The following is a 115,343-nucleotide window of genomic DNA, read 5'->3' as shown; positions in this document are numbered from 1 at the left end:
TTTGCCGGCATGCTAAGTGAGGGAAGCACGGTGGTCTCCTGGTCAGCACGCTTCTCAAGCGCCGCCTGAAGCTTTGCGGTATCTACCGGAATCTCTTGTGTGTCCGGGTTCTGCAGTTTTGTTGTGCTTCCCGGAGTGACATGTTCTGATTCAGCATGATGATCCTTCATTTAATCATTCCTTCCTGTTGTTGGTGCTGCGATCACAGATTGTGAAGAAGAACCGGGACCGGCCGCCGGATTTGCCGGTGGCTGGTTGCTCCAGGTATTCCAGCTTCGTTTGGCCTGATTTAAATAATTTTTCAGAGATTGCTGCTCGATGCCGATCTGCTCCTGCTCCGCAGCCTGGGCTTCGGCTTTGGCTGCTTCTTTCTGCTGCTGTGCGGCCTGCCATTCGCTCTCGGTCGGCAGGGTGGCAATGCGGTCGATGGCTTTCTGAAGACGTTCCTTGTAGGAAGCGGCTTCTTCATAAGTCTCTACCAGAGAGAGCTTGCTGATAGCATTCTGCACAAGGCTTTCAGCCTCGGAGGACTGGTATTCCAGATTTTCCACATCCCGCAGGGCACTCAGGAAGGTATTTTTGCGAGTCTGGATTTCCTGATTTTTTCTTGCCGTGACAGCATCTTCTTCTGCCTTTTTCTGGGCTTCTGCTTTTTCCTTGGCCTTTTGGGCCTCATACAGGGCGATGGTATCCTGCATATCACGGATGATCGGGGCAAATTCCTCATTGCGTTTTGTCATGCGCTCCAGCAGTTCGGTACGTTTGTCGCTGCCGTCCATCAGATTCAGCCTGGAGATGATACTCTGGTACTGTTCTTTTACCCAGTAGGTGTCCTCAACCGTTTCGATGGTTTTGTCTTCAAAGGCTGTTACTGCGGCTTCCAGGTCCTCTTCCAGCTTGCGCTGTTCTTTGTCATGAAGGGTCTGCTGTGCCCGGTCATTTAAGGTGGCGCTGAATAGGTCTGTGATGCCGCTCTTAGAGTCGGTGGTTACCTCCACAGTGGCGGGCTGCTGCCAGTCTAAGGGTTCTTTGCCCTCATGGATCTGATCCATGATCTGCTTCCAGATTTTTCCGGCATAGGTCTTGCCGTAAATACCCGGCATGGCCCGCGGAGTGTCGTAGCCGACCCAGACTGCAGTGGTGTAGTAGCGGGTGTAGCCGCAGAACCAGGTGTCTTTGCTGCTGTTGGTGGTGCCGGTTTTTCCGGCGGCAGGCATGCCATTTTCCAGTGCCAGGCCATAACCGGTTCCGTAGGCTTCCGTGAGTGTTCCCTTTAAGATGTCGGTCAGCATGTAAGCGGAATCCTGCTGATAAACCACCTGGGAATGTGGCTTTAAGTTTTTGGTCATCTCGCCGTTATGTTCATGATCGATCTTGCGGATACAGGTCTGGTCATTGTATACACCGCCGTTTGCCAGGGTGCTGTAGCCTTTTGCCATATCCACAACCCGGACACCGTTGGTGAATCCGCCGATACTTAAGGACGGTACGTCGTTATCAATGTAAGTGAGCTTCTGGAATTCCATTTCGCCCAGATAGTTTAAGCCATAGTCCACGCCGATGTCGGTGAGAATCTGCCATGCCACAGTATTTAAGCTGCGGTTTAAAGCCTCACGGACAGAAACATTGCCATAGTAGGAGCCGCCGCTGTTGGAGGGGCCGTTCTCCCATTTATGGTCGTTGACCAGGCGGGCCGGATAGTATTCGCCGGTATCGAAGGCAGGCGCGTAGTCGATCAGGGGTTTGATGGTACTTCCCGGCTGTCTTGCGCTTAAGTAGGCTCGGTTGTAGACATCGTTTTCGCCGCGTCCGCCGACCACGGCTACCACGCTGTTTGTCATATTGTCTACGATGACGCCGGCACCCTGAAGGGCATATTTTCCGTTATCCTGAAGCTCTGTGTACGGGGACAGGACATCGTCAAGCTGAGTCTGCAATGTCTTCTGAAGCTCCTGGTCGAGGGTCGTGTAGATACGGTAGCCGCCTGCACGGATGTCATCGGCCTTCTCGGTGTAGGTGGCCTGGTAATTTTCTATATAAGAGTCGTAATTGGATTTGTCTTTGAAGATATACTGGAATTGAAAGTTGTCCAGCTTCATGAGCGCCAGGGCAGCGCAGTGGATGGCATAGCTGCTCATGTAATTCTCGTTACTGCCCTCGCCCTCTTCCTGCACGATGCTTAATGGCTGGCTGATGGCGCTGTTATAGGCATCTTCCGTGAGATAACCGACTTCCAGCATGCTTTGCAGCACATCGTTGCGCTTCTTTAAAGAGGCCTCCGGGTTGCGGACGGGGTTGTAGGCGGTGGGGCTGTTGCTGATGCCGACCAGTACAGCTGCTTCGTAGGATTCCAGGTCGCTGGCGTCCTTGCCGAAGTAGTAGCGGCTGGCAGCTTCCACGCCATAGCAGTGGTTGCCGTAGAAATTGGTGTTGCAGTAAAATTCCATGATATCTGCTTTGGAATACTTTTTCTCAATCTCCGGCGCCAGCAGGATTTCCACGATTTTGCGGGTGAAGCTCTGTTCCTGGGTTAGGTAGGTGTTCTTTACCACCTGCTGTGTGATGGTGCTTCCGCCCTGGGTGATCTCGCCGCGGTTTTTGATGAGGGCGAGACCTGCACGGAAGGTAGCGATCCAGTCAACACCGGTGTGGGATTTGAAGCGTCGGTCTTCCTGGGCAATATAAGCATTCTGCAGATTCATGCTGATCTGGCTGATGGGGACATATTCGTAATGTCCGGCATTGATCAGGCCGATCAGCTGATCGTTTTTATCGTATATTTCTGTGTCAGACAGCATACTGAAGTCCTGGCGCTGCATCTGCGCCAGCTTATCGTAGGCAACTTCCCGGCAGTGGTCCAGCTCCGGACGTACCTTCGCATAAATGAGCAGGCCAATGAGGCCGCACAAAAGCAGACCGCAGGTCAGAATATGCAGGATGGACTGAAACAGCCATCCGAGGATTCCGAACAGGCTGACAAAAAAGCCGGATAGGGCACGCATAAACGAATGTGGGGTAGGATTAGATTTCATAGTATATACCTCTGTAAACAGACTCCTTTCATTCCATTTTTCCTTCCAATTATATTACAAATCCTTTGGAAAGACTAGAAAAACATTGACTTTTCATGCAAAAGGAAGTAAAAAGGAAAAGAATATGAAGCAGTATATTATATTAAGAAGAACATGAACATGAGAAAAGGATGGAAACCAGTATGTATCAGATAGATTTTAAGAAACCCATTGCCATTCATTTTATCGGAATCGGCGGTATCAGCATGAGCGGCCTTGCAGAGATCCTGATGCGGGAGGGATTTCGCGTGAGCGGCTCCGATGCCCATGAGAGCGAGCTAACCGAACATCTGGCAGCAGCCGGAGCAAAGGTGATGTATGGCCAGGCGGCAGCCAATATTACCGATGATATGGACCTGGTGGTTTACACTGCCGCGGTTCATGCGGATAACCCGGAGTACGCAGAGGTGGTGCGCCGCGGCATTCCGATGATGACCCGTGCGGAGCTGTTAGGCCAGATCATGAAAAACTACGGTGAGGCCATCGCCATTTCCGGAACCCATGGAAAGACTACGACTACCTCCATGGTGACAGAGATTCTTCTGGCAGCGGAGAAAGATCCGACCATCTCTGTAGGCGGAATCCTGCATTCCATCGGTGGAAACATCCGCGTGGGCGGACCGGAGCTGTTTGTGACGGAGGCCTGTGAGTATACCAACAGCTTCCTTTCCTTCTTCCCGACCATGGAGATCATCTTAAATATAGAAGCAGACCATTTGGATTTCTTCAAGGATCTGGATGATATCCGTCATTCCTTCCGCCTGTTTGCCCAGAAGCTGGATGAGAAGGGACTTCTGATCATCAACCGTGATATTAAGAATTACGAGGAGATCAGCGGCGGTCTGCCATGCAGGGTAGTTACCTTTGGACACAGCAGTGAGAGTGATTACAGTGCTGCAGATATTACCTATGACACATTTGCCCGCCCGACCTTTAACCTGATGGAGCAGGGAAAGAAAGCCGGGACCATTACGCTGGGAGTTCCGGGTGAGCATAATGTATACAATGCCCTGGCAGCCATTGCCACCGCGAAAGCCCTGGGAATTCCGGATGCAGCCATTGCTGAGGGACTTCTTCATTTTACCGGAACAGACCGCCGCTTTGAGAAAAAGGGTGAGTTAAACGGCATTACGATTATTGATGATTACGCACACCATCCGCAGGAGATCGCGGCGACCTTAAAGGCAGCACATAATTATCCACATAAAAAGCTTTGGTGTGTTTTCCAGCCACATACTTATACCCGTACCAAGGCATTCCTGGATGAGTTCGCTGAGGCACTTTCCGCAGCGGATGCGGTAGTTCTTGCTGATATTTATGCGGCAAGAGAGACGGATACCCTGGGCATCAGCTCTGCGGATATCGCTTCCCGCATTGAAAAACTGGGCACAGAGGTCCATTATTTCCCGACCTTTGAGGAAATTGAAGCATTTCTTTTAAAAAATTGTTCCACCGGTGATCTGTTGATAACTATGGGTGCCGGAGACATTGTAAAAGTTGGGGAAAAGCTCCTGAATAAATAGTTATCCACATTATCCACATAGTTTTCCACTTTTTATGTAAAGGGACTATGTGGATTTTTTAATTTACATAAGAAGAAGTCTAAAAATTTGAAAAACCGCGATTTTATCTACCATTTGACATGTTTTGCGCACGATTGCTGTCGACAGGAAAGAGCTATATCCACATTATCCACATTATCCACAACAAATTCTGTGGATAAACTCAGCTATTTCTTTTTGAATGGGGATGTGGTACACTGTTACAAGACAGGAAAGGTGAGGTTTTTATGAGTTTTACATATCATTTCCAGGTGGACGCAACCCTGGTTTCCAACGAATTTATTGACCGTTACCTGGCAGAAGCCAACGGGGAATATGTGAAGGTATATCTGTATCTGCTCCGCCACAGAGGGGAACCGGTGAGTCTTGAGCGTATTGCGGAGGGCCTGAATCACACGGAGGCAGACATCCGCCGGGCCATTGCCTATTGGGAGAAGCTGGGCGTTCTGAGCACAGGCACAGATTTTGCCGCGCAGCAGGCCATGGGGGCCGGCACCGGGCAGACGAAGCAGGGCCCGGCGGCAAAGCAGGAGACTGTTATACAGCAGACCACCGCAGCAGCTATGGAGGCAGTAGCCCCGGAACCGGCAAAGGGCGCACGGCCGGTGTACAGCCAGGACCAGGTGAACCGCCTGCAGGGAGACGGAGAGTTCTCGGAGCTTTTGTACATTGCCCAGCGTTATCTGAATAAGATTTTTACCCAGCGGGAGCTGGAGGTATTTGCCTATCTTTACGACGGGCTCCACATGTCAGCAGAGCTGCTGGAATATGTGGTGGAGCACTGTGTGCAGGGCGGGCACACCAGCATCCGTTATATAGAGACCGTAGCCATCAGCTGGCATGAAAAGGGCTTCGCTACCGTGGAGCAGGCCAAGGCTTATGCCAGCGGCTTTACCAAAAACTCATTTTCCGTGATGCGGGCCTTTGGACTGACCGGAAGAAATCCCGGGGAAACGGAGCGGGAAATGATCGAGCGCTGGTTCGGGGAATATGGTTTTACGAAAGAGGTGGTGCTGGAGGCCTGCAACCGTACCATGGAGGCTACCCACAACCCAAGCTTCCGCTATGCGGACAAAATCCTTTCCGACTGGCGAAAGGCCGGCGTTCACAGCCTGAACGACATTTCGGTGCTGGATGAACAGTACAAAGGCCAGAAGAGCCAGAAGACCCGGAAGAACAGCCGTCAGACAAACAACCAGTTCTTAAACTTTGAGCAGAGAAACACCGACTATGACTCTATGGTGCTGAATCAGGTGAAGGACTGGATCGGAGAACAGTAAGGAGAACAGATTATGGCACTGAGTAATTCCCAGTACAACGCGGTGATGCGCGGGTATGAAGAACGGCAGCGCTTGCAGCGCCGGGCCATGGAAGCACGGGTTCGGGAAGTATACAGCAAAATACCGCAGATTCAGGAGCTGGACCGCCAGCTCAGTACAAGGGCCGCAGACTGTGCCAGACGGGTGCTGGGCGGAGACACAAGAGCCCGGGAACATCTGAAGGAAGAACTGGCGGATCTGAAAGAGCAGAAACTGACGCTTTTAAAATCAGCCGGGTTCCCGGCAGACTATATGGAGCCTCGCTATGACTGCCCGGACTGTCAGGATACGGGCTATGTGAATGGAAAACGCTGTCACTGCTTTGAACGGCAGCGGCTGAATATTCTTTATGCCCAGTCTAACATTGAGGCAGTCTTAAAAGAGGAGAACTTTGACCATCTCCGCTTTGATTTTTACGATGATACCGAGAAAGTTCCTCAGCTGGGCATGACAGAGAGGGCCTACATGGATGTGGTGGTGCGGCAGTGCCGTGAGTTTGCGCAGCAGTATCCGGCAAAAGGAAACAGCATCCTCTTTACCGGCGGCACAGGTGTGGGAAAGACATTTCTCACCAACTGCATTGCGAAAGAACTGATCGACCGGTGCATTTCGGTCATTTATTTATCCTCCAATGAGCTGTTTGAAATCTTTTCCAAATACAAGTTTGGCAGGGAAAGCGAGGAGGATGCAGAGGAGAGTTACCGCTATATTCTGGAATGTGACATGCTGATTATCGATGACCTGGGAACGGAGCTCAATAACTCCTTTGTGTCCTCCCAGCTCTTTTACTGCATCAATGAGCGCATCGGCAGAAAGAAGGGAACGATCATTTCCACGAACCTGTCCATGAGCATGCTGAAGGACACCTATTCAGACCGTGTTACGTCCCGGATCATGAGCAATTACCGTGTCATCCCGCTTTACGGTGCGGATATCCGCATGAAAAAGAGGGTATTTGCTTGACTTAACTGAGGCATAATGATATAAAAGAAGCGATGTGGCGGCATCCCGGGATCCGGGAGGCTTCGCCGGTTACGAATAACAAATAATATACATTGCATGGAGGAAAAGATGATTTACGAAGAGAAGACCATTGAGACCATTCCGGTAGGACCATTAGGACTGATTCCGTTAAAAAGCTGTTCGACCCTGGGTGCGAAGGTAAACGACTGGCTGGTCGAGTGGAGAAAGGAACGCGAGAGTGAGCACAAATCTACTATCGCGTTTGCAGGCTATCAGAGAGACTCTTACATTATTGAGGCTAAAACCCCGCGTTTCGGCTCCGGTGAAGGCAAGGGAACTATTGAGTCTTCCGTTCGTGGTGACGATCTTTACATCATGGTAGATGTATGTAACTATAATCTGACCTACTCTCTGTGCGGCATGACCAATCATATGTCCCCGGATGACCATTTCCAGGACTTAAAGCGTGTGATCGCGGCAGCAGCAGGCAAGGCACGCCGTATCAACGTCATTATGCCGTTCCTCTATGAAAGCCGTCAGCATAAGCGCTCCGGCCGTGAGTCCTTAGACTGTGCGCTGGCCCTGCAGGAGCTGACCAACATGGGTGTAGAGAATATCATCACCTTTGACGCTCACGACCCGCGTGTGCAGAATGCCATCCCGTTAAAGGGCTTTGAGACTGTACAGCCGATTTACCAGTTTATCAAGCATCTGTTAAAGAATGAGACAGAGCTTCAGATCGACAGTGACCACATGATGGTCATCAGCCCGGATGAGGGCGGCATGGGCCGTGCTGTTTACTTTGCAAACGTACTGGGCCTGGATATGGGTATGTTCTACAAGCGCCGCGATTATACCAAGATCGTGAACGGCCGCAACCCGATCGTGGCTCACGAGTTCTTGGGCTCCAGCGTAGAAGGCAAGGATGTTATCATTGTGGATGATATGATCTCCTCCGGCGAGAGCATGCTGGATGTTGCAAAGGAGTTAAAGCGCAGAAAAGCAAGAAAGGTATTTATCTGCGCAACCTTCGGTCTGTTCACCAACGGACTGGCTAAATTTGACGAGTATTATGAGAATGGCCTGATCGACCGGATCCTGACTACCAATGTGGTATACCAGACTCCGGAGCTGTTATCCAGACCGTACTACATTGATGTAGATATGAGTAAGTACATTGCCCTGATCATCGACAACTTAAATCATGATGATTCTTTAAGCGAGCTGCTGAGTCCGACCAAGCGCATCAACAAGCTTCTGGACAAGTACCGCAATAAATAAGGTGGTTATTTCATGAGTGAAGACAGAACAAAGAAAGACCCGCTTCTGGGCGGACTTGACGGCATGCGCGCCGGACAGCACTGGGAGGGAGAGCCGGAGAGCTTAAGGCATTCGGAAAAGCCGGACCAGGCGCAGGAGGCATTCTCTGCGGAGAAGGTGCAGTCTGCTGAGGAAGAAGCGAGAAAGATCGCGCAGGAATTGCACAGAGAGGCAGTCAGAACCGGCAACACGGAAAAAGAGGTGGAAGTGCCGCAGGTGGAGCCGACAGAGGGTAGAAAGAAAAAGTCACGCAAAAAGGAAGAACAGCCGGGCGGCTGGGGAAAAGAGCTTTTTGAGTGGATTAAGATTGTTGTGTCTGCAGCACTCATTGCTTTCGTGCTGAATACCTTTATCATTGCCAACAGTGAGGTGCCGAGCGGTTCTATGGAGAATACCATCATGACGGGTGACCGCGTCATCGGCTCCAGGCTTTCTTATCATTTTGAGGATCCAAAGCGCGGAGATATTGCTATTTTCCGTTTCCCGGACAATGAAAAGATTTATTATGTAAAGCGTATCATTGGACTGCCGGGAGAAACCGTGGACATTGTGGACGGCAAGGTTTACATCAACGGTTCAGGCGAGCCGCTGGATGAGCCGTATATCCGCGAGCCTATGATCCCGGAGGAACCCATGCACTTTGAAGTGCCGGAGAACTGCTATTTCATGATGGGAGACAACCGGAACTATTCCATGGATGCCCGCCGCTGGGAGAATACCTATGTTAAGCGTGACAAGATCATTGCGAAGGTACTGTTCCGCTACTTCCCGAAACCGGGAATGCTGAAATAAATACAGACTGAAAACAGGCCTGCGAAAGCTGCTAAAAGCGGTATTTCGCAGGCCTGAACTGTTTGCGGAATATTGTTATTTGCCGCGGAGTGTGATATATTTTAGATACATTATGGTCTGACGCCGGGATATGGCGCCGGGATACGTCTGATAATTTGGAGAGGGAATGGGAATGAGAGACACAACACTGGTTATTATGGCAGCCGGAATCGGAAGCCGGTTTGGCGGAGGTATCAAGCAGCTCGAACCGGTAGGTCCGGGAGGAGAAATCATTATGGATTATTCTATCCATGACGCGCTGGCAGCCGGATTTAATAAGATTATTTTTATCATCCGCAAGGATCTTGAGAAAGATTTCAGGGAGATCATTGGAAACCGCATTGAGAAGATTGCCCATGTGGAATATGCATTTCAGGAGCTGAATGCGCTTCCGGAGGGCTACCATGTAACAGAGGGAAGAAAGAAGCCATGGGGAACCGGTCAGGCAGTTCTTACCGTGAAGGATCTGGTGCATGAGCCGTTTCTGGTCATCAATGCAGATGATTATTACGGAAGAGAGGGATTTTTCAAAATCCATGATTATATGGTCAATGAGATGGATACTGAGGGTGACATGTATGACATGTGCATGGGCGGATTCATTCTGGAGAATACATTAAGTGAGAATGGTACTGTAACCCGAGGCGTCTGCGAGGTGAATCCGGATGGCACCTTAAGGGATGTAACGGAGACCTATGATATTGAGCGTAAGGGCAACGGCATCTTTGCGAATGATGAGCAGGGCAATCCGGTGGTTGTGGATGCACGACAGTATGTTTCCATGAACATGTGGGGCCTTCCGCCGAAATTCCTGGATGCCCTGGAGGCAGGCTTTCCAGAATTTCTGGATGGCATCAAAGAGGGAGATGTGAAGGCAGAGTACCTGCTTCCGAAGGTCATTGACCAGCAGATCAAGAGCGGAAAAGCACATGTACGGGTTCTGGAAACCCGGGACAAATGGTTTGGCGTGACCTACAAAGAAGATAAGGATGCGGTGGTTGCATCTATCCGCAAGCTGATCGAGGACGGCATCTATAAGGAGAATTTGTATGACTAAGCTGATTTCCTGGAATGTGAACGGACTGCGTGCCTGTGTGGGAAAGAATTTTCTGGATTTCTTTCATGAGGCAGACGCGGATGTTTTCTGCCTGCAGGAGACTAAGCTGCAGGCCGGACAGATCGACCTGGAGCTGCCGGGATATCATCAGTACTGGAATTACGCGGAGAAGAAGGGATACTCCGGAACGGCATTGTTCACAAAGAAGGAGCCGCTTTCCGTAACGTACGGGATTGGTGTGGAAGCGCACGATCATGAAGGACGAGTTATAACCGCGGAGTTTCCGGCATATTATGTAATTACGTGTTATACGCCGAATTCCCAGAATGAGCTGGCACGGCTTGACTACCGCATGGAGTGGGAGGACGCATGGCGCGCGTATTTAAAGCAACTGGATGCAGAAAAACCGGTTATTTTCTGTGGTGATTTCAATGTGGCGCATCAGGAAATTGATCTGAAGAATCCGAAGACAAACCGCAATAATGCCGGTTTCACGGATCAGGAGAGAGAAAAGTTCACGGAGCTGCTGGCAGCCGGTTTTACCGATACCTGGAGGTATTTCTATCCGGATCAGGCGGGAGTTTATTCCTGGTGGTCTTACCGGTTTAAGGCCCGGGAGAAAAACGCAGGATGGCGTATTGATTACTTCTGTGTATCCGACTGCTTAAAAGACCGGCTAGAGTCAGCAAAAATCCACACGGAAGTGCTTGGGTCGGACCATTGCCCGGTAGAACTGTGTCTGAAAGAATAGAACGCGCTGCGGACTGGATGCAGGCCGCAACGGGAAAGGTGGGCAGAATTGGAACAGTATCAGATTGATGTAAATGACAGCAGGGTGTATCCAATGGGCCTCACACGGACAGATGGGGGGATCCATGTATCAGCAGTGGCTGCAGCGAAGGCTTGCAGCCTGCTTTTATTTGTGAAAGAAGACAAAAATGGAAAGGAAGCAAGGTTTCGCGAGGTGCGCAACATTCCGTTTCCGGAAGAAGGAAAGACCGGCCATGTCTGGTCTATGACGTTAAACGGAGCGTTTGATGACCTGTATTATGCTTTTGAGGCAGACGGTAAACGGTTTTCCGATCCCTATGGCCGTTCCTTTGCGGGCCGGGAACGCTGGGGCAGGTTAAGCCATGCGAAACGGCTTCTTTTGTCACCGGTGGCGGAGCCGGAATTTGACTGGCAGGGGGACAGGCCGCTTCATATTCCATATGAGGATTGTATTGTGTACCGGGCTCATGTGCGGGGGCTGACAAAGCATGCGTCTTCCGGGACAGAACACCGGGGAACCTTCCGGGGAGTGGTGGACAAGATTCCTTACTTCAAAGAGCTGGGAATCACTACCCTGGAGCTTTTGCCGCCGGTGGAATTTCAGGAAGTCATGATGCCGGAGAATGTGGAGGGCAATCCCTATGGAATGTGTGAACCTACGGGCCGTCTGAACTACTGGGGTTACGCAAAAGCCGGCATGTTTGCGCCAAAGGCCTCCTATGCGGATCCGGGCACAAATCCGGTGACAGAATTCAAATATATGGTTCGTGAGCTTCACAAGGCCGGTCTGGAGGTGGTGCCGGAGCTTTATTTCTCAGGAAAGGAAGTACCGGAGTTTGTTCTGGAGACTGTGCGTTTCTGGGTGAGGGAATACCATGTTGACGGCATTCATCTGACTGGTTACGCGCCGACGGTCCTGCTGGCTAAGGACCCTTATCTGGCAGACACCAAGCTCTGGGCGTTGTCCTGGGAGGCGGAGAAACCGGCTGCAGGAGAGAAAAAGCATCTGGGCGAATACAATGACGGTTTTCTGATCGATATGCGCCGTGCGTTAAAGGGCGATGAGGAACAGATGAGCAGCCTGATCTACCGCAACCGCCGCAATCCGGCGGAGACTGGCGTACTGAACTTTATGGCAGGCACCAATGGCTTTACCATGATGGATATGGTTTCTTATGATCAGAAACACAATGAGGCCAATGGTGAAAATAACCGGGATGGCAGTGATTACAATTATTCCTGGAACTGCGGAGCGGAAGGCCATGTCCGCAAGAAAAAGATCCAGGAGCTCCGTTCAAGGCAGCTTCGCAATGCCATGCTGCTGCTTTTCTTAAGTCAGGGAACACCGGTGCTTCTGGCAGGTGATGAATTCGGAAATTCCCAGAATGGCAACAACAACGCTTATTGTCAGGATAATGAGATATCCTGGCTGAACTGGAATCTTAATAAGTGGGATCAGGCACTTCTGGATTTTGTAAAACATGTCATCGCGTTTCGCAAGGCACATCCGGTCTTCCATATGAAGCAGGAGCCGAGAGTCATGGATTATCTGGCCTGCGGACATCCGGATATTTCCTATCATGGTGTCAATGCCTGGCAGCCGGAATTTGAAAATTTCCGACGTCAGATCGGCATTCTCTACTGCGGTGCTTATGCGAAAAAGCCGAATGGCGAAAACGATGATTTCTTTTTCGTGATTTTCAACATGCACTGGGAGCCGCACAGCTTTGCGCTGCCAAATCTTCCGAAAAACCTGGTGTGGTCGCTTGCTTTTGACACCAGTGACAGCGCGGCGGGAGGCTATTATGAGGAGGGACAGGAACGCCAGATTTTAAACCAGAAGAATTATATGGTGCCGTCCCGTTCTGTTCTCGTGTTTCAGGGAAAGAAAAAGGCGAAAAACCTTGACAAAGCCTAGCAAAACAGATATAAATGAAAGGGCAAAATGAAATACTGAAAAGTGGCCTTTCCGGTCGCTATCGCATTTAGGAGGAATTAATAATGAACAAGACAGAATTAGTAGCAGCAGTAGCTGAGCAGGCAGGCCTTTCCAAAAAAGATGCAGAGGCAGCAGTAAAGGCATTTACCGATGTAGTTGCAGAGGCTCTGAAGGCAGGAGATAAAATTCAGTTAGTAGGCTTTGGTACTTTCGAGGTATCCGAGAGAGCAGCAAGAGAGGGCCGCAACCCGAGAACCGGTGAGACCATGGTCATCGAGGCTTCCAAGACTCCGAAATTCAAAGCTGGTAAGGCATTAAAGGATCTTGTAAACGCTTAATTTATGAGATTAGATAAATACCTGAAAGTATCCCGTTTGATTAAGCGAAGAACTGTCGCGAATGAAGCCTGCGATGCCGGAAGGGTCCTGGTCAATGACCGCCCCGCCAAAGCTTCGGTGAACGTGAAGGCAGGGGACATCATTGAGATTCAGTTTGGTACTTCTTCCGTGAAGGTAGAGGTTTTGGATGTGCAGGAAACCGTCCGCAAGGATGATGCAAAGGAACTCTACCGCTACCTCTGATCTTTCTGTCATTACTTTCATAAACAGCAAAACCTTCCCATATACTGAACCATGAGTTCAGGTGGGGAGGTTTTTTTGTGGAAGAAAGAACCGGGATCCGGGACCATGCCTGCCGGCTGGAGAACCGCAATGCTGCGAGTCTGACCGGAGTGCGGGAAGTGGTGTCCTTTGACGAAAACCAGGTGGTGATGGATACGGATATGGGGCTTCTGACGATTAAGGGAAAAGACCTCCATGTCAGCCGGCTTACCGTGGAAAAGGGAGAACTGGAGGTGGAAGGGCAGGTGGACAGTCTGGCCTATTCTTCCAACGAAGCATACCGGAAAACCGGGCAGTCCATCCTGGCTCGGCTCTTTGGCTGATGGCGGCGGTGTGCCGGGAGGCCCGGCTGCTGCTGCATGGAATTGCTGTGGGAGCAATTCTGATGGCGGTGTACGACATCCTGCGCTTTCTGCGGATGCTGATCCCCCATGGGAGTCTGGCGGTGGGAGTTGAGGATTTTTGTTACTGGATCTGGTCCGGCTTTTTTACCTTCCTGTTTTTGTACCGGGAGAATGACGGAGCTCTGCGTTTTTATATGATTGGAAGTATTTTTCTCTCCATGCTGGCTTATGACCGTATCATCAGCAGAAATTTGCGAAAGGTCTTGAAAATGGTGCTTCGATGCATTAGAATGAAATTACACAGGTAACATAAGATTTATTTAGAAAGTCAGGGTAACAAGAAGCTGGTGAGAAACATGAAGACGCGGGGAACAGGGCGCAGAAAGCGCCGGGAAGGCTGGAGCAACCGCCTGGCCATCATTGGCATTACCGTGGTGGTACTCAGCCTGGCACTGGTGGTCAACATTAAGAATCACTCCATGGAGAAAAAGGTGATGGAATACCAGGCCAAGGAAGAATCACTGACCCGCCAGGTGGAAAATGAACAGAAACGGGCCGCAGAGCTGGAAGAACGCAGGGTCTATGTTCAGACCAAGCAGTACATCGAGGAAGTGGCCAAGCAGAAGCTAGGATTGGTAAAGCCGGATGAGGTTCTGCTCAAACCAAGACCGAAAGATCACTAAAATCATACGAGACCGGAAGTAACAGACATAGGATCCTTTCCTGCCGCATATATTGTGGTTCAGGAGGGGATTTTTTGTGTGGAAGCGAAATCGTCGCCGGGATATGGCTGATGTTAATATTTATACGGCAGAGAGATTAAATGAGATGGCCAGATCACTGGGTGAGCTGGCCCGGGCGTGCAATGACCGGATGGAAGAAGAACGCGGGCTGACCCGGGCGGATGCCCTGGCGGCCATGCAGACAGCAGCGGCGGTCGTCTGCGGGCAGTGCAGCCGCTGCAATCTGTATTGCGATGCAGATAAGGAGGATAGCTATTATCTGTATTATCTGCTTCGTTCCTTTGAGCAGAAGGGCAGAGTGGAATATGAGGACATGCCCCGGCTGTTTCTGGAGGCGTGCCGGAACAAGGAAGAGTATCTCGCACAGCTGAACCGGAATCTCGGACGTGCCACCATGAATCTGGAATGGAAGAACCGATTCCTGGAAAGCCGGGATACGGTCATGGTACAGTTCCGGGAGCTGGCGGTGATGCTGGAGGAGTTTGCAGGGCAGATGAGCAGGGCTGCCGACATTACGGATCAGAAAGAGGACGCGGTGCGCCGTCTGTTCCGCCTGCATCAGATCGCGGTAGATAACATGCTGCTTTTAGAACATGAGAAGAGCTATCGGGAGGCCTATGTGACTATGCATGCATTAGGTGGGCGCTGCATGACGGCAAAGGATGCCGCAGCGCTGTTTGGACAGGCTGTGGGTGGCAGAGGGTGGTATGCGCCGCCGGACACAAGGGCTCTTATTACAAAGCAGCCTGGGGTGATGCGTTTCCTTGAGCCGGGAGCATACCGGATGATGTACGGGGTTGCGCGTATGTCAAAGAATGGAACCGGGATATCCGGAGATAATTATACATATTCGGGGAGTCTGCCGGGACAGGTGATCATGAGTCTTTCAGATGGCATGGGAAGCGGAGCGGCCGCAGACCAGGAGAGCCGGAAGGTGATCGAGCTTTTGCAGCAGCTTTTGGAGACTGGCTTTTCTGCCCGTTCCGCCCTGAAGATGGTAAATACCATCCTGATGCTGACCGGGACTGAACAGCATCCGGCTACGTTGGATCTTTGCTGTGTGGATCTTTGCAGCGGTGTGCTGGAAGCAATGAAGATGGGAGCTGTGGCAACCTTTGTGCTCAGCAACGGGCAGGCAGAGATACTGGATGCAGGCAATCTGCCGGCAGGTGTGCTCTCCCAGGCAGAGCCGGCGCTTCTGTCACGCAAGCTCTGGGATAATGACCAGATCATTATGATAACGGATGGGGTACTGGATGCCTGCCCGGGTCTGGATAAGGAGCAGAGCCTGAAAGAATACCTGGAGTCCATGCCGGTGAAAACACCTCAGGATATGGCAGAGCGAATCCTGCGGTTTGCATGCCAGAACGGCGGCATGCAGGATGATATGACCGTGCTGGCAGCAGGGATCTGGAAGCGTTAAGGCGGTCAGACGGAGGATTGAAAAAGCCATAGATGTCTTTGCCCTGTGAGCGCTATAACGAGAAAAACACAGGTTGCACAGGAGTAAAATTGCGGGTATAGTGTAATTGGTGACAGAAAAAACAGAATTGCTTTTACGGGTAGGATAACATGTTAAAGAAAGTAAGAGATTATATGCGGGAACATGAGATGACCGCTCCGGGGGATGCAGTGATCGTGGCGCTTTCCGGCGGGGCGGATTCCGTGTGCCTGCTGACGGTATTAAAACAGCTGGCAACGCCGGAATTCTTGCTTCGTGCGGTCCATGTTCATCACGGCATCCGCGGGGCAGAGGCAGATCGGGATGAGGCTTTTGCGCAAAAACTGTGTGAAAGCCTTTCTGTACCGCTGTGTGTGGCTTATTGCCATGTCCCGGCCTATGCAGCGGAGCATGGTCTTTCGGAAGAGGAAGCAGGAAGGATTCTGCGTTATCAGGTGCTGGAGAAAGAGGCCGGAAAATGGGAACAGGAATTACCGGCGGGCAGCCGGGTCAAAATTGCCCTGGCTCATCACCGGGATGACAATGCCGAAACAATCCTGCATCATCTTCTGCGTGGAAGCGGCCTTACCGGTCTTGCCGGGATCCGGCCGGTGCAGGGGCGCCGTATTCGCCCGCTGCTCTGCGTGGGGCGTGAGGAAATAAGGGCATATCTGGAGGCAGGGCATATCAGCTGGTGTGAGGACAGTACCAACCAGTCGCCGGATTATACCAGGAACCGGATTCGCAGCCAGGTGCTTCCGCTTTTAAAAACAGCGGTAAATGAGCAGGCAGAGGAGCACATTCTCCAGGCAGGGCAAATTATCGGGCAGGCAGATGCTTATCTGCGTCAACAGGCAGAGGAAATATGGCAGGAAGCAGTCTGTGGGCGAGAGGAAGATCTTGCGGCCATTCCCCTTACGGCATTTGCAAGACAGCCGGAAATTCTGAAAACCTATCTGATCCGTCATATGCTGGACCAGCTGCATCCGGGCTGGAAGGACATCGGCAGCCGCCATTTCACGGCAATCGCGGAACTGGCAGGCAAACCGGTGGGAAGTCGTCTGGATCTCCCGGGCGGACTTATAGCGCGGACCGGATATGAAACGCTGGAAATCGTGCGAAAGACGAAACGGGAAGTGTCCGTGAAGACAGAAAGCGGAGCAGATGGGGAAATCCACGGCCGCCAGACAGTTCCGGAGCTTCATATGACGGTTTTTTCTCGTCAAAAAGATCAAGAAATTCCCAAAAACCAGTATACGAAATGGTTTGACTATGATAAAATTAAAGGTACGCTGTCTGTGAGGACCAGACGGACTGGAGATTACCTGATCCTGCCGTCCGGAGGGAGCAAGACCATTGCCCGTTACATGATCGATGAGAAAATCCCGAAAGAAAAAAGGGAGCAGATTCTGCTTCTGGCAGAAGGCAGTCATGTGTTGTGGGTAGTGGGCTTTCGGATCAGCGAATACTATAAGATAGAAGAACATACAGAAAACATATTGCAGGTAACCTGCGACGGAGGAAAAGATTATGGCAGATAAGATCAGAGTATTGTTGCCGGAAGAAGACGTAAACAAGCGAATCAGTGAAGTAGCAGAGCAGATCAGCAAAGATTATGAGGGAAAACAGATCCACCTGATCTGTATCTTAAAGGGTGGAGTATTTTTTACCTGTGAGCTGGCAAAACGCATCACAGTTCCGGTCACCATGGATTTCATGTCTGTTTCCAGCTACGGAGACGACACCAAGTCCAGCGGAGTGGTCCGCATCGTTAAGGATCTGGATGAATCCCTGGCGGACAAGGAGGTCCTGATCGTGGAAGATATCATCGATTCCGGCCGCACCCTTGCATACCTGATCGAGGTATTAAAGCAGCGTGGGCCGAAGAGCATTCACCTGTGTACCCTGCTTGACAAGCCGGAACGTCGTGTGAAGAAGCAGGTCAAGGTAGATTATACCTGTTTCACCATTCCGGATGAGTTTGTAGTAGGCTACGGTCTGGACTATGCCCAGAAATACCGCAATCTTCCGTACATCGGAGTGGTTGAGGTTGACCAGTAAGGAGGCCGATGAGTGAAACAGCAAAATGGTTTTCGGGGTGGCTGGCTGCTTTTTCCGCTGCTCCTGATCGTACTGGCTCTGGTGTTTATGCCGGGCAGAAAACAGAACGAACTGAGTTATCAGCAGTTCAAACAGGTACTGGAAAGCGGAGATGTGGGTTCTCTGATCATTTACCAGAATGAGCAGACGCCAACCGGTGAGGTGCGTCTTGCAAATCACGCGGGAGAGGTTTATGTAACCTATGTGTCCGATGTAAACCAGACCCAGCAGATGCTTCAGGATATGGACATTGACTACAGTATGAACGATGTTCCGCAGACCAGCTACTGGATGAGCATCATTCTTCCGGTGGCTGTTTCCGTAGGCGCGGTCGTTCTGATGCTGATCATCATGAATATGAGAGCCGGTGCCGGCGGCGGAACCAATGCCAAGATGATGAACTTTGGCAAGAGCCGTGCCCGCATGACCAACACCAGCAATGTTACCTTTAAAAATGTGGCAGGTCTTCAGGAGGAAAAGGAAGATCTGGAGGAGATGGTGGACTTTTTAAGAAATCCGCAGAAGTATACCAGTGTGGGAGCGAGAATTCCGAAGGGCGTTATTTTAGTAGGCCCTCCGGGAACTGGTAAGACTCTGCTTGCCAAGGCAGTAGCCGGTGAGGCAGGCGTACCGTTTTTCTCCATTTCCGGTTCTGATTTCGTAGAGATGTTTGTCGGTGTGGGAGCGTCCCGCGTCCGCGATTTATTTGAGGATGCCAAGAAGGCAGCGCCGTGTATTGTTTTTATCGATGAGATCGATGCGGTAGCCCGCAGACGAGGCACCGGCATGGGCGGCGGTCACGATGAGCGTGAGCAGACTTTAAACCAGCTTCTCGTTGAGATGGATGGCTTTGGTGTGAATGAGGGTATCATCGTCATGGCTGCGACCAACCGTGTCGATATCCTGGATCCGGCTATTCTGCGTCCGGGCCGTTTTGACCGTAAGGTAGCAGTAGGCCGTCCGGATGTGAAGGGCCGTGTGGAAATCCTTCAGGTACATTCCAAAGAGAAGCCGTTAGGTGAGGATGTAGATCTGGCCCGCGTGGCTAAAACAACCTCCGGCTTCACCGGAGCAGATCTGGAAAATCTTATGAATGAGGCAGCGATCCTTGCAGCAAGGGAGAACCGCAGCTTTATCCGCCAGTCGGATATCGACCGCTCTTTTGTTAAGGTTGGTATCGGTGCAGAGAAAAAGAGCCGTGTCATTTCAGAAAAAGAAAAGAAGATCACCGCATACCACGAGTCCGGCCATGCAATTTTATTCCATGTGCTGCCGGATGTTGGCCCGGTCCATACCGTATCCATCATCCCGACCGGTGTCGGTGCGGCAGGCTACACCATGCCGCTTCCGGGCGATGACGAGATGTTTAATACCAAGGGCAGGATGCTGCAGGATATCATGGTATCTCTTGGCGGCCGTATCGCGGAAGAGATCATCTTCGGCGATGTGACGACCGGTGCTTCCCAGGATATCAAGCATGCCAGCAAGATCGCACGTGCTATGGTGACCCAGTACGGCATGTCTGAGAAGGTTGGCATGATCGACTATGGCAGTGATGATGATGAGGTCTTTATCGGCCGTGATTTCGGTCATGTGCGTACCTATAGCGATGAAGTGACGGCTTCCATTGATGAGGAAGTAAAGCGTATCATTGACGAGTGCTATGACAAGGCGAAAGCCATCATCCTGGAGCACCGGGATGTGCTGGAAAGCTGTATGGCACTGCTGATCGAGAAAGAAAAAATCGGTCAGGAAGAGTTTGAGGCGCTGTTCCAGAAGTAAATGGGGCTGAAAACTATACAAACTGCACAAAAAAAGTTTTGAAATTTGTTCATGTTTGTTAACACTTATCGGCTGGGCCGTGCTATTATAATAGGCGTAAACCCCCCAATACATTATATAGTTTTTGCTACACCCCATAAGAAACGAAATACCTTCTCCTGAAAGAGCCAGCTACCCCGCTGGCTCTTTTGCTGTTTTGAGATACTATACCAAAACAGCGGATTTTCAGTTCAAAAATTCCTACTTGAATTACTTAAACATGTTGTAATCGACATGAGAATCATTTAAAATAAATTTATATGATTCCATCAGATTCGTCTGAGCGTATAAGAAAAAGTTACTGTTGGCTTAACACGCGAACGGGGCCGACGGATCTGGGCAGGAAGGAGCAGGGGTTATTATGTTTGATGAGCATCAGGAAAATGAAATAAACCGGCAGGCATTGTTTTCGGATGAGACGCAGGATTACCGATACCCGGAGGAACCGGACGCAGGTGAGACGGTAACTCTCCGGTTTCGCACAGCAAAAAATGATGTCGATCGGGTTTTTTATATTGAGGAAGATAAGAATGTACAGGCGGAGATGAGGAAGGTATCTTCTGACAGCCTGTTTGACTATTACGAGTATCGCATGGAGGCGGACAGTCAGCCTCAGCGCTATTATTTCCAGGTGGTGAAGGGCAGCGCAGTCTGCTATTTTAACCGTCTGGGCGCAACCATGGATATTCAGAGCTGCTACGCATTTCGTATTACGCCAGGATTTCATACGCCGGAGTGGGCAAAGGGCGCGGTCATGTACCAGATCTTTGTGGACCGCTTCTGCAACGGTGACCAGAGCAACGATGTGACGGAATGCGAGTATGTCTATATTGGGCGTCCGGTACATCAGGTAACCGACTGGAGCACCAATCCGTCTACCATGGATGTGGGCTGCTTCTACGGCGGTGATCTTCAGGGCGTGTGGGACAAGCTGGATTACCTGCAGTATCTGGGAGTTGAGGTGATCTACTTCAATCCGCTGTTTGTCTCGCCGTCCAATCACAAGTACGACAGTCAGGATTATGATCACATCGATCCGCATTATGGCGTGATCGTCAAAGATGGCGGTGAGCCGGTGGCAGTAAATGCGGTGAACAATGACCATGCGACCAGATATCAGATACGCAGTGCTGCCCCGGAGAACCTGGCAGCCAGCGATGCGTTTTTTGCCCGTTTTATGGAAGAAGTTCACAAGCGCGGTATGCGGGTCATCATCGATGGTGTGTTCAATCACTGCGGCTCCTTTAATAAATGGCTGGATCGAGAGAAAATCTACAGCCATCAGGGAAGCTATGAGCCAGGTGCTTATGAAAGCGAGGAAAGCCCGTACCGCAGCTTCTTTAAGTTTTACAATGAGGACGCATGGCCGGATAACGGAACCTATGACGGCTGGTGGGGACATGACACGCTGCCGAAGCTAAACTATGAGGATTCGCCAAAGCTGTTTGAGTACATTATGAAGATTGCCGGGAAATGGGTGTCTGCCCCGTATGGAGTAGATGGCTGGCGCCTGGATGTGGCGGCAGACCTGGGTCACAGCAGCGAGTACAATCACAAATTCTGGCAGGAATTCCGCAAACATGTCAAGGAGGCAAACCCGGAGGCAATGATCCTGGCAGAGCATTACGGAGATCCGAGCAGCTGGCTGGCGGGGGATCAGTGGGATACGGTCATGAACTATGATGCCTTCATGGAGCCGCTGACCTGGTTTCTGACGGGTATGGAGAAGCACAGCGATGAGTACAACGGTGCTCTTTATGGTGACGGTGTGAGCTTTTTCCGCTCCATGTATTACCACATGAGCCGCATGCAGACCCAGTCGGTCCTGGTGGCCATGAATCAGCTTTCCAACCATGACCACAGCCGTTTCCTGACCCGTACCAACCAGATCGTGGGCAGAATCGGAACAGCCGGGGCCAAGATGGCAGAGTTTGGCATCAATTACGGAATCTTCCGAGAAGCCATTATGGTACAGATGACCTGGCCGGGGGCACCGACCTTATATTATGGTGACGAAGCAGGAGTCTGCGGCTGGACTGACCCGGACAACCGCCGGACTTATCCGTGGGGTTTCGAGGATTTTGAGCTGATCGAGTACCACCGTTACCTTATTGATCTGCATAAGAAGCTTCCGGCCCTGCGCCGCGGTTCCTTAAAGCAGCTTCTGGCAGACCGCCAGCTCATCGCCTACGGCCGCATGAGCGGGGCAAACAAGTGCGCAGTCATCATCAACAACCGTGGCGATGGCAGAAGCGTCAGAGTGCCGGTGTGGGAGCTTGGCATCACCGATGAGGATGTCATCACCCGGGTAATGCTGTCTGATGAAAAGGGCTATAATGCCGGACGCATTGATTATCATGCCGACCATGGCTGGCTGACGCTGGATGTGCCGGCCCACAGCGGCGTGCTGTTGTCGAGCGGGGCACTGGTGTAGATGGTATAGACGGAAATAAAAATCAGAGCTGTCGCAACCGGTCTTTTGACGCGTTGCGGCAGCCCTGAACATTGCAAGAATATTACAGGAATATAAAAAAACTTCTTGCATTTTGATTATCGGTATGATAATATAATTTTTGCTTGTCGAAGCTAGTATGGATGGGTTCCCGAGTGGCCAAAGGGGGCAGACTGTAAATCTGTTAGCTGTGCTTTCGGTGGTTCGAATCCACCTCCATCCACTTCCTGAAAAAGGATATGCCGCAGTGGCGGAACTGGCAGACGCACAGGACTTAAAATCCTGCGGGACTAATCTCCCGTGCCGGTTCGATTCCGGCCTGCGGCATTCATAGTTTCAGGTATTCACAGTTACGATGAGACGGGCCTTGGTAGCTCAGTTGGTAGAGCAGAGGACTGAAAATCCTCGTGTCACTGGTTCGATTCCGGTCCAAGGCACTTGGATATGACAATTGTTCTTATTTATCGGCTTTTCATGAATTTCAAAAAACTTTAAAAAGTGCTTGCAATTTAGGAAAACCTGTGATAAGATATGAAATGTCCGAGAGACAACAATTTAATATGCGCGAGTGGCTCAGTTGGTGGAGTACGACCTTGCCAAGGTCGGGGTCGCGGGTTCGAGTCCCGTCTCGCGCTCTCAAGAGTACGGGTTCCGAGTTATTCGGGATCCGTTATTTGTTTGTGTAAATGAAATTACTGAAAGTTTTTATTTGAAAACCCCCAGAGGATGCAACCTTTGGGGGTTTTGTTTTGCCATATGGAAATTCTCACATTCCTTAGTGGCCTACATCATATTCTATTTTTGCCATGTTGTCAATATGTCTTGAATGCATATAGTCAGCCCGGGGTAAATTCCAACCGGAACATCTTGATCAAAGCCGTAGATAACTGGTGCTACATCATTTTCATAGTGGTAAACGGTGACGTGCTCCCTGGCTGGATCTATGATCCAGTATTCCCGGACTCCGGCCTGTGCGTAGATGGTATTTTTTAAGGTGTAGTCCATTTTACGGCTAGCTGGAGAAACCACTTCAAAAACGAGATCCGGAGCTCCGGAACAACCGCGATCGGTCAGTTTGTCTGGGTCGCAGATTACGGAAACATCGGGTTCCACCCAGTTTTTATCATTTGCGTCAAGATTAACGGCAAATGGTGCAGGGTAAACTTCGCAAAGTCCGTGATGTGAATCGATATAATTTGCAATAATCTTATAAATTTGACCGGAAATCTTCTGATGAATCCGACTGGGAGGTGCCATATCATAGAATTTCCCGTCAATTAGCTCAGCACGTTCGCCTTCTGGCTGATTCCAATAGTCTTTTGAGGTATAATAATCAGATTTTAATAATGGCATAATGAACACTTCCTCTCTTATTTTCCATTATAAGAGGAATGGGGAAAAGAAACAAGGCTTTACTTTTGCTCTAAAGTTTTCTAATATAGTAAAGAAGCGTGTGACTGCAAAGTGTAACGCAGTTATTACCGTTCATGCGTTGCGCAAACAGCAGGATTTGTTTGTTGTTTTTCAGCAACAAGTTAGAATATAGAGGCATTACGATGAAGTTTATTTATACCAGAAGCAACGATGAAATCCGTATAGATCAGATCGAAGACCCAGAGGCGGTGATCTATGTACCGGAGCGTTTTGAGGATTGTCCGGTGACAGAGCTTGGCTCCTATGTGCTGGCGCACAGTTCTGTGGAGGAGATTCATCTTCCACCGTATGTCAGAAAGATCGGTGCGTACGGATTTTATGAGTGTGAACAACTAAAAAGAATTTATTGTTACAGCCGGGTGCTGGATCTTGGTGCCGGGCTGTTTGCTGGTGTACCTGCAGTAGAGTATCTGGATATTACGGAGTTTCCGGGTGAGCGTTCCTGCTTAAAGGAGATGTTGACAGAACTCCGGCAGACTTTGCGGGTGCAGATTCATTGTTACTGCACAGGCATGCGTGTGCAGCAACGGGATTTTGCCGATGCTTCGCATTCCAAATCGGCAAAATCCGCAGCCACAACTGTATCGTACGGAATTTTCAGTTCAGAAAATTCCTACCCGTGTACAGCAATGATTCAGCCGCTGCGGCAGGCGGGGCGAAAGGAAGCAGGGCAGGAAATCTTAAAACCGGAAGAAACAAAGCAGCGGGAAAGAGAACAGCAAAACTTGGATCTGTCTTCGGAGAAACTGCCGGAAGAATACGAGGCAAGACTGATCTTTCCGGAGTATTTCGAGGATTCGGTTGAGAATACACCAGCCCGCATTGTCTGCATCGAGACGCATGGTTGTGGGCACCGTTACCGGTACTGTTTTGCCGGGCGGGTGTTCCAGTACCGGGGCTACGATGAGCTTTTTCCACATGTGCAGGTGCAGGAAAAAGAAGAACTGGTCACAGAGCTGGCATTGGGAAGGCTGCTCTATCCCAAAGAATTATCGGAGAAATTCCGGGAACAGTACCAGACTTATATCCGGGAGCACTGGGAGATGGCCGGACGGCTTTTGATTCAGGCAGATAACATGAAGAAGAACCACGTGAGCAACCTGGAACCAGGAAAACTGCCGTGGCTGGTAGAAGAGGTGCTTATGCCAAGGAAGGATCAATGCGAAACCTGGCAGCCAGAACTTGCGGCAGAACAACTCCGGAATACGGAACAAAATCAGCCGCTTCAGAATTTCTCTGCCCAGCTTTCCACATTTATTCAGATAGCTCAGGAATCCGGCGATACGGAAATGGTGAGCTGGCTGATGGAACGGCGGCATCAGCTTCGGGCTGCAGATTCGATGCAGTCTGCAGGTGCACTACATGATGCCGAAACAATACAGGATTTAACTGGTGACATGGAACATTCAGTGAAAACGCAGTCATCAAAGCGGAAACGCCGATTCAAATTTTGAAAACCGTCCTCGCAGTGTTTTTTGGCGATGGGCAGTTGATAGATAAGAAAGGGGAAATCGCTGTCGGACGCACATGGTTGTGTGTCTGGTAACGAGAATTACGGAACATGATCGATCCAACCAGGCACAGACAGCTGGAAGAACTGAATATGGTGGAACTTTGTACCCGGATCTTCCGGAATGCCAGGAATGAACTGTACCTGAATATGCGGTATCTGGACCTTTCGTTAAGTTCGCTTGGCTTTGAGGCAGACCCGTGCTGCCGTGGTGTGGGGACAGATGGATTTGTGATCTACTATCATCCGGATTACGTCTGCGATCTGTACCAGAGGGGGCGCGTGCATGTGAACCGGGCATATCTGCACATGGTGCTGCACTGCCTGTTCTGCCATATGGACACGCGCGGCAAACGGGAACCGGAACTTTGGAACCTGGCCTGCGATATTGCGGTGGAATCCATGCTGGACGACATGTATGTAAAATGCATTCGTGTGGTACCGACGCCGTTTCGCCGGGACTGGTACGGAAGGCTGCATGCGAAGCTTACTGTGCTGAATGCAGAGGGCGTGTATCGTGTGCTGAAGGAAGAGCAGCTGGAGCCGAGGAGGCTGGAGCGTCTGGCAGCGGAATTTCTGGTGGATGACCACAGTTTCTGGGATCTCCCGGGGGATTCCCCGAAGACTCCCATGGTGCGCCAGACGCAGTGGAGCAATAACCGGGAAAAGGTGCAGACCGAGATGGAGACCATGGGAAACCAGCAGGACGAGGAAAATAAAAGTATGCTGGAGCAGATCCAGGTGGAGAACCGGGAACGGTATGATTACCGTCACTTTCTGCAGCGCTTTTCGGTGCTGCGAGAGGAGATGCAGGTCGATCCGGATTCCTTCGATACGATCTTTTATACCTACGGGCTTTCGCTGTATGGCAACATGCCGCTCATCGAGCCGCTGGAATCCAAAGAAGTCAGCCGGATCGAGGATTTTGTTGTGGTGATCGACACCTCCATGTCCTGTTCCGGGGATCTGGTGCGGTGTTTTCTGGAGGAAACCTACGATGTGCTTTGTCAGTCGGACAGTTATTTTAAGAAGACCAACATCCACATCATCCAGTGCGATGAACAGGTGCAGCAGGATCGTCTCATTACGAATCAGGAAGAGATGGAAGCCTACATGCGGGATTTTACCATCATCGGGCAGGGCGGCACGGATTTCCGTCCGGCATTCGAGTATGTGAATGGACTGATCCGCCAGGGGGCTTTTCGCCGCCTGAAGGGACTGCTGTATTTTACAGACGGAGAGGGGATCTATCCGGTAAAACGGCCGGTGTATGATACCGCTTTCGTCTTTTTGAAGGATCAGTATACCGATATTTCTGTCCCGGCCTGGGCCATGAAGCTGATCCTGGAGCCGGAGCAGCTGCTGGAGAACAGCGGAGGACAATCTTCTGGCAGTAAGGCAGCGAAGGACGGTCCGCTTTAGGAGCAGCTGCTGGAGAACGATGTCACAGGCAGCGAACATGACGGACGGAACGTAACTGTGAAGGTACGGAACAGTTACGACAGAATTACATTGGAAAGGAAGAATAGGAATCATGAACATTAAGCGGGCAAAACAGGAAATCAAAGACACTGTGGCCGCGTATCTGGCAAAGGATGAGTTTGGGGCTTACGAGATTCCCTCCATCCGCCAGCGCCCGATGCTTCTGATCGGACCGCCGGGAATCGGCAAGACCCAGATTATGGAGCAAGTGGCGCAGGAATGTCAGATCGGTCTGGTGGCTTATACCATCACCCATCATACCCGGCAGAGTGCGGTGGGACTGCCCTTTATCGAGCATAAACAGTACGGTGGAAAGGAGTATGCCGTTACCGAGTATACGATGAGTGAGATCGTGGCATCGGTCTACGAGCGCATGGAACGGAGTGGAATGCCGGAGGGCATTTTGTTTATCGATGAGATCAACTGTGTGTCGGAAACATTGGCACCGACCATGCTACAGTTTCTGCAGGGTAAGTCATTTGGAAACCATAAGATTCCGGAGGGATGGATCATTGTGGCAGCAGGAAACCCGCCGGAATACAACAAGTCAGTGCGCGAGTTCGATATCGTCACCATGGACCGGATCCGCCGCATCGATGTGGAGCCGGATCTGAACGTCTGGAAAGAGTATGCAAAGACAGCCGGGGTGCATCCGGCGATCCTTTCTTATCTGAGCGTGCGGCCGCAGAATTTCTGTCAGATCGAGACAACGGTGGACGGCAAGCGCTTTGTGACGCCGCGTGGCTGGGAAGATCTGTCCGAGCTGATCTGGATCTACGAAAAGCAGGGCCGCAAGATGGACCGGGAACTGGTGGGAGAATATCTGCAGTTTCCAAAGATTGCGAAGGACTTTGCAAATTATCTGGAGCTGTACTACAAATACCAGGATGATTACCAGGTGGAGCAGGTGCTTGCGGGTCATATTTCCGAGGCTGCGGTGGACAAGCTGCAGCGGGCATCCTTTGATGAGCGCATCAGCGTGGTGAGTCTGCTTCTGTCGGGGCTGAATGAAAAGTTCCGAAATCTTATTTATATGGAAGAGATGATGAGTCTGCGTATGGAGCAGATGAAAAAGCTGCAGAGTGCCCAGACAGCAAACCGGGATGGTGTGCTGGCAAATGCCCTGGCAGCACTTGCCAATCAATTCCGCGCAGACTGGACCAACCGGCTGGAAAATGCCCTGCTCTCCCGTACGCAGCTTCGCACCTGCCGTGCGGTGAGTGCCAAACTGGAAGAGGATTCCATGGCACTTTTAAAGAGCGGCATCACCGACTGGGACGAGGGTTTTGCGCTTTTGCGTGAGCGTTTTGGCGTGGACAGTGACCGTTATGAGGAACTGTTCGACGAGGCGGGCGCAGCGCTGGAGCATGCGTTTGACTTTATGGAAGCGGCTTTTGCAAACAGCCAGGAACTGGTGCTGTTTGTGACAGAACTCAATACCGGGGCATACAGCGTTCATTTCCTGCAGGATTATGAATGCGAGCGCTATTACCAGTACAACCGGAATCTGCTGTTCTCCCAGGAGGAGCAGGAGATCGAAGCACTGCTAAATAAGAGAGGGTAAGAACCACAATGATGTTTTTGACAAAGCTGATGCTGCTCACGGCAGCAGAAACGGATGCAGACCTTTCTACTGTTTTGGAGGAAACCAAGGCAGTGGCAGAAGAGGTTCAGGAGGATCTGCAGAATTTAAAACCCAATGTAATTTTAGAAACCGCAAAGAGCTGGCTTCCGGGACTTATGAGCTTTGGTTACCGTCTGGTGATCGCCATTCTCATTCTGGTGATCGGAAACCGGATCGTGCATGCCGTGCGCAAGTTCTTATATAAGACCTTTACACGCATGAATCTGGATCCGAGTATCAGCCGTTTCCTGATCTCTGTGGCAGATGCCTGTATTTACGCGCTGGCGATCTTTATCGCGGCCGATAAGATCGGTATCCCGTCGGCCTCCATCATCGCGCTTTTGGGTTCTGCTGGACTGGCCGTTGGCCTTTCCCTGCAGGGCAGCCTGGCGAATGTGGCAGGCGGAATCCTGCTGCTGCTGCTGCGCCCGTTTGGCGTGCATGACTACATTGTGAGCGGCGGATACGAGGGAACGGTACAGAGTATCGGCCTGGCTTACACCACCATCATTACGGTCGATAACAAAAAGATTACGATCCCCAATGGCCAGATTTCCAATAGCACGGTTGTGAATGTCACTTCCCAGGAAAAGCGCCGGGTAGACCTGGTGATAGGAATTGGTTACGGTGCCGATATCAAAAAGGCAAAAGAGCTGATCCGTCAGGTGTACGAGAAGCATCCGCTGGTACTGGCAGAGGACAGCATTACCGTTTATGTGGATGAGCTGGCCGACAGCGCGGTTATGCTCGGCTGCCGCGGCTGGACTAAAACGGAAAATTACTGGCAGGTCCGCTGGGATGTGCTGGAAAGCATTAAGGAAGTGTTCGATGCGAACGGCATTGAGATTCCGTTCAACCAGATGGATGTGAATATCAAACATCAGTGAGACATTGAAAATGCACCGCAGGCTTTTGGCTTGCGGTGCATTTTTGCAGAAACTCCATTACTCGAAAAATAATTTCAGATCCTCTTCAACTGTTCCAATGCCCGCGATGCCGAAGTTTTCCACCAGAACCTTCGCAACATTTGGGGATAAGAAGGCCGGAAGGGTCGGTCCTAAGTGGATATTCTTCACACCAAGGTATAACAGGGCCAGCAGGACAATGACCGCTTTCTGCTCGTACCATGCGATGTTGTAGACGATCGGCAGGTCGTTGATGTCGTCCAGACCGAAAACTTCCTTTAATTTCAGTGCGATGACAGCCAGGGAGTAGGAGTCATTGCACTGTCCGGCATCCAGCACACGCGGAATCCCGTTGATATCGCCCAGGTCCAGCTTATTATATTTGTACTTTGCGCAGCCTGCAGTTAAGATCACGGCATCGTGCGGCAGTGCCTTTGCAAAATCGGTGTAGTAGTTTCTGGATTTGGCCCGTCCGTCACAGCCAGCCATAACTACGAACTTCCGGATCGCACCGGTTTTTACTGCGTCTACGATCTGGTCAGCCAGGGCCAGCACCTGGTTGTGGGCAAAGCCGCCCAGGATCTCACCCTGCTCAATCTCCGTCGGAGCGGCGCAGCGTTTTGCCTGCTCGATGATCTCAGAGAAATCTTTTTCTTCGCCAATCTCACCGCCGATGTGTTTACAGCCCGGATATCCGGCTGCACCGGTGGTGTAGAGGCGGTCTTTATAGCTGTCCTTCGGCGGCACGATGCAGTTGGTCGTCATAAGGATCGGTCCGTTGAAGCTCTCAAACTCTTCTTTCTGTTTCCACCATGCATTTCCATAGTTGCCGACGAAGTTCGGATACTTCTTGAAAGCCGGATAGTAGTGGGCCGGAAGCATCTCGGAATGGGTGTATACATCTACGCCAGTTCCCTGTGTCTGGATCAGCAGCATCTCAAGGTCGCGCAAATCGTGGCCGGAAACCAGAATACCCGGACGATTGCCAACGCCAATGTTTACGCGGGTCATTTCCGGGTGACCGTAAGCGCCGGTATTGGCTGCATCCAACAGAGCCATGCCCTCCACACCGTATTTTCCGGTCTCCAGGGTTAAGTTTACATAATCCGAGACAGTCAGGGAATCATCCAGCGTAGCGGCCAGGGCGCGCTGCAGGAAAGCATCCAGCTCCGCATTCTCTTTTAACAGGGCATTCGCGTGCTTGCTGTAGGCGGAAAGTCCTTTTAAACCATAAGTGATCATCTCGCGCAGGCTGCGGATATCCTCATCCTTGGTAGAGAGAACCCCTACCAGGGCCGCTTTGACTGCAAAGGTATGTTCCTCGCCGTTCCAGAGTGCGGCAGCCGGAAGCACGGAGGTATCCGGGCATTGCTTTAAGAGATTTTCCTTGGTGTCCAGCGTTTCGCGGATGCGGGCAACGATCATCTCTTTGTCAAAGTTCGCGTTGGTGATGGTGGTGAAGAGATTCACAGTGATGAGATGGTTGATCTCAGCGCTGATTTCGGTTCCCAGGCTGCGCAGATGCGTGGTGACAGCGGAAATCCCGCGGGTAACATATACTAAAAGGTCCTGCATGGCAGCGACATCCGGAGTTTTTCCGCAGACACCGGAATTGGTGCATCCGGTACAGCCTGCAGTTTCCTGGCACTGATAGCAAAACATATTCTGACTCATAAATATTTCCTCCTTATAAAACAAACAATAAAAATAATATTAGTAGCAACATGGTTAGAGTATAATAGATATTGCGGCATTTGAATGTTGTTAAAACAACAAAATTGCATTATAATGGTGTTAAAATGCTGGAAATATATGGAATGATAAAGAAGGAGGAACCGCGATGTGTACAGCAGCAGTCTATCAAACAAAAGACTTTTATTTTGGACGGAATCTGGATTACGAATTTCCGTACGGGGAGGAGGTTATAGTCACACCCCGGAATTATCCGTTCCAATTCCGTTTCCTTGGTGAGATGGAGCATCATTATGCCATGATCGGCATGGCACATATTGCGGATAACTATCCGCTTTATTACGATGCGGTAAATGAAAAAGGGCTCGGCATGGCCGGTCTGAACTTTGTGGGAAACGCTGTGTACGGAGAACCCGTAACCGATGGAACAAAAGAAAATGTTGCGCAGTTTGAACTGCCGCTGTGGCTGTTGGGACAGTGCGCAACTGTGAAAGAGGTGCGTGCGCTGCTTGCAAAAATCCAGATCACGAATACGCCATTCAATGAAAAATATCCGGTTTCCCAGCTCCACTGGATGATCGCGGACCGGGAAGAAACCATCGTAGTGGAAGCCGTGGCAGACGGACTTCATATTTATGATAATCCGGCCGGAGTCCTCACAAACAACCCGCCGTTTCCGCAGCAGATGTTCCGCTTAAATGATTACCGCGGTCTGTCTCCGAGGCAGCCGGAAAACACCTTCGCACCGGGACTTGACCTTACGGCCTACAGTCGCGGTATGGGTGCATTGGGGCTGCCGGGCGATCTATCTTCTGCATCCCGCTTTATACGGGCTGCTTATGTCCGTGCAAATTCTTTATCGAAAGACTCTGAAAGCGCAAGTGTGAGCCAGTTCTTCCATATCCTGCACTCCGTAGAGCAGCAGAGAGGTTGCTGCGATGTAGGCGGCGAAAAGTACGAGATCACGATTTATACTTCCTGTTGCAATGCAGACAAGGGAATCTACTACTACACCACCTACGAAAATCACCAGATCACAGGCGTGGACATGCATGCGGAGAATCTGGACGGGGCAGAACTCGCGCGATATCCGCTTGTGCAGGGCGAGCAGATCTGCTGGCAGAACAAGGAAAAGTAACAACATCTTATATTTATAATAGGCCCGTGCGGGCTGCTGGTCTGATTTTATCAGTCAACTGCCTGCACAGGCCTTGGTATTATGCGCAACCTAATTACAGTTTTCTTTTACAAATTGTACGATATCTTCATTTACTTCCATGATTCGAGGATCGTTTTCCATCTCAGAAATACTCATCCAACAATAGGAAACGCCATCAATCTCAAATGAATTCGATCTCGCAGCATTCGGAAAAGAAGAAATATTTGCCAAATACAATTTGTGACTGTAAATACGTTCTTCTTTATGGCTTTCCGAGTATTTCTTACTGAGATTTTGGGCAATATACTGGAGCTTTATATCGTCTGCTTTTATTTTTAACTTGTTTGATATTCCAGATACAATAAAGTTTTCGTTATTCGTGTTATCTTTGAAGTTTAAGAATAAATAAGCATTCCAACGGGTATCGTAGTAGAGTAAAAATTTATTTGGAAATTCATCAAACGTGTTTTTGATTGCAATAATTGAATGATTGTGAGTTATTTCATTCAGCCTATTGATGTCCTGAAAAAGATCTTCGTATGTATAGGAGTTTTTGGAACAATGATAGATATCAAAAATACTTTTTCCGGTAAAAAATAAGCCTAATAGGACGAAAATAGTTTTTATGACAATGCCAGAAATTATGAAAAAATCGCTATAAGAAGCCCAAATTACAGATATCAAAAAAGAGACTGCTGATAATAAACTATCCCATACAACAGTCTTACCTATAAATTGTTTCTTTTGTTCGAGCAATAAATTCAACTTAACATCATCCAGTAATATTTTCATATGTATTGTTCCTTTGCAAAATGAAAAAACCATTATATAGCATTGCAATAAAAAACACAAGAACTTTTCTCTAGGATAACATAGGAAAATCGTAAGCGCAAGGCGATTCAATCGACAAAATTCGCGCGTATAAAATCTAAAAGCCGGTGGTAAGAAATCTTTCCCTCTGGAACCAGGCGGGCAAATACGACATAAATATGGAACATTCCCGGCTGGATCTCACAGGTGACCGGAACCTGACATGCTTTCAGCTTCTCTACGACCTGTAAAGTCTCGTCATACAGCATTTCATGGGTGCCAACAGAGAAAAACATGGGTGGAAAGCCGTGATAATCCCCGAAGATCGGTGAAACATACGGATCTGTCCGGTCTGCATTTCCCAGAAATGAAAAAATCTTTCCCTGCATGAGTGCCTGCAGGCGATCTTCGGTCAGAGTTTTTCCCTTGTTGCCGAACATGACATCCCTTCCGTAATTGTCACGGAAGCTCTGGGTGTTGCAGGTCATGTCGGTCCAGGCGGAGATACAGAATGCGGCTCTCGGCATGGTTTTGTTTAGATCCCGCAGCTTTAAGAGCAGAGCCAGGGCCAGATTGGCGCCTGCGGAGTCACCGCCCAGTATGATCTGGTCCGGCGCATAACCCTGCCGTTTGGTAAGATCATCCCAAAGATCCAGGGCTTCATTTAATTGTGTGGGGTATTGGTAGTCCGGAGCGCACCGGTAATCCAGGTAAATGGTCTCGCAGCCATTGGCTGCTTGAAAAAAGCCGGTGGAAAAATTGCGGTAGGATGGCACCAGGCCGTCCCGGTAGGCACCTCCATGAAAATATAGGAGTACACGTCCGGTACGTCCGGTGTCTGTACGGATGACACGTTGAAAGGCAGTGCCGCCTGGTGTGGTCTCTGCAGACCAGGTGTAGGCTTCTGGCAAGCGGTCTTTATTGAAAAAAGCATTCTGCCAGCGGTGTCTTGCGGCAGAATGCTTTTTATGTGGCGCATTATGATTCATATTTTTCCAGATCATATGACTGATCAGGAGACCTCGGATGGATGTCATGTTTTTTTCCTCGCCTGTTTAAGGTTTTGTGTTTTTACGGTTCGTTGTCTCATGGAGACACCCATGACATCCATTATACTACAGTTGTTGCTATTATTGAACCACAGAACCCAGTCTTTTGCGGATCTCCGGACCGATACTCATGGCAAGCACTATCTTGATGAGGTCAGCCGGGATAAATGGGATAACACAGACTGCAAGGGCAGCCGATACCGTGTAGTTGGCCTGGAAGCAGAACCATACAGTTCCGAGTGCGTAACAGATCATGGTGCCGACGATCATGCCGACCAGCTGGACCCAGCGCTTTTTGCAGTGGTCAATCACAAATCCGGCAATGATCGCCATCGGGATAAAGCCTACAATGTAACCGCCGGTTGGTCCGGCGAGCTTGGCAACGCCGCCGGTAAAACCGGAAAAGACAGGAAGTCCGGCAAAGCCGAGCAGTAAATAAATGAAATAACTGATTGTCCCTTTTTTCCAGTCCAACAGGTAAAGAGATAGATAGATGGCGAAATTAGTAAGAGAGATCGGCACCGGCCCGATCGGGATGGACAGCGGTGCGAGAATACAGGTGACAGCGGTCATAAGCGCTGTCATAGTCATGGCATAAGTGTTGCTTCTCCGGAAAGATCTGGCGGTAGTCTGGTTTGTCATAGTGAACTCCTTTCGTTTTTTGTTAAGCGGATTCGATTTCGTAAGTGAAACCGGCTTCCTCAATGGCCCGGATGGTATCCTGGATTCCCTGCCCGCCCGCGGTCAGGTAACCGGAGGCAAAAATGGAATCCACCACGCGGAGCAGGTCTTTTTCTTTTCCCTTAAAATAAACTTCCCGTCCGGCAGCACAGCGGATATCAGATTTCGGGACCAGAAGTCTGGCAAGGCAGAGCACCTTCAGACAGTATTCCGTTGTGAGCCCAGAAATATCGGCGTGCTCTAACGGAGTGCCCGGGATCGGAAGCAGGAAATTGATCGGGAGTGCTTCCGGCTGGATCTCGCGGAGTTCCAGAAGCATGTCGACAACATCTTCTTTGGACTCGCCCATGCCGATGATCCCGCCGCTGCAGATCTCAAATCCCAGTCCCTGAAGCATTTTGATGTTGGCCACGCGCTGCTCAAAGGTATGGGTGGAGCAGATGTTGGGATAATAGGAACGGCTACTGTTTAAATTGTGGTTGATGCGGTCGAGCCCGGCTTCTTTTAAGATTTTCGCCTGATGCTCGGTCAGAAAGCCGATGGAACAGCACAGATGCGTACCGGTTTCTTTCATTTTACAGATCCGTTTCGCCAGATCTTCGATTTCCGCGTCGGTGAATTTCATTCCGCTTAAGCCGATACAGTGGCGGGACAGATGGTTCTCGTTGACAAAGTCATTGTCTTTATATAATTTCTCATCGTCTACCCATTTGTATTTATCAATCTCAGCTTTGGAGCGGCAGGACTGGGCACAGTAAGTGCAGTCCTGGGAACAGTTTCCGCTGCGGGCATTGGTCAGGATATGGATGCTTACATGGTTTCCTTTATACTTTCTGCGCAGGACTTCTGCACGGGCGATGAGTTCCGGAAGTTCTCCATCCGGAGTGTTTAAGATGGCAAGCGCTTCCTCGCGGGAAAGCTGTGGATCGGTGGAAATATCAGGCGTTGTGCTCATAAGATCGGATCTCCTTTGATATGGTAAATAAAAATTGGTTTTGAGAAATAAAATAGCACGAGGAGATATAATTGTCAACATATAATTGAAAATTGGTTAACAATTAGATGCAAGGAAATAGAAGACAGCCAGAGCATGTGGACAAGGGAGTCCATGTATTGCGATGAAATAAGAATATTAGACTGGATCCAGACTTTTCGGACACCGCTTGGGGATTCGCTGCCGTGTCGGCGCTCTTTTTTGCCGGGGAGAAGAAAATCTGGAAAGAAGCTTTTTTGGATTCCCGCAGACGAAAAACCAGCTCTTTTGCATTTGCAGAAGATGGCATTGTGAAAGACACAAATTCTTCACAAATAATTAGCACTCACCTCTTGACAGTGCTAACAACATGTGCTATAGTACAGCTAATGTTATAGAAGTAGTATAACAGATGAGATAAAAGATGACGTTGCACTAAAAGGAATGGAGGTGTGATTTATGAATATAAACAAATTTACCCAGAAATCAATGGAAGCCGTCCAGAACTGTGAAAAGCTTGCTTACGAATATGGCAATCAGCAGATCGAACAGGAGCATCTGTTCTACAGTCTGCTCACATTGGATGACAGCCTTATTTTAAAATTGTTAACCAAGATGGGCATCAGCAAAGAGCTGATCACCAATGAAGCACAGCAGAAGCTGGCAGGACTGCCGAAGGTAAGCGGTTCCAGTCAGGTTTACATCAGCAATGATTTAAATAAAGTCCTCATCAATGCGGAGGACGAATCCAAAGCCATGGGCGATGAATATGTCTCCGTTGAGCATATTTTCCTGTCCATGTTAAAGTATGCGGACCGTACCATGAAGGATCTGTTCCGCCAGTACGGCATTACCCGCGACACCTTTTTGCAGGCACTGTCTACGGTGCGCGGCAACCAGAGAGTTGTCAGCGACAATCCGGAAGCAACCTATGACACCCTGGAAAAATATGGCTACGACCTGGTAGAGCGTGCGAAGGACCAGAAGCTTGACCCGGTCATCGGTCGTGACAGCGAGATCCGTAATGTAATCCAGATTCTTTCCCGAAAGACCAAGAACAACCCGGTCCTGATCGGTGAGCCTGGTGTTGGTAAGACGGCGGTTGTCGAGGGACTGGCCCAGCGTATTGTCCGCGGCGATGTGCCGGAAGGCTTAAAGAACCGCAAGCTGTTTGCGCTGGATATGGGCGCGCTGGTTGCAGGCGCCAAGTACCGTGGCGAGTTTGAGGAGCGGTTAAAAGCCGTTCTGGAAGAAGTGAAAAAGAGTGAAGGACAGATCATTCTGTTCATCGATGAGCTGCATACCATTGTGGGAGCTGGCAAGACCGAGGGCTCCATGGATGCAGGCAACCTGTTAAAACCGATGCTTGCCAGAGGCGAGCTGCACTGTATCGGTGCGACCACACTGGATGAATACCGGAAATACATTGAGAAAGATGCGGCCCTGGAACGTCGTTTCCAGCCGGTGCTGGTAGACCAGCCGACCGTAGAAGATACCATTTCCATTCTGCGTGGTATCAAGGAGCGTTACGAAGTGTTCCACGGTGTCAAGATCACGGACTCTGCCCTGGTGGCAGCAGCTGTGCTTTCTGACCGTTACATCACCGACCGCTTCCTGCCGGATAAGGCGATCGACCTGGTTGATGAGGCCTGCGCCCTGATCAAGACCGAGCTTGACTCCATGCCGACCGAACTGGATGAACTTTCCAGAAAGATCATGCAGATGGAGATTGAGGAGACTGCATTAAAGAAAGAGACAGATCATTTGAGCCAGGAGCGTCTGGCGGATCTGCAGAAAAATCTGGCAGAGTTGCATGACGAGTTTGCCAGCAAGAAGGCACAGTGGGAGAATGAAAAGAATTCTGTTTCCCATCTTTCTGCTCTCCGCGAAGAGATTGAGCAGGTGAACCGTGATATTGCTGCGGCCCAGCAGCAGTACGATCTGAATAAGGCCGCTGAGCTTCAGTACGGCAAGCTGCCGCAGCTGCAGAAACAGCTGGAAGCAGAGGAAGAAAAAGTAAAGAATCAGGATCTGAGCCTGGTGCATGAAAGTGTCACTGAAGATGAGATCGCAAGAATCATTTCCCGCTGGACCGGTATTCCGGTAAGCAAGTTAAATGAGAGCGAGCGCAGCAAGATCCTGCATCTGGATACGGTCCTGCATAAACGGGTCGTAGGCCAGGATGAGGGCGTGGAGAAGGTTACCGAAGCAATCCTTCGTTCCAAGGCCGGCATCAAGGATCCGACCAAACCGATTGGTTCCTTCCTGTTCCTTGGACCGACCGGTGTCGGCAAGACTGAGCTTGCGAAAGCCCTGGCTGAGGCACTGTTCGACGATGAGAACAATATGGTCCGTATCGATATGAGTGAGTACATGGAGAAACATTCTGTAGCCCGCCTGATCGGAGCACCTCCGGGATATGTCGGCTACGATGAGGGTGGTCAGCTGACCGAGGCAGTCCGCAGAAAACCGTACTCTGTTGTTCTCTTCGATGAGGTGGAAAAGGCACATCCGGATGTATTCAATGTCCTGCTTCAGGTATTGGACGATGGACGTATCACCGATTCCACCGGCAAGACCGTGGACTTCAAGAACACCATTCTGATCATGACCTCCAACATCGGTTCCCAGTATCTGCTGGATGGCATCGATGAAAACGGCAATATCAAGCCGGAGGCTGAGGCTATGGTCATGCAAGATCTGCGTGCCCACTTCCGTCCGGAGTTCTTGAACCGTCTGGATGAGACGATCCTCTTCAAGCCGTTAACAAAGGATAACATCAGTCATATTGTGGATCTGATGGTAGCCGATGTGAACCGCCGTCTGGAAGACCGCGAGCTGAAGGTAGAACTGACCGACAATGCCAAGACCTTCGTGACGGATCATGGTTACGACCCGGCCTACGGTGCACGTCCGCTGAGAAGATATCTCCAGAAGAACGTAGAGACCCTGGCAGCAAGGATCATCCTGGAAGGTAATATCAGTGAAGGCCAGACCATCGTGATCGATACCGATGAGAAAGGCGAGAAGCTGATCGCATACGTGGAATAAAAATTTGCTTCATAAAACCAAATAAGGTCCGGAAGAGAAAGAGACCGCTTTCCTATATTTTCACATATCGTTGTTTGCTTGCTCTCGCTAACACGCGTTCGCCTGTGTCGGATTAACATCCGCCACATTCGGACGTGTGTGCTCAAGATGCAAACACCTGATATGTTGAAAATCTCGGAGAGCGGTCTCATTCACTTCCTGCTGTATTGGCTTCGCTACAAAAATAAGAATGGCTGTGTTATTTATTATCCTGGCATAGCCAGTAGAGTAGAAGTTCCGGGCACCCCATACAGAATGAGCGGCACATTGGAATTTTCCTGCATTGCATATCAAGAACGCGCCAGTGACGCGTTCGCAGATTCATGCGCGAGCATAGCGCCAGACCGGAGAGCCATCATGAGAACAGAATTTACAGCCATAAGTTGTATTTAGCTTCTGTTGCGAGCTTCCCGGATGTGGCGAAACAGAATGCTTTTGAGATTGATGGGGTTCAGTATTGCTGGATGAGCATTTCTGAAATGGAAAATGATCCTCGGATCATGGAAGTGAATGCGGATATTGTGCAATTTGTGAAGGATAACTGCAATGAATAAAAAAGAAAAAATGCCTTGGCGTGAAAATATGTGCCAGGGCATTTTTGTTATTTTGCAAATTTTTGAAACGCCTTCGATGCTACACTCTGCGGATATTCCGAATCGGAGATCAGCAGGATATTGCGTTCCGGGAACTGCTCTTCAATCTGGACCTGGAAGATGTTTCTGGCGGCGAGTTCGCTGTGGGCGAAGGCTTCGGGGATAAATCCGATGCCGAGGTTGTGGCGCACAGCCGGGAGAATCAGATCGGTGGTGGCCAGCTCCATATCCGGCGAGAAGGTAAGACCGTACTGCGCAAAGTAGGTATTTAAGAAGGTACGGCTGATGGATTCTGAGGTCAGGCTGATCCAGGGGTAGGCGGCCAGCTCCCGGAGCGAGACAGGACGGTCCTTCAGTTCGGAAAAACGGCTGCCGCTGATGAGGATATCCCGGTAGGTATGTAATTTTTTCATGCGCAGCGGTCCGGAAAGGTGGAGTGGAAGAGAAGAAACCACGGCAAAGTCCACCTTGCCATCCCGCACCGCCTGAATGGAATCCTGAGTGCTGTGGTTTAAAATCTGGAAATGAACGCCCGGATATTCCTGATGGAAGGCTTCCATGGCCTCAAAGAGCCAGGAGTGCAGGGCCGTCTCGGTGGCGCTGATGGAGATAGTGCCGTTTTCGAGCTTAAGCAGGTCGCTTAAATGGCTTTCCGCTCGGAAAAACTGCAGGCAGCCGGCAGAGACATACTCAAAGAACCGGTTTCCCTCTGCCGTCAGTTCCATGCCGGATTTACTGCGGATGAAGAGGCGGCAGCCCAGGTCGGCTTCCAGCTTGTGGATAACGCGGGTCACGGCAGGCTGGCTGGTGTTCAATGCAGCGGCGGCGCGGGTTAAGTTGCCGTATTTTGCGACATAGTAAAAGATTTTATAGTATTCGAAATTAGATGTCATGGTATATTCTCCAAGTTTATCAGTCTGTTTTTCTCAAAAGGTTGTCTCCATTATAGTACAGAAATCAAGGGAAATCCACGGTTTGCGGCATATCCATATCAAATTGATATGAATATAATGCAGAAATTGCATTTTACAGATTGGATTGTATGTGCGAAAATACAATGCGTAAACGTTAGAAAAATAACAAACCCAATTTTTGAGCAAGAAACGCAACGTTTCCCATGTTGCGCAGACAGCAGCAAAACGACGTAAGCAAAGAAAGAGGTAAGATCATGGAGAACAACACCTGTCTGGAAAAGCAGCCTCTGTGTGAGGAAATGCTGGAAAAGATGAACGCCTACTGGCGTGCGGCAAACTATCTGTCTGCCGGTCAGTTATATCTGTTAGATAATCCGCTTTTAAAGAAACCGCTGAGCATGGATCAGATCAAAAAGAAAATCGTAGGACACTGGGGAACCGTTCCTGGCCAGAACTTTGTGTATGTGCACTGCAACCGTGCTATCAAGCGCTATGATCTGGATATGATCCTTCTTTCCGGTCCGGGACATGGCGGAAACTTCCTGATCGCCAACACCTATCTGGACGGAAGCTACAGCGAGGTATATCCGAATATCAGCCAGGATGAGGAAGGCATGAAGAAGATGTTCAAGCAGTTCTCCTTCCCGTGCGGTGTTCCGAGCCACTGCGCTCCGGAAACGCCTGGTTCCATCAACGAGGGCGGTGAGCTGGGTTACTCCATTGCGCATGCATTTGGCGCCGTGTTTGATAACCCGGACCTGATCGCAACGGTAGTTGTAGGCGATGGCGAGGCCGAGACCGGTCCGCTTGCAACTTCCTGGCAGTCCAATAAATTCTTAAACCCGGTAACCGATGGTGCAGTTCTTCCAATCCTGCACTTAAATGGTTACAAGATCAGCAACCCGACCATTTTCTCCCGTATCCCGCATGACGAGATCAAGTCCTTCTTCGAGGGCTGCGGCTGGAAGCCGTACTTTGTTGAGGGTGATGATCCGATGACCATGCACAAGAAGATGGCAGAGACCGTGGATACCGTCATCGAGGAGATCAAAGCCATTCAGAAGCATGCAAGAGAGGAGCAGGATCCGGAGCGTCCGAAGTGGCCAATGATCATCCTGCGCACTCCGAAGGGTTGGACTGGTCCAAAGGTAGTAGACGGACAGCAGATCGAGGGTTCTTTCCGTGCCCATCAGGTGCCGATCAGTATGGAAAAACCGGAGCATTTACAGCTGTTAGAAGCGTGGTTAAAGAGCTACCACGCAGAAGAACTGTTTGATGAAACAGGACGTCTGATTCCGGAACTGGCTGAGCTGGCTCCAAAGGGCAATGCGCGTCTGGGTGCAAACCCGCATGCAAACGGCGGACTGCTGCTGAAAGATCTGCGCCTTCCGGATTTCCGCGAGTACGGTATTCCGGTGGAGCCGGGCAAGACCAAGGCCCAGGATATGATCGAGCTTGGCGGCTATATCCGTGATATTTTCAAGCTCAATGAGGACAGCAAGAACTTCCGCATCTTCGGACCGGATGAGAGCATGTCTAACCGTCTGTATAAAGTATTTGAGGAGCAGAACCGCGACTGGAACGGCGAGCTGCTTTCGACCGATGACAAGCTGGCAAGAAATGGCCGCATCATGGACAGTATGCTGAGTGAGCATATGTGCGAGGGCTGGCTGGAGGGTTATCTGTTAACCGGCCGTCATGGTTTCTTCGCAAGCTATGAGGCATTCATCCGTATTGTGGATTCTATGGCAGCACAGCACGCAAAGTGGTTAAAGGTCTGCAACCAGCTGTCCTGGAGACGCCCGATCGCTTCTTTAAACTTCATCCTGACCTCCAACGTATGGCAGCAGGATCACAACGGATTTACTCATCAGGATCCGGGCTTCTTAGATCACATCGCCAATAAGAAAGCAGATGTTGTCCGCATGTATCTTCCGCCGGATACCAACTGCCTGCTTTCCTGCTTTGATCACTGCATCAAGAGTAAGAACTATGTGAATGCGATCGTTGCATCCAAGCATCCGAGCTGCCAGTGGCTATCCATGGAGCAGGCTGTAAAGCACTGCACCCAGGGTATCGGTATCTGGGAGTGGGCAAGCAATGACTGCGGCGAGGAGCCGGATGTGGTTATGGCATGCTGCGGCGATACTCCGACCCTGGAGACCATGGCTGCTGTTACCATTCTGAGAGATGAGCTTCCTGAGCTGAAGATCCGCGTTGTAAATGTGGTTGACCTGTTCAAGATGGAGTCCGACCATAAACATCCGCACGGCTTAAGCGATGCAGAGTACGATGCAATCTTTACTCCGGATAAGCCGGTTATCTTCGCATTCCACGGTTATCCGACCCTGATTCATGAGCTGACCTACGAGCGCAACAACCACAATATGTCTGTTCATGGTTACCAGGAGGAAGGCACCATCACGACACCGTTCGACATGCGTGTCCAGAACCAGCTTGACCGCTTCAGTCTGGTAAAAGATGCGGTAATGCATTTGCCGCAGTTAGGTAACCGTGGTTCCTTCCTGATCCAGAAAATGAATGATAAGTTGGTAGAGCACAAGCAGTATATTGCCGAGTACGGACAGGATATGGAGGAAATCCGCAACTGGGAGTGGCATGTACCGGAAAAATAAGCGCAGTTAATAAATAGAAATATCATATAATATAAGAAACGCCGCCACGGCAAAACCGGGGCGGCGTTTCTTTGGCAAATAGAAGGATAATAAAAAGTGAGTGACTTTTGCGCGAATTATGGTTCTTCGTGCATGGACCATGCATTGTGGTCCGTGTGTAAGATCATGTGGGACTTGTGGGAAAGAGGATGTTCAAGGAAATCCTGGTACAGCTTTGCCACGTCCTGATTCTCATGGGAGAACCGGATCTTACTGTTCTTGTCGAGGAAGTGCAGGTTTTCACCGCGCACACCTGCAAGTTCTTTGCCGTCACAGATCGGCTGTCCGCCGCCGCCGACACAGCCGCCGGGGCAGGCCATGACTTCTACGAAGTCATAAGATACATCGCCGCGCCGGATCGCCTCGAGGAGTTTTCTTGTGTTGCCGAGGCCACTGACAATGGCGGTGCGGACCGTGGTTCCGTTAAAGTCGAGGTTTGCTTCTGTGAGTGCATAGTCTTCATTGACGGTACGGATGTCATCAAAGAAATCCGGGTCCGGATTTTTGCCGGACAGGGCATGGTAAGCGGTTCGAAGTGCCGCCTCCATGACACCGCCGGTTGCGCCGAAGATGACACCGGCACCGGTCCACTCCTGCATGAGGCTGTCTGGCTTTCGGTCAGTCAGCACTTCCGGCCGGATGTGGGTTTCGCGGAGCATGCGCGTGAACTCTCGTGTGGTCAGCACAATGTCCACGTCTTTCCCTGCGTATTCTTTATAGTAGAAATCCATGTCTGCCTCTGCCTTTTTGGCAACGCAGGGCATAACGGATACGGTCACAATATTTTCCGGGTCCACGCCGATGGACTGGGCGAAGTAGGTCTTCATGACAGCACCAAACATCTGCTGCGGGGATTTCGCGGTCGAAAGCTGCGAAACCATCTCCGGGAACTGGGTTTTTACAAAACGCAGCCAGCCCGGACAGCAGGAGGTGAACATCGGTCGGTTGTTTAAGGAACCGCTCTGGAACCGCTCCAGAAATTCGGTTGCTTCTTCCATGATCGTTAAGTCGGCGGAGAAGGACGTGTCGAATACGTAGTCCGCGCCCATGCGCTTCCAGGCATCTAAAATCTTGCCGACGGTAGCGTCTTCGCGTTTCATTCCCATGGCTTCGCCCCATGCAGTGCGGACTGCGGGAGCAATCTGGACTACAACGGTTTTCTTTTCATCTGCAATGGCATCCCATACTTTTTCGGTGTCATCGCGCTCGCGCAGGGCGCCCACCGGACAGTGGGTGATGCACTGGCCGCAGAGGGCACAGTCTGCATCGGTGATCTTGCGGTTGCCTTTGACATTGACGGTGGTTCTGGAACCGGTACTGGTCACATCCCAGATACCCAGTCCCTGCACTTTATCGCAGACCTGGATGCAGCGCATGCACTTGATGCACTTTTCCGTGTCGCGGATGAGCGGGAAATTCTTATCCCATGGAGCATGTTCTACACGCTCTTTAAACGGAAGGTCGATGATGTTTAAGTCGTTTGAAAGCGTCTGCAGGGTACAGTTGCCGCTGCGGACACAGGTTGCGCACTTAAAGTCGTGCTGGGAGAGAATGAGCTGTACATTCTGTTTTCTTGCCACACGGACCCTCGGACTGTTTGTCAGGATCTCCAGTCCCTCCTGCACTTTATTGTTGCAGGAGGTTACCAGCTGCTCTTTTCCGACAACCTCCACGAGACATACGCGGCAAGCTGCAATCTCGTTGATATTTTTTAAATAGCAGAGCTTTGGAATGTCGATTCCTGCAAGGGCAGCCGCTTCCATAATGGTGGTTCCCTCCGGAACCGAGATTTCGTTATGATCGATCTTTAAATTTACCATTTGTTTTCACGACCTCCTTTGAAGATTCCATAGCCGAAGTGATCGCAGCCGAGGCAGCGGCTTGCTTCCTGTCTTGCTTCTGCTTCGGTCATGCAGTTTTCCACGCCTTCGAAATCGCAGACGCGCTCACAGGCCTCGCGCTCGGTCATATTGACACGGCCACATGGAATGCGGTCACGCAGATCAGGCTCCGGAAGCACAACATCGCAGCTGATCGTGTGACGGAAACCAAGATATTCGTCGATGTTTGCCGCAACGACCTTGGCAGCGGCAATGGCTTTGATTACGGATGCCGGACCGGACGCGCAGTCGCCGCCTGCAAATACGCCAGGCATATTGTCGAAACCGCCGTAGCGCTCGGTCTGGATCTTGCCGCGGTTGACCGGAAGACCGGCTTCCTCGAAGTGCTGGAATTCGATATCCTGTCCGATTGCCACGATCAGGGTCTGGCACGGAACAAAGATATCCGGCTCGCCGGTCGCACGCACACTGGCTCTGCCGCCTTTAATCTTGCTGATCATCTGCGGGGTGACATAGACACCGCGCACATGGTTGTTTTCATCGACATCGATCCGGGCCGGAGCCATCAGGGTTTTTACTTCAATGCCCTCGGCAACAGCGCCTTCAATCTCACCCGGAAGTGCAGTCATATCAGCTACACGGCGCCGGTAGAGGATAGAAACCTTCTTTGCACCGAGACGTTTTGCTGTTCGGACTGCATCCATGGAAACGTTGCCGCCGCCAATGACAGCAACCTCCTGTCCGCTCAGATCCGGATTTAAGTTCTTTCCGACATCACGCAGGAAGCGGACTGCGGAGATGACACCTTCTGCAGATTCTCCTTCAATGCCAAGCTTTTTATCTGTGCTTGCGCCGATGGTGATGAGCACGGCATCGTATTCCTTGCGCAGTTCCTGAATTGTAATGTCAGTACCGATCCGTTTTCCGTACTCGACTTTCACACCAGTCTCCAGAATGGCGTTGATATCGTCATCAAGACGCTCCTTTGGCAGACGGTAGTTCGGGATGCCGTAGCGGAGCATGCCGCCCAGTTTCGGGAGCATTTCAAAAACGGTGGTCTGATGTCCCATGAGCTGCAGATAATAAGCTGCGCTTAAGCCGCCCGGGCCGCCGCCGATGATGGCGATCTTTTTGCCGGTGGAAGCAGCACAGGATGGCGGAGGAACTTTGCCAGCATAATCTGCTGCGAAGCGTTTCAATCCGCGGATGTTGACGGCATCGTCAATGATGTTTCTGCGGCAGCGGGCCTCACATGGATGCTCACAGATGAAGCCGCAGGTGGTCGGAAATGGATTGTCCTTGCGGATCAGACGGATGGCATCGGCGTAGCGGCCTTCGCGTACCAGGGAAACATAGCCTGGGATATCCACATGTGCTGGGCAAAGGGAAACGCACGGAACCGGCTGCGTGTAGTTGCAGGTACAGCGGCCCTGATGAACGTGTTCCTCATAGTCCTCACGGCATTCTTTTAAGCTTCGGTATACCGTATGGGCAGCTTCGTAGCCAATGGCACAGTCAGCACCGTTCATAATACTCTGGGACAGTTCCTCCATGAGCTTTAAGGTTTCCATGGTGGCTTCCCCGTTCATAACATCGGTGAGCAGGTTCTTTAACTGCCACAGGCCGACACGGCACGGGACACATTTGCCGCAGGTGTGGGTGTGGCACATTTCCACAAAGGCTCTGGTCATGTCAACCGGGCAGAGACCTGGCGGACTGGATTCGATTCGGCGTTCCAGGTCTTTGTACAGCTCCTCGATCATGAGCTGAGCCTGGTTGGGACTGGTGATTTCCAAACGACTCATAGTAGGTGTTCCTCCCTTTTTGTTAGGTGGCCATGCGCTTGATCGCCACGTTATTGTACAAAATGATGATGTTTCTCAAATACAACTGCCTCTAAGTATACAGAGTGCCAGAGAAAAAGGCAAGCAAAAACTAAAAATTTTTTAGGTTTTCTAAAAGTTTGTCAGAAATAAAACAAAGGAAGCCGCATTCCGGGTCTTTGGACCTTTCATGCGACTCCCTTCTGGGTATCTTATAAACTTAAAACTTTTTCTCATATTATCCGGCAAGACAGCCGCACTGCGCGGTCCTTGAAATGACCGCAGCTGAGACCAAGTATACAATAGGACCGCTTGTTTGGGCAAGTCTTGTTTTGTTTCCAGTTGAATCTTTTTTTCTCAACAACTAAAATACCACAACCAGCAACATCTTAAACTGCTCCTGTCCATACACGGCATGCGGATGCTTTGCCGGCATAATGATGGATTCCCCTTCGTGCAGTTCATATGCCTTGCCGTCGATGGTGATGCGGCCAACGCCGTCTAAGCAGGTCACGAATGCGTCACCGCCGGATTCGTGGGTGCTGATCTCCTCGTCCTTGTCGAACGCGAAGAGGGTAACGCTTAAGGCATCGTTCTGGGCGAGAGTCTTGCTGACTACCTGGCCTTTCTGGTAGGAAACCTCATCCTTTAATGTGAGAACCTGGGACTTGTCGATATTTTTGATAAAGCTCATGATGATAAACCTCCTTGAATGTTGGATAAAATCTGCCCGTAACTGTTTTATGCTAGCAGTTACATATGACTCTATTATAAACGCAATAGCAAAGAAAATCCGTTGTCCAGGCAACAAAATGTTGAAATAGAAGCTATGCTGCAAAATTTGTTGTTTGTGCGATATATGAGCAGTGACGAAAACATTCCTTTCTGTCAGGTTGACGCCTTTTCTACTTTGTATTAGAATGAAACCAGCTGTAACGCATCAGAAAACCAGAATGGCAGATCTATTGGCACCGTTACGCGGTCAGGCGCATGCGGGACGGCAATGCCAGATTCTGACAGAAAGTTAACAGCCGTTTTGGAAAAATTGATGTGAATGTAGAAAATTTAACAAACACAGAAGGACAAACTGGTGGATAAGAAGCAGCTTGCAATTGAAAAACACAAAGAATGGAAGGGAAAAATTGAGGTCATTTCCCGTGCGAAGGTTACAACTCCGGAGGAGCTGTCCATCGCCTACACCCCGGGCGTGGCAGAGCCGTGCCTGCTGATCGCAGAGGATGAGGACAAGGCTTACGATTATACCCGTAAAGGCAATCTGGTTGCTGTCATCACAGACGGAACCGCAGTGCTGGGACTTGGCGATATCGGACCGTCTGCTGGTATGCCGGTTATGGAAGGAAAGTGCGCACTCTTTAAAACATTTGCAGATGTAGACGCATTTCCGCTGTGTGTGGATTCCAAGGATGTGGACACCATCGTCAATACCATTGCCCTGATCTCCAAGAGCTTTGGCGGCATCAACCTGGAGGATATTGCAGCTCCGCGTTGTTTTGAGATTGAGAAAAAGCTGAAAGAGCGCTGTGACATTCCGGTCTTCCACGATGACCAGCACGGTACTGCTATCGTAGTAGGTGCTGCACTTCTGAATGCAGTGAAAGTAACCGGCAAGAAGATGGGCGAGCTCCGTGTTGTCATCAATGGCGCTGGTGCTGCTGGTGTGGCAATTGGTAAGCAGCTGATTGCAATGGGCTTTGGAAATATTATCATGTGCGACATCCACGGCATTATCTGTGAGGGCGATGCAAACTTAAATTCTGGTCAGGAAGAAATCTCCCATATCAGCAACAAGAATAAAGAGCATGGAACACTTGCTGATGCCTTAAAAGGCGCTGATATTTTTGTTGGTGTGTCCAGACCGAACCTGGTAACCAGAGAAATGGTAGCAACCATGAACCACGGTATTGTATTTGCCATGGCAAACCCGGTTCCGGAGATCATGCCGGATGAGGCAAAAGCAGGCGGTGCAGCCGTAGTTGGTACCGGACGTTCTGATTATCCGAACCAGATCAACAATGTGCTGGTATTCCCGGGACTCTTCAAGGGCGTTCTTGCAGTACGTGCGAAAGACATTACCGAGAAGATGAAGCTCGCGGCAGCGCATGCGATTGCTTCCGTCATTCCGGAGGAGGAACTGAATCTGGAATATGTCATCCCGTCCTCTTTTGACAAGCGGGTTGCCCTGGCAGTGGCCAATGCCGTAGCGAAGGCGGCAGTGGAGGAGGGCATCAACCGTGTGCCGTATGAAGAAATTAAATAAAAAAGGATAGCCCAAAACTTATATTAAGATAAGAAGAAACTTATTTAGGCAGAAAATCGTTAAAACCGTCACATTTTTCGAGTGTGACGGTTTTTTTGGTATAAATGTGCATTAAACTGGCAAGTATGACAATTTTTCTCAGTTATTTCTGTGAAAATGTTCGATAAAAAAATGACATAAATATTTGCAATGTGCAAGATTCACTATTTTTCTACGAAACATCTATTCATAATGGACAAAGTTGAAAAATTTGGGTATAATAGATGATACATGCAAAAATGCAGAAAGAGGTGGGAACAGTGCATTATAAGAGAAGCGTATTCCGAAGTCTTGCCATGGTGACGCAGCTTGGTTTCAGTGTGCTGACGCCGATCCTCCTCTGTGTTTACACAGGTTATCTGGTGGATTCCCATTTTGGGACGAAGCTCATGGTGCCGATGCTGATCCTGGGTGTTCTGGCAGGCGGACGCTGCGGCTGGGTCATGGCGAGAAATACTCTTTTGCAGGAGCAGAAAGAGGATGAGCGCTTACGGCAGCAGCAGAGTGCAGGGCAGGGACGAAGCGGAATCAGCAAACCAAAACAGCCAAGCCGCATTTTTCATGAAGACAGCAAAGGAGGCAGGTAACAATGGAGTGGCTGAGCAAGTCAACGAAAAGGCTGCTTGCGGAAATGTCAGCCGGAATCATTTTTTACAATGTGATTCTGGTCATCCTTGCAGTCCTGCTTCTTCCGAAGGTTTCCTATCCGGTGGTTCCGGTCATTATGGGACTGGTGGTGGGAGCCTCAGGAGCCATTTGTATGCTGGTTCATATGGCGGTTATGACCGAGCGGGTGCTGGACAGCGGAAGTGAGAGCTACGCCAACAAATTTACCGTAGCGCAGAGTATGCTGCGCAAGCTGGTATTTGTGGCGGTGCTTCTGATCTGCTGGAAAGTGCTTAAGATCGATCTTCTGGCAGCGGTGATCGGAGCCATGGGCATGAAAGCAGGCGCATACCTGCAGCCACTGGTTCACAGAATTTCCGGTGGAAAAGAACCGGAAGCTTCTGCGCACGCAGATACTTCCGACAATGACCGGCCGGGGATATCATGAGAGAAAGGAGGAACCGTGAATGGGAATGCTGATTTCCAATGAGCCTGACTTTATGATACATGGGGTACTGAAGTATCAGTTATTTGGTCAGGACTTCTGGATCACAACAACGACCATAGGCATGTGGATCATCACAGCACTGATCCTGATCCTTGCGGTACTGGCGAACCGGACCCTCAAAAAGGCAACGGACCAGCCGGGAACATTTCAGAATGTGCTGGAGATGGCCTATGAGGCACTGCAGGGCATGACGGCAGGTATTCTGGGAGGCAATGCAAGACGTTTCATCAACTACATCGGAACGATCTTCGTATTTATCCTCTTCTGTAACCTGAGCGGACTGTTAGGCCTTCGTGCTCCGACAGCCGACTATGGCGTTACTTTCCTGCTTGGTATGTTTACCTTCTTCATTGTAAACTACCAGGGCATCAAGAACAGGGGCGTAAGACATTTTACCAGCCTGTTTGAGCCGACCCCGATCTTGTTTCCGATCAACCTGATCGGTGAGATCGCGAACCCGATTTCCATTTCCCTGCGTCTGTTTGCAAACCTGCTGTCAGGCGTTATCATTATGGGATTATGGTATGGCATGATGCCGATCTTTACCAATATCGGTATTCCGGCGGCACTTCATGTTTATTGTGATGTATTCTCCGGTGCGATCCAGACATACGTATTCTGTATGCTGACCATGGTATACATCAACGACAAAATGGAATAAAATTTATTTTTTAGGAGGACTTAACTATGAATGGTATCTCAGGACAGGACTTTATCTTTGGTTGTTCCGCAATCGGCGCTGGTCTGGCAATGATCGCCGGTATCGGACCTGGTGTAGGACAGGGTATCGCAGCTGGTCACGGTGCTGCAGCAGTAGGACGTAACCCGGGCGCAAAATCCGACATCACTTCCACCATGCTTCTTGGTCAGGCAGTAGCAGAGACCACCGGTCTGTACGGTCTGGTTGTTGCGATCATCCTGATGTTCGTTAAGCCGTTCGGCGCATAAGAAGAACGGACATTGCGCAGGCACGCGGCGGACAGCAGTGTTTTGCTGCGGAGAGCGTAATGAATTATAACGAAAGGAGGCGTAAGACTTGGACAGACTGATAGGATTTGATCCGCAGCTTCTGCATGACGCAGTGCTGACCGGTATCAACATCTTCATTTTATTCTTTGCATTGTCCTATCTGCTTTTCAATCCGGTGCGCGATGTGCTGGAAAAGAGAAAACAGAAGATTGCCGGCGAGCTGGCATCTGCTGCGGAAGACAAATCTTCAGCAGAGGCTATGAAGGCTGAGTACGAGGCAAAATTAAGAGACGTGAACAAAGAAGCTGAGAGCATTCTGGAGACTGCACGGCGTAAAGCCAAAGCCCGTGAGGAGGAAATGCTCGATGAAGCCAAGGCCGAAGCAGCCAGAATCATTGAGCGGGCTAACCGTGAGGTTGAGCTGGAGAAGAAGAAAGCTCTCGATGACATGAAGCAGGAGATCGTAGACATCGCCGCATTCATGGCAGAGAAGGTTGTTGGAAACTCCATCGATGTTAAGATTCAGGATGCTTTGATTGATGAGACTTTGAAGGAAATGGGTGAACATACATGGCAAAGCTAGTTTCAAAGGTGTACGGCGATGCATTGTTTGAGACAGCCATGGAAAAAGCGCTTGTGGATACTTTCTACGAGGAAACATCTGCTTTGCTCCCCATTTTACAGGCCAACCCGGAGCTCTTTTCCGTTCTCGGAAATCCGCAGATCGTAAAAGAAGAGAAGGTTGCCTTATTACATCAGGTCTTTTCCGGAAAGATTGCGGAGGAGCTGATGGGCTTCTTGAGCATCATTGTTGAGAAAGACAGACAGAATGAGATGATCTCGATTCTGGAATATTTCATCCAGAGGGTGAAGGAATTCAAAAAGATCGGAGCTGCTTATGTGACCAGCGCAGTGGAGCTGGGCGCGGAGCAGAAGGCCGCTTTGGAAAAAAGACTGCTTGAGACCACCGGTTACGTGCAGTTTGAAATGCACTACGATGTGGATATGTCCCTTCTTGGGGGCATGGTCATCCGCATCGGAGATCGCGTAGTAGACAGCAGCATCAAGACAAGGCTTTACGAGCTGAAGAAGGAGTTATCCGCGCTTCAGCTGGCATAATAAGTCGGAAAGGAACAGACAATGAATTTGAGACCAGAAGAAATCAGTTCGGTAATCAAAGAACAGATTGCAAAGTATTCTACCAAACTGGAAGTCTCTGATGTCGGCACCGTTATCACGGTTGCGGACGGTATCGCTCGAGTTCATGGACTGGAGAAAGCCATGCAGGGTGAGCTTCTGGAATTCCCGGGAGAAGTATACGGCATGGTCCAGAACCTGGAGGAAGACAACGTAGGTGTCGTTCTCTTAGGTGATACCAGGAACATCAGTGAGGGAGATATCGTTAAGACAACCGGCCGCGTGGTTGAGGTCCCGGTAGGCGATGCCATGACCGGACGAGTTGTCAACGCGTTAGGTATGCCGATTGACGGCAAGGGCCCGATCGAGACTGACAAATTCCGCCGTGTTGAGCGTGTTGCTCACGGCGTAATCGAAAGAAAATCTGTAGACACCCCGTTACAGACCGGTATCAAGGCAATTGACGCCATGATCCCGATCGGCCGCGGCCAGCGAGAGCTGATCATCGGTGACCGTCAGACCGGTAAGACCGCCATCGCGATCGATACCATCATCAACCAGAAGGGTCAGGGCGTTCACTGTATCTACGTTGCAATCGGTCAGAAAGCATCTACCGTTGCCAACATTGTAAGAACCTTAGAGGAGTTCGGCGCTATGGACTACACCACCATCGTAGTTTCCACAGCATCCGACCTGGCTCCGTTACAGTATATCGCACCATATTCCGGATGTGCGATCGGCGAGGAGTGGATGGAAAACGGAGAGGACGTACTGGTAGTCTATGATGACTTAACCAAGCACGCTGCCGCTTATCGTACCCTCTCCCTTCTTCTGAAGAGACCGCCGGGACGTGAGGCTTATCCGGGTGACGTATTCTACCTGCACTCCAGACTGCTGGAGCGCGCATCCCGTTTGTCTGATGACTTGGGCGGCGGTTCCTTAACTGCTCTGCCGATCATCGAGACTCAGGCGGGCGATGTATCCGCATACATCCCGACCAACGTAATTTCCATTACCGATGGTCAGATCTACCTTGAGACTGAGATGTTCAACTCCGGTTTCCGTCCGGCTATCAACGCTGGTCTGTCCGTATCCCGAGTAGGCGGCGCGGCACAGATCAAGGCAATCAAGAAGATTGCAGCGCCGATCCGTGTGGAACTGGCACAGTACCGCGAGCTGGCAAGCTTCGCCCAGTTCGGCTCCGAGCTGGATGCAGCAACCACCGAGCAGCTGGCACAGGGCGAGCGCATCCGTGAAGTCTTAAAACAGCCTCAGTACCAGCCGATGCCGGTTGAGTACCAGGTAATCATCATTTACGCAGCAACCAGAAAGCATCTTCTTGATATTCCGGTTGCAGATGTGCTGGCATTTGAGAAAGACTTATTCAAATACATTGACAGCAAGTACCCGGAGATCCCGGCAGCAATCCGCGATACCAGGGTTCTGTCCGAGGATACCGAGGCTCTGCTTGTAAAAGCAATCAAAGAGTGCAAAGAGCAGCGCTAGATAAGGCAGGTGAACGATCATGGCATCGATGAGAGATATTAAACGCAGAAAAGCAAGTATCCAGAGCACCGGCCAGATTACCAAAGCCATGAAGCTGGTTTCTACAGTCAAGCTGCAGAAATCCAGACAGAAAGCAGAAAGCTCCAAGCCTTATTTCGACTTGATGTATGAGACGATCTCTTCCATGCTGAAAAAGTCAGGAACCATCGACCACAAATACCTGCGGGCAGGTGCCACGGATGGAAAAGCGGTCATTGCGATCACTTCCAACCGCGGTCTTGCCGGTGGCTACAATAACAACATTGTCAAGCTCATCGCAGGAAATGAGGCGCTGACTCCGGAGAAGACCCGGGTATACGCCATTGGCCGCAAGGGCCGTGACGGACTGGCTAAGAAGGGTTACGAGATTGCCGAGGATTATTCCGAGGTCATCGACGAGCCAGCCTACCAGGATGCGGCAGATCTCACAAAAGAGCTGCTGGCCGCATTCGGCCGTGGGGAGATCGGTGAGATCTATCTTGCATACACTTCCTTTAAGAACACCGTGGTTCATATTCCGAAGCTCATCAGGCTCCTTCCGTTTACCATGGAAGAGAGCGGCGAGAGCGAGGCTTTGAAAGCCGAAGCCCTCATGAACTACGAGCCGAGCGAAGAAGAAGTGCTGGATATGATCATCCCGAAATATATGAGCAGTCTGATCTTTGGTGCGCTGCAGGAAGCAGTTGCCAGTGAAAATGGTGCGCGTATGACCGCCATGGATTCGGCAACCAACAATGCAGAAGAAATGCTGGGCAAGTTAGAGCTGCAGTACAACCGTGCGCGTCAGGGTTCCATTACCCAGGAGCTTACGGAGATCATTGCAGGCGCAAATGCGATCAATTAATCCGTTTTGGCAGGGCCTGGTGCTCTGCTGAAGCGATCGCGCTCCAAGGAGTGCATTCGAGAAAGAATTATGAAGGAGAAGCAAGATGGCAGAACAAAATACTGGTAAGATCACACAGATCATCGGTGCGGTCATGGATATCAAGTTCTCCCAGGGCAAGATTCCGGAAATCAACGAGGCAATCCGAGTTCCGTTGGAAGACGGCGGCAGCCTGACCGTTGAGGTTGCACAGGATCTTGGTGACGATACCGTAAGATGTATCGCAATGGGAACCACCGATGGTCTGAGACGTGGTATGGACGCCATTGCAACCGGCGCGCCGATTTCCGTACCGGTTGGTGAGAATACGCTGGGCCGTATTTTCAATGTACTGGGCGAGCCAATTGACAATAAAGAAAGGCCACAGGTGGAAGAATACCTTCCAATCCACAGAAAAGCTCCTACCTTCGAGGAACAGTCTACCCAGACTGAAATCCTTGAGACCGGTATCAAAGTCGTAGACCTGCTCTGCCCTTATCAGAAGGGTGGTAAAATCGGTCTGTTCGGCGGTGCCGGTGTAGGTAAGACCGTCCTGATCCAGGAGCTGATTCGTAACATCGCTACCGAGCACGGCGGATATTCCGTATTCACCGGTGTAGGTGAGCGTACCCGTGAGGGTAATGACCTTTACTACGAGATGACCGAGTCTGGCGTTATCAATAAGACCACCATGGTATTCGGTCAGATGAACGAGCCGCCGGGAGCACGTATGAGAGTCGGCCTGACTGGTCTGACCATGGCAGAGTATTTCCGTGACAAAGGTGGTAAGGATGTTCTGTTGTTCATCGACAACATCTTCCGTTTCACCCAGGCAGGTTCCGAGGTATCCGCTCTGCTTGGACGTATGCCGTCCGCAGTAGGTTACCAGCCGACTCTGCAGACAGAGATGGGTGCTCTTCAGGAGCGTATCACCTCTACCAAGAACGGTTCCATCACTTCCGTACAGGCAGTTTACGTGCCGGCCGATGACTTAACCGACCCGGCTCCGGCAAACACCTTCGCACATCTGGATGCAACCACGGTATTAAGCCGTGCCATTGTAGAGCAGGGTATTTACCCGGCAGTAGACCCGCTGGAGTCCACCTCCCGTATCCTCGACCCGCGTGTCGTAGGTGAGGAGCACTACAAGGTAGCCCGCGGCGTGCAGGAGGTTCTGCAGAAGTACAAAGAGTTACAGGATATCATCGCCATGTTAGGTATGGATGAGCTTTCCGAGGAAGATAAGCTGACCGTATCCCGCGCACGTAAGATCCAGAGATTCTTATCTCAGCCGTTCTTCGTAGCAGGACAGTTTACCGGTCTGGAAGGCCGCTATGTACCGCTGAGCGAGACCATTCAGGGCTTCAAGGAGATCCTGGAAGGCAAGCATGATGACATTCCGGAGCAGTATTTCCTGAATGCAGGTAATATCGACGACGTTCTTGCCCGTGTGAAATAGGGGGTACGTCTATGGCTGATGGAATGAAATTAAAGGTTGTCACCCCGACCGGCGGTTTCTACGACGGAGAAGTCTCCATGGTAGAGCTGACCACCACCGAGGGTGAGATCGGTGTATACCCGAACCACATTCCGCTGACTGCTGTAGTAGCGCCGGGTGTCCTCAAAATCCATGAGGACGGCAGTGAAAAGGAAGCAGCGCTGATGTCCGGATTCATCACCATTCTGCCGGAGCAGGTGACTGTCATGGCAGAGGTTGTAGAGTGGCCGGATGAGATTGACTTTGCGCGTGCAGAGGAAGCACGTTCCCGTGCGGAGCGCCGCCTTGCAAGCCATGAAGCTGATCTGGATGCAGCGCGTGCGGAAGCAGCGCTGAAGCGCGCAATGGTGCGTTTGAAATTGAAACACTAAAGATAAAAGTCCCACAGAAAGCAGTATGCATGTGCTGTTTCTGTGGGACTTTTTAAATGTGATTGCCGGGGGTAGAAACGATATGATGAAATATCTTTTTGCTGTAAAAATTCACGTTGAATTTTACGGCTTTTTGCGTATAATAGAAGTAGTAGAAACAATGAAAGTCAGTGGAAGGAGCTGAAAGAATATGGCAAATATTTTACCAGTGTCTGATTTGAGAAATTATAATGAAGTCCTGAAAAACTGTCACAAAGGAGAGCCGGTATATTTGACCAAGAATGGCAGAGGACGTTTTGTAGTTATGGATTTTGAAGATTACGAGCGTGACCGCGCGGAGAAAAAACTTCTGATGAAACTGCAGGAAGCCGAAGAAGCAGTGAAAGACGGTGAAGGCTGGCTGGATCTGGATGAATTGAAAGCACTTGTGGGGGAATAAGATGTTAAAACTGCGGATCAATCCGATTGTTGTAAAAGATCTGAAGAATATCCGGGATTATATTGCTGAAGATAACGAAGCATATGCGGCAAAGACCATAAAGGAAATTTACGGTAAATTTGAAAATATTCAGATATTTTCAGGAATAGGATCAGATCTTTCAAAACGAGTCAGCTTTCGGACAGATTATAAATATGCAATATGGGAAGATTATGTAATTATCTACAAGGTCGGAAACGAATATGTGGAAATTTATCGAGTAATCAACCGATATCAGGATATTACGAGAATCTTTGATTGAGAACACCGTTTAGTGCATAGTGAGAGACAAGCGTGTAAAAAACGGAGCGTTAGCAACTCGCTAACGCTCCGTTTTCCTATTCGTATAAAAATCCCGGCTCATTGTAGATCAGAGCCATGAACTCTACATCCTCATTGGAATTATTTTCAATGCTGTGGAACTGTCCGACCTCGATGATACAGCAGTCGCCAGGGCCAACCTTGGTGACGGACTTGTCGTTGTCGATGAAGTCAGCCTGTCCCTTTAAAATGTAATACGGCTCGGTGTCATGGACGTGCTGGTGCCAGCCTACGCTTGCGCCCGGAGGAAGTACCACCCTTGCGTACATTCTGCCGTGACCTAAAAACTCTTCTTTGGAAATGATGTGATGAACGTAAGCAGTGCCCTTGCCGCCGCCTAAGTGTTCCACCGCAACTGTGTTTTCTTTGCGAACCATAATTTCAGCCTCCTTAGTCTGTGATGCCGTAACTGCCAGGTGTTTCACAGTTACGCGTTATCAAAAGTATATCCCAAATTGAAACAAAATGAAATATAAAATTATGGAAGATTACAGCCGCAGCATCCGGTATCCGACTCCGATGTGGGTCTGGATCTGCTGGGGCGCGCCCGGAGCGGATTCCAGTTTTTTGCGGAGCGTTGCCATAAAGACCCGGAGAGAGGCTACATCGCTTTTAAAACTGCTCCCCCATACATGCTCGGTGATATAGGTGTGGGTCAGGACCTTTCCCACGTTGCGGGCCATCAGGCACAGAAGCTTGTATTCGGTGGGGGTCAGGGACAGCGGTTCCTCATTTAAGCAGGCGCATCCGGCAGAAAAATCAATCTTCAGGGGGCCGTTGACAAACACGGAATCCTGGGCGGACATGGTTTCCTGCATGAAGCTTAAGCGGCGTTGGGTCACGCGCAGGCGGGCCAGAAGCTCATCAACAGAAAAGGGCTTGGTCAGGTAGTCATCTGCCCCATTATCTAGTGCCTCGATCTTGTCCGTATCTTCGCTGCGGGCGCTGATGACGATGATGGGCGTGATGCTCCAGCTGCGGATCTGCCGGATGATGTCGATTCCGTCCATATCCGGAAGTCCCAGGTCCAGCAGAATGATATCCGGATTGTGGGAAGATGCTTCGATCAGCGCAGTTTCTCCGTTTGCTGCGGTCAGAAAGCGGTAATCATGCAGCTTTAAAGTGGTGGTGATCAGATTGCGGACGGGTGCATCGTCCTCCACAACCAGAATCAGCGGTTTATTCATGGATAGTTACCTCCTCGCAGGGTAATGTAAAGGTAAAGATACAGCCAGAGGGCGTGTTGTCAGAGACGGAAATTTCTCCTCCATGGGCCCGGATGATGGAGCGGCATAAACAGAGTCCAAGTCCCAGACTGCGGCGGCTGTCCGCAATGCGGTTTGCACCGGTATAGCACATATCAAAGACAAACGGCTTTGCCTCATCCGGAATGCCCGGACCGTCATCCGTGACACGGATCCGCACGTCGGATTCCAGCTTATCCGTCAGAATCTGGATCCGGCTGCCCTTTTGTGTGTATTTGATGGCATTATCCACAAGGTTGATGATGACCTGCACAATGAGTCGGGCATCCATGCGGGCAAGCAGAAAATCATCGGTGCTTTCTGCTGTAATGCTATGTTCAACGCTTTGACGGCTGACATGACGGAGCGCTTCGGAAATGACCTCGCTGACCAGTTCGGTTTCCATGCGCAGGTTCATGCGGCCGTCTTCAATGCGGGTGACAGCCAGCAGATTTTCTACCAGATTGATCAGCCACATGGAATCGTCGTAGATGTCCGCGTAGATCTGCAGCCGGGTGGCCTCATCGATGGCGGAATGGTTGGAGAGCAGGTTGCTGGCATTGCCGGATATGGCAGTCAGCGGGGTGCGCAGATCATGGGAGATGGTACGCAGCAGATTGGCCCGGAGCCGTTCCTTTTCCATCAGAAGCGCTGCCTGCTCCTTTTCCCGGATATTCTGGCGGTTTTCCATGGCCAGGGCGCCCTCTCCCAGTATGGAAACCAGAACGCTGTATTCAAAGGAATCCATGGGATGCTCTCCGGCTTCCATGCCGGCAACTCCATAGACAGCGTTCTGTACCCGGATGGCCAGATAATGGCACAGAGCATCCGGAAAGGTGTCGGTATAGGCACCGGCCCGTTTATTGTGAGCCAGAACCCACAGGGCAACCTCCCGCTCCCCGGGGCAGGTCAGAAATTCGGATTTTTCTGCGGAAGCAGGATCCGGGGAGAGGATGGGAGTTCCTAATGTCCCATGCTGAACCGGATAAATGATAATGTGTTTTCCGAGTAATTTTTGGATCTGGGAAATCAGGGTATTCAGGATGGCTTTGTCGGTTTCTGCTTTTTGCAGAAGCTGGTTGGTGTCAAACAGGACCTTGGTGCGGTAGGCCAGCTTGGCGGACTGGCGGGCGTGATCCTTCAGGCGGGTGGTCAGGGCACTGCTTAACAGGGCCACGGCAAACATCACAATAAAGGTGACCGGATAATCCTTTCCGTACACATGAAAGGTGAAGCGTGGAGTGGTAAAAAAATAGTTAAAAACAATAACGCTGCAGGCAGAAGCCAGCAGACTGCAGCTCCATCCGGTCGTGGCGATAGAGGCCAGCAGGACTCCGAGGATATAAAGCGTGATGATGTTTGCCTCAGACAGTCCGGCCTGGTAGAAGAAGAGACCGGTCAGTGTCACGGAAATCAGAATGAAAATGGTACGCAGCAGATCTGTGGCCTGAATATGCCAGCCTGCGGACCGGAGATGCTTGTTGAGGTGGTAGCTGCTATGAACGGAGGCGGCATCCGGAATGATGTAGATATCCAGATTTGGCGCGATCTCAGTCAGCTTTTCTGTCAGGGACGGCTTGCTCCAGAGATGCTGCCGCCGGATATTGCTGCGGCCAAGGACAATTTTGGTAATATTGTTGAGGCGCGAAAATTCCGCGATCTGATAGGAAACATCGTCACCGTATACCGTTTCGATGGAGGCTCCAAGCTGCTCGGCCAGACGCATATGTTCTTTCAGACGGTTCTGATTTTCTTCGGACATGGCAGAATGATCAGGCGTCTGGACATAGAGTGCAGTCAGTGTGCCATGAAAAGCCTCGGCCATGCGGGCACCCGTCTGCACGATCCTTAAGTTTGAGGGTGCAGAAGAAAGACAGACAAGGATGTGTTCCCTCGTCTGTCTTTCGGGATGGGCGGTTTCAGGATGAATGGAAGCGTGTATTGTCATGGGAAAGTCCTCCGTTTACCCTTATCATAAAACGAATGGTCTGTGAAATCAATCCAAAGTATCATTCTCTTCAGGTATTGGCCTATCCGGGTCCGGCCGCTGCTGTTCCATGCGCAGATTCCCTTTGCGCAGCCGGTCCAGAATCTGGTCAATCCGGCTCATAAGCAGATAGATGAAGGTAAAAAACAGGATGAGAAGGAGAATCAGAATCAGATTTTCCATAAGATCACCTCCGAAATCAGATCCGGAAACATTTCTGCAGATCGCGGTAGCGGCCAAGGACCAGGATGGAGTCTCCTGCGCAAAAACTGGTCTGCGGTGTAACCGAATACTCAATTTTGCCATTATGGCGCACTCCGATGATGTTGATGCCATACTGCTTCCGGATGTCGATCTGCGAGACACTCATGCCGATCCACTGGTCAGGAAGATCGACTTCAAACAGATCATGATCTCCGTCAAGATCAACAAAATCCCGGATGTGGTTAGAGCTGCAGCGAATGGCGGTCCACTTGGCCAGCTGTTTTTCCGGGTAGACGACTTCATCCGCACCGTTGCGCAGCAGAAACTTGGCATGGACATCTCTGGCAGCCCGGGAGACAACCAGTCTGGCACCAAGCTCCTTTAAGAGCGATGTAGTTTCCAGAGAGCTTTGAAAGTCAGTTCCGATGGCAACAATGCAGACATCGAAATTGCGTACGCCCAGGGAAGAAAGAAAATCCTCCGAGGTGCTGTCACCAATCTGAGCGCTGGTCAGGAAAGGAAGAGCTTCGTTGACACGCACCTCATTATGATCGACTGCCATCACCTGGTGCCCCAGGGAATGCAGCTCCATGGCAATATGTTTTCCAAAACGGCCGAGGCCAATCAGTAAAATTGATTTCATAATCTTGCTCCTTTACGTGTTATCCTACAGTGATTTTTTCCAGCGGATATTTGCCAAACCGGATCCGGTGTCCGGACAATGCGGCGTAGATTAAAGTCAGTCCTCCGACTCTTCCCAGATACATCAGAATGATCAGGATGATCCGGGAGATACTTCCGAGTCCGGGAGTAATGCCGAAGCTGAGACCGACCGTGCCTACCGCTGAGGCTGTTTCAAACATACATGCCATCATGGGAAGCTCCTCTATGCGGCTGATGAGAAATGCGCCGGTCAGACAGAGACTGAGATACATCATCAGGATGGAGGCAGCATTTGCTACAGTTTCCGGGGCAATCCGGCGCTTAAACAGCTCCGGGTTTTCGTTCCGCCGAAAGACAGATACGGCAGTGGCGGTAAGAACTGCGAGGGTAGTGGTTTTCATGCCTCCTGCTGTAGAACCGGGACTTCCGCCGATGAGCATCAGAATAATGGTCAGCATCTGGCCGGATTCAGTGAGTTTACTGAAGTCTGCTGTGTTAAAACCGGCAGTTCGTGGAGTTACCGACTGAAACAAGGATAAAAGGATCCTGGTTCCAAAGCCTCCCTGTCGGAATTCTCCGAAATAAAAATAGAGGGCCGGCAACAGGATCAGGATAGCCGTGGTGGTTAAGATGACCTTGCTCTGCATCCGGTAACGGCTGAAATGCAGATGGTTACTGCGGATATCTTCCCAGGTCAGAAAGCCGATGCCGCCGATGATGATAAGTGCCATGATGACCAGGTTGACCAGTGGGTTTGCGGCATAAAGTGTGAGGGAAGAAAAGGGAATACGGATCCCCATCAGGTCGATCCCTGCGTTGCAGAAGGCGGAAATGGAATGGAACACGGCCATCCAGAGTCCGCGGATGGGGCCAAAATCTCTGCAAAATACAGGGGCCAGCAGAGCGGCACCGGACAGCTCGATCAGGAGCGTAGCCCGGATGATAAAGCCGGTCAGGCGCACAATGCCGCTCATCTTTGGTGCGGCCACGGCTTCCTGCATGGTACTGCGCTGCATCAGACCGATCTTGCGTCCGGAAACAATGGTGACTGCCGCAGCGACAGTTACGACTCCCATGCCGCCAATCTGGATCAGCACCAGGATCACAGCCTGACCGAAAACGGACCAGTAGGTACCGGTATCCACCACGATCAGACCCGTCACGCAGACGGAGGTGGTGGAGGTGAATAATGCACTTAAAAACGGAGTAACGCAGTGGGTGGCGGAGGAAACCGGCAGCATTAAAAGAAGTGCACCGGCCAGAATGACTCCGGCAAATCCCAGGACAATGATCTGAAAAGAATTTAATGGTTTTATGGAAAATGGTTTCATGGATACAGCTCCAATCTTCTGTCGGGTAGTGATACCGCTGTTTTTGTTAGTTCTATTATAGAAAAAAAGAGTTAAAGAGGGCACAAAGGTATTTTGCCCGGTATTAAGATGGTACAAAGATTCTGGCTCCAGCTTTTCTGTATTGTATGGAAAATAGTGAAAATATATAGTAAACTATAGTAAAAAGCATGCCGTTATTGGACAATATTTGAGGTACACATTTCAGGAGAGATTCATGAAAAAGAATAAGCGATATGGCAGTCAATATCTTGTAGCAGCAGGAATCTCCCTGCTGCTTCTGACAGCAGTATTTCAGCTTTCTGCCCGGACACTTCCGGGCTTTGGCACCTGGTATGCCCACCATATTTACCCGTGGATTGTGGGCAGTGTGGGGCGGGTGACCGGACTGTTCCCGTTTTCTATGGTTGAGATGGGGCTTTACGGGTTGATCTTGTTGCTGGTACTGGATGCGGGATGGCTGTTTGCGGCGTCTATCCATGCGTTTCGGAGAAGAACGGCAGCAGCGGCGTTGCCGGGTGATCCAGGGGCGGACGGCGGGCCGGGAACGGCAAAAATTCTGGCACCGATTGGCAGCAGATGGCTTTTTATAGTGGGACTTCTTTTGTTTTTATACACCGTCAACTGTGGCATCAATTATTACGCGTCCTCCTTCTCCTCCTACGCCGGCCTGGAAGATGGCACTTACACGGTGGAAGAACTGGATGCCCTGTGCAGTGACCTGGTGGACCTGGTGAATGAATCCGCGAAAACCGGACGGCAGGTTTACCGGGAAAAACGCAGCGCGTGGCGGGCGGAGAGTGTGAAGGCCATGCAGGCTGCCGGGGAGGCATTTCCATGTCTGTCTGGATTTTATCCGAAACCGAAAGAAGTTCTGATATCCCGGATTCTTTCGGTGCAGCAGCTTTGCGGCGTCTATTCGCCGTTTACGCTCGAGGCCAATTTTAATGGGGATATGCCGGATTACAACGTGCCCCATACCCTCTGCCATGAGCTTTCCCATTTAAAAGGCTTTATGCGGGAGGATGAGGCAAATTTTATCGGGTATCTGGCCTGCGTGTCATCGGAGAATGAAGCCTTCCGCTACAGCGGTTATCTGACCGGCTGGGTCTATGCAGGAAATGCCCTGGCGCGGGCAGACATGAAGCGTTACATAGAACTGACGAATCAGCTTTGCGAGGAGGCAAGACAGGACCTGGATGAAAATTCAGATTTCTGGAACCGGTACGAAAGTAAAGTGTCGGAGGCGGCAACCCGGATGAATGACACTTATCTGAAAATGAACTCCCAGGCCGACGGCGTGAAAAGCTACGGAAGGATGGTGGACCTGATGTTATCCTACCGAAGAATACAGCAACGATTTCTTAACGAAAACTTGATAAATTTGGATTAAACCAGTGGAAAACGCGAGAAAAATCGGCTATAATAAATTTCAGAATTAATGATCGGAAAATTTGAAAAGTCGCAATTTTTGTCGAATTTCCGACTCTATATTTTGGGAGGGCTATCAATGGATCAGGTATTATATGATTTAATGGACTGGGCTGGAATTGAGGAAATCGTGTATTCCGAGGCGGCAAATCCGGAACGCCTTCTGGGAGCGCATGAGGTGGAAGAGGGGCTGCTGATCCAGGTGTTCATGCCGCACGCGGTAGCTGTGGCAGCGAAGGTTGGAAATGAGAGCTATTCCATGGAACTGCAGGACGAGGCCGGATATTATGCGGTGCTCCTGCATGGGAAGAAGATGAGCAAGTATCTCCTGGAGATTACTTACGATAACGGGACAACGGAGGAATTGCAGGATCCATACGCATTCCCGTCTCAGTTTACAGACGCAGAACTGAAAAAGTTTGACGCAGGAATCTATTATGATGTATACCGCAAAATGGGTGCGCATCCGATGACCATTGACGGTGTAAACGGTGTTTATTTTGCCGTATGGGCACCGTGTGCCATGCGTGTCAGTGTGGTCGGTGATTTTAATATGTGGGACGGCCGCCGCCATCAGATGAAACGTCTTGGGGATTCGGGGGTCTTTGAACTGTTTATGCCGGGGCTGAAGGCCGGGACACTTTACAAATATGAGATCAAGAACCATCGCGGGGAACCGATGCTGAAATCAGATCCGTACGGAAACTACTCAGAGCTGCGTCCGGACAATGCCTCCATCGTCTGGGACCTGGAGCAGTTCACCTGGAGTGATGAGGTCTGGATGAAGAACCGGGAGCTGGAGGCGGCAAAGGACAAGCCGCTTTCCATCTATGAACTGCATCTGGGCTCCTGGATGCGCCATGAATTAAAACTGGACGAAGACGGGGAGCCGGTGACCGGTTCGGAGTTTTACAACTACCGGGAGATCGCACCGAAGCTGGCAGAGTATGTGAAGAAGCTGGGCTATACCCATGTGGAGCTGATGCCGGTGATGGAGCATCCGTTAGATGAATCCTGGGGCTATCAGGTAACCGGCTACTATGCGCCGACAAGCAGATATGGCACGCCGGATGATTTTATGTATTTCATGAATTACATGCATGAACAGGGAATCGGCGTGATCCTGGACTGGGTACCGGCTCATTTCCCGCGTGACGCCCACGGTCTGGCATGCTTCGACGGAAGCTGTGTTTACGAGCATCAGGATCCGAGGCAGGGTGCGCATCCGCACTGGGGTACCCTGATCTATAATTACGGACGGCCGCAGGTTACAAACTTCCTGATCGCAAATGCATTGTTCTGGGCAAAGCAGTACCACGCAGACGGTATCCGTATGGATGCGGTGGCGTCCATGCTGTATCTGGATTACGGCAAGAATGATGGCGAGTGGGTGGCCAATATCTACGGCGGTCATGAGAATCTGGAGGCCGTGGACTTTCTGAAGCATTTAAACAGTATCTTCAAAAAGGAGATCAGGGGCGGTCTTCTGATTGCGGAGGAATCTACCGCATGGCCGCAGATCACCGAATCTGTGAAGGAGAACGGACTGGGCTTTGATTATAAGTGGAATATGGGCTGGATGAACGATTTTACCGGATACATGCAGTGTGATCCGTATTTCCGAAACCAGCATTACGGGGAGTTGACCTTCAGCATGCTTTACGCCTACAGTGAGGATTTTGTGCTGGTATTCTCCCACGATGAAGTCGTACATGGAAAGTCTTCCATGCTCTGCAAGATGCCAGGTGAGACCTATGAGGAAAAGGCAGCAAATCTGCGTACCGCATATGGATTTATGTATGGCCATCCGGGCAAGAAGCTGCTGTTCATGGGTCAGGAGTTTGCGCAGATCTCTGAGTGGAATGAGAATGAGGAGCTTCCGTGGAATATTCTGGAGTACCCGCTTCATAAGAGCATGCAGGATTATGTGACTGCGTTAAATGAGCTTTACCGCACGAATCCTGCCATGTATCAGAAGGATTTTGATGAGGAGGGCTTCGAATGGATCAACTGCACTTCTGCGGCAGATAATATCGTTGTCTTTACAAGAAAGACAGACAAGCCGGAAGAAACACTGCTCTTTGTCTGCAACTTTGCGCCGGTGCTTCATGAGAAATATCAGATCGGCCTTCCGTTTGCGGGCAGATATAAGGAAATCTTCAACAGTGACGCAAAGCAGTTTGGAGGAAGCGGCAAGGGCAATCCGCGCGTGAGGGCTGCAAAGAAGGAAGAGTATGATGGTCGTGAGCATTCCATGCAGATCACCGTGCCGCCTATGTCCATGATCGTGTTCTCCTGTGAACCGGCGGCACCAAAGAAAACAGTGGCAAAGAAGAGCGCTGCAGCGAAAACGACAACGGCCCGGAAGGAAACCGCAACGAAGACCAAGACTGCAGCAAAGCCGAAAGCCGCAACGAAGACAAAAACCGCAGCAAAGACCAAGACTGCAGCAAAGACGAAAATCGCAGCAAAGCCGAAAACTGCAGATAAAAAAGCATAAAAGAAATCTGGGGAAACTGTCAGGTGAAGGCCTGGCAGTTTTTCTGTTTGAACTTTACAGAGACCCGTGTTATGATGAACGCAGTATCTGACAGGAGGAGGAAGAATCATCATGAAGAAAATTGTGGTGGTAGGCAGTATCAACATGGATTATGTGACCCATGTACAGCAGCAGCCGGGGGTCGGCGAGACTGTTTCCGGACAGGGACTGGATTTAAAACCGGGTGGAAAGGGGGCAAATCAGGCTTATGCGGCAGCATATCTGGGGGCAGATGTCACAATGCTTGGAGCAGTCGGCAATGACGCGGCAGGCCGTATGAGCCTGGATAGTTTACAGCATGCGGGAGTTCACACGGAATATATCAGAACCGTGGAGGGTGTCAGCACCGGAACGGCCCTGATCGCAGTGAATGCAGAGGGAGACAACAGCATTATTGTCATTCCGGGGGCCAACGACAGGGTAGACAGGGACTATGTGGATTCTGTTATGGATGTTATCCTGACAAGCGATATCGTGATCCTGCAGCTGGAGATTCCGTTTGATACGGTATGCTATGTGGCAGAAAAGGCAAAAGAGGCCGGAAAATGCGTGATCCTGGATCCGGCACCGGCGAGAGAGCTTCCGGAAGAGCTGATCCGCGGACTCACTATCGTAAAGCCGAACCAGACCGAGATCATGAAGGTGCTGGGACGGGCAGATGAGACCTGTCAGCCGGAGCGGGAGCTGAATACCTTAAAGGCAATGGGCGTAGCACATCCGATCATTACCCTCGGCTCAAAGGGCTGCTGTACCCTGGATGCAGAGGGAAAGCTGGAGAATGTGCCTGCGGTGAAGGCATCAGCAGTGGATACCACCGGGGCAGGTGACTGCTTTACCGGAGCTATGGCATGCAGTCTGGCAGAGGGAAATCCACTGGAGAAAGCACTCGGATTTGCGGCAAAGGCAAGTGCGATCGCGGTAACCAGAGAGGGTGCACAGCCATCATTTCCAGCAAGAAAAGAAATTTTGTAAGCCTGACATAAAATTTTTTAGGCAATTTTAAGAAAAAAACGGAGGAAAAAACAGAAAATCCGTCAAAAATCACAAAAATTCATGGCTATCATGTTGACAAACATGGCAGCCATGTTTTATTATGAGCATACAAGATAAAAAGGAGCGGATTTATAAATGAAAAATATTATCATTGATGCGGACACCGGAGTAGATGACTCCCTGGCGATTCTTTACGCACTGCGTTCTCCGAACTTTCATGTAGAGGGAATCACCACCTGTTTTGGAAACAACAATGCGGAGCAGTCAGCAGACAATTGCCTCCGCCTGATCAAACTTTCCAACTGCGGCTATGAGGTTCCGGTAGCAGTTGGCGCAAATGAATCCTTAGAGGGCGTATTTGAATCTGCTCCGGCTTATATCCACGGTGACAACGGCATCGGCAATGTGATCCTGCCGGAGAGCAGCCAGAAGCCGGTCGCGGAGTCTGCGGAAGATTTCATCATCCGGAAAGCTGACGAACTGGATGGAGAGCTCATTGTGATCACGACCGGCCGTATGACCAACCTGGCTAAAGCTTATCTGAAGGATAAGACCCTGCCGAAAAAACTCAAAAAGGTTGTGTCCATGGGAGGCTGTATTGATGTTCCGGGCAATATCAACAACTACGCGGAGGCAAATATCCACGGAGATGCCAAAGCAGCGGATATTGTCATGGGAGCAGGCTTCCACATGACGCTGGTTGGTCTGGATGTGACCATGAAGACCTTTATCACCGACCGTGATGTGAAAAATCTCTGTGAATATGCGTCTGAGGAGTGCAGACCGATCGCAGAGTATATCCGGGATGTCCTGAAGTTCTATTTTGAGTTCCACCGCGTATCCATGGGCATGGCAAATGCCTGCGTGGTACACGATCCGCTGGCTATGCTGATCGCAGAGGATCCGAGCCTGGGTCTCTACAAGATGATCCGCGCCAGTGTGGAATATGAGCATGAGCCGTTTAAAGGCATGATCAAGAAGGATATGGGCTTTGTTCCGAATCTGGACCGGGAAGAGATCGCAGCGTGTGTGTCGGTCAACTCTGAGGTTGCAGTGAGAAGACTGTTTGCAGTATATCAGGACATGACACCGGGAAGATACAACTGGTAATGGAGTTATGGCAGTGACAGCGCTGCAGAATGCAGATGCTTCAAAAAAAGGAGGAATCCGTATGGGAAAGAAAATGATGCACATTGGACTGGAACCGGGCGCGGTTGGCCGCTATGTATTTCTTCCGGGAAGCCCGGAGCGCACGGAGAAGATCGCGGCATACTTTGATGATCCGAAGGAGATTGCTTATAACCGTGAATTCCGTACCTTTGTGGGTGAGCTGGATGGTGTAAAGGTGGCTGTGACCAGTACCGGGATTGGCGGTCCGTCCGCAGCAATTGCGGTCGAAGAGCTGTATCAGTGCGGAGCAGACACCATGATTCGTGTAGGAACCTGCGCATCCACATCGAGAAAAGTTTCGCTGGGAGATGTCGTAATCCCAAACGGCGCGGTGAGAATGGAGGGTGTAAGCACTCACTATCTTCCGATCGAATTTCCGGCTGTTCCGGATTTTCAGGTAGTCAAGGCGGCACAGCAGGCAGCGCAGAAGCTGGGGCTTCCGTACAATATCGGAGTTACCATTACCAAAGCATCGTTTTACACCCAGACTGCACCGGAGACCAAGCCGGTTGGACCAGAGCTGATCTACCGATGGGAGGCTTATGAGAAAGGCGGCGCAACATCTACCAGCATGGAATGCTCCGTTCTTTTCACGGTAGGAGCATCTCTGGGAATTCGAACCGGCTGCGTGATGGCCAGTGCTACCAACTGTAAAGATTATTCTGAAAATGGAAGAAAATCAGATATCGATATTGAAGACAGAGCGATCCGTACCGCAATCGAGACCATGAGAGTGTTGATCGCGAAGGATAAGGAGAATGCCTGATTTATGGATGATTGCAGAACACTGCCTTTGCTGAGGGAGCTAAACATTCCCTGTTACATTCAGATCTATGACATTGTGTATGAGATGATCAGCAACGGGATTTTGAAAGAGGGCGACACCATTCCGGGGGAAAATGCAATGGCAGCCTACTGGAATGTGAGCCGCAGTACCATTCGTCTGGCCGTTCGAAAGCTTGAGGAGGATGGCCTGATCTACAAAATGCAGGGCAAAAAAACAACCGTGACCGGAAAGATGGAGCGTAGCCGCAGGGGGATTACCCAGATCGTACATCCCTGTCTGGCCGGATGCCTGCAGCCGGTTACCGGGACAACATCAAAGATTACCTTCCAGAATGGAGGAAAGCTGGTCAGCGATCTTCTCGGGCTTGACCGGGAATCTTTTATTGCTCTGACCGTTAATACCAGCTATTATGTCGGTGAAGAGCACGTTGCCTCCTCTGTCGCGGCAATTCCGGTAACTGAGGTGGAAAAAATGGGGATCTCTGTGGATGATCAGTCCGCGATCGAACATTTTGTGCTGGAAGAGCTTTACAAAAAGGCCAGGCGCTCGGAGCTTGTCATGAGTGCCATGGAATGGGGCGAGGAAGAGGACGATAAGCCGAAAACACCTATTCTTCTCGTCATGGATGAGGTCCTTTCGGATACAGACCGGGCCATTTCCTATCATAAATACTGGATGGACAGCAACTGGTACCGCTTTTCTCTGGAACGCGGTCGTTAAGCAGGAATACAGCTGCCGGTGGGCAGTTTGTACATAAACAACTTTTATTTCCAATAAGGAGGAGTATCATGAAAAAGAAAGTAGTAAGCGTAGCACTGGCAGCAGCAATGACAGCGGGCGTCCTGGCAGGATGCGGCGGCGGTTCTTCCAAAGAAACCACAAAAGCACCGGAAGCAGACAAGACCGAAACCAAAGCAGAGGCTGAGGAGAGCACCGAGGCAGCAGCAGAGGGAAGCGACAAGCCGTTAAAGGTTGTATACCTGTGCAACGGAAGCCTGGGTGATAAGGGCTTTAACGATTCTGCTGAGCGTGGCATGCAGATGTTAAAGGACAAGCTGGGTGCCGAGGTTAAGACCGTAGAGATGGGACGTGACGAGACCAGCTACGAGGGCAACTATCTGGATGTATCCGAGCAGGATTGGGACATGATCGTATCCGGTACCTGGTCTGTAAAAGAGCTGGCTCAGGATATTGCTTCCCAGTTCCCGGAGAAGCATTATCTGCTTTTCGATTCTGGTGTAGACCGTGATGTAGTTGTTGACGGCAACATGATGGGTGTTAATTACTACTCCAATCAGGCAGCTTATCTTGCAGGTGTTCTGGGAGCAAAGATGCTGGAGTCCGGCGATGCAAAGATCGATCCGTCCAAGAAGGTACTTGGCTTTGTCGGTTCCATGGATACCGCAAACATCAACGATTTCCTGGTAGGCTATCTGGAAGGTGTCAAATATGTAGATCCGGAGATCAAGGTCATGACCTCTTATGTAGGCTCCTTTGAGGATGTTTCCAAATGTATGGAGATGACCACCCAGCTGTACAATCAGGGTGCACAGGTGGTATATGCACCGGCTTCCCAGTCTATCCTTGGTGCGGCAACTGCAGCACAGAATGCAGATAAGTACCTGATCGCATGTGACCAGGATCTGTACTCTGAGTTAGCTGAGTCCGATAAGGACCTGGCTGCGAATATCCTTTCTTCCAGCTTAAAGAATGTCGGCGAGTCTATCTTCACCGCAGTGGAAGGATGGCAGAAGGGCGAGATGAGCCTGGATCAGGACTATACGCTTGGTCTTGACAGCGGAGCAGTTGGTCTTGCAAAGAACGAGAACTATAAGGCGATCGTTCCGGAGGATATCCAGAAATTCATCGATGAGACCGAGCAGAAGGTTATCGATGGTGAGATCACGGTAGGTACTGCATTTGATATGAGCACAGACGAGGTAGCAGCACTGCGTGACAGCATGAAACCGTGATATAACAGATAACGGCAATCAAACTTACCGCCGGAGGGGCCGGCTCCCCTCCGGTTTTTTGCTACTTAAAAACAAATTTATAAACCGAAAATCAGGGAAACTGTTTACAGGTGAGGTGTTGAAGATGGCGGAAGAAGCTTTAAAAATGTCTCATATCGTCAAGGTCTACTCCAACGGAGTAATGGCAAATAAAGATGTGACATTGTCAGTAAACCGTGGTGAGATCCATGCTCTTTCCGGCGAGAACGGAGCTGGCAAATCCACACTCATGAAAATCCTGTTTGGAGAAGAACAGCCTACATCAGGAGAAATTTATATCAATGGAAACCAGGTACATATGACCTCCCCGCAGATGGCGATCAAGCTGGGCGTGGGCATGGTGCATCAGCATTTCATGCTGGTACCGTCATTGACAGTAACGGAAAATATCATTATGGGCATGGAACCGGTGAAGGGCATTCGTGTGGATCTGGCTTATGCGAGACAGCAGGTAGAGGAGATGGGTAAAAAATTCAACCTCTATGTGGATCCCGATAAGCGGGTGGAGGATCTGACGGTAGGGCAGAAGCAGCGAGTGGAGATCTTAAAAGCGCTGTTTCGCGGAGCGAAGATCCTGATCCTGGATGAGCCGACAGCAGTGCTGACTCCCCAGGAGACACAGGAATTGTTTGATGAGCTTCTTCATTTAAAAGAGAATGGCTATACCATCATTTTCATTTCCCACAAGCTGCAGGAGATCAAGCAGATCTGTGACCGGATCACCATCATCCGCCGCGGTGTGACCATGGGCGTGCATGAGGTAGCCTCCGTTACCGAGCAGGATATTTCACGCCTGATGGTGGGACGGGATGTCATCCTGAACACCGAGAAGAGTCCCTGCAAGCCGGGTGAGGCGCTTGTAAAGATCAGGGATCTTGTGATCCTGGATGAAAACGGAAAGCGTGCGGTAGACGGAATCTCCTTTACCTTAAGAAAAGGGGAAATCCTTGGAATTGCCGGTGTAGAAGGAAATGGTCAGACAGAGCTGGTAGAGGCCATGACCGGAATGGGAGGTTATACATCCGGCACCATTGAAATCGGCGGAAAAGACATCCGGGGAAGCTCTGTTGCAGCTATTCGCGCATTGAAGGTGGCTCACATTCCGGAAGATCGTATGACTATGGGCATTGCCCCGAAGCTTTCCCTGACAGAAAATATGATCGCGGACAAATTAAACTGGAAAAAGTTTTTCAAAAACGGTATCATCAACCGCAAGGCTGTCCGTTCCTATGGCGATGAGATGGTAGATCAGTATCAGGTGCTCTGTAAATCCCAGGATGTTTCTATTGACAGTCTGTCAGGCGGAAATATTCAGAAGGTTGTTCTGGCCAGAGAACTGTCGGGTGACCCGCAGGTGATCATTGCCGATCAGCCGACCCGTGGTGTGGATGTCGGTGCAACGGAATTTATCCGCAAGCGCCTGGTAGAAGCCCGTGATGCGGGAAACGGTGTCATTCTGGTAACCTCAGATCTGAATGAGGTACTGGGACTGTCTGACAGTCTGCTGGTATTTTATGAGGGCAGGATCGCGGCGTACATCAAGGATACGACCAGCATGACGGAGGAAGAGCTTGGAACCTATATGCTGGGTATCCAGAAACAGACAGAAGAAGAAATTCGGGAGGCGTGCCATGAACAGTAATAAAAAAATCAATCTGTTGGTAGATGCGGTAAAACTGGCACTGATCATCTTCATTGCCTGTGCGCTGGTTTCTCTGATCGTGCTGCTCGTCAGCGATGATCCGATGACAGCCATCACCAGCTTCTTTATCGGACCGTTTACCTCTCTGCGAAGAATCGGAAATATCATTGAGGCAGCAGCACCGCTTATGTTCACAGCTCTGGCTGTTATCATCATTTTCGGTTCCGGACAGTTTTCCATGATCGCGGAGGGTTCTTTCTTTATCGGAACCTCCGGAGCCATGATCATTGCGATCGCCTGCAAGCTTCCGGGCGGCGTTCATCCGGCTGTGGCTATTTTATTTGCCGGTTTCTGCGGCGCACTGGTATCCCTGGTACCGGCTGTGCTGAAGATGAAATGGAATGTCAGTGAGCTGGTTACTTCTATTATGTTTAACTATGTTGTGCAGTTTTTTGCGATTTATCTGGTCAGCTATCACTTCCGTGAGGTCAGCAGCTCCAGTCTGGCTTCTCTGAAATTTGAAGAGACGGCAGGCCTTCCAGTGGTGATTCCGGGGACCAGGATCCATGCCGGAATTGTACTGGGTATTGTGTTATGTATCCTGGTGTGGTTTTTCCTGTACCGGACTTCCTTTGGCACCAGGCTTCGTATCACCGGTGAAAACCCACTGTTTGCAAAGTATTCAGGATTAAAGGTAACGAGCCTGATGCTTGTTGCCCAGATCATCGCAGGCGCAATTGCCGGAATGGGCGGAGGCGCTGAGATCCTCGGTATGTATAACCGTTTTAAATGGACCACATCCCCGGGCTATGGCTGGACCGGTATCGTGGTTGCGCTGCTTGCAAGAAGCAACCCGCTTCTGGTTCCGCTTGCGGCAGCATTTATCGGCTATCTGAATGTAGGTGCGGATATTATGGCGCGCAGCTCCGATGTGGGACGTGAGGTTGTGGACATCATTCAGGGTGTGATGATGTTCCTGATCGCAGCAGACGCATTGTTGAGGGGCTGGAGACAGAATCTGATCGTAAAAGCAGCAAAAGCAGAGGAAATGGAGGCGGCGCAGAAATGAAAGTACTGAGTTATATCATCAGCCCGGAATTTGTGTATATGTGGATTCGTGTGGCAACTCCGATCATCTTTTCTTCTCTGGGCGGCGTGATCTGTTCCCGCGCCGGAGTTGTAAACTTAGGCCTGGAAGGAATCATGCTGATTTCCGCCCTGGCCGGAGTGCTTGGCAGTGCCTTTGGAGGCAGCCTGCTCTGGGGTATGGTGGCTGGTCTGGCGGCAGCCCTGGCAGTCAGTGCGCTGTTTGCGTATTTCCATCTGGTATTAAAGGCTAACAACGTGCTTTGCGGTACGGCAGTTAACACCATGGCTTCCGGTCTGACTGTATTTGTGCTCCAGCTGGCAACCGGTGAGAAGGGCAATTCCTCTTCCCTGAAGAGCTTTGCTTTTCCGCAGGTAAACATTCCGGTGATCAAAGATATCCCGGTGCTGGGCAACATTATTTCCGGACACAACGCGCTGACCTACTTCGCCCTGCTTATGGTGTTTGTGATCTGGTTTTTCCTGTATAAGACCCCGATGGGACTTCGCATGCGTGCGGTAGGTGAGAATCCGGATGCGGCTTCCAGTGTAGGACAGAATGTAACGGGAATCCGTTTCCTGGCGATCCTGCTCTGTGGTGTCCTGACCGGTCTTGGCGGTATGTATCTTTCCATGGGCTATCTGACCATGTTTGTACGTGATATGACGGCAGGCCGCGGCTTTATCGCCCTGGCGGCATGCTCCATGGGACAGGCAACCCCGGTGGGCGCACTGTTATCTTCCATGATCTTTGCGTTCTTCGACGGACTGTCCAATATCCTGCAGGTACTGAAGATCCCGTCAGAGTTTATTCAGATGCTTCCGTATCTGGCAACGATTGCAGGTCTGACTGTTTATTCCATTCAGAAGGCTGCGGCAGCTGAGAAAAAAATGAAAAATTTAAAGGAGGCAAACTAAATGGCTCTTGATAAAGAAAGTAAGACTTTGGGTAAAAAACAGTATCATATTCACTTAAAACCGGGGGATATCGGAAAATATGTTCTTCTTCCGGGAGATCCGGCACGCTCTGACCGCGTGGCAAAATATCTGGACAATGCAGAGCTCGTTGCAAATAACCGCGAGCACAGAACCTTTACCGGTTATTATAAGGGAGTCAGGGTTTCTGTAACCTCTACCGGAATGGGATGTCCGTCTGCAGCGATCGCAGCAGAGGAGCTGATGAACATTGGTGCAGAGTGCCTGATCCGAATCGGAAGCAGTGCAGCACTGCAGGATGGAATCAGCATCGGAGATCTGATGATTTCCACAGGCTCCATGAAAAATGAGGGAACCAGCCGCTTTTATGTGCCGGATTGCTTCCCGTCTGTACCGGATTTCGATCTGACCCGTACCATCATCGATACGGCAAGAGAGATGCAGCCGGAGTTAAAGGGAAAGGTTTTCTACGGGATCAATGCATCGGATGACGCATTCTACGGAGAAACTCAGGAGTGGATCGAAAAGCTGTCCTCCTATGGCTGCCTGAACGTAGAGATGGAAAGCTCTGCGCTGTATACCGTATGTACCAGAAGAAAAAAACGCGCAGCAATGATCAGTGCAGTTTCCGGAAACCTGATCACCGGAGAGGTTATCTACGAGACCGCAAACGAAGGTCTGGCTACCGGCTGGGATGAAGAGATCCGTGTGGTTCTGGAAGCCATTTACCGTTTCGAAAAAGAGCAGGGAGGGGAAAAAGAAGCTTAATCCGGCTTCGTGAAATGACAGACTGCGGATTGAAAACAACAATATGCAGCAGAAAGTGTGGAGGGTGTAATATGGCAGAAGCAAAAACTATGCATTTGGGGGTAACATCGGATCAGGTTGGAAAATATGTGTTCCTGCCCGGCAGTGTGGAGCGGGCAACCCTGATCGCAAACCATTTTGACAATCCGGTGAAGATTGCCCATCATCGGGAATATCTGACGTATACTGGGACTCTGGAAGGAGTTCCGGTTACGGTAACCAGTACCGGCATCGGCGGACCATCTGCCGGAATCGCGATCGAGGAGCTTTATTCCTGCGGAGCCCATACGATGATGCGGATCGGTTCTGCGGCTTCCACATCCCCGAAGGTGAAACTCGGAGATGTCGTGATCCCAAACGGTGCAGTGCGCATGGAAGGAACGGGCAATCATTATCTGCCGTTTGAATTTCCGGCAGTGCCGGATTATGAAATGTTAAAAGCACTGGAAGAAGCGGCAAAGAAGCTTGGCTATCCGTACAACATCGGTGTGACCATCACAAAAGATTCCTATTATACCGAAGCAGAGCCGGAAACGAAGCCGGTTTACCATGAACTGAAAGAAAAGTGGGATTCTTACTTAAAAGGCGGCGCCACGAATACCAGCATGGAATGCTCCATTCTATTTTTGATCGGGGCATCCTTAGGCATCCGTACTTCCAGCGTCATGATCAGCGCTACCAATTTTGGAGAGTACTCCAATGACGCCGATGATTATCCAAGCGGCTGGGAAGAGCGCGCCATTGAGGTAGGGATTGAGGCGATGAAGATCATGATCCGGAAAGACAGACAGGCCGCTGCTTCTGTATAGCTTCCGTATAGAAAGTTTCCCTGAGGGAGCGTTCTATCGGTGAACCGAAGGGTCTATGCCGATCCGGACCATGGCCGTGAAAGTATCATCATTAAAGTAAACATCAAATTCGTCTTCGGGGCGGTTCAGGATGCGCTGGATACTCAGCATCCCGAGCCCCCCGTCTTTTTTACTGGAAAGAATCTTTCCGTTCTTCTCATGAATGGTGCCATGATAGGCATTTTCTACTAGCATGAGCAGGTGCTCGCCGTCCATGCGGGCCTGAATGCGGATGAAGGGATCCTGAGTCACTTTTTTTGAAGCTTCGATGGCATTTTCGAGCAGGTTTCCGATGACGATGCATAAGGTCAGGTCATCAATGGGGATGCGGGCGGATAAATCCAGGCGGGCAGTGAAGGCGATTCCGGCTTTTTCGGCCCGTGCCGCATATTCCTGGATCAGGCCGTTTACCGCCTGATTTTCGCAGAAACTCTTCTGTTCTGAGGTCTCAAGCTCTTTCTGAAGATTCTTTAAATATTTTATCTGCTGCTCTCTGTCCATATAGAGCAATGCATGGATGTGATGCCGGAAATCATGCCGGATGATACGGACCTGTTCCATGTAGTCCAGCGTCTGGTTGTAGTGCTCCCGCTGTTTGCTGATCATCTGGCGGGCAAAGGTCAGCTCTTCCTCAGTCTGTTTGCGTTTCACGATCTGTGCGGTGCTGTTTAAGGTCAGCATATAGAGCAGCAGCAGGCTGACACAGAGAATGAGAAAGAAAAGAAGGAGACTCCGGCTCTGACCGGATGGAATGCCGTAAGGAAACAGGGCGCGCTCGCCGGTCAGCTGGATGAAGAGAAACAGCGCCGGATAGGCAGCTAACAGCAGGGAAAAGCGGGCTGAGAGACTCCCGAAGATTTCCCTTGCCCGCTTTTTCATCCAGAAATGCACGAACAGGCAGCAGAGCGAGGCATTGAGCAGAGAGATGAGCGTGCAGAGCTGTTTTTCGGACAATGGAAGCAATGTGTGGAAGCACCAGGCTGTAAAGCGGTTCAGGAACGAAGAAAGATTGGAAAGCATCCAGGCTGACAGGTAGAAAAACAGCTTTTCCACCGCAGAGCCCCGGAAAAAGATCAGGAGCAGCAGAAAAAACAGGCACGAAAAAATGCCCTGGAAGATCCAGAAGGTGCGGTCCGGGATGTGGAACAGGGACTGGGTAAAGATCATGATGACCCACAGATAAACGGAGCAGGCCGCGATGGTTTCCCTGTTTTTCTGTTTTGGCTCCAGGCAGAGAAAGATGGGCATCATGCGCACGGACAGATTGATCAGATCCTGGAAAACACTGCAGGCAGCATCGTTCATAAGTAAGATTCTCCTTTAACGCAGGCGGTAATGATAGTAGGCATTTTTAGCTTCCTTATAGAAGGCGCGGGAAATGGGAACGGAGGTGCCGTCTTCCATCCGGAAGAAGGTATCCTCCAGTGTGCGGACATGTGCCAGATTGACAATGTAGCTCTGGTGGCAGCGCAGAAAGATTTCCTGTTCCGCTACAGATTCCAGGATCGAGGAAAGCTTCTGGCTTAAAGGAACAACACTGCCATCGGTCAGGGTCGCATATGCTTTGTGAAGCCGGTTCTCAAAATGGGAGATGCGCTCCAGCGAAAGCTCTACAGGAACCCTGTTTACGATGACAGAGAGACTAGCCTGGGGCAGGGAAAGACGCTGCCTGCAAACACGGTCCATGGTTTCTTCAAAGTCCACCCAACGCACGGGCTTTAACAGAAATCCGGAGGCGCAGACACGGTAGCTGTCTACCGCGGATTCCAGGGAGGAGGTGATAAAGATGATGACCGGATCCGCATATAATTTCAGAAGATCGGCTGCTCCCTGAATGCCGATTTTTCCGGGCATCAGGACATCGAGAAGGTATAGATCGCAGGCTCTGCCGGTGTCCAGGACATCCTGCATGGAATGAAAAATCTCAAATTTGGCCGGCTGTTTCCGGGCGTCAAAATAGCGCTTTGCGTATTGCTCCACCAGCTCCCGCTCTTCTCTTGTATCGTCACATATGGCAATTTTCAGCATGGCATTATCTCCTGGTTGCATATTTGGTCCTGTTTTTGCAGAATTGGAAGTTTTGCATACATCAAACCTGTGGTAAACTAAAAACATAAACAATTTATACAACTTTTTGTCAGGGTTGTCAAATATTACAGGAGGGTATGTGTATGGGAACAAATTTATTGGTCACGGCAATTGTTATCGTGTATCTGCTGTTCATGCTGTGGATCGGCTGGTATTCTTCCACTAAGATCACGAGCAACACAGATTTTATGGTAGCCGGAAGAAGACTGGGACCGTTTTTAATGGCTGGAACGCTGGCCGCAACTGAGATCGGCGGCGGAAGTTCTCTGGGTGTTGTTCAAAATGGTATGTCAGGTTTTGGTCTGAGCGCATCCTGGTATATTACCACCATGGGTATCGCGTTCATCATTTTAAGCTTTGTTGCTCCGAGGTTCCGTGCGGCAACCGTCAAGACTGTTCCGGAGTATTTCCGCAGACGATATGGCAAGGAGTGCGGACTGATCACCGCTGTGATCATGCTGCTTCCGCTGGTAGGACTGACCGCAGGACAGTTTATTGCATCCGCAGTGATTCTTTCTACCATGTTAAACATTGACTATCAGGTAGCAGTTATTATCGTAGCAGTGGTAGTTACCGTTTACTCCATCATGGGCGGTCTGTGGAGCGTTACCCTGACCGACTTTGTACAGGTTTTCCTGATCGTCATCGGCATGATCATTGCAGTTCCGTTTGCCATGAACTATGCAGGCGGCTGGAGCAGCATTTCCGCAAATATTCCGGAAGGAACCATGAACCTGTTTGAGGGTTATGATTTATTTGGCATCATTTCCCTGGTGATCATGTATACCGCAACCTTCTCTGTAGGACAGGAGGCAGTATCCCGTTTCTATGCGGCAAAAGACGAGAAAGCAGCAAAGGGCGGCGCATGGCTGGCAGCACTGGTCAACTTTATCTACGCATTCATCCCGACCATCCTGGGTATCATCACCCTGGCGCTGATCAATATGGGTAAGTTCAGCTCTGAGCAGTTTGCTTCTGTAGGCGCTCGTTATGCGCTTCCGGTTCTGGCCATCAATACGATGCCGGCCCTGATCTGCGGACTTCTGTTTGCAGGTATCATTTCCGCGACTATGTCCAGCTCCGACTCTGATCTGCTTGGCGCAGGTTCCATTTTCGCGAATGATATTTACAAAGCCGTTTTAAAACCGGATGCGTCCAGTGAATCTGTCATGAAGGTTACCAAAATCGTAATGTGTCTGGTAGGTGTGGCATCCATGTTCATTGCGCTGTTTAACACCCAGAGTATTGTTTCCATCTTAATGTTCTGCTTTACCTTACGTGCAGCAGGCTCTTTCTTCCCGTACGTTATGGGACATTACTGGAAGAAGGCATCCACTGCGGGAACCATTGCCTCCCTGCTTGCAGGAACCGTTGTGGTCGTGTATCTGGAGCATATTTCCAAGGGTGTGCTGTTTGGTATTAAGTTCAGCCAGCCGATCATCCCGGGCCTGGTTGCAGCATTCATTGGATTTGTAGTATTCTCCAAGCTGATGCCGCCGAAGGTAGAGACTACCGAGCTGGCACCGGAAGAGGATGATTAAAAGCATATAAAACCTGCATAATAGAACTCGGCGGACCGTGATGGCCCGCCGGGTTTTGCTATGCAGGTTTATTTTATCTGTTTCCATTTCCCTGTCCGGTAATATCCGTAGGAGATCAGGAAGTTTGCGAGCCATCCCAGCGGCACGGCGTACCATATCATGGCAATGCCGTAGACAGGAGCTCCGAGCTTGGCAATGAGCACACGCAGCCCCAGGTTTACCAGATTGGCGATGGTAAAAACTTTTACGGCTCCGGCACCGCGCAGAATGCCGTCGACCGCCATTTTAAAGCCGATCATGCAGAAAAAGAAGCCGATGAATCGCAGGTATCCTTCTCCGGTGGCAACAGTCTGGGCCGAGGGAGCACCGTCCAGGAATAACGCGACTAAAGGACGGTGGAGAAGCTCCAGGAACAGACACAGGATGATGGCGGTGATGGCAACCATGATATTGGCAGTCCGATATCCCAGGGAGATCCGTTCGTGTTTTTCTGCGCCGATGTTCTGTGCCGTATAGGAGGAAAGGGCGTTTCCGATGGCGGCCATGGGAACCACGCAGAGGGATTCAATCCGCATGCCGGCTGAAAACCCGGCCAGGATCTGTGTGCCAAAGCCGTTTACCACCGACTGGACCAGCATCATTCCGATAGAAACTGTGGACTGCTGGAGAATGGATGGCAATGCGATGCGGGACATGGAGGAAAACTCTGCCTTACTGAACCAGGTTTCTGCTTTCCCGTCTAACCGGCGGAGTGTGTGCAGGAAGATCAGGAAGGAACAGACCGCCGAGATACCCTGGGCAATAAAGGTCGCGTAAGCGGCACCGGCAACACCGAGATGCAGGGTGGCCACCATGTACAGATCCAGAAAGATGTTCAGCACCGAGGAGAAGATCAGCAGATACAGTGGAATCCGCGATTCACCGAGGGCATTGAACATGGAGGAAAGGATGTTGTACATAAACAAAAAGGGCAGACCGTAAAAGTAAATGTTTAAGTAGATTACAGCAATGTCCATGGCATCGGCCGGGGTGTTTAAGGCTTCCATGATCTGTCTGCTGAAGCACAGGCCAATGCCGCCAAGCATCAGACTGATGAGTAGGAAGGAAAGCATGGCGGTACGGATACTGGTTTTCATGCGGCTGTAGGCATGTCCACCGAAATGCTGGCTGATGATGACCGACGCGCCGATACCGCCGCCGATGGCAACACAGATAAAAATGCTGGTCAGCGCATAGGACGCGCCGACTGCGGCCAGTGCGGTTTCTCCTACATAATGTCCCACAATAGCGGAGTCTACAATGGTGTATGCCTGCTGGAACAGATTTCCGATGATCATAGGAAGCGCGAAGGAAAACAGTGCCCGGGATGGCTTTTCTGTGATCAGATAGTCTTTATTCTTGTTCATGATTTTCTGGAATCTCCTCTCCGGCTGCAGGACGCAGCAAATTCACAGTCACAGTTTTCCTGATCCCAGTGTGTTTTTTCTGTTTCTGACAGCGCCTGGCAAAGGGCATTGCCAGCCCGGAGCATCAGGTCTTTGTTCACCTGGTAATGCATCTGGTAATCGATTCGCAGACCGGTGACCAGGCCACAGTTTTTTAACACCTGCAGGTGCTGGGATACTGCCGATTCACTGATGCCCAGTTTTGCGGAAAGTGCCTTTCCACAGTAATGATGATTTAACAAAAGCATAAGAATCTGGTAGCGTGTAGGCATGGTAATGATATGAAGCAACTCAAGATCAGTCATGAATGCCTCCTTTAAAATGAAGTATTTGCTTAATAAAGTTATTACTTAATTATAGGGAGAAAAAAATAAAAGTCAAGTATCTGTAATTATAGATGGGAAAGATGTGCTGGTGAAAGAAAATGCCCAGGCACACTGAATATGCCTGGGTATCAGCCTGAGGATAAGCGATTTACAGCTTTCCGTATGCAATGAGCGGATCTCCGCTTCTTACTCCAAGACTTAGAGTGTAGTAAAGCACCACTCCCTCAAACGGGGCAGTATAGCGGGCAATTTCATTTCCATAAGAATCCTTCAGGGTGCCAAGCAGGGCACCCTGTTTTAATTTCTGACCGGCTTCAGACATTGTGGGATACCAGAAGCCATCCGCGGGCGCTTCCTCGAAGACGGCTTTGCGGATTTCGGTCTGCGGAAAGCAGGCAGATACCATGTCCACATGCAGGATTCCCAGATGCCGCATCAGCTCATACACATTTTCCCGGCATGCAGAAACCTCTTCTCCACTCCACAGCCCCCGTTCTCCGCGCTCTACTAAAAGGGCGGGGATGCCGCACTGGGCTGCCCAGCTGTAAAGTCCGTTTCTGGAGGTGGAGGCAACCCGGTAAGGAACGGAGAGGCTTTCAGCGGCTGCACAAGCTGCGGCAGACAAGGATTCCGGAACGGCTGTTGGAAAGAAGAGCAGCGGTGTCAGTGCTTCGTTGACATCACCGCCGTGCAGATCCATCAGGAAATCTGCTTCGGGGTACAGGGTTTCTTCCAGGACTCTGGCAAGCTGGCTGGAAAATGTGCTATCGGATTTGCCGGGAAACATGCGGTTTAAGTTTTGCCCGTCGGCCGGGATGGTCTGCTTGCTGCCATGGTAGAAGCCTTCCGGGTTTACCAGGGGAAGAAGGATTACGCGGCCGGAGAGAGCGGCGGGATTCAGCTCTTTTTTTAACTGGTTCAGTGTTTCGATGCCGACATATTCACAGCCGTGAACACCGGCTGTCACCACCAGGGTTTTTCCGGGGCGGCAGCCGCAGATCACGGTCATTTCTACAGGATAGGGGCTGGTGACAGGCAGCAGGAGAGTCTGTTTTTCTCCGCTGCCGGCTTTTAAGTCAGACAGTCTCATAAATCTCAAAAATTCTCCTTTAGTCAAATTCGATCATGGAAGCCAGGAGCTTCTTTGCGTATTCGTCCTTGGTCTCGGCAATGCGGGACACAGGGATGTGTTCGGTGATGCGGCCGTGGTAGAGAAAAAGCACGTCATCGCAGAGATAGGTGACGGAAGTCAGATCATGGGTGATGAAAATATAGGTCAGCCCAAGCCTTTCCTTCAGTTCACGCAGAAGGTCCATGATCTGAACCTGGGTGTGGGCATCCAGGGAGGAGATGGCTTCGTCAAAGAGGATGATCTCCGGCTGGCATGCCACGGCCCGGGCAATGCAGACGCGCTGCAGTTGTCCGCCGGATAGCTCATGGGGATACCGGTCTGCGTAGGAAGCATTTAAGCCGACCAGCTCTAAAAGGCGGTGGGTTTCTTCGGTCCGGTTTAACCGGGCATTCTGGTTGCGTTCCCTTGCGGCCAGTCCTTCCGCAATGATCTCCTTCACCCGGAAGCGGGGATTGGCAGAGGTGGTATAGTCCTGAAATACAACACTTAAGCGCTTCTGCAGATTTTTTCTGCCGCTTCTGGATGTGTAGACGGAGGTATCGTGAATCTTCAGCTCGCCGCTGTCGGGCTTTAACAGACCGCAGATCACGCGGCCAAGGGTGGATTTTCCGCTTCCGGATTCGCCGAGGATTCCAAGGCAAGTCCCATGGGGCACCTTTAAGGAGACATCAAAGAGAACCTGGTCCCGGGTGGTGCCAAACAGCTTTTCCTGGCGTTCGCTGCGGAAGCTGACGCAAACGTTATTGACTTCAAGCATGGGAACTCTCCTTTCCGTGTAAGATCTGGCGGTAGCGCTGCATGACAGCAGAACGTTTTTCCACCAGCATACGGGTGTACGGGTCATCGGCATGTTTGAGAATGTGGTCAAAGCTTCCGCTGTTCACTACATGCCCGCTATTCATGACCAGAATTCGGTCCGCGACTCTGGAGATGGCTCCCAGGTCATGGGTGATGAATAGCATGGCGGTATTTTTCTGCTTTTTGATACGGATAAATTCTTCGAGGATCTCATACTGGGTGATGGCATCAATGGCGGTGGTCGGCTCATCAGCGATCAGAAGCTCCGGCTGCAATGCCATGGCAATGCCGATCATGATACGTTGGAGCATACCGCCGGAAAGCTGGTGCGGATATTTTTCCAGAACCTCTTCTCCGTTCCGGATCCGCATCTGTTCCAGGATTTCCAGAGAACGGGTGCGGATTTCCTGCGCATTCCAGGAAGTGTGGGTGGCAAAGGTTTCCGCCATCTGGTTCCCGATGCGGTAGAGCGGGTCAAAACAGGTCATGGGATTTTGCAGGACCATGGTGATCCGGCTTCCGCGGAGGCGGCGCAGTTCTTCCCTGGATTCCTTTAACAGGTCCTGACCGTCAAAGATGGCACTTCCGGAAACCTGGAAATTCTTATCCAGCAGGCCCAGTACGGATTTCACGGTCATGCTTTTTCCGCTGCCGGATTCTCCGAGAATGCCGAGACATTCGCCGGGCCGGACCTCAAAGCTGACATCTTCCACCAGCTTTTTGGAGGCTCTGCGGTGATGCAGCGTGACATTTAAGTTTTCTACTTTTAAAATGGCGGACATTACAGCACCTCCTTCGGGTCCAGCACATCGCGGATGGCATCGCCCATTAAGTTAAAAGCAGAAACCAGAACAACAATTGCGATACCCGGTACCAGCATCTGGGCCGGGTTGCTGGTCAGGACATTTTTTGCCTCGCTGAGCATGGCACCCCACTCCGGAGTCGGAGCCTGTACCCCGAGCCCCAGGAAGGACAGGGTGGAAATATTGATGATGGCCCAGCCTACATCCAGGGAAGAGAGCACAGCCAGGTCTGCCGCGATGGAGGGAACCAGGTGCCGGAAGAGGATGAAACGCTCCGGGGACCCGACACAGCGGGAAAACTGGACAAAGTTCCGGTCGCGGTACTGCATGACGCCGGTGCGGATCATGCGGGCATACCAAGCCCATTTGATGAAGACGTTCGCCAGAATGACGTTCTGGACGTTGATGCCGAGCAGCGCAACCACCGCAAATACCATGATCTGGCTGGGGAAGGAAAGCATCACATCCACCACACGCATGATCAGCTCTTCGGTAATGCCGCGGAAATAACCGGCCAGAAGTCCCATCAGGGCTCCCAGGCCAATGGTGCCGAGCATGGTCAGGACGGCAAGACCGAGGGTCGGACGGATGCCGTAGATCATGCGGGAGAGGATACAGCGGCCCAGGTTATCGGTGCCCAGAGGATATTCTTTGCTGAAGTGGGCAAATTTGTTGAGAATGTCGGTGGCGTAAGGGTCATGCGGAGCAATGAGCGGGGCAAAGATGCCCATCAGCGCCACGATGAGTACCAGACTTACGGTACCGACTGCAGTTTTATTATGAAGAAAACGGTGTAACATCAGTTGCCATCCTTTCGCATACGTGGGTCAGATACCGTCTGAAGGATATCAAACAGCAGGTTAAATACGACAAACAGAACGCCGATCAGAAGTACATAGGTCTGGATCACCGGATAGTCCCGGTTAAAAATAGAACTGATGCACAGAGTTCCGAGGCCCGGCCACGCAAATACATTTTCCACGACGATGGTTCCGGAGATCAGCTGCGGAATGCTCATACCGATGGCAACGATGCAGGTATGCATGGAGTTTTTGAGGATATGCTTTACCAGAATGGATTTCTGCGGCAGGCCGCGGACGTTGGCGTAGAGCACATAGTCCTGTTTCATGTTTTCGAGCATATTGTTGCGGATCAGGCGGATATAAGTGGAAATGTAGCTTAAGGATACGGTAAAGGCCGGCAGGATCAGATGCCGGATGGTTCCGTTTCCACTGGTGGGCAGAAGATCCAGCTTGATGGAGATCAGCCACATCATCAGAAGACCGACCCAGTAAGCCGGCATGGCGGTGGTCATAAAGACGATGCCGCGCATGATCCGGTCAAACCAGCCATCCTTGTAGACCGCGCACAGGAAACCGATGGGCAGACTCAACAGGATTACCATGATGAGGGAAGCACCTGCCAGCTGAAGGGTAGCCGGCATGCAGCGGAGCAGTTCCCCCGCCACAGTACGGGTAGGGTTCACATAGCTGATGCCGAAGCTGCCGCGCAGGCAGTCCAGTACCCAGGTGAAGTAGCGGACCAGATACGGCTTGTCCAGGCCAAGCTCCGCCCGGACCTCGGCGATGGCTTCCTCGGTGATGATGGGCACCTGGCGCACGCGCAGGGCCACCTCAGCCGGATCGGACGGAATCAGGTTGATAAAAACAAAGCACACAAAGGAAATAATGAGAAGCAGCGGAATCGCGGAAAGGATCCGCCTGATAATATATGGTTTCAAAACAGCACCTCATTTAGAAAGAGAAATCCTGGAACGGAACCTCATACTGAGTCTGGGTAAAGTGGAAGCCCTTCATATCGGAACGATAAATGGCCTTGTTGCACTCATAGGTCAGCGGAATGTAAACCGCGTCCTCATGCAGATGGGTCAGAACGTAGGTGTAAAGCTCCTGGCGTCTGTCCTCGTCGGTGGTGATCAGGATCTCGGTGATGGCCTCGTCAATCTCTGCTTTATCATCCAGGCCAAGCTGGGCTGCGTAGTCACCGTATACCGGCGCGCGCATCGCTGCCAGAGAGGACTGCGGATCATACGGGGTTCCCCAGCAGATGTTGAATACCATATCGAAATTACCGGCCTTCATGTTATCGCGGTAGGACTGCTCCTCCTCGCCGTGGATGTTTAAGGAAACACCGATGGTCTGATACTCACTCTGCAGATATTCGGCAATAGATTTCTCGGTAACGCTGTCACTGTTGTAGAGCAGATCGATGTTTAACTGCTTTCCGTCCTTTTCGCGGACATTGCCGGAACCCATCTTCCAGCCTGCGTCATCCAGGATCTGGCCGGCCAGCTCTAAGTCGTAGGCAAACGGCTCCAGATCAATGTTGCAGTACGGGATGGTTTTTGCGAACAGGGTGTCAGCCGGTTTCTCCAGTCCGTAGAAGATACCGTCAGAGATATTCTGCTTGTTGGTGGCATGCTGAAGCGCAATGCGCACATCCTTCTCGGAGAGAATATCGGAGGAGGTGTTCAGGACAATCTGTCTGGTAGAGGTCGGGTCAGAAAGCTCTACGGTGAACTTATCGCTGTCTAAGTACTGGTTGATGGCATCAGCATCGATCATGTTTTTTCCGAAGATCATATCAATCTCGCCTTTTTCCAGAGCCAGGATACGGGTCTGATTATCCGGGATAACCTTAACGGTGATGGTCTTGATGGCCGGCTGCTCACCCCAGTAGTTCGGGTTTGCCTTGAAGATGGCATACTCGTCGGTGACAAACTCATCCAGCACATATGGGCCGGTTCCGATGTAAGCCTCTACGCCATCCTTAGTGCTGCCGTCTTTCATGGCTTTCGGGGAGATCATGGCAAACGGTCTGGTAACACCAAGCTCGGTTAAGAGCGGGTAGTACGGCTCAGACAGCTCGATGACAAAGGTGTTCTCATCCGGAGCGTCAACGCCGACCAGCAGGTGCATCATCTCCAGCCAGGTGTGGCGGTCCTTGTTTTCCAGAATTGCGTCAAAGTTGGCCTTGATGGCATAGGCATCACATTTCTCTCCATCGGAGAACAGGACGCCCGGGCGGATGTGGAAGGTGTAGACCTTACCGTCCTCGCTGACATCCCAGCTCTCAGCCAGACAACCCTCAAAACCGTCTGCGGTGATGTTGACGAGACCCTCGTACAGCATTTCCTGCGCGTACATCTCGCCGGCATATAAATGCGGGTTTAAATCGCGGATATCGCGGTAGTTTACAAAGATCAGATCTTCTTTTGTATTTTCAGAAGAAGTGGTGGTTTCTGCAGCAGCGGAATCTGCGGCAGCAGTAGATGCAGAGTCAGAGGCGGATGAACCGCAGCCGCTTAACACGGCGGTGCCTAAGAGACCTGCAAGAAGCAGTGTGCCCCATCTTTTTTTCATAATCAGTGTCCTCCTGTTGTAAAAGCTTGTTATCGTTTCTGTCCACACATCCGGTGCGAACGATGAAAGTATAACATGGGTTAGCAAAAGCTTACTACTGATGAATTTGGAGGGGCTTAGTTATTCCAAAATGTTATAACAAGGACGAAATTCTTATAAAATTGCCTGAAAATGACGGATAAACCACTCGGCGGCGGTGCTTAATTTTGTGTCATCCGGGCAGATGTAACCGATGAGAAGAAAGGGCTCACAGTTGTTGATCTGCAGCTGGCGGATATCGTACTGGCGGTACTGGTCATAGAGAAAATTAATGCCCAGGCTGCAGATATCGGTATTCATCAGCAGGTTGATGGTCAGGTGGTCACTGTTGGTGTAGACGGAATAATGGAGCTGTTCTGTACTGATGGCGCCCAGGCTTACATGGCTTAAATGGTGTTCCACTGAGAAAAATTCCCGTACACCCCGGACGAAGGAGAGAGAGGAAAGATCCTGAAAGTCAATGCTTTCATCGTGGTAGCGCGGATGGTTCGGGCCGACATAAACACAGGCTTCTTTCATATCCAGGGGAATGAATTTCAGCTTTTTGTGGGACAGAATATGCTGGAACTGGTGCAGCTGTTTTTCTGCGATATAGACAACCCCAATCTCGGAAAGTCCCTGGGCAACCCGGTTGCAGATCTCTTCCACGGTGCCTTCTAAGTGTTCTACGATGTAGGAATTGCCCATTTCCTGATAGAAGTCGGTCAGCAGGCGGGAAATCATGTTGCTGGGATAGGTGGCGAGGCTGAATTTCTTGCCCTGGTTCCGGTCGGTCAGGGAGTCGATCAGGCTGACATTGTGGAGAATATTCTGGGCATATTCCCGGACTGTTTCACCATAGGGAGTGATGCGGATACCGCGGCTGCTGCGCTCAAAAAGCGGGCGGCCCAGCTCCTTTTCCAGGGAACTGATTACCTTGCTGACATTGGGCTGTGTGGTGTAAAGGCATTCGGCAGCCTGGTTAAAGCTGCCTTTTTCGCAGGTGATCATAAAATATTCCAGCTGACGTAATTCCATAGTATCCGGTTCCTCCTGAATAAAGTGCCTGCTTCCGTTCAAAGGACATTCCTGATATGCACACGGTAAGCGTTTGCTAACCACTATAACAGAAAAAAAGAAGGGAGACAACCGGTGAATTCGGAAGTCTCCCTCTAAAAGGCCATTATTGAGAAAAAATATCAGTTATTCCGGAGGGGAATAGCAACATAAGCAATCTTTCCGCCGCAGATGGTGTATTTTACTTTTCCGTAAAGCTCCTCACCGATGAACGGAGAGTTGGTGGCTTTGGATTTGAATTCCTTTACGGTCCATTTTTCGTTTGGATCGAAGAGTACCAGATCGGCATCTGCACCGGTGCTTAAATGTCCCTTGTTTCCCTCCAGGTGGTAGAGGATGGCCGGGTTCAGGCTCATCTTTTCCATGAGCTGCGGCATGGTCAGGACATCTTCCCGGACCAAGTTGGTGACACCAAGAGCCAGTGCGGTCTCCAGGCCGATGATGCCGCTCGGTGCTTCGGTAAGCGGTTTTGCCTTCTCCTCTGTGCTGTGCGGTGCGTGGTCGGTGGCAATGATGTCGATGACACCTTCCTTTAAGCCGCGGAGAATTTCCTGTTTATCCTCAAGCGTGCGAAGCGGCGGGTTCATTTTCGCCAGGGTGCCGTGTTTTAAGACTGCGGTCTCATCTAGGCTGAAATGGTGCGGGGTAACTTCTGCCATGACATGGGCGCCAAGCTGCTTGGCCAGTTCTACCATGCGGACGGAGTGCCCGGAGCTGATATGCTGGATATCGATGAGGGCGCCGGTGTGCAGGGCCAGCATGCAGTCGCGGGCTACCAGAACATCCTCTGCGGCAGCCGGGGAGCCGCCAATGCCGAAGTGCTCGGACACCGCACCGCGGTTGATGCCGTTATTGGTGATAAGCGTCGGATCTTCTTCATGGAAGCTTAACGGTACGTTTAAGCGGACAGCCTCCTCCATGGCTTTCTTTACCAGAGCACTGTCCTTTAACGGAATACCGTCATCGGTGAAGCCTGCAGCGCCGTGGGCCTTCAACAGCTCCATGTCGGTGAGAACCTCGCCCTTCATGCCGACCGTGATATTGGCAGCGCTTAAGACATTGATCGGAGTCTTTTTGCCTTCTGCCAGCACATATTCGAGGGTTTCCACGTTATCAACCGGCGGTTTGGTGTTGGCCATGCAGACCACGGTGGTGAATCCGCCTGCGGCAGCGGCAGCAGCACCGGTATGAATATCTTCCTTATAGGTAAGTCCCGGATCACGGAAGTGCACGTGAACATCAATGAGTCCCGGAGCCACCACAAGACCGGTGGCGTCAATCACCCGGGCATCCGGATATTTTTCTTTTAAATCATTTCCAAGCTCCAGGATCTTTCCGTTGCCTGTGACCAGATCCATGACCTGATCCAGTCCTGATTTCGGGTCAATGACCCGTCCATTCTGAAGTAACAGCATAATGATTCCTCCTGTATCTGTAAAAATTAGTGTTTTTGGTGAGCTTTATGATTGCCGATCTGAAATACCGTCTGCGGAATTTCAAAAACGAACACAATCCCAAGTACAATGGCAACTGCCATTTTGACGGCATCAAAACCGGTCTGGACCGCCAGGTAAAGCTGATCTGTGACCGTGTAGTAGGCTGCCCGGTAGATTCCTGCACCCGGCACCAGCGGGATGATGCCGGAAATCAGAAAGATGGTGACCGGGCACCGCTTCCGTACCGCAAACCATCGTGACATGAGGATCACAATGACCGTGGCGGCGAAGGTGGCAATAGAGACAGAGCTGTAGGGCAGCAGAAGCAGGTAGGCAAGCCAGCTTACGCCGCCAATGAGGGCACAGCTGGGATAATAGCGGGCCGGAACGCCAAACAGCAGGGAAAATCCTATGGTGGCCATGGCGGCCGCACAGGTCTGAATCAGTAGGTGCAGCATGAAGAACCTCTCTTTCCTATTATTATGGAAGCAGCGGAGCACCGGCTATATTTCCGTACAGCGCAAGCACCACGCCGACACCGATGGCAATGCAGAAAAAGCTTATGACGGCATCGAGCATTCGGACAGAGCCGGAAATGTAATCACTGTCGACCATGTCGCGGATAGCGTTGGTGAAGGCAACTCCGGGAACCATGAGGATAATGCCGCCGATGATCATGGCATCAAAATTTTCTCCGGGGCCGAAGCGGTAACAGAGGATGCAAAGAAAGGTGATCCAGGCACTGCCGAGAATGGTGCGCACGATCCGTCCCAAATGCGGATTGCCGAGATACACGGCATAGGCCTGATACAGGCTTCCGACAACAATGGAACATAAAAAATCCCACGGCGAGCCGCCGAACATGACGCCAAAGCAGGCACCGGCGAGCCCGGCCACGGCAATCTGCAAAGCAGCAGGAAAGCCCGGATGCTCCTCGATGCGGGTCAGCTCTCTGCGTACATTCTCCGGGGAAAGCCCTTCTTCCTCAATGCGCCTTGACAGCTGGTTTACTTCCGCAACTCTGCGCAGGTTGGTATTGTTGACAGGCACCTGCAAAACCTTGGCAAACAGGGGTTCCGTCTCATCTCCGCAGCTTAGAAAAATACCGTTACTCAGCACGAAAATATGGACAGAATGAAGTCCGTAGGCGCGGCAGATATGCATGATGGTATCTTCCACGCGAAAGATTTCCGCTCCGTTTTCCAGCTGGATCTGCCCGGCCTTCATGGCGAGGAGCAGGATTTCCTGCTGTGCATGGGCTTTTGTGACTGTGGATATCATGTTGTCTCTCCGCCTGATTGGTTATCCGGAAAAGCCGGAAAGCAAAAACGCTGCCCATCTTTGCAGATATCTGCCACGCGATCCCGGTATTCTGCGCTGCAGTCCAGCTTTTTCAGTGCCGGAATGACGCTGAAATCTTCCCAGAAGTGCATGGGGAAGACCATTTCGGCGCCGACTATCCTCATGAAATCATCCAGTCCCAGGTAAAACAGATCCTCCTGGCGTCCATCTAACGGAACCATGGCAACATCCGGGTGGAAACCGGAAGCTTTGATCTTTTCCAGCTCGCGGCGGTAGTTGGTGCTCATGTTGTTATTCCATGCCAGCTCTTCGCCGTTCCAGCGCCAGTTGTTTAAGTCGCCGGCATGATAGATGGTATAACTGCCGGTTTCTACCATGAAGGCCACGCCCTCATCCGTAGATTTGAAGGCTGTTACGCGAAGCCCGCCGCCTTCCTTCCATTCCAGAACCTTTTCCGGATCCATGAACCAGGCGAGTCCGTGCAGGTGATCCGGCACCTTGTTCTGCCAGATGTCATCGGAAAGGATAAAACGGATGCGGGGGTGAGTGGCTGCCAGATCAAAGATCTTCGGACTGAAGTGGTCTTCGTGGCGGTGGCTCACAAACACAAACAGGTCTTTGGCGGGATCCAGTGGCGGAAGTGCGCCTTCTACAAAATCAAAGAGCAGCAGCGCCTGCTCCGTCTCCAGAAGATAACCGCTGTGGTGGATATACGTGATCGTCATAACGGGAGTCCCTCACTTTCTTTTCATTCATAGTATGTTCATCATAGCACAAAAGGCTTCCGAATCACAGAGTAAGTGCCTGGATTTGGAAGCCTTTTTGTGTTGCGCATGTAAAATATTGAAGATAGACCGAAAACGCGGTAAGATGAGAATAGATTTATAATGCTGACGAAAGGAAAAAAGGTGATTATGAAATACGATTTTACTTCGATTCTGGATCGCAACGGAAAAGATGCGATTGCAGTAGAGCACATTCCGATTCCGGGCGCACAGGTGAAGGAAGGCTTTGACCGGATCCCGATGTGGGTAGCTGACATGAATTTCCCGACCGCACCAACGGTTGTGGAGGCTATGATGGAGCGTGTGCAGCATCCGGCATACGGATATTTTGATCCATCGGAAGAATATTACGCTTCCATTATCCGATGGCAGGAGAAGCGCAACGGCGTGACCGGACTCGAGCCGGAGCACATCGGCTATGAAAATGGCGTGCTGGGCGGTGTGATCAGCGCCCTGAATGTGATGTGTTCCAAAGGGGACAACGTACTGCTTCATTCCCCGACTTATATCGGCTTTACCATGAGTCTGGAAAACAACGGATATCATATTGTACATTCTCCGCTGGTAAAGGATGAAAACGGTGTCTGGCGCATGGATTTTGAGGATATGGAGAAGAAAATCGTGAAAAACCGTATTCATGCAGCCGTGTTCTGTTCTCCGCACAACCCATGCGGCCGCGTGTGGGAGCGCTGGGAGATTGAGAAGGCCATGGAGCTTTATAAAAAGTATGATGTCTTTGTAATCTCAGATGAGATCTGGTCTGATCTGATTCTGGAAGGACACAAACACATTCCAACTCAGTCCGTGAGTGAGGATGCCAGAAACCGCACGGTAGCTATGTATGCGCCATCCAAGACATTCAACCTGGCCGGTCTGGTGGGAAGCTACCATATTATTTATAACACCTGGCTGCGGGAGCGCGTTCTGAAAGAGTCTTCCTTATCTCATTATAATGCAATGAATGTGCTTTCCATGCACGCGCTGGTTGGAGCGTACAAACCGGAGGGCTATGAGTGGCTGGATGAGCTGCGCCAGGTGCTGACCGGCAATGTAGAATTTGCCTGCAGATATATTCAGGATCATTTTGAAGGTATCGAGGTATCAAAGCCGGAAGGAACCTACATGCTGTTTCTGGACTGCACAAAGTGGTGTGAGAAGCATGGGAAGACGATCGATGAGCTGCAGAGAGCCGGTGTAGAGGTCGGAGTCATCTGGCAGGACGGCAGACCCTTCCATGGTCCGTGCCATATCCGCATGAATCTGGCGTTGCCATTCAGCCGGGTGCAGGAGGCATTCGAACGGTTGGACCGTTACGTATTTCATGCAAATTGAAAAAAAAGAGTTGACAAAATGAGAAACATCTGCTATATTAATATCAGTAACAATTACTAATATCAATCAAGAACAACAAGTTAGAATATCACACATCAAATAAGAAAAGGAGATCTGAGTTATGAAGAAATGGGTTTGTACTGTATGCGGTTATGTTTACGAGGGTGAGGCTGCACCGGAGGTTTGTCCGGTATGTAAGGCACCGGCTTCCAAGTTCAAAGAGCAGGAGGGCGAGATGACCTGGGCTGCTGAACATGTGGTAGGTGTTGCACAGGGCGTGAGCGAGGATATCCTGGCAGACCTTCGCGCAAACTTCGAGGGTGAGTGCTCTGAGGTTGGTATGTATCTGGCTATGGCAAGAGTTGCTCACAGAGAAGGCTATCCGGAGATCGGACTCTACTGGGAGAAGGCAGCATTTGAGGAAGCGGAGCACGCCGCAAAGTTTGCAGAGCTGTTAGGTGAGGTCGTAACCGATTCCACCAAGAAAAACCTGGAGATGAGAGTAGCTGCAGAGCACGGCGCAACTGAGGGCAAGTTCGACCTGGCTAAGCGCGCGAAAGCAGCTAACCTTGACGCGATCCATGACACTGTTCATGAGATGGCAAAAGACGAGGCAAGACATGGCCGTGCATTTGAGGGTCTGTTAAAGAGATATTTTGGCTAAATAAGAGATGTAAATAAGAGATAACAAATAAGAAGGGCCGCTGTGTACAGTGGTCCTTCTTATTGTGGAAATTTTAGCGTGTATGATTCAGGTTTTTTCTTCCTGAAGCTTTTTCTGTTCTTCCTTTACCAGCAGCTTTTCTTCCTGAAGCTCCCTCCGTTCTTTCTTTTCCAGAACTTCCAGATCTTCTTCCTCCTCGATTAGCATCAGAAGGAAGCAGAGAATCAGAATTCCGCAGGAAATCCATATGGTGCGGTAGGAAAAATACGTGGTCAGGTGACCGCCGCAGGCTGCGCCAATGGCAAAGGAGGTGATAGCAGTCAGATAGATGGCTGCGGTTTTTCCTTCTTCTTTCTTTTTCCCGGTTATAAACCGGTAGAGATGATCCATACCACTTCGCAGATTGCCGATACACATGGTGCTGGCATAGGCGCTGCCGCTGACCGTGCGGAAGGACTGCACCTGCATGGCACAGGCAAAGGAGGTAAGCGCGTTTGCTAGCCAGTTTACCTGTGGCGGCAGAAAGCCGACCACAAAGAGCAGCAGGATTTCCATTACCAGAACCAGATGACGCCAGTGAATCTTTCCGGTGTGGCGGCATTTGCTGCGGATAAAGCAGGCAGTAAGAACGCCAAGCGCAAAACAGAATACCGGGAGAAAATACCGGATGGAATCACGAAAGTCCTCTGAGATCAGATAGCAGCCCATCAGAACAATATTTCCGGTCTGCGCGTTTGCAAAAACATGGTCGCGTAAAAAATAAGAACAGGCATCCTGGGTTCCGCCGGACAGATTCAGCAGAATCATGATGATCAGTGAGTCAGACATTTGATGTCCGTGCTTTCGGTTCATGAGCATCCCTTCTTTCAGCTTCATGTTTTATCACTTATTCCGGATAAAATCAATCCATTTTTCCACACTTCCGTTCATATATTTTCCCTTTTTCCACACAATACCAATTTCCTGCTGGATAAGCGGTGTGATTGGGATGCCTTTCACGCCGTTCATGTTTTTGACCAGAAAAGAGTAGAGCACAGCGCCGCAATTTCCATTCTGCAGAAACCGCTCAATGGTGTAGAGCTGGCTTGCGTGCATGATGATATTTGGGGTGATGCCGGCATTCTCAAAGCGGGCATTCAGGGTTGTATTCTGCACGGAGTCTGTATTGTACATGATGATGGGCTCGTCTTTCAGCATTTCTATGGAAAGTTCTTTTATCTTCGCCAGATGATGTTCCTTGGAAACACAGAACACCAGGTGTTCTGTCTGGAGGCGGAAAGAGTTCATCTTGTCGATGTTGTAAAAATGCATATTGACCAGAGCCAGATCCAGAGTCTCATCCTGTACCAGGGAAGCGGCACGGATGGAACCATACTCAAAGAGCTCCACCGGGACCTCCGGGTACAGCTTGTTAAATTTCAGGACGAGATCCGGAAAAAAAATCGTGCTTAACAGCGGCGGGATGCCGATACGGATAGGCGGAATCTGCTTGCCCAGATCGTAAAACAGCTGGGTGGTCTGTTTGATGGAGGCCAGAAGCTCACTGGCTTTCTGGTAGAACAGTTCGCCTTCGGTGGTCAGAGTCAGATGATTTTTGGACCGGACGAAAAGGCTTACCGAAAATTCCTTCTCCAGTTCCTTGATGGCGTTAGAAATTGCTGGCTGTGTGACGTAGAGTTTCTGGGCAGCCTGGGTAATGCTGTGGTAGTGGCTGACCATGCAGAAGTATTCTAATTGGACAATTTTCATAAAGCGCCTTCTCCTTGTTTTTGCGGATTTTACCGGCTTATTGGGAAATATTTACGAAAAAGCCGGGGCCATTGCCTAAAATTATACCATGAAATTGGAGGATTGTGCCGAAAAACAAAAGAAAGCTTTAACCTTTTTTTATAGGGGTATCATTTTTAGTAAATATACAAGCACAGATGCAACCGATATAATGATGCCATAAACAACAGGTATAAAAGGAGATTGAGATGATGACCAGTAAAGAAAAACAGGTTGAGCAGCTTACTACTTATATGGCGAACTTCGTATCCCATATCGGTAAAGTACTGCCGGATGACATCATTGCCAAGTTAGATGAACTGGCAGAGAAGGAGGACAGTCCGCTGTCCAAAGTAATCTATGAGACCATGAAAAAGAACCAGGTATTAGCAAAGACCTTAAACCGTCCGAGCTGCCAGGATACTGGTGTGTTACAGTTCTGGGTAAAATGTGGCACCAGCTTCCCGTTAATCGGTGAGCTGGAGGCTCTGTTAAAAGAGGCTGTTGTAAAGGCAACCTTCGAGGCTCCGCTTCGTCACAACAGTGTTGAGACCTTCGATGAGTACAACACCGGCAAGAACGTAGGTAAGGGTACCCCGACTGTATTCTGGGATATCGTTCCGGACAGCGACAAGTGCGAGATCTACACCTACATGGCAGGCGGCGGCTGTACCCTTCCGGGTAAGGCAATGGTCCTGATGCCAGGCGCAGGCTATGAGGGTGTTACCCGTTTCGTTATGGATGTTATGACCTCCTATGGCTTAAACGCATGCCCGCCGCTCTTAGTTGGCGTTGGTGTCGCAACTTCCGTAGAGACCGCAGCTCTGCTTTCCAAGAAAGCCCTGATGCGTCCGTTAGGAAGCCACAACGAGAACGAGCGCGCAGCTTCCATGGAGAAACTTCTGGAAGACGGCATCAACGCAATTGGCCTCGGACCGCAGGGTATGGGCGGTAAGTACTCCGTCATGGGCGTACATATCGAGAACACCGCAAGACATCCTTCCACCATCGGTGTAGCCGTAAACGTAGGATGCTGGTCTCATCGCCGCGGCCACATTATCTTTGATAAGGATCTGAACTATACCATTACTACACATTCGGGGGTGACTTTATAATGCTGGAACTGAAAGATGGAAAGAAAATTCTGACGACTCCGGTTTCTGAGGAGGATTTAAAAGACATTCACATTGGTGACATTGTATACTTAAACGGAAGCATGACTACCTGCCGTGACGTGGCACACCGTCGCCTGGTAGAGGGAGGACGTGAACTGCCGGTTGATGTACGTGACGCTGCAATCTTCCATGCAGGCCCGATCATCCGCCCGCTTGAAAATGATAAGTTTGAGATGGTTTCTGTAGGACCGACCACCTCCATGCGTATGGAGAAATTCGAGAAAGAGTTCGTAGAGAAGACCGGTGTTAAGGTCATCATCGGTAAGGGCGGCATGGGCCCGAACACCGAGTATGCCTGCAAGAACTACAAAGCAATCCACTGTGTATTCCCGGCTGGAAACGCAGTTGTAGCAGCTACCGAGGTAGAAGAGATCGTCCGCGCTGAGTGGAGAGACCTGGGTATGCCGGAGACTCTGTGGAACTGCCGTGTCAAAGAGTTTGGTCCGCTGATCGTATCCATCGATACCGAAGGACGCAACCTGTTCGAGGAGAACAAAGTCATCTTTAATGAAAGAAAAGAAAAAGCAATCGAAGAGATCTGCAAGCATGTAAGCTTCATCAAATAAGGTTCGTGTAAAACAGAAGAATGCAACAAATGTAATGTCCGATTACTGCCAGAAAGGCGCTGCGGGGAAGTTGTTCCCTGCAGCGCCTTTTTCGCTTGTCAATTGTATTGGTCAAGATTATAATAGGTAGCGGTAAATGAAAGTTTACACAAAGAGAACGTTACATTTGGAAATGGGAGGAAATGAGGTACATGGATAATCTGATATTTAGTCTGAATGCGACCATACCAATATTTTTGCTTATGGTCCTGGGCGTATTTTTCAGAAAAGTGGGACTTTTAAAAGAAAACATGATCAATGGGCTGAACCAGTTTGTGTTTAAGGCAACCTTGCCGGTGCTGCTGTTCGGAGATCTGGCAAAACAGGATTTTTCTAAGGCATGGGATGGAAAGTTTGTGGCATTTTGTTTTATGGCGACACTGCTTAGCATTTCCCTTGTAGCATTGATGTCCATGGCGCTGAAAGATAAGTCCCAGCGGGGCGAATTCATCCAGGGCGCTTATCGCAGCAGTGCGGCAATTTTAGGAATTGCGTTTATCACCAATATCTATGGCAATTCTGGTATGGCACCGCTCATGATCATCGGCAGTGTGCCGCTTTATAATATCATGGCGGTTCTGGTTCTTTCCTTTACAAAGCCGGGGCAGAACGGTATGAGTCCGGAACTGCTCAAAAAGACACTGAAAGGAATTGTGACCAATCCGATTATCCTGGGGATTCTGGCTGGTGCGTTATGGTCACTTCTCCGGCTTCCGATGCCGACTATTCTGTCAAAGACGGTTTCCAATCTTGGCAGTCTGACGACGCCTCTTGGTCTGATGACGATGGGCGCTGCTTTTAACTGGGGTGAGGCGAAAACCGGTATGGGACCAGCATTCGTGGCAAGCTTTATGAAGCTGTTTGGTCTGTGTACGCTGTTTCTTCCAGTGGCTGTACTTCTGGACTTCCGTGAAGCAGAACTTATCGCAATCCTGGTTATGCTGGGTTCCAGCACGACGGTCAGCAGTTATGTGATGGCACGGAATATGGGACACAGTGGTGTTTTAAGTTCCAGCATTGTGGCAATTACTACGCTGGGAAGTGCATTTTCCCTGACGTTCTGGCTGTATGTGCTGAAGACGCTGGCACTGATCTAAGGCGTGGAAATCATAAATAACGAAAATTCAATTGATTAAAACATGGCTGCATGCTACATTATAAATAATGTCAATGCAGCCATATATATTTTTCAGATTATATGGGAAATGTGCATCGAATAACCTATGCGGATATCACAGAACAACTCATGAAATAGAGCGGAAAAGATTCAAGGAGTGAGTTTTTATGGCGACGATAAAAGAAGTAGCAAAGTTAGCCGGAGTTTCAGTTGGAACGGTTTCGAATGTTTTAAATGGAAAAACATCAAACGATGAATTAATTGAGCGGGTAGAAAATGCAATCAATCAATTATCTTATCGGCCAGATGCCAATGCACGAAGCCTGAAAAATACAAAAAGTAAGTTGATTGGCGTTATTATGCCAGAAGTATGTCAGTCAGATCATGCACACTTTCTTTCTAGCCTGGAGAACTTTCTTAGAGAAAAAGGATATGGACTGATACTTAAAATCAGTAATAATAACTGGCTTTTGGAAAAGAAAAGTCTGATGCAGTGTGTGGAACAATGTGTAGATGGAATAATCTGGTATTCACCCGCCAAAGAGCAGCTTACCATTCCGGAAGAAAAAAAAGAAATTCCATATGTGATTATTACGAAATATCCATTATCTGGGTATACAGGAGATCTGATCCAGATTGATTACCGCCCTGCTGTTGAGCAGGCTTATAAAAAAATGCTGCAGCTTGGAATACAGAATATAGGATTTATATTTGATTCTATGAAATTTTTTTTATATGCAACAGAATATGTACATTCCTATCAGCTTACAAACTATACAAAAATTGTAGACAGCAGGGAACGGGCGTTTCAGGCTGCATATGAACTTTTACATCAAAATCCGGAAGTAAGGGGAATTATCGCAAGCAATAGCGAAATTGAAGCTGGAATTGAACGCGCACTTGAATTATTAGACCGAAAAGATGTTGTTATTTTCTGCTGTAAGGAGAGCCAGTGGGCAGAGCAAAACACTTGCAGCATCGGTTGTGCGAATGTCTCTCAAAATGTAGTTGCGCAAGGGGCTGTGGACCGTTTGATGGATGCATTGGAACAGTCGTATACACATGAATATCTGACACAAAATATTGCGGGAACTTTCGAATATAAAGAGGCACTGCCTGAATTAGAGAAGAAAGAAAATGTCCATTTGAAGTTTGCTTTATATGATTCCCCGGCAGCAAGAGGTTTACAGATGTATTCGGACCTATATACGAAAAACACAGGGATCCGGATTTTTATAGATCTGCTGGAATATAAAGAATTGGAAACGCTGATATTGAGAAGTGCGAGAGAAAAGGAAAGTGAATATGACGGTTTTATGATTGATATATCCTGGGTGGAAGAAGCTGCTAAGAGCGGTGGAATTGCCTGCTTAACCGATCAATTCCGAAATAACCGGGAGTATCTGGACGGATTTATTGATGGAATGGTACGAGAATATGGAATGTATGAAAATGAACTGTATGCATTGCCGTTTATGTCAGGTACCCAGATATTACTTTATCAAAAAGACCTGTTTGAAGATGCTGCGCTGAAACGTCAGTTTTTCAGAAATTATGGTCAGGAGTTATGTCTGCCGGAAAGTTGGGCACAATATAATCTTGTTTCTGAGTTTTTTACAAGAAGTTTTAATTCAAAGTCTCCGGTACATTATGGAAACATTTCTGTCAGGGGAGAGAATATTTATAATACGATTGGATTTTTGAACCGTCTTTGGTCGTATGGTGCAGATATTTTCGATTTAGATGGAAACCTGACGATTCATAGTCCCAATGCAGTGACTGCTTTGAGAAATTATATAAAAAGCTTTCAATATTCAAATCCGGACAGAAACATAAATTCCTGGGATGCCGCAGTGGAAGAATATTGCAAAGGGGATACAGCAATGGCTGTATTTTATGATTCCCACGCGATGCGGATCAATGATTATACGAAATCCAAAGTGGCAGGAAATATTGGCAGTATTATGATTCCAGGAGGAGTATCGGTGCTTGGCGGTTGGAGTTTGGGTCTGAATCAGCATGGACACCAAAAGGAAGAAGCTTTTCAATATTTGAAATGGGTATGCAGTGAATATAACAGCATTCCGTTATCTTTACTCGGAGGATCAACCGTTAGAAAAAGCTTTTATCAGAGGTCGGATATGGAAGAAATTTATCCGTGGAAAAAGCAGATTCCGGAAAGTTATGAAAAAAGCAGAAAACGGCGTTTTTCCCCAATGTTGAAGGATTATCAGCAAAACGAACTTTATACGCGCATCATTCCGCATGAGATTAATCGGATTTTATATGGCGAAATATCGGAAGAAGAAGCATTGATCAATATGGAGAAACATATAAAAAGTAAAATCATGACTCCTGCGAATGGATCATGGTAATTGTTTCGTTGGGACGACAAGATGAGAAGATACAGAAGAAGTATTTAGCGATAATGCTGAATATTTCTTCTTTTTTTTATGAAAACATTCTATTGTAATTTTGATTGTGATAGTATATCATAAAACCATGAAACGATTCATGAAACGTAAAAAGAAGGGAGAAACGGTATGATTGATTTTAATGATAAGCGGCAGGTAGCGAAAGCAATTCAGTACACGAATGTAAATCCAAACCTTACCAGAGATGGAATGCTGAAACATCTGGAAACATGCATGAAATATGATTTTCAGGCAGCAATGGTTGCACCGTGCTATATCGAACTGGCAAAAGATGTTTTAAAAGGAACCGGAATTCAGGTTGCATCGACGCTGAATTTTCCAATTGCGAATGATACATTACCTATGAAGATTGCAGCATTGAAAGAAATGATCAAAACCGGTGTCGACCAGTTTGATTTTCCGCCGAACCCGGGTCTGCTGTTAGGTGGGGAAGAAAAAGCATATTTTGAGGAAATGCGCCAGATTGTTGAAGTAGCGCATGCGAGTGGTGTCATTGTAAAAGCAATGTTGGAATTTGGTTATATTACGACCCCGGAATTAAAGAAAAAAGCAGCACAGCTTGCGTGTGAAGCAGGAATTGACTGGGTAAAACAGTCGAGCGGCTGGGGCGTCGGCGGATGCCCGGCTACTGCTGAGGACGTGAAAATCCTGAAAGAAAACATTACACTTCCATGCCGTGTCAAAGTATCCGGTAAGGTAAATACCCTGGAAAAGATGAAAACAATGTTTGAAGCAGGTGCGGAACTTGTGGGTACCAGTTCCGGTCCGGCTATTGTAGACGGGCTTGTAGGAGATATTAATGCATATTAAAACTTTACATTTCGGATGACGGAGGTGGAACGGAAGTGAAGATATGTATCATTGGAAGTTATGCAAAGGCCTTAGTCATGACATCAGACAGAATCCCGCTGTTAGGTGAGACTTTAATTGGCTATGATTACCGGGAAACTTATGGCGGCAAAGGTTCCGATATGGCAGTTCAGGCTGCACGCCTTGGTGCAGAGGTTGGTTATATTGGTGTGGTAGGGAATGATTCGTTTGGACATGAGTTTGTAAACCTTATGAAACAGGAAGGGGTACATACAGAGGGCATTCTGATCACGGATGAAAAACCGACAGGGGTCGGTTTTATTGTGAAGGATGTAAAAGCGAATAATGTGATTGTAGTCGCAATGGGAGCAAACGAACTGATTTCTGAAGAAATCATTGAAGCCCATATCGATCAGATTCAGAATGCAGATGTGATTCTGACCCAGCTGGAAATTCCGATCGACATTGCATTGTATGCACTGAAGCGGGCGAAAGAGCTGGGGAAGACGACTATTTTAAACCCGGCACCGGCAGTAAATCTGATGGGACGTGATTTGAGTTTTGTTGACATCATTACCCCGAATGAAACAGAGGCGAGAATTACAATTGGAGAATTGCCGGATGCACCATTGACCCACAGGCAGGTTGCAACGAAACTGCTGCAGACTGGATGTAAGAAGGTGATCATGACTTTGGGCGGAGATGGAGTGGATATTCATACATTGGAAGAAAGCGCCCACGTTGACTCTTATAAAATTGATGTTGTGGATTCGAATGGTGCTGGAGACAGCTTTAATGCCGGTTTAACCGTTGCACTGGCAGACGGAGCTTCCATGAAGGATGCGGTAGCGTATGCAAATGCCGTGGCTGGTCTTTGCTGTACAAAATGGGAAACAGTACCGTCCTATCACACTGCAAAAGAAGTGGATGAATTTATAAAGATACATTCTGTCTGACAATTTGGAGAGGAGATGCTATAATGAGACCAGGACGTATTCTACACCCGGAATTAGCGAAAGCACTTGCTACATGTGGACATACAGATATTATTCTTGTAACAGATGCAGGTTTTCCGATACCCAAAGATGCAAATCGCATTGACCTGGGATATTATGCAGGAGCAGTCGATGTGCTTGATATTTTAAGGATGCTCCGTAAGGAAATTTTTGTGGAAGAAGTAGCATTTGCACCGGAGGTAAAGACACATCATCCTGCATTGTATCAGGATATCCAGGAAATCTATACGGGATCCGGTGCGGTTTTTAAAGGAATTCCGCATGAGCAGCTTGTGGAAAAAATTGCACCAAAGGCAAAAGTTGTGATTCGTTCCGGATCATTAAATGCCTGGGCGAATTTCGCCCTGACCTGCAGTACAGATCCGTTTGCCTGGTTTACGGAAGAAGATGTTACCATTCTTCCTGCATATGTAGAGCGTAGAAAACGTATATCAGAAAATGAGGTTCCGGCTTTATAAAGGAAAAGGGGGACAGAACATGGAGGAAATCAAACGGGAACTGGAACTGGCGACACTGCCGGAAATGCCAAAGCGTCTTGATTACCGGATTGGTGTTATTGGAGCCGGTTTTATTGTGAGAAATTGTCATTTGGAAGCTTATCGAAAAGCCGGCTTTAATCCGGTTGCCATTACTTCGCTGGATCAGGAACAGAGTAAGGAAGTAGCTGCATTACATAAGATTCAGACAGTATATCCGACGTGGAAAGAACTGGTGGATGATAAATCCATAGAAATTATTGATATTGCAGTTCCGCCGCATGTACAGCCGGATATCGTTGAATATATCTGCAGACATGCAGCAGATCATGTAAAAGGTATTTTGTGCCAGAAACCGATTGCGATGTCCCTGGAAGAAGCAAGACGGATTGTTTCGCTGGGAGACGAAGCTGGAATTCCGATCGCTGTGAATTCCAATATGCGTTATGATCAGTCTATGCGCGCATTGAAACGAATTTTGGATAAGGGATTGATTGGAAAACCGGTTATTGCTTCTATCGATATGCGTGCCATTCCGGATTGGCAGACGTTTTTACAGAAATATCATAAACTGGAGATTTATGCGATGGCCGTTCATCATCTGGATATTTTCCGTTATCTCTTTGGTGATCCTGAAAAAATAACAGCATTATGCCGAACCGATCCGAGAACCAAATTTGAACACACGGATGGAATTGTACAGTATACTTATCAGTATAAGGACGGGCTAATGGCAACCAGTCTGGATGATGTCTGGGCATGGCCGGAAGAGCCGTGTGAGAAACACAATTACATTAACTGGCGGGTAGAGGGCACAGAAGGGTTTGCAGAGGGAGAATTTGGCTGGCATAAGCGGGCTCCGGAATTCTGCGGCAGTACCTTGAAGCTTGCATGTAAATCTTATCCGAACCAGTGGATTGAACCAAAGTGGACGACACAGTGGTTCCCGGATGCTTTTGTTGGAACGATGGCAAATCTGCTGTGTGCAGTAGAAAAGGGAACAGATCCGGAAATCAGTGCACGTGATAACGTGAAGACACTTGCATGCGTAGAGGCATGTTATCAGTCCATTGCACAGGAGAAAACCATTTATCTGGACCAGATTCTGAATGCGTAATTGTAATATAGCAGATGGAATGTATGATGCTGTTGAAACGGACAGGGAAAGGAGTTTTTTATGATCTCAGTTGGTATTTTTACAGGATATTATCCATATACGTTGGCAGAAACGATTGAACGTGCGAAAAAGGATGGAATGAGTTGCGTGCAGTTAGACCTGGAATTCAAAGATATTGACCTTTCCAGAGGCAATATCACAAAAGAAAAAGCCAATCAGGTTCGAGACGCATTCCGTGATGCCAATCTTCCGATCGTAGCGATTTCTGCTTATACAAACCTTGTGCACCCGGATCCGGAAAAACGCCAGGAGAATATTGATTATGTAAAAGAAATTCTGGCACACGCCAGAGATTTTGGTACACCTTACGTAGTTAGTGAGACCGGCACATACAATGAAGAAAGTGACTGGTCGGCAGATCCTAAGAACTATACAGAAGAAGCTTATCAGGAATTTAAAAAAGTAGCAATTGACCTGGCGAAGTTTGCATATGATCATGATGCAGTATTCCTTGTTGAAAACTATGTAAATAACATTGTGGGCTCCGTAGATCAGGTAGCACGTCTGCTGCAGGAAGTGAATCATCCGGGATTAGGACTTTTATGTGATCCGACCAATTATTTTGATGGTTCAAATATTGATGATGTAGATCCGACAATTGAAAAGATTTTCCATGTTCTGGATGATAAAATCAAAATTGCACATGCAAAGGACTGTAAGCGGGCGGTAAACCTGGAAGAAAAGTTTGGTGGTGGTTCAGCAGAACACAACAGTTTCCGTGGCGCTGGTGCTGTAGAGCTGCCGGGAGCGGGTCTTGGAGTTTTAAACTATCCGCTGTATGTTCAGCGGCTGGCAAAGAATCATCCAAATATTCCGATTATTATCGAGCATATTGATGAGAGTGACATCCCGAGGGCAAAAAAATTTGTTGATGATACGTTAAAAAAGATGGGAGTATAAGTACCTGAATAAACAAAGACCGGCATACGCGTTGCGTATGTCGGTCGTCTTTGTTTATATTATAAGGCAGGATTATTTTGATTTTACTTCCTTCCACGCCTCGTTGTAAATCTCGTCCACATCGTCGCCAAGGTACTTCAGAACCTCTGCATTCTTGATGGAGTCGATGTCCGGGAAAACTGCCTTGTTGTTCTGCATGTCCTCATCTAACAGCTCAAATGTGCCCTTGTTCGGGGTGGAGTAGGTGATGTACTCAAAGTTCTTCTTTGCGATGTCCGGTCTGCACAGGAAGTTGATCCACTTCTCAGCATTCTCTTTGTTTTTCGCATTTTTCGGGATGACCCAGCAGTCGATGAACAGGTCGGTGCCCTCTTCTGGGATCACATATTCCAGGTTGTCGGTGCCGTCCTCGCCCTGAATGTAGAGCATCTCGCCGGAGTAGATGATGCCGACAGCGGCCTCGCCGCCGATCATCTTGTCACGAACCTGGTCTACCACATAAGCCTGGACCAGTGGCTTCTGGTCGATCAGATCCTGCTTGGCCTTGTTGATCTCATCCGGGTTGGTGCTGTTTAAGGAGTAGCCGTTTTTCTTTAGACCGGTCATGAAGGCGCTGCGGATGCTGTCCTGCATAAGGATCTCGCCGCTTAAGCGCTCATCCCACAGGTCTGCCCATTTGGTCGGTGCCGGAACGCCAAGCTCCTGCAGGCGCTCCTTATTGTAGAGGATGCCGATGGTGCCCCAGGTGTACGGAACGGCGTACTTGTTTTCCGGATCGAAGGATTTTGACAGCTCCATGTAAAGGGGATCAATCTGGTCAATGTTCGGTACATTATCAAAGTTGATCTCAGCCAGAAGGTCGTGCTCGCGCATTTTCTGGATCATGAAATCAGACGGACATACCGCATCGTAGGCAATGCCGCCGGCCTCGATGACCGGGTACATCTCCTCGTTGGTCTCGAACAGGTCATAGACAACCTTGATTCCGGTCTCTTCCTCGAACTCATCAATGACGGTTTCATCAATGTACTCGCCCCAGTTGTAAACGTAGAGCTCGCCGGCGTCACCGGATGCGGCGGAATCACCGGAGTTACCGGAAGCAGAGCTGTCAGACGCAGAAGCGCCGCAGCCAGTTACAGCAAGTGCCGCTGCGGACAGTGCCGCAGCAGATACGATCCATCTTTTTTTCATTTTCTCAATCTCCTCTTGTATTGCGTAATATGTCTGAATTTTATTTAGTTTGCTTTGACTTCTTTCCAGAGCTCATTGTAAATAGCATCGGTGTCATCACCAAGGTACTTATAAACCTCAGAATCCTTCAGGGAATCGATATCCGGGAAGACTGCCTTGTTGTTCTGCATGTCCTCGTCTAACAGCTCGAATGCGCCTTTGTTCGGGGTCGGGTAGGTGATGTACTCAAAGTTTGCCTTCGCGATTTCCGGACGGCACATAAAGTCAATCCATTTTTCTGCATTTTCTTTGTTTTTCGCGTTTTTCGGAATGACCCAGGAATCCAGCCACAGGTTGGTTCCCTCTTCCGGGATCACATATTCCAGATTATAGTCGAGCCCCAGATTTGCAACCTCATCCTGGATATAAAGCATCTCGCCGGAATAGATGACACCGACAGCAGCCTCGCCGCCGATCATCTTATCTCTTACCTGGTCGATGACATAAGCCTGGACAAGTGGTTTCTGGTCAATCAGCTCCTGCTTTGCCTGCTCAAGCTCGTCCTTGCTTTCGCTGTTCATGGAGTAGCCGTCTTTTTTTAATGCTACCATGAAGGCGTCGCGGACGCTGTCCTGCATGAGGATTTCGCCGCTTAAGCGTTCATCCCACAGATCAGCCCATTTGGTCGGTGCCGGAACGCCAAGCTCCTCTAACAGCCTGGTATTGTACAGGATACCGACCGTCCCCCAGCAGTAAGGAACAGAGTATTTGTTTTCCGGGTCAAAGGCCTGGGACATTTCCATGTAAGCCGGATCGATCTGGTCAATGTTCGGAATGTTGTCGAAGTTTAACTCAGCCAGCAGGTCGTTTTCGCGCATCTTCTGGATCATATAATCAGACGGACATACGACATCGTAGTTGACAGCACCGGCCTCGATGACCGGATACATTTCCTCGTTGGTCTCAAACAGGTCGTAAACAACGGTAATGCCGGTCTCCTCCTCAAACTGGGAGATCACATCCTCGTCAATGTACTCGCCCCAGTTGTAAACGTAGAGCTCGCCGCCATCTGTACTGCCGGAAGCAGCAGAATCCGTGCCGGAGGCTCCGGTGTTTCCGGATGCACCGCAGCCGGACAGAAGGGCGGAAGCGGCAGTAAGGCCTGCCATGGAAATTGCAAATACTTTCTTTTTCATAGTCATCTCCTCTCAATCTTGATTTCGGTAATATTAAGTCTCCTGCTTTTTCTTCGGAGCAAAATTACTGATCAGAAGCAGGGCCAGGACAGCCACGAAGATCACGGTAGACAGTGCGTACATGGACGGCTTGATGCCGCGGCGCACTTCACTGTAGATCAGGGTGGACAGGGTGTTGATGCCGGCGCCTCTGGTGAAGTGGGTGATGATGAAATCATCCAGGGACATGGTGAAGGCCAGCAGAAAGCCGGAAAGCACGCCCGGTAAAATATCCGGGAACACCACCTTAAAGAAGGCACGGAACGGGCTTGCGCCAAGATCCAGTGCTGCCTCATAGGTGAAGCGGTTGGTCTGCTTTAATTTTGGCATGACGCTCAGGATCACATAGGGAATATTGAAGGTGATGTGGGCGATCAGCACGGTTTTAAAGCCAAGGGATACGCCGAAGGCGATGAAGGCCAGCATCAGGGAGATACCGGTCACGATATCGGCGTTTAACATCGGGATATTGGTGATTCCCATGACGATAGTCTGTGGAACCTGTTTCATGCTGCTGATGGCAATGGAAGCCGCAGTGCCGATGATGGTGGCGATCAGTGCGGACAAAAATGCGATCAGCAGGGTGTTCTGCAAAGCGGCCATGATGTTGCGGCTGGCAAACATCTGGGTGTACCACTGCAGCGTGAACCCGCCCCACTGGGTACGGGATTTGGAACTGTTAAAGGATAACACCACCATGGTGGCGATCGGTGCGTATAAAAACAGCATGATGAGCACCAGGTAGAAATCCTGCAGGAACCGTCTGAAATTCTGTCGGATCTTATTCATTAGAATGTACTCCCTTCGCCGTTTTTATCATATTTTGCGATCAGCGCCATGCTGATCAGGATGAAGACCATGAGAACCAGGGAGAGGCCGGAGCCTAAGTTCCAGTTGCTGCCCTTGGTGAACTCCTGCTCAATGACGTTGCCGATCAGGAGGATCTTGCTGCCGCCCAGTAAGTTGGAGATTACGAAGGTGGTCAGGGATGGTACAAATACCATGGTAATGCCGCTGATGATACCCGGCACGCTTAAGGGAAGCCATACCCACAAAAGCGTCTGGGTAAAGCTCGCGCCCAGGTCCCTTGCTGCGTTGATGGTGTTGTCATCGATCTTGCACAGCACGTTATAGATAGGAAGCACCATAAACGGCAGGAAGTTGTAGACCATGCCCAGGATGATGGCGCCCGGTGTGTTGATCAGGCTCTGGTTCGGCAGGTGCAGGGCGGTTAAGATGCCGTTGATGACACCGCTTTTCTCCAGAAGGGTCTGCCATGCCAGGGTGCGCAGCAGAAAGTTCATCCACATCGGAAGAATGAAGATGAAAACAATGAAGCTGCCCTGGCCGATGCCGCGGTTACGCAGGATCATGGCCAGCGGATAGGCTAAGAGCAGGCAGATGACCGTACTCACCAGGGATAATCCCAGGGAGAGATACAGCGCCTTCACATGCTCCGGGGTGGAGATGGAGAGCACATTTGCCAGGGTGAAAGCCCCGGACTTATCCGTCAGTCCGTAATACACGATCAGAAGCAGCGGAATGACGATGAAACCAACCATCCAGACCAGGTACGGTCCGGCTAACCATTTCTTATTCATTGACTCCCACAGCCTCCTCATCCTCTGATGCCGGTTTGTTCATGATCTGGATATCGAACGGATCCACCTTGATGCCGACCTGTTTTCCTACCGGGCACATATCGGTGCTGTGGACCAGCCATTCGAAGCCGTCCGGAGTGGTAACCTCCATTTCATAGTGAACGCCCTTGAAAATCAGATGCGTGCAGGTGCCCACCAGGGTGCCCTCGGACGGGTCAACCAGATCAATATCCTCCGGACGGATCACTACGTCAACCGGCTTATTGTTGCCAAAGCCCTTGTCCACGCAGGCGAATCTGGCACCGAAGATTTCCACCAGCTCATCGCGGAGCATGATGCCGGGAACGATGTTGCTCTCGCCGATGAAGTCTGCCACGAAGGCATTTTCCGGCTCGTTGTAGATCTGCTCCGGGGTACCCATCTGCTGGATGTAGCCCTGGTTCATGACTACGATGGTGTCAGACATGGTCAGTGCCTCCTCCTGATCGTGGGTGACATAGATGAAGGTGATGCCAAGCTCATTTTTTAAGCGGATCAGCTCATACTGCATGTCCTGGCGCAGCTTTAAGTCCAGGGCGCCTAACGGCTCGTCTAAGAGCAGCAGGCGAGGCTCGTTGACAATAGCGCGGGCAATGGCGATACGCTGCTGCTGGCCGCCGCTTAAGGAGTCTACGGTACGCTTCTCGTATCCGTCCAGGTTTACCAGCTTCAGGGCGTATTTGATCTTATCGTCAATGTAGGCCTTGGATTTTCCCTTGATCTTTAAGCCGAAGGCAATGTTTTCTGCGATATTCATGTGGGTGAACAGGGCATATTTCTGGAATACCGTGTTTAACTGGCGCTTGTTCGGCGGAAGCTTGCTGATGTCAACGCCGTCGAAGATGACTTTGCCGGTGTCGGCGGTCTCGAAGCCGCCGATGATGCGCAGGGTTGTGGTCTTGCCGCAGCCGCTGGGACCAAGTAAGGTTACGAAAGAGTTTTCTTTTACGGAAAGGCTGAGGTCATCTAAGACCATGGTATTGTCAAAGCTTTTTGAAATATTGACCAAATCGATCAGGGGCTGTGCCATCGCAGTATTCCTCCTAAAGTAAGTTTATAAATTCACATGTGATATTCGTGACTGTTTTCAAGGTTTTGTATGCTGCAGCCTGGCAGTGTGCGGGCTGCAGCCGGATGGTTTAGAAGCTGGGCGGCGTGCTGACCCAGATCAGCGATGCGCCGTGACGGCTTGTGAGGTAATGCTTCTTGTCCGGGGTAAAGTAGAAGGACTCGCCCTTCTTTGCCCGGTAGGTTTTGTTTCCAAGGTGGATGCAGATGCTTCCCTGCAGCACATAGCCGAATTCCTCGCCCTCGTGCGGGTTGTCCGGGTAGGTAGAGCCCCCGGCCTCCAGGGTGATGAGGATCGGCTCCATCATATTTTTCTGTGCGTTGGGGATGATCCAGCGGATCTCATTTTTCAGCTCCGCATCGTATTTTTCAAAATAATCCGTCTTTCCGAATACGACCTGCTCTTCCGGTGTTTCATTAAAAAACTCACCGAGTGTGGTGCCGAGGCACTGCAGGATGTCGGTGAGCGTCGCGATAGAGGGAGAGGTCAGGTTACGTTCCAGCTGGGAAATAAAACCCTTGGAAAGCTCTGCCCGGTCCGCAAGCTCCTCCTGTGTCAGACCCTTCAGGGTCCGTATCTCCTTCAGTTTTGATCCGATATCCATAAAAGCCCTCCATGATCGTACTATCCGAAAAGTTTAGAAATATTAAATGAATGTAAAATGTGCTTCAAAGTTTAGTTTTAGTAAACACAAAGCAAGCTCAATTATACTGGAAAATATCTGTATGTCAATAGATTCAGAATAGATTTTTTTGAGAATCTGTGGTATGCTGATTATTAGTTTCCGGTTTGCCTGTTTTTGGAGCAGACCGGGTGAAAATTCTGACTTTGAACAGAAAATCTAAGCAATGCAACAGGAGGAAGAGCGATGGCTTCAGAAGGAAAGTATATGGCGTATGTCGGTTCCTATTCATATAACGGCAAAGCAAAGGGAATCACCGTTTACGATGTGGACGTGGAAAAGGGAACATTTAAGGAGCGCTGTGAAGTGGAAGTGGATAACTCTTCTTATGTCACGGCATCTAACGATAACAGGACCCTTTACTCTGTAGCAGATGAGGGTGTGGTGGCATTCCGCATTCTGGAGAACGGCAGCCTGTCCCGCTTAAACAGTGCAAAGACCAAGGGAATGAGAGCCTGCCATCTCTCCATGGATAAGGAAGACCGCTATGTGTTTGTGTCCGGCTTCCATGACGGCAAGGCAACCGTGCTGCGTTTAAGAAAAGACGGCGGTGTTGGCGAGATCGTGGACGGTGTGTTCCACAAGGGTCTCGGCAGTGTGGCGGAGCGTAATTTCCGTCCGCATGTTACCTGCTGCAGACGTACGCCGGACAACAAGTATGTCATGATCGTGGATTCCGGACTGGATCAGGTCAAGATTTACCGTTTCAGCGAAAAGGACGAGCATCTGGTCCAGGTAGACACCATTCCGTGTGAGATGGAGTCTGCGCCGCGCAATCTGCGCTTCAGCTCGGATGGCAAATTCTTCTATTTAATGTATGAGCAGAAGAATGTGATCGATGTATTTACCTATGCGACCGGTGACCGTGTGCCGGAGATTGAAAAGATCCAGACGATTTCTACCCTGGGCGAGAAGCACAGTTCCCTGGCAGCTGCATGCTCCTTACGCTTCTCTCCGGATGAGAAGCATATGTTTTGTAGCAATGCCGGAGATGAGAGCGTGGCTGTCTACAGCCGTGATGAGAAAACCGGCCTTCTGGATATGCTGTGCTGTCTGCCGATCAGCGGTGAGTATCCGAAGGACATTTCCGTGTTCCCGGATGATAAGCATCTGGCGGTGATCAATCATGAGAGCAACACTATTACCTTCTTTAAGGTCGATTATGAGAAAAAGCTGCTGATTATGAGCTCCAATGCCATCAAGTGCAATGAGCCAAACAGCTGCATTATTGTGAAGGTAGATGATTAAACGGAGGACAATATGGCAGGATCCACATATGGAACCATCTTCCGCATTATGACCTGGGGAGAGTCTCACGGGAAGGGCGTCGGTGTTACCATCGACGGCTGCCCGGCGGGACTCCCGCTTTGTGAGGAAGATATTCAGACTTATTTAAACAGAAGAAAGCCGGGGCAGAGTAAATTTACCACCGCGAGAAACGAGAGTGACCAGGTAGAGATCCTTTCCGGCGTATTTGAGGGAAAGACTACAGGTACTCCTATTGCCATGATGGTACGCAACACGGACCAGCGCTCCAAGGATTACAGCGCGATCATGGATGTATACCGGCCGGGTCATGCGGATTACTGCTTCGAGCAGAAGTACGGCTTCCGGGATTACCGGGGCGGCGGACGTTCCTCTGCCCGTGAGACCATTGCCCGGGTGGCAGCAGGTGCGGTAGCCTGCAAGCTGCTGGCGCATTACGGTATTACCGTCAATGCCTATGTAAAGAGTATCGGTGAGTTTGAGATTGACCCGAAGCGTTTTGATCTTTCCGAGCGGGATAAGAACAGCCTGAATATGCCGGACAAGGTCGCAGCAGAAGAAACCGCAGAGTTTCTGGAGCGCATGATCGCGGCGCAGGATTCCGTGGGCGGCATCGTAGAGTGCCTGGTAGACGGTATGCCGGTCGGCGTTGGTGAGCCGGTATTTGATAAGCTGGATGCAAGGCTGGCCGGTGCCATCATGTCCATCGGTGCGGTTAAGGGCTTTGAGATCGGAGATGGCTTTGAGGCAGCGAAGGCCCTGGGCTCCCGGAATAACGACGAATTTTATGTCGATGCTTATGGTAAGGTCAATAAAAAGACCAACCACGCAGGCGGTATTTTAGGCGGCATGAGCGACGGCAGCCAGATCGTGCTGCGGGCGGCGTTTAAGCCGACTCCGTCTATTGCGCAGCTGCAGAAGACAGCGAACAATCACGGTGAAAACGTGGAGATCGCAATCAAGGGACGCCACGACCCGGTGGTCGTTCCGAGGGCAGTGGTTGTGGTGGAAGCCATGACGGCGCTGACCATTGTGGATTTGCTGCTGATGGGCAAGAATGCAAAATTGGATTAAACTTAAAATGAAAGGCAGGAAACAGGAAAATTATGAAGAAAATCGCTATGGGCAATGACCACTCCGCAGTGGAGATGAAGGAAGCAATCAAGGCATATGTAGAGCAGAAGGGCTACGAGGTCATCGATTTCGGAACCAATTCCAGCGAAAGCTGTGACTACCCGGCATATGGAGAGAAGGTAGGCCGCGCAGTAGCATCCGGCGAGGCAGATTACGGCATTGCCATCTGCGGTACCGGCATCGGCATCGGCCTGGCAGCAGGCAAGGTAAAGGGCGTTTTAGTCTGCACCTGCAGCGAGCCATACAGCGCAAGAATGTCCCGTAAGCATAACAACACCAACGTATTGACCTTTGGTGCCCGCGTGGTAGGCGTGGAGATGGCGAAGATGATCGTGGATGAGTGGCTGGACAATGAGTATGAGGGTGGCCGCCACCAGAGAAGAGTGGATATGATCTTCGATATCGAAAACAAATAGCAATTATAGGACGGAACGAATAAAGTTCCGGAAGAGAATGAGACCGCCTTCCTCTATTTTCGCATATCGTTGTTTGCTTGCTCTCACAACACGCGTTCGCCTGCATCGGACTACATCCGCTGCATTCGTACACGTGTGTTCAAGATGCAAACACCTGATATGCTGAAAATCCCGGAAAGCGGTCTCATTCACTTCCTGCTGTAT

106 protein-coding genes and 4 tRNA genes (1 of these 110 running past the window's edge) are annotated in these 115,343 nt (G+C 50.0%); 69 read left to right on the top strand and 41 right to left on the bottom strand.

The window, feature by feature from the left end; genetic code table 11:
• Together ACMP1L_RS05625 and ACMP1L_RS05620 are read right to left on the bottom strand one after the other, a co-directional pair.
• Positions 1-170: the 5' end (the start) of a hypothetical protein gene (locus ACMP1L_RS05625; RefSeq protein ID WP_118731817.1), read on the bottom strand. 283 nt of this gene lie to the left of the window's left edge; 170 of the gene's 453 nt are visible here — the first part of the coding sequence; the start codon lies at positions 168-170; the stop codon falls past the left edge of the window.
• Positions 171-3,032: a transglycosylase domain-containing protein gene (locus tag ACMP1L_RS05620; protein WP_418452273.1), complete on the bottom strand. Its 2,862-nt coding sequence runs from the start codon at positions 3,030-3,032 to the stop codon at positions 171-173.
• 182 nt (positions 3,033-3,214) lie between these two features.
• On the opposite strand from ACMP1L_RS05620, the gene murC reads away from it, so the two are divergent.
• The 22 genes from murC to ACMP1L_RS05510 all read left to right on the top strand — a co-directional run bounded on the left by murC (position 3,215) and on the right by ACMP1L_RS05510 (position 22,989).
• Entirely contained in the window at positions 3,215-4,594 is a 1,380-nt protein-coding gene (gene murC / locus ACMP1L_RS05615; RefSeq protein WP_418452272.1) for a UDP-N-acetylmuramate--L-alanine ligase, read from the top strand.
• Positions 4,595-4,860: 266 nt separating this feature from the next.
• Positions 4,861-5,913 (top strand): DnaD domain protein, encoded by a 1,053-nt coding sequence (locus ACMP1L_RS05610; protein WP_418452271.1) that lies wholly within the window; start codon positions 4,861-4,863, stop codon positions 5,911-5,913.
• Between the two features lie 12 nt (positions 5,914-5,925).
• The gene (locus ACMP1L_RS05605) at positions 5,926-6,915 is read left to right on the top strand and encodes an ATP-binding protein (RefSeq protein WP_418452269.1); all 990 of its coding nucleotides are present in this window, start codon (positions 5,926-5,928) and stop codon (positions 6,913-6,915) included.
• A gap of 108 nt (positions 6,916-7,023) precedes the next feature.
• Positions 7,024-8,196, top strand: coding sequence for a ribose-phosphate pyrophosphokinase (locus ACMP1L_RS05600; RefSeq protein WP_118731821.1), 1,173 nt, complete (start codon positions 7,024-7,026; stop codon positions 8,194-8,196).
• A 255-nt stretch (positions 8,197-8,451) separates the two neighbouring features.
• Positions 8,452-9,027, top strand: coding sequence for a signal peptidase I (lepB, locus tag ACMP1L_RS05595; protein WP_243025507.1), 576 nt, complete (start codon positions 8,452-8,454; stop codon positions 9,025-9,027).
• 172 nt (positions 9,028-9,199) lie between these two features.
• Positions 9,200-10,123 (top strand): nucleotidyltransferase family protein, encoded by a 924-nt coding sequence (locus tag ACMP1L_RS05590; RefSeq protein ID WP_418452268.1) that lies wholly within the window; start codon positions 9,200-9,202, stop codon positions 10,121-10,123.
• Positions 10,116-10,874: an exodeoxyribonuclease III gene (locus ACMP1L_RS05585; protein ID WP_418452266.1), complete on the top strand. Its 759-nt coding sequence runs from the start codon at positions 10,116-10,118 to the stop codon at positions 10,872-10,874. Before ACMP1L_RS05590 ends, ACMP1L_RS05585 begins: the two co-directional genes overlap by 8 nt.
• A gap of 48 nt (positions 10,875-10,922) precedes the next feature.
• A complete protein-coding gene (locus tag ACMP1L_RS05580; protein WP_418452265.1) occupies positions 10,923-12,812 on the top strand; it encodes an alpha-amylase in 1,890 nt (629 codons plus the stop codon).
• Between the two features lie 83 nt (positions 12,813-12,895).
• Positions 12,896-13,171: an HU family DNA-binding protein gene (locus tag ACMP1L_RS05575; protein WP_118731825.1), complete on the top strand. Its 276-nt coding sequence runs from the start codon at positions 12,896-12,898 to the stop codon at positions 13,169-13,171.
• Positions 13,172-13,174: 3 nt separating this feature from the next.
• Positions 13,175-13,414 (top strand): RNA-binding S4 domain-containing protein, encoded by a 240-nt coding sequence (locus ACMP1L_RS05570; protein WP_118534075.1) that lies wholly within the window; start codon positions 13,175-13,177, stop codon positions 13,412-13,414.
• A gap of 77 nt (positions 13,415-13,491) precedes the next feature.
• The gene (yabP, locus tag ACMP1L_RS05565; protein ID WP_177304718.1) at positions 13,492-13,776 is read left to right on the top strand and encodes a sporulation protein YabP; all 285 of its coding nucleotides are present in this window, start codon (positions 13,492-13,494) and stop codon (positions 13,774-13,776) included.
• The gene (gene yabQ / locus ACMP1L_RS05560) at positions 13,776-14,105 is read left to right on the top strand and encodes a spore cortex biosynthesis protein YabQ (protein ID WP_373242417.1); all 330 of its coding nucleotides are present in this window, start codon (positions 13,776-13,778) and stop codon (positions 14,103-14,105) included. The genes yabP and yabQ overlap by 1 nt, the downstream gene beginning before the upstream one ends.
• Positions 14,106-14,153: 48 nt before the next feature.
• Positions 14,154-14,480, top strand: coding sequence for an FtsB family cell division protein (locus ACMP1L_RS05555; RefSeq protein WP_118731836.1), 327 nt, complete (start codon positions 14,154-14,156; stop codon positions 14,478-14,480).
• A 76-nt stretch (positions 14,481-14,556) separates the two neighbouring features.
• Entirely contained in the window at positions 14,557-15,963 is a 1,407-nt protein-coding gene (locus tag ACMP1L_RS05550) for a SpoIIE family protein phosphatase (RefSeq protein WP_418452263.1), read from the top strand.
• Positions 15,964-16,112: 149 nt separating this feature from the next.
• Positions 16,113-17,522 (top strand): tRNA lysidine(34) synthetase TilS, encoded by a 1,410-nt coding sequence (gene tilS / locus ACMP1L_RS05545; RefSeq protein WP_418452262.1) that lies wholly within the window; start codon positions 16,113-16,115, stop codon positions 17,520-17,522.
• A complete protein-coding gene (hpt, locus tag ACMP1L_RS05540; protein WP_118534080.1) occupies positions 17,512-18,042 on the top strand; it encodes a hypoxanthine phosphoribosyltransferase in 531 nt (176 codons plus the stop codon). Before tilS ends, hpt begins: the two co-directional genes overlap by 11 nt.
• A 12-nt stretch (positions 18,043-18,054) precedes the next feature.
• Positions 18,055-19,863: an ATP-dependent zinc metalloprotease FtsH gene (gene ftsH / locus ACMP1L_RS05535; RefSeq protein ID WP_418452261.1), complete on the top strand. Its 1,809-nt coding sequence runs from the start codon at positions 18,055-18,057 to the stop codon at positions 19,861-19,863.
• Between the two features lie 400 nt (positions 19,864-20,263).
• Positions 20,264-22,336 carry a glycoside hydrolase family 13 protein gene (locus tag ACMP1L_RS05530; protein ID WP_418452260.1) on the top strand — a complete coding sequence of 691 codons (2,073 nt, stop codon included), beginning with the start codon at positions 20,264-20,266 and terminating at the stop codon, positions 22,334-22,336.
• Positions 22,337-22,495: 159 nt separating this feature from the next.
• Positions 22,496-22,577: transfer RNA gene (locus tag ACMP1L_RS05525), tRNA-Tyr, on the top strand.
• 18 nt (positions 22,578-22,595) lie between these two features.
• Positions 22,596-22,681 (top strand) — tRNA-Leu (locus ACMP1L_RS05520).
• Between the two features lie 37 nt (positions 22,682-22,718).
• Positions 22,719-22,791 (top strand) — tRNA-Phe (locus tag ACMP1L_RS05515).
• 125 nt (positions 22,792-22,916) lie between these two features.
• Positions 22,917-22,989: transfer RNA gene (locus ACMP1L_RS05510), tRNA-Gly, on the top strand.
• 160 nt (positions 22,990-23,149) lie between these two features.
• Here the strand turns inward: ACMP1L_RS05510 and ACMP1L_RS05505 are convergent.
• Positions 23,150-23,707 (bottom strand): Uma2 family endonuclease, encoded by a 558-nt coding sequence (locus tag ACMP1L_RS05505; RefSeq protein ID WP_118731840.1) that lies wholly within the window; start codon positions 23,705-23,707, stop codon positions 23,150-23,152.
• Between the two features lie 203 nt (positions 23,708-23,910).
• On the opposite strand from ACMP1L_RS05505, the gene ACMP1L_RS05500 reads away from it, so the two are divergent.
• The 4 genes from ACMP1L_RS05500 (at position 23,911) to ACMP1L_RS05485 (ending at position 29,291) form a co-directional block, all read left to right on the top strand.
• Positions 23,911-25,242: a leucine-rich repeat protein gene (locus ACMP1L_RS05500; RefSeq protein ID WP_177303816.1), complete on the top strand. Its 1,332-nt coding sequence runs from the start codon at positions 23,911-23,913 to the stop codon at positions 25,240-25,242.
• A gap of 107 nt (positions 25,243-25,349) precedes the next feature.
• Positions 25,350-26,720: a vWA domain-containing protein gene (locus ACMP1L_RS05495; RefSeq protein WP_418452259.1), complete on the top strand. Its 1,371-nt coding sequence runs from the start codon at positions 25,350-25,352 to the stop codon at positions 26,718-26,720.
• Between the two features lie 112 nt (positions 26,721-26,832).
• Positions 26,833-28,344: an ATP-binding protein gene (locus ACMP1L_RS05490; protein ID WP_118731843.1), complete on the top strand. Its 1,512-nt coding sequence runs from the start codon at positions 26,833-26,835 to the stop codon at positions 28,342-28,344.
• Positions 28,345-28,352: 8 nt separating this feature from the next.
• Positions 28,353-29,291: a mechanosensitive ion channel family protein gene (locus tag ACMP1L_RS05485; protein ID WP_418452258.1), complete on the top strand. Its 939-nt coding sequence runs from the start codon at positions 28,353-28,355 to the stop codon at positions 29,289-29,291.
• A gap of 57 nt (positions 29,292-29,348) precedes the next feature.
• On the opposite strand, the gene hcp is transcribed toward ACMP1L_RS05485, so the two are convergent.
• Complete coding sequence (gene hcp / locus ACMP1L_RS05480; RefSeq protein ID WP_418452256.1) at positions 29,349-30,983, bottom strand: hydroxylamine reductase; 1,635 nt, start codon at positions 30,981-30,983, stop codon at positions 29,349-29,351.
• 166 nt (positions 30,984-31,149) lie between these two features.
• Between hcp and bsh the strand changes: the two genes are divergently transcribed.
• A complete protein-coding gene (gene bsh, locus ACMP1L_RS05475; RefSeq protein ID WP_418452255.1) occupies positions 31,150-32,139 on the top strand; it encodes a choloylglycine hydrolase in 990 nt (329 codons plus the stop codon).
• A gap of 90 nt (positions 32,140-32,229) precedes the next feature.
• On the opposite strand, the gene ACMP1L_RS05470 is transcribed toward bsh, so the two are convergent.
• The 4 genes from ACMP1L_RS05470 to bioB all read right to left on the bottom strand — a co-directional run bounded on the left by ACMP1L_RS05470 (position 32,230) and on the right by bioB (position 35,655).
• A complete protein-coding gene (locus ACMP1L_RS05470; RefSeq protein ID WP_118731845.1) occupies positions 32,230-32,952 on the bottom strand; it encodes a hypothetical protein in 723 nt (240 codons plus the stop codon).
• Positions 32,953-33,059: 107 nt separating this feature from the next.
• Complete coding sequence (locus tag ACMP1L_RS05465; protein ID WP_418452254.1) at positions 33,060-34,007, bottom strand: alpha/beta hydrolase fold domain-containing protein; 948 nt, start codon at positions 34,005-34,007, stop codon at positions 33,060-33,062.
• A gap of 93 nt (positions 34,008-34,100) precedes the next feature.
• Positions 34,101-34,661 carry a biotin transporter BioY gene (locus tag ACMP1L_RS05460; RefSeq protein ID WP_418452252.1) on the bottom strand — a complete coding sequence of 187 codons (561 nt, stop codon included), beginning with the start codon at positions 34,659-34,661 and terminating at the stop codon, positions 34,101-34,103.
• A gap of 22 nt (positions 34,662-34,683) precedes the next feature.
• Complete coding sequence (bioB, locus tag ACMP1L_RS05455) at positions 34,684-35,655, bottom strand: biotin synthase BioB (protein ID WP_418452251.1); 972 nt, start codon at positions 35,653-35,655, stop codon at positions 34,684-34,686.
• 477 nt (positions 35,656-36,132) lie between these two features.
• Between bioB and clpB the strand changes: the two genes are divergently transcribed.
• Positions 36,133-38,724 (top strand): ATP-dependent chaperone ClpB, encoded by a 2,592-nt coding sequence (gene clpB / locus ACMP1L_RS05450; RefSeq protein WP_418452250.1) that lies wholly within the window; start codon positions 36,133-36,135, stop codon positions 38,722-38,724.
• A 640-nt stretch (positions 38,725-39,364) separates the two neighbouring features.
• Here clpB and ACMP1L_RS05445 read toward each other — a convergent pair.
• Complete coding sequence (locus ACMP1L_RS05445) at positions 39,365-40,249, bottom strand: LysR family transcriptional regulator (RefSeq protein ID WP_418452248.1); 885 nt, start codon at positions 40,247-40,249, stop codon at positions 39,365-39,367.
• A gap of 275 nt (positions 40,250-40,524) precedes the next feature.
• Between ACMP1L_RS05445 and ACMP1L_RS05440 the strand changes: the two genes are divergently transcribed.
• Positions 40,525-42,906, top strand: coding sequence for a phosphoketolase family protein (locus ACMP1L_RS05440; protein WP_418452247.1), 2,382 nt, complete (start codon positions 40,525-40,527; stop codon positions 42,904-42,906).
• A 116-nt stretch (positions 42,907-43,022) separates the two neighbouring features.
• On the opposite strand, the gene ACMP1L_RS05435 is transcribed toward ACMP1L_RS05440, so the two are convergent.
• The 3 genes from ACMP1L_RS05435 to ACMP1L_RS05425 form a co-directional block, all read right to left on the bottom strand.
• A complete protein-coding gene (locus ACMP1L_RS05435) occupies positions 43,023-44,765 on the bottom strand; it encodes a [FeFe] hydrogenase, group A (RefSeq protein WP_418452246.1) in 1,743 nt (580 codons plus the stop codon).
• Positions 44,759-46,591 (bottom strand): NAD(P)-binding protein, encoded by a 1,833-nt coding sequence (locus tag ACMP1L_RS05430; protein WP_118731851.1) that lies wholly within the window; start codon positions 46,589-46,591, stop codon positions 44,759-44,761. Before ACMP1L_RS05430 ends, ACMP1L_RS05435 begins: the two co-directional genes overlap by 7 nt.
• Positions 46,592-46,973: 382 nt before the next feature.
• Complete coding sequence (locus ACMP1L_RS05425; protein ID WP_177303823.1) at positions 46,974-47,303, bottom strand: cupin domain-containing protein; 330 nt, start codon at positions 47,301-47,303, stop codon at positions 46,974-46,976.
• 396 nt (positions 47,304-47,699) lie between these two features.
• Here ACMP1L_RS05425 and ACMP1L_RS05420 point away from each other — a divergent pair, with 396 nt between their 5' ends.
• The 13 genes from ACMP1L_RS05420 (at position 47,700) to ACMP1L_RS05360 (ending at position 57,162) form a co-directional block, all read left to right on the top strand.
• Complete coding sequence (locus ACMP1L_RS05420) at positions 47,700-48,887, top strand: NAD(P)-dependent malic enzyme (protein WP_418452245.1); 1,188 nt, start codon at positions 47,700-47,702, stop codon at positions 48,885-48,887.
• 299 nt (positions 48,888-49,186) lie between these two features.
• Positions 49,187-49,513, top strand: coding sequence for an AtpZ/AtpI family protein (locus ACMP1L_RS05415; RefSeq protein ID WP_177303824.1), 327 nt, complete (start codon positions 49,187-49,189; stop codon positions 49,511-49,513).
• Positions 49,514-49,515: 2 nt separating this feature from the next.
• Positions 49,516-49,980, top strand: a complete 465-nt coding sequence (locus ACMP1L_RS05410; protein ID WP_418452244.1) for a hypothetical protein — start codon at positions 49,516-49,518, stop codon at positions 49,978-49,980.
• A gap of 19 nt (positions 49,981-49,999) precedes the next feature.
• Positions 50,000-50,701, top strand: a complete 702-nt coding sequence (gene atpB / locus ACMP1L_RS05405) for a F0F1 ATP synthase subunit A (RefSeq protein WP_118544255.1) — start codon at positions 50,000-50,002, stop codon at positions 50,699-50,701.
• A gap of 26 nt (positions 50,702-50,727) precedes the next feature.
• Entirely contained in the window at positions 50,728-50,988 is a 261-nt protein-coding gene (gene atpE, locus ACMP1L_RS05400; RefSeq protein WP_118544256.1) for an ATP synthase F0 subunit C, read from the top strand.
• Between the two features lie 88 nt (positions 50,989-51,076).
• A complete protein-coding gene (gene atpF, locus ACMP1L_RS05395; RefSeq protein ID WP_118533134.1) occupies positions 51,077-51,592 on the top strand; it encodes a F0F1 ATP synthase subunit B in 516 nt (171 codons plus the stop codon).
• A complete protein-coding gene (gene atpH / locus ACMP1L_RS05390; protein WP_418452243.1) occupies positions 51,580-52,128 on the top strand; it encodes an ATP synthase F1 subunit delta in 549 nt (182 codons plus the stop codon). Before atpF ends, atpH begins: the two co-directional genes overlap by 13 nt.
• 21 nt (positions 52,129-52,149) lie before the next feature.
• Entirely contained in the window at positions 52,150-53,652 is a 1,503-nt protein-coding gene (gene atpA, locus ACMP1L_RS05385) for a F0F1 ATP synthase subunit alpha (protein ID WP_118731856.1), read from the top strand.
• A 19-nt stretch (positions 53,653-53,671) separates the two neighbouring features.
• Entirely contained in the window at positions 53,672-54,535 is an 864-nt protein-coding gene (gene atpG / locus ACMP1L_RS05380; RefSeq protein ID WP_418452241.1) for an ATP synthase F1 subunit gamma, read from the top strand.
• 85 nt (positions 54,536-54,620) lie between these two features.
• A complete protein-coding gene (gene atpD, locus ACMP1L_RS05375) occupies positions 54,621-56,012 on the top strand; it encodes a F0F1 ATP synthase subunit beta (RefSeq protein WP_177303827.1) in 1,392 nt (463 codons plus the stop codon).
• Positions 56,013-56,023: 11 nt separating this feature from the next.
• Positions 56,024-56,422, top strand: a complete 399-nt coding sequence (gene atpC / locus ACMP1L_RS05370) for an ATP synthase F1 subunit epsilon (protein ID WP_418452240.1) — start codon at positions 56,024-56,026, stop codon at positions 56,420-56,422.
• Between the two features lie 190 nt (positions 56,423-56,612).
• A complete protein-coding gene (locus ACMP1L_RS05365) occupies positions 56,613-56,861 on the top strand; it encodes a type II toxin-antitoxin system prevent-host-death family antitoxin (protein ID WP_118731859.1) in 249 nt (82 codons plus the stop codon).
• A gap of 1 nt (position 56,862) precedes the next feature.
• Positions 56,863-57,162, top strand: a complete 300-nt coding sequence (locus tag ACMP1L_RS05360; protein ID WP_418452239.1) for a type II toxin-antitoxin system RelE/ParE family toxin — start codon at positions 56,863-56,865, stop codon at positions 57,160-57,162.
• A 76-nt stretch (positions 57,163-57,238) separates the two neighbouring features.
• Here ACMP1L_RS05360 and ACMP1L_RS05355 read toward each other — a convergent pair whose 3' ends face one another.
• The 6 genes from ACMP1L_RS05355 to ACMP1L_RS05330 all read right to left on the bottom strand — a co-directional run bounded on the left by ACMP1L_RS05355 (position 57,239) and on the right by ACMP1L_RS05330 (position 62,650).
• Complete coding sequence (locus ACMP1L_RS05355; RefSeq protein WP_118731861.1) at positions 57,239-57,598, bottom strand: cupin domain-containing protein; 360 nt, start codon at positions 57,596-57,598, stop codon at positions 57,239-57,241.
• Between the two features lie 111 nt (positions 57,599-57,709).
• The gene (locus ACMP1L_RS05350) at positions 57,710-58,408 is read right to left on the bottom strand and encodes a response regulator transcription factor (protein ID WP_177303830.1); all 699 of its coding nucleotides are present in this window, start codon (positions 58,406-58,408) and stop codon (positions 57,710-57,712) included.
• A complete protein-coding gene (locus ACMP1L_RS05345) occupies positions 58,401-60,413 on the bottom strand; it encodes an ATP-binding protein (protein ID WP_118731863.1) in 2,013 nt (670 codons plus the stop codon). The genes ACMP1L_RS05350 and ACMP1L_RS05345 overlap by 8 nt, the downstream gene beginning before the upstream one ends.
• Positions 60,414-60,461: 48 nt before the next feature.
• Positions 60,462-60,635 carry a hypothetical protein gene (locus tag ACMP1L_RS05340; protein WP_177303832.1) on the bottom strand — a complete coding sequence of 58 codons (174 nt, stop codon included), beginning with the start codon at positions 60,633-60,635 and terminating at the stop codon, positions 60,462-60,464.
• A 16-nt stretch (positions 60,636-60,651) separates the two neighbouring features.
• Positions 60,652-61,299, bottom strand: coding sequence for a potassium channel family protein (locus ACMP1L_RS05335; protein ID WP_118731864.1), 648 nt, complete (start codon positions 61,297-61,299; stop codon positions 60,652-60,654).
• Positions 61,300-61,318: 19 nt separating this feature from the next.
• Complete coding sequence (locus ACMP1L_RS05330) at positions 61,319-62,650, bottom strand: TrkH family potassium uptake protein (protein ID WP_118731865.1); 1,332 nt, start codon at positions 62,648-62,650, stop codon at positions 61,319-61,321.
• 235 nt (positions 62,651-62,885) lie between these two features.
• Here ACMP1L_RS05330 and ACMP1L_RS05325 point away from each other — a divergent pair, with 235 nt between their 5' ends.
• From ACMP1L_RS05325 to ACMP1L_RS05270, 12 genes are all read left to right on the top strand, one after another.
• A complete protein-coding gene (locus tag ACMP1L_RS05325; protein ID WP_418452237.1) occupies positions 62,886-64,061 on the top strand; it encodes a DUF3810 domain-containing protein in 1,176 nt (391 codons plus the stop codon).
• A 117-nt stretch (positions 64,062-64,178) separates the two neighbouring features.
• Positions 64,179-66,599, top strand: a complete 2,421-nt coding sequence (gene glgB, locus ACMP1L_RS05320; protein WP_418452236.1) for a 1,4-alpha-glucan branching protein GlgB — start codon at positions 64,179-64,181, stop codon at positions 66,597-66,599.
• A gap of 111 nt (positions 66,600-66,710) precedes the next feature.
• Entirely contained in the window at positions 66,711-67,610 is a 900-nt protein-coding gene (rbsK, locus tag ACMP1L_RS05315; RefSeq protein WP_418452235.1) for a ribokinase, read from the top strand.
• Positions 67,611-67,766: 156 nt separating this feature from the next.
• Positions 67,767-68,741 carry a nucleoside hydrolase gene (locus tag ACMP1L_RS05310; RefSeq protein WP_418452234.1) on the top strand — a complete coding sequence of 325 codons (975 nt, stop codon included), beginning with the start codon at positions 67,767-67,769 and terminating at the stop codon, positions 68,739-68,741.
• Between the two features lie 61 nt (positions 68,742-68,802).
• On the top strand, positions 68,803-69,567 hold the full coding sequence (locus tag ACMP1L_RS05305; RefSeq protein ID WP_418452233.1) for a nucleoside phosphorylase: 765 nt from the start codon (positions 68,803-68,805) through the stop codon (positions 69,565-69,567).
• Between the two features lie 3 nt (positions 69,568-69,570).
• The gene (locus ACMP1L_RS05300; protein WP_418452231.1) at positions 69,571-70,308 is read left to right on the top strand and encodes a GntR family transcriptional regulator; all 738 of its coding nucleotides are present in this window, start codon (positions 69,571-69,573) and stop codon (positions 70,306-70,308) included.
• A 68-nt stretch (positions 70,309-70,376) separates the two neighbouring features.
• Positions 70,377-71,561 (top strand): BMP family lipoprotein, encoded by a 1,185-nt coding sequence (locus ACMP1L_RS05295; RefSeq protein WP_177303839.1) that lies wholly within the window; start codon positions 70,377-70,379, stop codon positions 71,559-71,561.
• Between the two features lie 124 nt (positions 71,562-71,685).
• The gene (locus tag ACMP1L_RS05290) at positions 71,686-73,242 is read left to right on the top strand and encodes an ABC transporter ATP-binding protein (protein ID WP_418452230.1); all 1,557 of its coding nucleotides are present in this window, start codon (positions 71,686-71,688) and stop codon (positions 73,240-73,242) included.
• Positions 73,232-74,311 carry an ABC transporter permease gene (locus tag ACMP1L_RS05285; protein WP_418452229.1) on the top strand — a complete coding sequence of 360 codons (1,080 nt, stop codon included), beginning with the start codon at positions 73,232-73,234 and terminating at the stop codon, positions 74,309-74,311. Before ACMP1L_RS05290 ends, ACMP1L_RS05285 begins: the two co-directional genes overlap by 11 nt.
• Entirely contained in the window at positions 74,308-75,246 is a 939-nt protein-coding gene (locus ACMP1L_RS05280; protein WP_418452227.1) for an ABC transporter permease, read from the top strand. The genes ACMP1L_RS05285 and ACMP1L_RS05280 overlap by 4 nt, the downstream gene beginning before the upstream one ends.
• Positions 75,247-76,032: a nucleoside phosphorylase gene (locus ACMP1L_RS05275; protein ID WP_177303842.1), complete on the top strand. Its 786-nt coding sequence runs from the start codon at positions 75,247-75,249 to the stop codon at positions 76,030-76,032. It begins immediately after the preceding gene.
• A 71-nt stretch (positions 76,033-76,103) separates the two neighbouring features.
• The gene (locus tag ACMP1L_RS05270) at positions 76,104-76,880 is read left to right on the top strand and encodes a nucleoside phosphorylase (RefSeq protein ID WP_118719529.1); all 777 of its coding nucleotides are present in this window, start codon (positions 76,104-76,106) and stop codon (positions 76,878-76,880) included.
• Positions 76,881-76,913: 33 nt separating this feature from the next.
• Here ACMP1L_RS05270 and ACMP1L_RS05265 read toward each other — a convergent pair whose 3' ends face one another.
• Positions 76,914-78,224 (bottom strand): sensor histidine kinase, encoded by a 1,311-nt coding sequence (locus ACMP1L_RS05265; RefSeq protein ID WP_418452225.1) that lies wholly within the window; start codon positions 78,222-78,224, stop codon positions 76,914-76,916.
• 15 nt (positions 78,225-78,239) lie between these two features.
• Complete coding sequence (locus ACMP1L_RS05260) at positions 78,240-78,947, bottom strand: LytR/AlgR family response regulator transcription factor (RefSeq protein ID WP_418452223.1); 708 nt, start codon at positions 78,945-78,947, stop codon at positions 78,240-78,242.
• 143 nt (positions 78,948-79,090) lie between these two features.
• Here ACMP1L_RS05260 and ACMP1L_RS05255 point away from each other — a divergent pair, with 143 nt between their 5' ends.
• The gene (locus ACMP1L_RS05255) at positions 79,091-80,548 is read left to right on the top strand and encodes a sodium:solute symporter family protein (protein ID WP_118731878.1); all 1,458 of its coding nucleotides are present in this window, start codon (positions 79,091-79,093) and stop codon (positions 80,546-80,548) included.
• A gap of 68 nt (positions 80,549-80,616) precedes the next feature.
• On the opposite strand, the gene ACMP1L_RS05250 is transcribed toward ACMP1L_RS05255, so the two are convergent.
• From ACMP1L_RS05250 to ACMP1L_RS05190, 13 genes are all read right to left on the bottom strand, one after another.
• Positions 80,617-81,954: an MATE family efflux transporter gene (locus ACMP1L_RS05250; protein ID WP_418452222.1), complete on the bottom strand. Its 1,338-nt coding sequence runs from the start codon at positions 81,952-81,954 to the stop codon at positions 80,617-80,619.
• On the bottom strand, positions 81,951-82,298 hold the full coding sequence (locus ACMP1L_RS05245; RefSeq protein ID WP_418452221.1) for an ArsR/SmtB family transcription factor: 348 nt from the start codon (positions 82,296-82,298) through the stop codon (positions 81,951-81,953). Before ACMP1L_RS05245 ends, ACMP1L_RS05250 begins: the two co-directional genes overlap by 4 nt.
• 169 nt (positions 82,299-82,467) lie before the next feature.
• Positions 82,468-83,409 (bottom strand): M14 family metallopeptidase, encoded by a 942-nt coding sequence (locus tag ACMP1L_RS05240; RefSeq protein WP_418452336.1) that lies wholly within the window; start codon positions 83,407-83,409, stop codon positions 82,468-82,470.
• Positions 83,410-83,428: 19 nt separating this feature from the next.
• The gene (locus ACMP1L_RS05235) at positions 83,429-84,208 is read right to left on the bottom strand and encodes an ABC transporter ATP-binding protein (protein ID WP_418452220.1); all 780 of its coding nucleotides are present in this window, start codon (positions 84,206-84,208) and stop codon (positions 83,429-83,431) included.
• Positions 84,201-85,031 carry an ABC transporter ATP-binding protein gene (locus tag ACMP1L_RS05230; RefSeq protein WP_418452218.1) on the bottom strand — a complete coding sequence of 277 codons (831 nt, stop codon included), beginning with the start codon at positions 85,029-85,031 and terminating at the stop codon, positions 84,201-84,203. The genes ACMP1L_RS05235 and ACMP1L_RS05230 overlap by 8 nt, the downstream gene beginning before the upstream one ends.
• Positions 85,031-85,852, bottom strand: a complete 822-nt coding sequence (gene opp1C / locus ACMP1L_RS05225; RefSeq protein ID WP_418452217.1) for a nickel/cobalt ABC transporter permease — start codon at positions 85,850-85,852, stop codon at positions 85,031-85,033. The genes ACMP1L_RS05230 and opp1C overlap by 1 nt, the downstream gene beginning before the upstream one ends.
• Positions 85,852-86,793 (bottom strand): nickel/cobalt ABC transporter permease, encoded by a 942-nt coding sequence (gene opp1B, locus ACMP1L_RS05220; RefSeq protein WP_418452216.1) that lies wholly within the window; start codon positions 86,791-86,793, stop codon positions 85,852-85,854. Before opp1B ends, opp1C begins: the two co-directional genes overlap by 1 nt.
• A 13-nt stretch (positions 86,794-86,806) precedes the next feature.
• Complete coding sequence (gene nikA / locus ACMP1L_RS05215; RefSeq protein ID WP_418452215.1) at positions 86,807-88,435, bottom strand: nickel ABC transporter substrate-binding protein; 1,629 nt, start codon at positions 88,433-88,435, stop codon at positions 86,807-86,809.
• A 153-nt stretch (positions 88,436-88,588) separates the two neighbouring features.
• Positions 88,589-89,491 carry a LysR family transcriptional regulator gene (locus tag ACMP1L_RS05210; protein ID WP_418452213.1) on the bottom strand — a complete coding sequence of 301 codons (903 nt, stop codon included), beginning with the start codon at positions 89,489-89,491 and terminating at the stop codon, positions 88,589-88,591.
• Positions 89,492-89,652: 161 nt separating this feature from the next.
• Positions 89,653-90,945, bottom strand: coding sequence for a dihydroorotase (locus ACMP1L_RS05205; RefSeq protein ID WP_418452211.1), 1,293 nt, complete (start codon positions 90,943-90,945; stop codon positions 89,653-89,655).
• 26 nt (positions 90,946-90,971) lie between these two features.
• A complete protein-coding gene (locus ACMP1L_RS05200) occupies positions 90,972-91,424 on the bottom strand; it encodes a threonine/serine exporter family protein (protein ID WP_373243997.1) in 453 nt (150 codons plus the stop codon).
• A 22-nt stretch (positions 91,425-91,446) separates the two neighbouring features.
• Positions 91,447-92,247: a threonine/serine exporter family protein gene (locus ACMP1L_RS05195; protein WP_118731890.1), complete on the bottom strand. Its 801-nt coding sequence runs from the start codon at positions 92,245-92,247 to the stop codon at positions 91,447-91,449.
• Positions 92,244-92,993, bottom strand: a complete 750-nt coding sequence (locus ACMP1L_RS05190) for an MBL fold metallo-hydrolase (protein WP_418452209.1) — start codon at positions 92,991-92,993, stop codon at positions 92,244-92,246. Before ACMP1L_RS05190 ends, ACMP1L_RS05195 begins: the two co-directional genes overlap by 4 nt.
• Positions 92,994-93,182: 189 nt before the next feature.
• On the opposite strand from ACMP1L_RS05190, the gene ACMP1L_RS05185 reads away from it, so the two are divergent.
• Both ACMP1L_RS05185 and ACMP1L_RS05180 read left to right on the top strand, forming a co-directional pair.
• Positions 93,183-94,385, top strand: coding sequence for a MalY/PatB family protein (locus tag ACMP1L_RS05185; protein ID WP_118731914.1), 1,203 nt, complete (start codon positions 93,183-93,185; stop codon positions 94,383-94,385).
• Between the two features lie 121 nt (positions 94,386-94,506).
• The gene (locus ACMP1L_RS05180) at positions 94,507-95,049 is read left to right on the top strand and encodes a rubredoxin-like domain-containing protein (protein ID WP_177303853.1); all 543 of its coding nucleotides are present in this window, start codon (positions 94,507-94,509) and stop codon (positions 95,047-95,049) included.
• 87 nt (positions 95,050-95,136) lie between these two features.
• On the opposite strand, the gene ACMP1L_RS05175 is transcribed toward ACMP1L_RS05180, so the two are convergent.
• Together ACMP1L_RS05175 and ACMP1L_RS05170 are read right to left on the bottom strand one after the other, a co-directional pair.
• A complete protein-coding gene (locus tag ACMP1L_RS05175; RefSeq protein WP_418452208.1) occupies positions 95,137-95,925 on the bottom strand; it encodes a YoaK family protein in 789 nt (262 codons plus the stop codon).
• Between the two features lie 6 nt (positions 95,926-95,931).
• Positions 95,932-96,798, bottom strand: coding sequence for a LysR family transcriptional regulator (locus ACMP1L_RS05170; RefSeq protein ID WP_418452207.1), 867 nt, complete (start codon positions 96,796-96,798; stop codon positions 95,932-95,934).
• A 227-nt stretch (positions 96,799-97,025) separates the two neighbouring features.
• On the opposite strand from ACMP1L_RS05170, the gene ttdA reads away from it, so the two are divergent.
• The 9 genes from ttdA to ACMP1L_RS05125 all read left to right on the top strand — a co-directional run bounded on the left by ttdA (position 97,026) and on the right by ACMP1L_RS05125 (position 106,527).
• Entirely contained in the window at positions 97,026-97,931 is a 906-nt protein-coding gene (gene ttdA, locus ACMP1L_RS05165; protein ID WP_177303855.1) for a L(+)-tartrate dehydratase subunit alpha, read from the top strand.
• Positions 97,931-98,557 (top strand): L(+)-tartrate dehydratase subunit beta, encoded by a 627-nt coding sequence (gene ttdB, locus ACMP1L_RS05160; RefSeq protein WP_177303856.1) that lies wholly within the window; start codon positions 97,931-97,933, stop codon positions 98,555-98,557. Before ttdA ends, ttdB begins: the two co-directional genes overlap by 1 nt.
• Before the next feature lie 191 nt (positions 98,558-98,748).
• A complete protein-coding gene (locus ACMP1L_RS05155; protein WP_418452206.1) occupies positions 98,749-99,693 on the top strand; it encodes an AEC family transporter in 945 nt (314 codons plus the stop codon).
• 187 nt (positions 99,694-99,880) lie between these two features.
• Entirely contained in the window at positions 99,881-102,088 is a 2,208-nt protein-coding gene (locus ACMP1L_RS05150; protein WP_118540354.1) for an extracellular solute-binding protein, read from the top strand.
• A gap of 168 nt (positions 102,089-102,256) precedes the next feature.
• Positions 102,257-102,958, top strand: coding sequence for a deoxyribose-phosphate aldolase (deoC, locus tag ACMP1L_RS05145; protein ID WP_177303857.1), 702 nt, complete (start codon positions 102,257-102,259; stop codon positions 102,956-102,958).
• A gap of 35 nt (positions 102,959-102,993) precedes the next feature.
• Positions 102,994-103,914, top strand: a complete 921-nt coding sequence (locus ACMP1L_RS05140; protein WP_177303858.1) for a ribokinase — start codon at positions 102,994-102,996, stop codon at positions 103,912-103,914.
• Positions 103,915-103,937: 23 nt separating this feature from the next.
• Entirely contained in the window at positions 103,938-104,432 is a 495-nt protein-coding gene (gene rbsD / locus ACMP1L_RS05135; RefSeq protein ID WP_118540351.1) for a D-ribose pyranase, read from the top strand.
• A 19-nt stretch (positions 104,433-104,451) separates the two neighbouring features.
• Positions 104,452-105,567 carry a Gfo/Idh/MocA family protein gene (locus ACMP1L_RS05130; protein WP_118706333.1) on the top strand — a complete coding sequence of 372 codons (1,116 nt, stop codon included), beginning with the start codon at positions 104,452-104,454 and terminating at the stop codon, positions 105,565-105,567.
• 60 nt (positions 105,568-105,627) lie between these two features.
• A complete protein-coding gene (locus ACMP1L_RS05125) occupies positions 105,628-106,527 on the top strand; it encodes a sugar phosphate isomerase/epimerase family protein (protein WP_118540349.1) in 900 nt (299 codons plus the stop codon).
• A 72-nt stretch (positions 106,528-106,599) separates the two neighbouring features.
• Here ACMP1L_RS05125 and ACMP1L_RS05120 read toward each other — a convergent pair whose 3' ends face one another.
• The 6 genes from ACMP1L_RS05120 to ACMP1L_RS05095 all read right to left on the bottom strand — a co-directional run bounded on the left by ACMP1L_RS05120 (position 106,600) and on the right by ACMP1L_RS05095 (position 112,245).
• Positions 106,600-107,718 carry an ABC transporter substrate-binding protein gene (locus ACMP1L_RS05120; protein ID WP_177303859.1) on the bottom strand — a complete coding sequence of 373 codons (1,119 nt, stop codon included), beginning with the start codon at positions 107,716-107,718 and terminating at the stop codon, positions 106,600-106,602.
• Between the two features lie 44 nt (positions 107,719-107,762).
• Positions 107,763-108,893, bottom strand: coding sequence for an ABC transporter substrate-binding protein (locus ACMP1L_RS05115; RefSeq protein WP_418452205.1), 1,131 nt, complete (start codon positions 108,891-108,893; stop codon positions 107,763-107,765).
• A 33-nt stretch (positions 108,894-108,926) separates the two neighbouring features.
• Positions 108,927-109,721 carry an ABC transporter permease gene (locus tag ACMP1L_RS05110; RefSeq protein WP_418452204.1) on the bottom strand — a complete coding sequence of 265 codons (795 nt, stop codon included), beginning with the start codon at positions 109,719-109,721 and terminating at the stop codon, positions 108,927-108,929.
• Positions 109,721-110,533, bottom strand: coding sequence for an ABC transporter permease (locus ACMP1L_RS05105; protein ID WP_118731894.1), 813 nt, complete (start codon positions 110,531-110,533; stop codon positions 109,721-109,723). Before ACMP1L_RS05105 ends, ACMP1L_RS05110 begins: the two co-directional genes overlap by 1 nt.
• The gene (locus ACMP1L_RS05100; protein ID WP_118731895.1) at positions 110,526-111,602 is read right to left on the bottom strand and encodes an ABC transporter ATP-binding protein; all 1,077 of its coding nucleotides are present in this window, start codon (positions 111,600-111,602) and stop codon (positions 110,526-110,528) included. The genes ACMP1L_RS05105 and ACMP1L_RS05100 overlap by 8 nt, the downstream gene beginning before the upstream one ends.
• A gap of 109 nt (positions 111,603-111,711) precedes the next feature.
• Positions 111,712-112,245 (bottom strand): helix-turn-helix domain-containing protein, encoded by a 534-nt coding sequence (locus ACMP1L_RS05095; RefSeq protein ID WP_118731896.1) that lies wholly within the window; start codon positions 112,243-112,245, stop codon positions 111,712-111,714.
• A 264-nt stretch (positions 112,246-112,509) separates the two neighbouring features.
• Here ACMP1L_RS05095 and ACMP1L_RS05090 point away from each other — a divergent pair, with 264 nt between their 5' ends.
• The 3 genes from ACMP1L_RS05090 to rpiB are packed head-to-tail and all read left to right on the top strand — an operon-like array spanning position 112,510 to position 115,139.
• Positions 112,510-113,571 (top strand): lactonase family protein, encoded by a 1,062-nt coding sequence (locus tag ACMP1L_RS05090; protein ID WP_118731897.1) that lies wholly within the window; start codon positions 112,510-112,512, stop codon positions 113,569-113,571.
• Between the two features lie 12 nt (positions 113,572-113,583).
• Positions 113,584-114,663: a chorismate synthase gene (aroC, locus tag ACMP1L_RS05085; RefSeq protein WP_418452202.1), complete on the top strand. Its 1,080-nt coding sequence runs from the start codon at positions 113,584-113,586 to the stop codon at positions 114,661-114,663.
• Between the two features lie 32 nt (positions 114,664-114,695).
• Complete coding sequence (gene rpiB / locus ACMP1L_RS05080; protein ID WP_118534425.1) at positions 114,696-115,139, top strand: ribose 5-phosphate isomerase B; 444 nt, start codon at positions 114,696-114,698, stop codon at positions 115,137-115,139.
• Positions 115,140-115,343: the final 204 nt, after the last annotated feature.

Origin of the sequence: Ventrimonas sp., assembly GCF_048380235.1 — a bacterium.
Lineage (GTDB): Bacteria > Bacillota > Clostridia > Lachnospirales > Lachnospiraceae > Brotaphodocola.
This window is presented reverse-complemented; position numbering and strand designations above follow the sequence as displayed.

Excerpts from the sequence above, each read along its gene's own strand:
- ACMP1L_RS05620 (WP_418452273.1), bottom strand. The coding sequence starts at position 3,032 with ATGAAATCTAATCCTACCCCACATTCGTTTATGCGTGCCCTATCCGGC.
- murC (WP_418452272.1), top strand. The coding sequence starts at position 3,215 with ATGTATCAGATAGATTTTAAGAAACCCATTGCCATTCATTTTATCGGA.
- ACMP1L_RS05610 (WP_418452271.1), top strand. The coding sequence starts at position 4,861 with ATGAGTTTTACATATCATTTCCAGGTGGACGCAACCCTGGTTTCCAAC.
- ACMP1L_RS05605 (WP_418452269.1), top strand. The coding sequence starts at position 5,926 with ATGGCACTGAGTAATTCCCAGTACAACGCGGTGATGCGCGGGTATGAA.
- ACMP1L_RS05600 (WP_118731821.1), top strand. The coding sequence starts at position 7,024 with ATGATTTACGAAGAGAAGACCATTGAGACCATTCCGGTAGGACCATTA.
- ACMP1L_RS05590 (WP_418452268.1), top strand. The coding sequence starts at position 9,200 with ATGAGAGACACAACACTGGTTATTATGGCAGCCGGAATCGGAAGCCGG.
- ACMP1L_RS05585 (WP_418452266.1), top strand. The coding sequence starts at position 10,116 with ATGACTAAGCTGATTTCCTGGAATGTGAACGGACTGCGTGCCTGTGTG.
- ACMP1L_RS05575 (WP_118731825.1), top strand. The coding sequence starts at position 12,896 with ATGAACAAGACAGAATTAGTAGCAGCAGTAGCTGAGCAGGCAGGCCTT.
- ACMP1L_RS05570 (WP_118534075.1), top strand. The coding sequence starts at position 13,175 with ATGAGATTAGATAAATACCTGAAAGTATCCCGTTTGATTAAGCGAAGA.
- yabQ (WP_373242417.1), top strand. The coding sequence starts at position 13,776 with ATGGCGGCGGTGTGCCGGGAGGCCCGGCTGCTGCTGCATGGAATTGCT.
- ACMP1L_RS05555 (WP_118731836.1), top strand. The coding sequence starts at position 14,154 with ATGAAGACGCGGGGAACAGGGCGCAGAAAGCGCCGGGAAGGCTGGAGC.
- tilS (WP_418452262.1), top strand. The coding sequence starts at position 16,113 with ATGTTAAAGAAAGTAAGAGATTATATGCGGGAACATGAGATGACCGCT.
- hpt (WP_118534080.1), top strand. The coding sequence starts at position 17,512 with ATGGCAGATAAGATCAGAGTATTGTTGCCGGAAGAAGACGTAAACAAG.
- ACMP1L_RS05530 (WP_418452260.1), top strand. The coding sequence starts at position 20,264 with ATGTTTGATGAGCATCAGGAAAATGAAATAAACCGGCAGGCATTGTTT.
- ACMP1L_RS05505 (WP_118731840.1), bottom strand. The coding sequence starts at position 23,707 with ATGCCATTATTAAAATCTGATTATTATACCTCAAAAGACTATTGGAAT.
- ACMP1L_RS05500 (WP_177303816.1), top strand. The coding sequence starts at position 23,911 with ATGAAGTTTATTTATACCAGAAGCAACGATGAAATCCGTATAGATCAG.
- ACMP1L_RS05495 (WP_418452259.1), top strand. The coding sequence starts at position 25,350 with ATGATCGATCCAACCAGGCACAGACAGCTGGAAGAACTGAATATGGTG.
- ACMP1L_RS05490 (WP_118731843.1), top strand. The coding sequence starts at position 26,833 with ATGAACATTAAGCGGGCAAAACAGGAAATCAAAGACACTGTGGCCGCG.
- ACMP1L_RS05485 (WP_418452258.1), top strand. The coding sequence starts at position 28,353 with ATGATGTTTTTGACAAAGCTGATGCTGCTCACGGCAGCAGAAACGGAT.
- hcp (WP_418452256.1), bottom strand. The coding sequence starts at position 30,983 with ATGAGTCAGAATATGTTTTGCTATCAGTGCCAGGAAACTGCAGGCTGT.
- bsh (WP_418452255.1), top strand. The coding sequence starts at position 31,150 with ATGTGTACAGCAGCAGTCTATCAAACAAAAGACTTTTATTTTGGACGG.
- ACMP1L_RS05470 (WP_118731845.1), bottom strand. The coding sequence starts at position 32,952 with ATGAAAATATTACTGGATGATGTTAAGTTGAATTTATTGCTCGAACAA.
- ACMP1L_RS05465 (WP_418452254.1), bottom strand. The coding sequence starts at position 34,007 with ATGACATCCATCCGAGGTCTCCTGATCAGTCATATGATCTGGAAAAAT.
- ACMP1L_RS05460 (WP_418452252.1), bottom strand. The coding sequence starts at position 34,661 with ATGACAAACCAGACTACCGCCAGATCTTTCCGGAGAAGCAACACTTAT.
- bioB (WP_418452251.1), bottom strand. The coding sequence starts at position 35,655 with ATGAGCACAACGCCTGATATTTCCACCGATCCACAGCTTTCCCGCGAG.
- clpB (WP_418452250.1), top strand. The coding sequence starts at position 36,133 with ATGAATATAAACAAATTTACCCAGAAATCAATGGAAGCCGTCCAGAAC.
- ACMP1L_RS05445 (WP_418452248.1), bottom strand. The coding sequence starts at position 40,249 with ATGACATCTAATTTCGAATACTATAAAATCTTTTACTATGTCGCAAAA.
- ACMP1L_RS05440 (WP_418452247.1), top strand. The coding sequence starts at position 40,525 with ATGGAGAACAACACCTGTCTGGAAAAGCAGCCTCTGTGTGAGGAAATG.
- ACMP1L_RS05435 (WP_418452246.1), bottom strand. The coding sequence starts at position 44,765 with ATGGTAAATTTAAAGATCGATCATAACGAAATCTCGGTTCCGGAGGGA.
- ACMP1L_RS05430 (WP_118731851.1), bottom strand. The coding sequence starts at position 46,591 with ATGAGTCGTTTGGAAATCACCAGTCCCAACCAGGCTCAGCTCATGATC.
- ACMP1L_RS05425 (WP_177303823.1), bottom strand. The coding sequence starts at position 47,303 with ATGAGCTTTATCAAAAATATCGACAAGTCCCAGGTTCTCACATTAAAG.
- ACMP1L_RS05410 (WP_418452244.1), top strand. The coding sequence starts at position 49,516 with ATGGAGTGGCTGAGCAAGTCAACGAAAAGGCTGCTTGCGGAAATGTCA.
- atpB (WP_118544255.1), top strand. The coding sequence starts at position 50,000 with ATGGGAATGCTGATTTCCAATGAGCCTGACTTTATGATACATGGGGTA.
- atpE (WP_118544256.1), top strand. The coding sequence starts at position 50,728 with ATGAATGGTATCTCAGGACAGGACTTTATCTTTGGTTGTTCCGCAATC.
- atpH (WP_418452243.1), top strand. The coding sequence starts at position 51,580 with ATGGCAAAGCTAGTTTCAAAGGTGTACGGCGATGCATTGTTTGAGACA.
- atpA (WP_118731856.1), top strand. The coding sequence starts at position 52,150 with ATGAATTTGAGACCAGAAGAAATCAGTTCGGTAATCAAAGAACAGATT.
- atpG (WP_418452241.1), top strand. The coding sequence starts at position 53,672 with ATGGCATCGATGAGAGATATTAAACGCAGAAAAGCAAGTATCCAGAGC.
- atpD (WP_177303827.1), top strand. The coding sequence starts at position 54,621 with ATGGCAGAACAAAATACTGGTAAGATCACACAGATCATCGGTGCGGTC.
- atpC (WP_418452240.1), top strand. The coding sequence starts at position 56,024 with ATGGCTGATGGAATGAAATTAAAGGTTGTCACCCCGACCGGCGGTTTC.
- ACMP1L_RS05365 (WP_118731859.1), top strand. The coding sequence starts at position 56,613 with ATGGCAAATATTTTACCAGTGTCTGATTTGAGAAATTATAATGAAGTC.
- ACMP1L_RS05360 (WP_418452239.1), top strand. The coding sequence starts at position 56,863 with ATGTTAAAACTGCGGATCAATCCGATTGTTGTAAAAGATCTGAAGAAT.
- ACMP1L_RS05355 (WP_118731861.1), bottom strand. The coding sequence starts at position 57,598 with ATGGTTCGCAAAGAAAACACAGTTGCGGTGGAACACTTAGGCGGCGGC.
- ACMP1L_RS05350 (WP_177303830.1), bottom strand. The coding sequence starts at position 58,408 with ATGAATAAACCGCTGATTCTGGTTGTGGAGGACGATGCACCCGTCCGC.
- ACMP1L_RS05345 (WP_118731863.1), bottom strand. The coding sequence starts at position 60,413 with ATGACAATACACGCTTCCATTCATCCTGAAACCGCCCATCCCGAAAGA.
- ACMP1L_RS05340 (WP_177303832.1), bottom strand. The coding sequence starts at position 60,635 with ATGGAAAATCTGATTCTGATTCTCCTTCTCATCCTGTTTTTTACCTTC.
- ACMP1L_RS05335 (WP_118731864.1), bottom strand. The coding sequence starts at position 61,299 with ATGAAATCAATTTTACTGATTGGCCTCGGCCGTTTTGGAAAACATATT.
- ACMP1L_RS05330 (WP_118731865.1), bottom strand. The coding sequence starts at position 62,650 with ATGAAACCATTTTCCATAAAACCATTAAATTCTTTTCAGATCATTGTC.
- ACMP1L_RS05325 (WP_418452237.1), top strand. The coding sequence starts at position 62,886 with ATGAAAAAGAATAAGCGATATGGCAGTCAATATCTTGTAGCAGCAGGA.
- glgB (WP_418452236.1), top strand. The coding sequence starts at position 64,179 with ATGGATCAGGTATTATATGATTTAATGGACTGGGCTGGAATTGAGGAA.
- rbsK (WP_418452235.1), top strand. The coding sequence starts at position 66,711 with ATGAAGAAAATTGTGGTGGTAGGCAGTATCAACATGGATTATGTGACC.
- ACMP1L_RS05310 (WP_418452234.1), top strand. The coding sequence starts at position 67,767 with ATGAAAAATATTATCATTGATGCGGACACCGGAGTAGATGACTCCCTG.
- ACMP1L_RS05305 (WP_418452233.1), top strand. The coding sequence starts at position 68,803 with ATGGGAAAGAAAATGATGCACATTGGACTGGAACCGGGCGCGGTTGGC.
- ACMP1L_RS05300 (WP_418452231.1), top strand. The coding sequence starts at position 69,571 with ATGGATGATTGCAGAACACTGCCTTTGCTGAGGGAGCTAAACATTCCC.
- ACMP1L_RS05295 (WP_177303839.1), top strand. The coding sequence starts at position 70,377 with ATGAAAAAGAAAGTAGTAAGCGTAGCACTGGCAGCAGCAATGACAGCG.
- ACMP1L_RS05290 (WP_418452230.1), top strand. The coding sequence starts at position 71,686 with ATGGCGGAAGAAGCTTTAAAAATGTCTCATATCGTCAAGGTCTACTCC.
- ACMP1L_RS05285 (WP_418452229.1), top strand. The coding sequence starts at position 73,232 with ATGAACAGTAATAAAAAAATCAATCTGTTGGTAGATGCGGTAAAACTG.
- ACMP1L_RS05280 (WP_418452227.1), top strand. The coding sequence starts at position 74,308 with ATGAAAGTACTGAGTTATATCATCAGCCCGGAATTTGTGTATATGTGG.
- ACMP1L_RS05275 (WP_177303842.1), top strand. The coding sequence starts at position 75,247 with ATGGCTCTTGATAAAGAAAGTAAGACTTTGGGTAAAAAACAGTATCAT.
- ACMP1L_RS05270 (WP_118719529.1), top strand. The coding sequence starts at position 76,104 with ATGGCAGAAGCAAAAACTATGCATTTGGGGGTAACATCGGATCAGGTT.
- ACMP1L_RS05265 (WP_418452225.1), bottom strand. The coding sequence starts at position 78,224 with ATGAACGATGCTGCCTGCAGTGTTTTCCAGGATCTGATCAATCTGTCC.
- ACMP1L_RS05260 (WP_418452223.1), bottom strand. The coding sequence starts at position 78,947 with ATGCTGAAAATTGCCATATGTGACGATACAAGAGAAGAGCGGGAGCTG.
- ACMP1L_RS05255 (WP_118731878.1), top strand. The coding sequence starts at position 79,091 with ATGGGAACAAATTTATTGGTCACGGCAATTGTTATCGTGTATCTGCTG.
- ACMP1L_RS05250 (WP_418452222.1), bottom strand. The coding sequence starts at position 81,954 with ATGAACAAGAATAAAGACTATCTGATCACAGAAAAGCCATCCCGGGCA.
- ACMP1L_RS05245 (WP_418452221.1), bottom strand. The coding sequence starts at position 82,298 with ATGACTGATCTTGAGTTGCTTCATATCATTACCATGCCTACACGCTAC.
- ACMP1L_RS05240 (WP_418452336.1), bottom strand. The coding sequence starts at position 83,409 with ATGAGACTGTCTGACTTAAAAGCCGGCAGCGGAGAAAAACAGACTCTC.
- ACMP1L_RS05235 (WP_418452220.1), bottom strand. The coding sequence starts at position 84,208 with ATGCTTGAAGTCAATAACGTTTGCGTCAGCTTCCGCAGCGAACGCCAG.
- ACMP1L_RS05230 (WP_418452218.1), bottom strand. The coding sequence starts at position 85,031 with ATGTCCGCCATTTTAAAAGTAGAAAACTTAAATGTCACGCTGCATCAC.
- opp1C (WP_418452217.1), bottom strand. The coding sequence starts at position 85,852 with ATGTTACACCGTTTTCTTCATAATAAAACTGCAGTCGGTACCGTAAGT.
- nikA (WP_418452215.1), bottom strand. The coding sequence starts at position 88,435 with ATGAAAAAAAGATGGGGCACACTGCTTCTTGCAGGTCTCTTAGGCACC.
- ACMP1L_RS05210 (WP_418452213.1), bottom strand. The coding sequence starts at position 89,491 with ATGGAATTACGTCAGCTGGAATATTTTATGATCACCTGCGAAAAAGGC.
- ACMP1L_RS05205 (WP_418452211.1), bottom strand. The coding sequence starts at position 90,945 with ATGCTGTTACTTCAGAATGGACGGGTCATTGACCCGAAATCAGGACTG.
- ACMP1L_RS05200 (WP_373243997.1), bottom strand. The coding sequence starts at position 91,424 with ATGCTGCACCTACTGATTCAGACCTGTGCGGCCGCCATGGCCACCATA.
- ACMP1L_RS05195 (WP_118731890.1), bottom strand. The coding sequence starts at position 92,247 with ATGATATCCACAGTCACAAAAGCCCATGCACAGCAGGAAATCCTGCTC.
- ACMP1L_RS05190 (WP_418452209.1), bottom strand. The coding sequence starts at position 92,993 with ATGACGATCACGTATATCCACCACAGCGGTTATCTTCTGGAGACGGAG.
- ACMP1L_RS05185 (WP_118731914.1), top strand. The coding sequence starts at position 93,183 with ATGAAATACGATTTTACTTCGATTCTGGATCGCAACGGAAAAGATGCG.
- ACMP1L_RS05180 (WP_177303853.1), top strand. The coding sequence starts at position 94,507 with ATGAAGAAATGGGTTTGTACTGTATGCGGTTATGTTTACGAGGGTGAG.
- ACMP1L_RS05175 (WP_418452208.1), bottom strand. The coding sequence starts at position 95,925 with ATGAAGCTGAAAGAAGGGATGCTCATGAACCGAAAGCACGGACATCAA.
- ACMP1L_RS05170 (WP_418452207.1), bottom strand. The coding sequence starts at position 96,798 with ATGAAAATTGTCCAATTAGAATACTTCTGCATGGTCAGCCACTACCAC.
- ttdA (WP_177303855.1), top strand. The coding sequence starts at position 97,026 with ATGATGACCAGTAAAGAAAAACAGGTTGAGCAGCTTACTACTTATATG.
- ttdB (WP_177303856.1), top strand. The coding sequence starts at position 97,931 with ATGCTGGAACTGAAAGATGGAAAGAAAATTCTGACGACTCCGGTTTCT.
- ACMP1L_RS05155 (WP_418452206.1), top strand. The coding sequence starts at position 98,749 with ATGGATAATCTGATATTTAGTCTGAATGCGACCATACCAATATTTTTG.
- ACMP1L_RS05150 (WP_118540354.1), top strand. The coding sequence starts at position 99,881 with ATGGCGACGATAAAAGAAGTAGCAAAGTTAGCCGGAGTTTCAGTTGGA.
- deoC (WP_177303857.1), top strand. The coding sequence starts at position 102,257 with ATGATTGATTTTAATGATAAGCGGCAGGTAGCGAAAGCAATTCAGTAC.
- rbsD (WP_118540351.1), top strand. The coding sequence starts at position 103,938 with ATGAGACCAGGACGTATTCTACACCCGGAATTAGCGAAAGCACTTGCT.
- ACMP1L_RS05130 (WP_118706333.1), top strand. The coding sequence starts at position 104,452 with ATGGAGGAAATCAAACGGGAACTGGAACTGGCGACACTGCCGGAAATG.
- ACMP1L_RS05125 (WP_118540349.1), top strand. The coding sequence starts at position 105,628 with ATGATCTCAGTTGGTATTTTTACAGGATATTATCCATATACGTTGGCA.
- ACMP1L_RS05120 (WP_177303859.1), bottom strand. The coding sequence starts at position 107,718 with ATGAAAAAAAGATGGATCGTATCTGCTGCGGCACTGTCCGCAGCGGCA.
- ACMP1L_RS05115 (WP_418452205.1), bottom strand. The coding sequence starts at position 108,893 with ATGAAAAAGAAAGTATTTGCAATTTCCATGGCAGGCCTTACTGCCGCT.
- ACMP1L_RS05110 (WP_418452204.1), bottom strand. The coding sequence starts at position 109,721 with ATGAATAAGATCCGACAGAATTTCAGACGGTTCCTGCAGGATTTCTAC.
- ACMP1L_RS05105 (WP_118731894.1), bottom strand. The coding sequence starts at position 110,533 with ATGAATAAGAAATGGTTAGCCGGACCGTACCTGGTCTGGATGGTTGGT.
- ACMP1L_RS05100 (WP_118731895.1), bottom strand. The coding sequence starts at position 111,602 with ATGGCACAGCCCCTGATCGATTTGGTCAATATTTCAAAAAGCTTTGAC.
- ACMP1L_RS05095 (WP_118731896.1), bottom strand. The coding sequence starts at position 112,245 with ATGGATATCGGATCAAAACTGAAGGAGATACGGACCCTGAAGGGTCTG.
- ACMP1L_RS05090 (WP_118731897.1), top strand. The coding sequence starts at position 112,510 with ATGGCTTCAGAAGGAAAGTATATGGCGTATGTCGGTTCCTATTCATAT.
- aroC (WP_418452202.1), top strand. The coding sequence starts at position 113,584 with ATGGCAGGATCCACATATGGAACCATCTTCCGCATTATGACCTGGGGA.
- rpiB (WP_118534425.1), top strand. The coding sequence starts at position 114,696 with ATGAAGAAAATCGCTATGGGCAATGACCACTCCGCAGTGGAGATGAAG.